Genomic DNA, 113,025 nt, shown 5'->3' with positions numbered 1-113,025 from the left:
GTTTTAGCTCACCAGTCCTATTTGACAGAGAGCCTGAAAAAAGCACTCTGAGGGTTAGTCAGAGTGCTTCATTTTTACTTTAAGCTTTATTTTAACAATGTGTGACTTATAAAGTTTCTACAACTGCTTGGCAACGTGGGCATAAGTGATCTAAGCCGTTTGCTGAACCAAGTTCAGTGCTGTAGTTCCAGCATCTTTCACATTTTTCACCGTCAGCGTGAACAACTTTGATGTCGCCGTGATAGTATTCAGTACCATCTTCAACTTTATCTTCTACTTCCACTTGAGATACGATGAATAATTGTTGTAAGTTTTCAAAATCTTTTAAGAAGCTAGTCGCATCGAAGTGTTCGTTGCTTCCGATGATCACTTTCGCTTCTAATGATTTACCGATAACTTTGTCGTTACGTGCACTTTCTAAAGCACGGTTCACATCATCACGTAATTTCATGAATGTGTTCCATTTTTCAAGTAATGCTGTGTCTGGTTCAACCACTTCAGGCATATTTGCTAAATGTACACTTTCTTCTTCTACGTGAGGGATATATGACCAAACTTCTTCAGCTGTATGCGCTAAAATTGGTGCTAATAATTTAGTCATGTCGACTAAGATTTGGTAAAGCACTGTCTGCATACTACGACGTTTTGGTGAATCTTGTTTTTCGATATATAAGATATCTTTACCGTAATCTAAGTAGAAGTTACTTAATTCAACGTTAATGAAGTTTTGAACTTCTTGATAGATGTTTAAGTAGTCGAAGTTATCGTAGTGTTTGATGATATTCGCTGTGAATTCACGTAAACGATTTAATAAATAACGATCGACTTCTAATAAGTCCGCTTCATCCAAAGCATCTGTGCTTGGATTAAAGTCATTAACGTTACCTAACATGAAACGTAATGTGTTACGGATTTTACGGTAAACATCCGCAGTTTGTTTTAAGATTTCATCAGAGATACGTACGTCAGATAAGTAGTCGACACTGCTCACCCATAGACGTGCGATATCTGCACCTTTTTGTTTTACGATTTGATCAGGAACGATAACGTTACCTAATGATTTACTCATTTTCTTACCTTCTCCGTCCATTACGAAACCATGTGAAAGTAAGAATTTATATGGTGATTGACCACGTGTCGCAACTGAAGTTGTGATAGAAGAGTTGAACCAACCACGATATTGGTCACTACCCTCTAAGTAAAGGTCAGCTGGGAATGATAATTCCGGACGTGTTTCTAATACACCACGGTGTGATGAACCTGAGTCGAACCATACGTCCATGATGTCTTCTTCTTTTGTGAATTCACCATTTGGACTGCCTGGATGTGTGAAGCCTTTAGGTAATAAGTCTTTCGCTTCACGGTCGAACCATACATTTGAACCATATTTTTCAAATAAGTTCGCTACATGATAGATGACTTCTTTATCCATGATGATGTCGCCATTTTCAGCGTAGAAGACTGGAAGTGGTACACCCCATACACGTTGACGTGAGATAACCCATTCGCCACGGTCACGGATCATGTTATAGATACGTGTTTTACCCCAGTCGACTTTGAAGTGTGTTTCTTCAATTGCGTCTAAGATATCTTGACGTACTTTACTGATTGAAGCGAACCATTGTGGTGTCGCACGGAAGATAACCGGTTTTTTCGTACGCCAGTCATGTGGGTAACTATGTGTGATGAATTGTAATTTTAATAAAGAACCATTTTCTTTAAGTAAGTCTGTGACAGCTTTATTTGCTTTGTCGTAGAACATACCTTCGAATTGGCCGCCTTCTTCAGTGAAGACCCCTTTATCATCTAATGGGCTGATAACAGGTAAACCATATTTTTGTCCGACAATATAGTCATCTTCCCCATGTCCAGGTGCTGTATGAACCGCACCAGTACCAGCGTCAGTTGTAACGTGTAAGCCGTTGATAACTAATGAAACACGATCAACAAATGGATGTTGTGTTTCAACATATTCTAATTCTTTACCTGTGAATATTTTTTCAAGTTCGATTGCGTCTTTATCCCAATCTAATGCTTCAGCAACTTCTTCTACTAAGTCAGTACCTACAACATATTTTTCACCATTCACTTTATATTGACCATATTTCAATTCTGGGTGAACTGTGATCGCAACGTTTGAAGGTAATGTCCAAGGTGTAGTTGTCCAGATAATGAATTTCGCATCTTCATCTACAACACCTTTGCCGTCTTTAACGTCAAATGCCACATAGATAGATGGTGAACGTTTATCATGATATTCGATTTCCGCTTCAGCTAATGATGATTCACTTGATGGTGACCAGTAAACTGGTTTTTTACCTTTATAGATTAAACCACGGTCAGCCATTTCACCGAATAAACGGATTTGTGCTGCTTCATATTCAGGTTTTAATGTGATGTATGGATCGTTGAAGTCACCATTCACACCTAAACGTTTGAAGTCTTTCTTTTGAATATCGATTTGTTCTAAAGCGAATTCCTTACATAATTCACGGAATTCAGATACAGGCATTTCTTTACGCTTAACACCTTTTTTCGTTAACGCTTGTTCAATTGGTAAACCATGCGTATCCCAACCAGGAACATAAGGTGAATAGTAACCTTGCATTGATTTATAACGTACGATAAAGTCTTTTAAAATTTTATTTAAGGCATGTCCCATGTGTAAGTTACCGTTCGCATACGGTGGGCCATCATGTAAAATATAAGTTTCATTTCCCTTATTTTTTTCTAAGATTTTATGGTATAAATCTTGTTCGTCCCATTGTTTTTGGATTTCTGGTTCTTTCTTTGGTAATCCCCCTCGCATTGGGAAGTCTGTTTTCGGCATCAATAGCGTTTCTTTGTAGTTCATTAATTTTCACTCCTTAAAATATAAAAAAGAACTCTAAGTTCAATTAACAGGGACGATTAACCGCGGTACCACCCTGATTAACTCAACTTAGAGTTCTCTTCATTCTCACCTATATGATTGGATAAAACAGTGATATAAGAATTAAACATATATTAGGCTCGCACCATCCCTAACTCGCTGTTATGTTGATATGTTCACTTAATTCTTACGCGTCTGTTTTACAAAATTCAATTATTATTTTTGTTCTTTATCTGTTTCGTTTTGTGCTGGTGTGCCTTCTTGAGCTTCAGCTTGTTGTGCTTGCGCTTGTTGTTTCTCTTGTTCAGTCACATCATTTTGATGTAAATGTTGGAAGTTTTCTTCTGTGACTTGTTGTGCATCTAAGTCATAGTTTAATAAGTAATCCCAATCATCATTCTTCAATAAATCTAACTGAGCTTCCACTAACATGCGGAAACGAGAACGGAAAATCTTAGATTGACGTTTCATATCTTCTGTTTGGAAAGATAAACGTCTTGCTTTTTCCACACCGTCATTCACAATACGATCTGCTTCTGCTTTTGCTTTCGCAATAATCGCTTCTGCTTCTTTTGTCGCAGCCATTTTTGTTTCTTGGCTTGCTGATTGTGCTTGAACTAAAGCGTCACTTACTGATTGTTGTACTTCTTTGTACGCTTTTAAGTTATTTTCTTTTTCTTCTACAACTGTTTCAAGTTGTTTTTTCTGTTCTTTTAAATGTTCAATTTCTTGACTGAGTTGGCTTAAATAATCAGCGACTTCAGTGGGTTCAAGGCCATTCTTAATTCTAGAAAATTCTTTGTTTTTAATTTCATTCGGTGTAAAAGACATCTTATATTGTCCTCCTTAATCATACACTATTTGAATAAAGTTTCATATACTATGCGCAGTTTGTCTTTCTTTGTTTTATGACCGATTTCAGTCACTCTCGCACGGCCATGTCCTTGTATCGACAGCAAATCTCCAGGTTCTAGTTGGAAATCTGGACGTTCAATAATTGTATGATTCACTTTGATACGTTTCTTTTCAATATATTGTTTCGCAATTGAACGTGATTTACGAATCATTTCCTTCAACACAACATCTAAGCGCATTGCGCTGACCGTTGCTTGATGGAGCGTCCAATCCTCTTTTGATTGTATCATATCTTCTAGTGGTACTTCATGCAGTTTGACCGGCACACCCTTGATTCGCTTTAATTCCAACATTATATACGATTTAATATTCTTTGTCAAAATAAACTGAATTTTATCGCCTACAATAATATCACCGAGTTGATCGCGTTCAATACTGAATGACATCAACGTTCCAAGCACATTACGATGATCAATTGACGCAAACTTTTCAGGATACTCTAAATCGAACAGCACCAGCTCAAAATCTTCTTCAGTCGGTTCAAAGTAATCTGGCGCAATCACTGCACGCTTACGTTCACTAGATGGACTGCCGCCATTAAATGAAACCTGTAAATCATCGAAGCTATTGACGATGACTTCTAAAATATATTGTGCTCTTGGATCTAGAAAGTGTGTTAACACCGGCGCATAATTGCGTTCTGCTTGTTGTACTTTATCCATCAACATTATGATGATAGGTTGTTCTTCTCTTCTAAAGTGTTGATATATATCTATGTGAATTCACCCCTGACAAAAGAAAAAGGCAGCCTGATTCCAATGAAATTCGGCATACCTTTCATGATTTATTAAACTAATTGTTGCAGAATCAGTACGAATATCGCATGTAAGCCTCTTTGGAAAAATATCAACACAAAGATAGCGGCTAAACTTGAGATATCAATCATACCGATTGGCGGGATAATTTTACGAAATGGTGCTAAAAACGGTTCGTAAATCTTACGTAGGAAACGTCCAAATGCAGAACCTTGCGCATTCGGTATCCATGACATAAAGAAGTATAAAATCATACCCCAGTAATACACTGTCAACAATATCTCTATCGCATTAAATAAGAGCGCTAAAACATTAACTAAACTCATAGCTGGTTACCTCATTCATAATCAAATTCAGACGTATCAATATCTTCTGTAATACTGCCAGCTACTTCTACGTTATCTGGTGTACATAAGAAAATATCATTACCGACACGTTGGATGTCTCCGCCGATTGCGTATACTGTTCCGCTTAAGAAATCAATAATACGTTTCGCAGAAACATTGTCAATACGTTGTAAATTGACGAGTGTCGCACGTCTATTCTTCAACTCATCCGCAATATCTTGCGTATCTGAGAAGACACGTGGCTCGAATAAACACATTTTTGAACTTTCGTGCAAGTTCCCAGCGTTCATATTGACTACATTTCTTGAAGGGTCATTGTTTGTGTGATTAGCCATTTGATACTTCCTTTCATTGGAAGACGTCTGCAATCGATTGCTTTGTGTTTGACGTTTAGGGACAGTCTTAATTGCTCGCTGTCTTTCATTATAGTAATTATTATTATTTGTTGATTGCGTTTGCTGCGCTGTTGTAGTAGCTTGTGTTTGAGGTTCTGGTTCAGCTTGTGCAGTATTTTTTGTAGGTTGCTGACGATCAGCAACTTCCTCTTCTTCTTCTATGACAAAAAAATTGTTAAATAGGTCTTTTAAAGCCAATTGGCTCACTCCTCTTTCCCTACTAGTTTAGTACCGATTCGTACGAAGGTTGCGCCTTCTTCTGCAGCAATTTCATAATCATTACTCATGCCCATAGATAATTCAGTGCATGGCGCATAATCTAATTGTTTTGCTTGAATTTCATCACGTTTATGTCTTAATGTTTCAAAAATCTGTCTAATTTCTGCTTCATCTTCTGTATAAGGTGCCATTGTCATCAGACCCACGACTTGAATGTTCTCATATTGTTCAAGTAATTCGATAAATGCATCTACTTCTTCTAAAGCAAGACCATGTTTACTTTCTTCTTCAGAAACATTCACTTGAACAAAACATTTAACGACATGTGATGCGCGTTTATTGATTTCTTTCGCTAAACTTTTACGGTCTAATGCATGTAAGTAATCAATGTCATCGATAACTTCTTTGACTTTACGTGATTGCAATGTACCGATAAAGTGCATTACCACGTCATCTGGCAATGCTTCACGCTTAGCTTGGAAACCTTCCAAACGATTTTCCCCAAAATGTCTGATGCCAGCATCATATGCTTCTTTAGCTCGCTCTATTGTAACATATTTTGTTACAGCAATCACGTTCGGTCTGGTGTCACGATGGACTTTCTCAAGACTTTTCGTAATATGTTCGTTGATTTGTTCTAGATTTTGTTTCACATTCATTCCAATTACTCCTTACTTCTTACTGTCCGATAAATGCCAACATACGGCCAGTCTTACTTTTTTCTACCCTATATGAAAAGAATAAGTCCAAATTCTCAGAAGTCGCATAATCTGTTACGTCAATATTTTCACTCGGTACACCTGCTCGGATAAGTAATTGACGATTCGCTTCTTTTAAATCGATGCCATGACGATCTTCGCCACGTGTGTCAATAAATGTTGATGCATCAACAGGTAAGGCTTCAAATTGCGCTTTAATGTCATCATTAATTTCATAACTATTTGAAGTCGCAGGACCTATCACAACTTGCAGATCTTTCAAATCAAAAATGATATGTTCTAAAATTTCTTCTGAAATACGGCCAACTGTACCTTTCCAACCTGCATGTGCTAATGCAATAAAATGATGTTTTGGACTATAGAAATAAACAGGTACACAATCGGCATAGCACATCGTTAATAATACATCTGAATCATATGAGTACATACCATCCACTCCATGCAAATCATCTGTTAATGTATCAATGTTTGTACTCGCGTCATCTGTTGTCACTTCAACGACATTTGTGCCATGTGTTTGAATCGGGAAGATCCATTGTTTTCTATCATAACCGATGGCATCAGCAATGATACGTTGATGGGCATGTACATTTTCAGCAGCATCATCGATATATAATGCCATATTAAACGCGTTTTCTGGATACGGACTCTGTCCACCTTCTCTGGTAGTGAATCCTAAAGTAATCCCTTCTGATTTCGCACCCGTATGTTCTAAATAATGTGGTTGTTTGCTAAAATTCTCTGGCATAATAATCTCTCCTATTTATAGATTGATGCCTTTTAAACTAGGTTGTCAATTTAATAGTAAAGCTAATTGCGCTTATATTCAAATATATAAAAAGTGTCATCAGATCAATCGATCTGATGACACTTTAGATTATTGTTCTCACTAGACCACTCGATGACCTGTTGCATCTAATCTTGCGTGATACTATGGTTGATTGCTCAATGCAAACTTTATAGAAAGAGATTAACGTCTAGTTCTTCTTGAACGTCTTTCTTCTCTGTTTCTGATGAAGCTTGGAATATCATCTTCTTTAGTAGTGTGTGTTCTTGATTCGCTTGATGATTCAGAACTATGAGATCTTGGCGCATGACCGATACCTTCGTCGCTTGAAGCACTTGTGCTTGTTGCGCTAGATCCGAAACCTGTATTAGATTGTTTACGTGCATGAGTTGCTGGTTTGTCTTCGAAACCAGTCGCAATTACAGTAACTACGATTTCATCTTGTAATTCAGGGTTGATAACAGTACCGAAGATCATGTTTACATCTTCATCTGCTGCATCTTGTACGATGTCAGCCGCTTCTTGCGCTTCGAATAAAGATAATGATTCTCCGCCTGTAATGTTCATTAGGACACCTTGTGCACCAACGATTGATGTTTCAAGTAATGGAGAAGAAATAGCTTTTTTAGCTGCTTCAACTGCACGGTTTTCACCAGAAGAAACACCGATACCCATTAATGCAGAACCTTGGTTAGACATGATTGTCTTAACGTCTGCAAAGTCAAGGTTTACTTCACCAGATACTGCGATTAAGTCTGAGATACCTTGTACACCTTGGCGTAATACGTTATCCGCTTCTTTGAACGCTTCCATCATAGGCGTAGATTTGTCAACGATGTCTAATAAGCGGTCGTTTGGAATTACGATTAATGTATCAACAGCTGCTTTCATTGATTCTACCCCTGCAGCAGCTTGAGTTTGGCGTTTACGTCCTTCGAAACTGAATGGGCGAGTTACAACACCAACTGTTAATGCACCCATTTCTTTCGCGATCTTAGCAACAACTGGTGCAGCACCTGTACCAGTACCGCCACCCATACCAGCAGTTACGAATACCATATCAGCGCCTTGGATAGCGTCTTCGATTTGCTCGCGAGATTCTTCTGCAGCTTTTTTACCAATTTCTGGGTTCGCGCCAGCACCTAAACCACGTGTTAATTTTTCACCGATTTGGATTCTGGACTCAGCTTTAGATAAGTTTAATGCTTGACCGTCAGTGTTGATTGAAATAAATTCAACATTGTTCATTCCGTGGTCAATCATTCGGTTAACAGCGTTGTTACCTCCGCCGCCGACACCAATGACTTTTAACGTCGCTAAATGATTAAATCCTTGTTCAAATTCTAACATTTAAATTTCCTCCTAGTTTTAATGGGCAATCAATCAAATAGAGATTTCAATAATTTTTTAAATTTACTTTCTTCTTGTTTCTCATGAGATTGGTCTGAGTTATAATCAGTTTCTTGCTTAGTATTGTGTGTTTCTGGTGTTTCAGAAACTTCGTCTGTTTCAATTGATTCACCTGAAGCAGGTGTTTCATGAGTCGGTTTAGCTTGTTTTTTCTTGAACCAGTCGAAACCGCTTGCTTTTTCAGTATGCGGCTTAGGTTCTGACTCGATTACTTCCTCTTCAAATTCTTCATTATCATGATTACTAATTGTAACATAATCTAATAATTCATCAAAAGTGATACTGCTAGAAATCGTTGAAATTGCAGATGAGAATTCAGGTTTTCTGATTCCCATTTGTGAAGGTGTATGTATTCTTACCTTCTCATTAACCATATCTTGCAATAATTCACGAACACCTAACAAGTTTGCTGAACCGCCTGTTACCACAAATCCGCCGTTGACTTTCGTCAATCCTAATTCTTGCAGTAAATCAAAGACATTAAAGAAGATTTCTTCTACACGTGCTTCGATAATATCTGCTAAATCTTTTTGCGTGAATTGTGCATCTTCATCACTATCGATTTGTTCAACAGAGAAAACATCTTGATCTGATGCTGAGTTATAGAATGCATGACCATATTGATGTTTCACTTTTTCTGCTGTCGCATAAGATGTATTAAGGCCTTGCGCAACATCATCAGTGATATCACGTCCGCCCATTTCGAATGAATCAGCGTCAACTAACTCGCCGCGTTCGAAGAATGCCACTTGCGTTAAATCTTGGCCAATGTCAATCACACATGCGCCTAACTCTTTCTCAGTCGGCGTCAAGATAGAGCCATAGTTGTATGCATCAGAATAAACATCTAATACATCCACACCGCAAGCTTCTACACATTTAATCAAGTTGACAAGAATTGATTTTTGAATCGCAATAACACCTGATTCAACTTTTAACGAATGTCTTGCAATCAATTCTTTCGGATCAGAAACTTCGTTGTCGCCATCTACGATGAAACGAATTGGGAATGTATCCACCACTTCAGTTTCTTCAACGTCGTTTTTATCTCTGATGCCTTCTAACACAGTTTCAATGTGTCTTCCGTTTATTTCAGTATCTTCATAAAATTCGATTTCATTGGTTTCATCATAAACTTCAGTAGCGACAATCGGCAATTTCAAGAATACTTCTTTAATATCAACGCCTGACGCGATTGAAGCTTTCTTAATTGTATCTTTAACAGCTTGTTTAGCTAAATCGAAATCATCGATCAAGCCATTCTTAATTCCGCTTGTATAGGTTTGTCCTGTACCTATCACATTAATTCCATTATGAAATTTTTCGCCTACTATTGTTTTTACACTAGATGAACCAATATCTACACTTACATAGTAATGTTCCTCCATAGATAGGCACCTCCTGACAATTTCTTTAAAAAATACACTATAGTTAGTTTACAATACGTTTCTATGGTTGTGAACTATAAACACATGATATTCAAGACTTTTTTAATTATTTGTACTACTTTCTTTCTGAGAATTATCTTTTGTTGTCTTATCGTCTTTCATTTGGTCATTAATTTTGTTCAAAGTATTCTGCAATTCATCTTTCGCTTTATCTTCCATTGCTGTACCTTCTTTCAATTTCACACTGCTGTCTGATGATGTTGATGAAGAAGATTTGTATGGAATAAATGAAGCACCGACATATAAATCAATATAACCTGATTTTTTCAGTTCACCAGAGTCATCACGTTCTAGTGCGCTGACCATTTCAGGATAATATTTTAATTTATCTGCAATCGTGCGTATATTGCCGATGACTTGAATGCCATCTTTCATATACAATCTGATTTTATTGCGGTTGTCTTTATCATCCGCATATTCTACTTCAGAAATCGATTGTCTGATTTCTGTCGGTATTTCCGATAAAGCTTGAATCATTTTATCGCGTCGTGATTCACTAAAACCTGATATCACTGGCGCATCATTCGGTACTTGTCCTTTATAATCTTTTAAAATATAATCATTTGAAAGCACTGGATGATATTTGCCCTTATCTTCTAACAATCCGACCAATTGATACTCAGAAACATTCACCTCTAAATTATTCGGCAATTTTCTCTTGATCTGTACGTCTTTAACGAAAGGATTTTCTTTCATTTTGTTGATGGCTTTCCCTTTGCCGAACATGTAGATTTTAGTATCTCTCTTTAAATCCAAAGCTTGTTTCGCTTCTTTATCAGAAAGATAATGATTGCCTTTAACCTCTACATGGTCAATATTACTAATTGGCGTGAACATATACAATACTATCAGAATAATTAACGCTATGAGTGTTCCAAATATTATAAGTTGAACGCGCCGCTGTTTTGCTCTGCGTTTTCGGCGTTTTTCTTTTAAGTACTCTGAATCAATTTTTCGTACTTTGTCTGCCATCCATCATCACCCTCCTACTTCGAAGGGAGATGTGAACGAAAACTGTCGATGAAAACATCTCCTCGTTCTTCAAAAGTATTGTATTGATCCCAACTTGCACATGCTGGTGATAATAAGACCACATCATTTGGTTCAATAATATCTTGAACTTTCTCCACTGCGTCTTTAACATCTGTTGCACGTACCACATACTTGCCTTGGCTTTCACCAAGCTTCGTCAACTTATCTTGTGTTTCACCAAAGGTCAACATCGCACGCACATTCTTCATGTATGGAATCAATTCATCAAATCCATTTCCGCGATCTAACCCGCCGCACAACCAAATGATCGGTTGTTCGAATGAATTCAACGCAAATTGCGTTGCTAAAGTATTCGTTGCTTTCGAGTCATTATAATATTTGTTCGTTTTGTTCGAACCAATATATTGCAGACGGTGTTTGATACCTGAGAATGTTGTTAGTGTATGAATGACCGCATCAATGGAAACACCTGCTAACACTGCTGCAAGTACAGCAGCTAAAATGTTTTCTAAGTTATGTTCACCAGGAAGCACAATATCATCTTTATGAATAATACGTAAACCATTCAAGACGATATATCCGTCTTTCATATAAATGCCGTTAACTTCTTGATTTGTAGAGAAATAATATGTTTTGGCTTTTAAGCCTTCTGTTTCAATCAAATGACGTTGACTGTAATTACAAATCAAGAAGTCATCTTCAGTTTGATTTTTATAAATACGTCGTTTCGCATCACGATAGTTTTCTAAAGTACCGTGATAATCTAAGTGCGCTGAATAGATATTCGTAATAATCGCAATATGTGGACGATACGTATCGATACCAAGCAATTGGAAAGATGACAACTCAGTAATTAAGTAATCTTCAGCTTTTGCTTCTTGTGCAACTTTAGATGCTACAAAACCGATATTACCTGAAAGCAGACCTTTTTGTCTGCTGTTGTCGAACATGTCGCCAATTAACGAAGTCGTTGTTGTTTTACCATTTGTCCCAGTTACCGCAATAATCGGTGCTTCTGAAATCAAATAACTCAATTCGACTTCCGTTAATATTTTCAAACCACGTTTTTCTGCTTCTTCAATCAATGGCACAGTATAGGGAATACCTGGATTTTTAACAATGATTGGATTGTCATCCAATAAAGATAATGGATGATGTCCCCCGATGACAGTTAAACCCATTTCTTTTAAATCTTTCGCATGCGGATCTTTGGAAAGGTCTCCGCCATCATTGACAGTAACTTCTGCACCAAGATGGTGTAGTAATTTAGCCGCTTCATATCCGCTTTTCGCTAATCCAACTACTAATACATGTTTTCCTTCTAATCCTTTATATTTAAGCATTGATTAATGCACTCCAATCCATAAACCTATCAAGCCTGTGATGAGTCCTGTAATCCAAAATACTGTCACAACTTTCCATTCATTCCAGCCGCATAATTCAAAGTGATGATGTAACGGACTCATCTTGAATATACGTTTGCCTGTCAATTTGAATGAAGCGACTTGTAAAATAACTGATAATGTTTCAGCAACAAATACAAATCCGATGAACAATAATGAAATTTCCGCGTTTAACATAATTGATACAGTTGCGATGATACCACCTAAAGCTAAGCTGCCTGTGTCTCCCATGAATACTTTTGCTGGGTTGACGTTATAGAATAAGAAACCAAGCAATGCGAAGACCATAATAATACAGAATGTACCTACTGCATGATTACCAAGCATAAAGCTCATAATCGCATACATAGAAAATGCAATGATAGATAAACCTGTCGCTAAACCATCTAAACCATCTGTTAAGTTGACCGCGTTAGAGAAGCCGACTTGCCAGAAGACAATGAAGACGACATAAACGACAGAAAGCGGAATTTGTACTGTTGTAAACGGAATGTGAATGCCTGTCGCAAAATGAATCATGTTAAATGTATCACTCAAGATAAAGAAGATAACCGCAATCGCAATTTGTGCTAAGAATTTTTGCTTACTTGTTAATCCTTGGTTATTCTTCTTCACGACAATGATGTAGTCATCGATAAAGCCGATTAAACCAAAACCGACTGTCACAAATAACAATAGAATAAACGGATTCGGATTATCTGAGAAGATAATCGCAATTATTGTTGCGACGATAATACTGATTAAGAACGTTAATCCACCCATCGTCGGTGTACCTGTTTTCTTCATGTGGCTTTTCGGGCCTTCTTCACGGATACTCTGTCCAAACTTCATCCTTTTTAATGTTGGAATCAGTATGGGTACTAATACTGCTGTAACTAAAAATGCGACAATTGCTAAAACATAAACCATATTGTTCTCCTTGTGTATCTTAATTTAATTTTATATGTAAGATGAGGGATGGATACCAAACGTATCCATCACCTCTTGATGCTAATCTGCTTGTGGTGCGGACAACTTCACTTCTACTTCTTTTTTATCTTTCAACGACGTATTCGGGCTGATAGATTGTTCAGAAACAAAGCCATTACCTTTCATTTTAACACGAATTCCTGTTAATGATTCGAAAGCTAAGACATCATCTTTACTCCAATCTTTCATATCAGGCATTGTCATGTCACCATCTGTTTTCATAAAGACTTTACTGTGCAGTAATGTCTTTTCATCAGCTTGCGGTAATTGCTGTGCAACCGTATCGCCTTCACCGATGACTACTGGTTTCAAGTCTTTGTTTTTCACAGCTTCTTCAGCTTGATCCACAGTCTCGCCTGAAACATTTGGCACTTTGCCGAATGAATCTTTAGTTGCTTTTTCATTATCTTTACCGACATTTAAATACTTCAATGTGTTTTCCATAATTGGATTAAATGCCGAGCTGACATTCATTTCATAAGCTTCCTGTTTATTTTTCTGAGCTAAGCTCATCCCAGCATAAACAATAATTTCAGGATTTTTGCTTGGCGCATGTCCGATAAAGCTTGAGAAGTATGGATAAGGACCTTTAACGTAACCGCCGTTTTCAGGGTCAGCTACTTGGGCAGTACCTGTTTTACCACCAATACGATACCCTTTGACTCTGAAGTTTTGCGCATGACTTTTCTTGCTGTTAACAACTAAGTCCAATTCTTTTTTCACTTTGTTCGCGGTATCTTCCGTAATTGGTTTGCCCGCAAATTCTTTCTCACCTTTATATAGTGTATCGTTTTTAACCGGATTGTCTATACTACTTACGAACCAAGGTTTAACCATATTCCCTTTATTAAAGAATGCAGTTTGCGCTTGCAGCATTTGGATAGGAGTGACTGTTGTAGATTGTCCGAATGCTGTTGTTTTTTGTTGTAATTCATTATCCCAGGCAATACCGCCCGCTGCTTCACCATCGAACATACCGCCTGTTGGTTTACCGAAACCGAATTTCTCATACCATGATTTCATCTTGTCAAATCCAACCATATCTTGAAGCTGCATCATCAAGGTGTTGGATGAATAAGTGAAACCAAGACTCATTGGAATTTTACCCCAACCTGTATTGTTCCAGTCAGAGATTTCAGAACCCATGATATCTCGATGACCTGATTTATATTCCTTATCTGGTTTGAACTTACCTTCTTGAATCGCTGCGGCTAAACCATACGTCTTGAAGGTAGAACCCGGTTCATACGTATTTTGATATAAGTCATTCGCCCATTTCTTACCGAAGTCTTTTCCTGTTTCAGGATTGAATGTCGGACGTTGACTGAAGGCTAAGATTTCGCCTGTATGTGCATCCATAACTACCGCAAAGGCATCTTTTGGTGCGAAACGATCATCTAATTTATTCAAGGCTTCCTCGACAAAGACTTGGATGTTTGAGTCAATCGTTAAATGCACATCATCTCCACGTTGCGGTGCTACTTCTTGTTTAGAATTTGGTGCGATATAGCCCCAAATATCATGTACATAAGATAACATCCCACGCTTACCGGATAAATAGCTGTCGAAGATTTTTTCAACACCCATGGCACCTTTTAATTCTCCATTATCTGGATTCTTTTGTGCCATTCCAATTAAGTGAGAAGCAAAGTTTCCATTAGGATAGAAACGTTCTGTTTCAGGATATAACGCAACACCAGGCAATTTCATTTTTTCGATTTTGTCTTTTTGTTGGTACGTTAAGTTGCTGCCCTTACGGCCGAACTCAACTTGGAACGCTTTTTTGTTATCTAACATTTTTTCAATTTCTTTAGGTTCCATATCGATGACAGTTGCGAGCTTCTTAGCCGTTTCTTTCTTATCAACCACATGACGTGGTTTGTCTGAACCTTCATCAGCTTTCTTACTGACAACTGCTGTCAGTTTAAAGCGTTCAACGTCTTCTGCGAGGACTTTGCCATTACGGTCATAAATCTTTCCTCGTTCTGGTTGTTGTTGTGTTTGAACTAAATATTTTTCATTGGCTTTCATCACTAAGTTTTGTCCTGAAGAATGCCCCGTCAACATGACAAAGGCATACCTTAAAACCAATAGAAAAAAGAGCAGTCCGAACAAGCTGACGAGGAGGACTGCCCCTATTTTATTTTTTTTAATTTTAATTTTTCGCTTCGGCATTATTACGCACTACCTTTACATTATCGTTCTTTAAGCTCATGCCTTGTTTTTGAGCTTTATCGTAAATGCGTTCATAAGAAGAGTTCTTTTTGATTTCTGATTTTAATGCGCTGTTCTGACTTGATTGTTGTTCGATTTTATAATCTAAATCAGCAATTTTACCCTTAGTATCATAAGCATCCATTTTTAATGAAAGTATATAAATACTGATCATTGCAATCACTGCGACTAAAGATATGTATAATACCTTCTCAAATTTAGTGAGTTGTACGACAACCTTGCGCTTAACTTTCTTAGTCGGCGATGGATTGACTTCTGGGTTTTGTCTGGCGGGTTCATATTGTTCGGTATAAGGTTCATAGATTCTTTCTACAGCCATAGCAGTTTGTCACTCTCCTATCATTTTAAAATCTCTGCTACACGCAATTTCGCACTGCGAGCGCGGTTATTTTCTGCTAAATCATCATCGGTTGCTGTAATCGGTTTGCGGTTAACACGTTTTAGTTTCGGTGTATATTCCTCTGGAATAATAGGTAAACCACGGGGAACTTCAGGGCCTTTTTCATATTCTTGGAAGATTTGTTTGCATAAACGGTCTTCCAACGAATGGAAAGTAATCACTGAAATGCGTCCGTGTACTTTGACTCTTTCAATTGCTTGCTCTAATGAGTCCTCGAAAGCTTTCAATTCATCATTTACAGCAATTCTGATAGCTTGGAAGAGACGCTTCGCAGGATGCCCGCCTTTACGTCTTGCTTTAGCAGGAATACCTTCTTTAATAACGTCAACCAGCTGTAAAGTTGTTTCAATGGGTTCATGTTCTCTTGTTTTTTCAATTCTTCTGGCAATCTGTTTAGAGAATTTCTCTTCACCATAACGATAGAAGATTCTGACTAAACTTTCATAAGGCCAGTCATTCACAACTTCATAAGCTGATAAAGGTTGTGTCTGGTCCATACGCATATCTAATCTAGCATCTTGGTGATAACTGAATCCTCGCTCCGGCACGTCTAACTGTGGGCTTGAAACGCCTAAGTCATAATAAATGCCGTCTACTTTGTCAATGTCCAAATCATTAAGGATTTGATTGATTTCTCTGAAATTACTGTGCACAAAAGTGACACGATCTAAGTGGTCCTTTAAGACCTCTTTCGCATTTTCAATTGCTGTCATATCTTGGTCTATCGCAATCAAATGTCCTTTGTCATTGAGTTGATTTAATAAATAAAGGGCATGGCCTGCTCCACCAAGTGTACAGTCTACATACACACCATCTTCTTTTATATTTAATTCGTCAATGGTTTCTTTTAACATGACACTTACGTGATGAAACACTTTCATTCCTCCATTTAAAAATCAAAGTCTATCAAATCTTCAGCGATATCTTCGAAACTGTCTTCAGATTCTTCATAGAAAGCGTTCCATGTAGATCTGTCCCAAATTTCGATGCGGCTAGAAACACCGATCACTGTACATTCTTTAGTTAAATTAGCGTACTCCCTTAAATTTTTAGGGATATTAATACGCCCTTGTTTATCAAGTTCCACTTCAACAGCACCTGAGAAGAACATACGCATAAACTTACGTGCGTCTCGTTTTGTCATCGGTAATGACTTCATTTTCTCCTCAATATTCTGCCATTCTTCCATAGTGTAACCGAACAAACATTTATCAAGGCCTCTGGTAATAATAAAACGTTCATTCAATTCGTATCTGAATTTAGATGGTACAATCATGCGTCCTTTTGCGTCTAATTGGTGTTCGTACTCACCCATGAACATTTATATCACCTCACCTTATTTATAATTTACCACAACTCACCACTATCCTCCACTATTTATGTGAACATATCGAAAAAAATTCATTTTTAGCATAAAAATAGCCCGTGCTCAAGACTGCGAGCACGGGCTAAACCCTTGATTCCCTAAGGTTTGATAATAATTTGATTTAAAGTGTAACGAAGTGGTGGATAGGTGGAGGGACTGAACACATCCATCCCAAAATCATTCATAATTTGTAGCGCATTCCAGATTCTTTCTTGAAGACCGCCCATTGGGTGGAGGGCATCGTTAATTTCTCTAAAATGTTTCATGCTGATCGCATTTTCCCTCTCGATATTATGGAAATAACGTTTTCTAAGATAATCATACTGTGTATGATGAATTTGATTATTTTTAATCACTAAATTCTTATTATCTTCATTATCTTTTACTTCAGCTAATAACTGCTTATAGACTTCTTGCTGATTCTCTTGAAGCGCGTCTAATTGTTCTAGGAAATTATCAGATGCATGCGCTCTGATAAACTTATCTTTCTCATCATCAATACCATTGGTAATCACATCTTCAGTATTAATTTCATAGCGATTCAATAGTTTTTCAACGCGTGGTGTTAAATAAGTTATTTTCATACGTGGCAAGACAATCGGCATGTCTACATCTAAGACATCAAATGCACCTTTTAATTCTGCCCAGTATTTAATTTCACTTGGACCGCCGATAAAGCTGAGCGTATTGAACAACCACTCTTCCATAATCGGTCGTGTCACCACGTTGTTTGAAAAACGTTCAGGTTCTTGTTCTAAGATTTCAAGTAATTCCGCTTCTGTATACCCAGTTTGAGACTTACTTGTATAGAACTTACCATCTTCAAAAGTCAATAATTGACGCATGTCTTCTTCATGTAAGAATAGATGCACATTCGTGTCAGTTTGAATCATCTGACTAAACCCTGCTTCTACTGTACGTGCTTGTTGTTGTCTAAAGGCATTATCTACCACTTCATGTTGTTTCAACATTTCTTTTAATATCGGTTGTTCAAGCTGACGCAATTTCGGATCTTGCGCATCAATGAATAGTACACCGTAATCTTTGAAGACTGTGTGTAATAACGCTTTGAAAATATCCGTCCACGTTTCATATTTTTGAATTAGAGACAACATTGTCTCATGCAGTACTTTCGTATGTTCTGTTTCTTGAAGCTGCCCCATAAATTGATCTAATGCTTCAATTAGTGCTTCCTTATCAGGCGTATAGCGTGAAACGTTACTTTCAGGCGGTGTCATAGTATGATACTTTACCTTCTGCAACATCGCTTTTTTTGGATTAAAGACATACGTGTGATTCACTTCATCAAAGTCGTGGTCCTCTCCGGCTATCCAAAAGACCGGCACTACTTCTTTTTGATATTCATCTTCTACTTGAAGACTTAAATTAACAATCGATAATATTTTATGAAAAGTATACAGCGGTCCCCCGAACAACCCTGCTTGTTGTCCACCGATGACTACTTTAGCTCCTCGACTTAATTTATCAATACTCTCTCTTTGTTGATCAGATAAATCTAAATCTGACATATATTCACCAATAATAGAAGCTAATGCTTTCTCCCTGCCGTTGCTTGGCTTGTTTAAAGCTTCTTTAAAGCTTTCAGGAGACATCGCATCATATTGGTAAAATGAATTAAGCACTGAATCGCTTGATTTTAACTTTGTCAGAAACTGATCATTCTCATTGATATTTGCGGTTAAACAATCCATACACTTTTCTCCTTAACTACTGTGTTTTCTCAATCATAGTATAATGTCTATTTCTATATAACACAATTTAACGGCTTATCGTATTCAATGCGTGTAAGCGCTATTTAATATATAATATACTTAAGAAAACAAAAGGGGGAGAAATAAAATGGGCAACATAAAACACTTAGATATTAACTATAAGACGGATGAATTGTTTGAGAACTTTAGAGAAACAAGTAATCCTAACCTCGCCTTTATTGATGAATTTGCGGGTGAAATGATTGACGCAAGTTCAGAATCACCATTTTACGGCATTTTTGTCGGGGAGAAAATTGCAGCGAGAATGGCGTTATATGAAAATGGCGAAGTTGAAGAACAATACTTCCCTGACTACGATCATTACTTAGTATTATGGAAACTTGAAGTATTACCTAATTATCAATCAAGAGGACTGGGCACAGAATTAGTAAACTTTGCGAAAGAAAAACACTTACCAATTAAAGCTATCGCAAGAAACCAATCTAAAGATTTCTTTATCAGACATGGTTTCAAAGATGTCGAAGCAAAGAACCCAGAAGGTTATGATGTATTGATTTGGGAACCAGGCCACTAAGATACACAAACAACCTTGGCATTTAATAAAAATCACTATTAAAACATAAAAATACGGTCTTGCATGTGGTGATGCAAGGCCGTATTTCTATTATAAAATTGATTTGATTTCATTTAAATTTTTAATTTCATAGTCTGGCTGAATCTGCGTTGTATTTTCTTTACCTCTATAGTTAAACCAGCATGTCGCAACACCTGCATTAATACCACCTTGGATATCAGATGTTAGCGAATCACCGATAATCAATGTACGTTCACGATCCGCATCTATACGGTCAAATACATAATCAAAGAATTCCGGCATCGGTTTTTGGAAACCTGTCACTTCTGAAATAAAAATATCATTAATCATCGATTCAAGCGGTGTTTGGGTCAGTCTGCGTAATTGCGTATCTTCAACACCATTCGTCACGATATAAAGCTTCGCATGATCTGCCATATATTGAATGGCATCTAAAGTATCGGGAAAATACTTTACCGGTGCTGTCGCAAGACCATCGCGGAACATCACATCCGCTTCATGTCCATTTACCTGCATCCCAAAACGATCAAAATAATTAATAAAACGCTCAGTCAGTACTTCTTCTTTTGTTAACTTATTCTCTTGAAACGCTTCCCAATGCGCTTGATTCACTTCTTTAAATAACGCTAAATTTTGATATGTTGGATCAAGTTGATATTCTTTGGCTAAATGAAAGAATGCTTGGTCTTCTGCATCATGAAAGTCCACAATCGTATCATCAAAATCTAACAGTATCGTTTCATACTTCATTGTTTCACCCCCATTATTCCTCATGGTAGTTGAATTTATAATATCTTGCAATAGCACTATACGTCTCTTACAAGATTTAAGCAATTTACCCATCTAACATTTAATTGTGAAACTATATTTTGTTAGATATACTAAAGAATATAAACAAACATCAATCACCTATTTGGGTATGGGAGGATAAAAATATGACCTTCACCGCGACTACCTTTTTAACTTTATGGCTGCTATTCACTCTTGTCTTTATTATCTTTTTATTCTTTACATTAAACGCTTTAGGTAAACAAGCTCGATACAAATTCAAATTGACTATTACATTGAGTTCTTTATTGTTAGGTCTCATTTGTTTTGTGGGTATTTTCACGGATCAATCACTCTACAAAAACATCAATACAAAGTTTTCTTTCAAAGATAAACTGTCCTTCTTAGACAAAAGAGATAAACCAAAACCTGCACCTCAACCAAAACAAGACACAAGTCAAAATCAAGATACAGAACACCACTATTCTCGTGATGAGATAAAATCTAAAGGATACGAATATGAACATGACTATTTCCCGGTCGATTTTAAACCTACAACCGCTTCAGGCAAAACGATCAAATCAAAAGCTGAAGCATTAAAAGTAGGCCAAGACATTGAGCCTGGATATTACCGTATTACTCCTACCGGCAAATCGTCGTCTGGAATTATCACAATGAAAAACCCTTTTGATAAGGAAGCAGAGAGTCAATTCCTTTCAAAAACTTCTGGCCCCTCTTCATTTACAACGTATCTTGTCAAAGGTCACACGCTCGTATTGAATGAAAAAGAAAAAGCAAATCACACTGAATATATCGTCGCACCAGAAAAACATAAGATGCGCACAAGTCTCACACCTGGTACTTACATCGTCGGTACCGATGTTAAACCTGGTAAGTATAAAATCAAATCAGATAACAGCGGGAACTTTATCGTCACAAGCAACAAAAAAGATGGTCCTAAATATAATGAAATCTTAAAAAAGAACTTCACCAAGTCTGTTTCACTCGATAAAGGAGACATTATTTATATTAAAGGACGCCCTATAGTGAAGCTCTCACCCCAATAGCTCATTTGCCTATCGTTATTAGCTGGCGTATAATTAAGTTCGCATGTATTTAAATTACCCTTAGACTATAATCAATGGATTAAGGGTAAATACATTATAAGAGATGTATTAATGTTTAAAGGGAGTTGAATTCAATGAATCCACGTTTAAAACGCGCGTATCAGTCATACATTGAGAAGTTTGGTGAACAACCACCAAAACCTTATATGAGTACTTTAAGTGAATACGAACAAGAAGAAGTCATCAACCAACGTATCAGAACAAACACAAAATTCTCTGATGATAAGTACTATAAAAAAATACCAGTGAGATAAATTCGATCTATTAAAAAGATGTACCTTAGTTGGTGCATCTTTTTTGTTATTCATCACCTTTAAACTCTTCTAACAAATTTGCCCTATCGAAAACTTCTCCATGGCAATTGTTTATAACAAAAAATCAAAATTACAATCAGTTAACTTAATTTAACTGCAATAGCCAAAAAGTTTTCTATAATTTATATTGCCTATCAATAAATCAAATCGTATAATTAAATTGTCGAATTCAACATTTCTTATAAACAAGAGAGTTTTCTATCATCATTATTAAAGACTGATTTTCTTTCAACCAATTAAATTTTATATAACGTATCTAATAACTTTATTTATTTATTAAAAACGATAAATAGAATCTCACGTTATCACTTTTCATTAAAATACATTTACTTGCAGAAGATTTTAAAGTTAAAAGAATCAACTCAATACTTCATTGACAAGATTGTTAAGACTAAATGATAAATGCTGAATATTAATAAAACAAATATGATGATTTCATTTTACCTTATCATGTATAAAGCATCCGCTAACTATAGAATTAAACAAGCTTTAACTATTATGAACAAACCCGATTTATTAACCTGACTTAAAATTGACAATTCTATGTAATGCGTCATCACGGTCTGTTTTTTTAAATATATATATAAATAGAAAAGAGGTTTATGAATGGCAAAGAAAGAAGAGATTTATTACAACGAAAAGGGTGAACGTGTTTATCCACACAAAAACAAGAAACGACCGTTTTTTTTAGGTTGTTTCGGATTAATTGTTTTACTTTTTATTATTATTGGATGTTCGGCAGCTGTAACTAGTGGAGGAGAAAGTTCAGATAACTCCTCTTCCGATTCTGAAAATTCGTATTCTGATTCGGAATCTTCAACAACTGAATATGATAATGAAACTGCATATCCAGATACTGAAGAGTCACATTCTGATACATTTGATGAAAGTTTGTCTTATGATAGTGAATCTTCTTTATCAGATTTAGATGAAGAACAATCAAAAAGCTCTACAGAAGGTGAGTCACGTGCCGCCTTAAACTCAGCTAAAACATACTCTGATATAATGCACATGTCTAAACAAGGTATTTATGACCAGCTTATATCAGAGTATGGTGAACAGTTCTCTGAAGAAGATGCACAATATGCCATTGATAATTTAAACGTCGATTATAACGAGAATGCATTAGAAACAGCTAAAGTCTATCAAGAAGAAATGGATATGTCTAAAGCAGAAATCTTTGATCAATTAACCTCTGAATATGGTGAAAAATTCACTACGGAAGAAGCGCAATATGCCGTAGATCACTTAGATTAAAGATTATTACCTTTAACATAAACAGAGGTATACCATGAAAACCCTAGCTTTATTATAGATTGAATTAATTTTAATAAATGAATCGCGTGAGAGAAAACTATTTCATTTAAAAACAAAAAGCTAAATTTGATGGTGGAATGATGCTATATAAGTTGAAATTGACGCCCTTGTAATATGGGTGAATATAATTAAAATGATAATCATGTAGATGAACACTATATTCCTTTCAGTCTTGAAATCTGAAAGAAATAACACATTCAGATATAAAAATAACATCAAGAGACATTCAGAGTGGTAACTAAAAAACAGGACAGACTATCTGCCCTGTTTTTTAATTTAAAAGAATATCTACAAACGATTTCGTTCATGACGAATAATTGAAAAACACAAACTCTCGAGACATATCACGTTAAATGAACTTAAAAAAATCGTTATCTTTATAAAGCTGAAATAAAATACTTAATTTAGTTTCTATGTAAAAAAACTCAGCTCTACATCTTTCGATGCAGAGCCTACAAACGTATAGTTTATTTCCTTATCTATAATAGTAGTGTATCTTTTAATAATTTTCAAGTATTTGCTTGAAAAAGTTATAAACTGACGCGAACCTTTCATCATATAAGTATTTATACCTTTTAGCTCGAATGAGAAAGTCGTTTAATTCCCTAATTCTGTGAATCCTCATATTTTTACTTAACACAATTTTGTCATACACATATAACATAGCCAAAATATCATGTATATTATAATTCCTAAGTCGTTTATTTAATAAGTTTTTATTCACTCCCAATCCCTTTACAAATTGAGTGATTAGAACGCTTTTATCATTCCCGCCAATTTGGTTTGTTGAAACAATGTTGTTTAAAATAGGAGTATTATGTGCCGCTTTATTTCGAATGTTTTTGACAAATCTAACAGTTTTACTTAACTCTTTATACTCTTTAAAACCATATTCATTATAAAAAAATTCAATAAACCAACATAAGTCTCCAAATTGCAAATATTCAATCAAAAACCATATGGGTGTATTTTCCTCATATTTACTATAATCTAATTTTCTATAAGAATCGTACTTTAAATGTTTTAACATTTTGGAATATGGATTACTTATATTCGAATTCTCTTTAATATAAGTAAAAAAATCACTCACTACATTATAGCCATCTTCACTGTCAACTTTTGTAATAGTTCTTAGAATATTCAACTTAATTGAGTGTTCTATATCTAAACAAAATTTTATGATAATATATCTTAATTGCATATCAAGACTTGCAAGATCAACTAAATTTTTAAAATCAACTTTCTGGTATCTTTCAATCAGTGCGTTTTGGTATCTAACTTTTTGCATAGGATAGTTATCTACAAAACTATTCAGCTTAAAATAGTAGTTTTTATATTCTAATATTTTCATTGCCTCATATTCGTCTATATAGTTAAAATTTACCCCTTTAAACTTCATATAAAAAATAAGCGACTTAAATGATAATGACATAGTAAAATCAGACCTTTTCTCATTTGTTAGATACATTATACATAAATACAGAAAAAAAGTATTCATTAAAATTGAATTCTAGATTTCGTCCTCAATATTCAAAAAATACGTCTTACCTTACTACTTAAATAATTGATTTACTTTCTATTTTTTCGCACTCTCTTTATTAGATTAGGATTACAGAGTTATTTTCAAAAAACGTTTTAAATTTACACAATGTATTCAATAAAAAAACCCATAACCACGAGGGTTACAGGCTTTAAGTGACGTCCTGGGAGGGATTCGAACCCCCGACCGATGGCTTAGAAGGCCATTGCTCTATCCAGCTGAGCTACCAGGACATAATTTTTTAACACAAGAATTATTATATCTAATTAAAGTATTTAAATCAATACCATTCATAATAATTTCTGTTATGATTTTTCACTTTAGAAGTTGTATTGCACTTATCATGACAAGTATATCACTTTTCTCAAGTAGAGAACAGTTAGGAATGCCTAAGTGTCAAGAATCTGTCAGATATACCACGGGTATGCATAGAACATTGTGAGTTAAGGAATTTAGCCCAATTAGATAAAAGATGATTGTATAGTAGAGATATCAAAGGTTGGTATTCCACTTAACCTTAAACAATACAAATATTGAGGTGACAATCATGGAAGGTTTATTCAACGCAATCCAAGCTACAATTGAAGCAGCTCAAAACGGCCAAAACTTAGAATTAGGTAAAAACATCGTAGACATCATCACAAACGGTGCTAGCATTGTAAGTAAACTCTTTGGTATCTAATATAATGCCAAACATTCACCATATTGTTTTAGTGAGAAGATCTAATAAGGTCTTCTCTTTTTTGTGTTCGAATTTATGGATTACTTTCCTCACGACCTTAATCTAAGCACCCTCCTACTATTTTATTGTAAAATAGTTATACACTTTAACTGATGGAGGTGGCAATGTGGATCAAGAAGAAGAATTGAAACGTTTAAAAACAGAAAATGAATTACTTGTCATGAAATTAAGACTTAAAGAAAAGTATATTAAAGAATTAGAAGCTGAATTAAAACAACGCAAAAGATTGCCGATTCATTATATAAAATCACAAACACTTGCGGACCACTTTGTCACACTCAAAATTGAAACAACCGGTTTAAGTTCTGATTTTCATGATGCTTTTCAAATCGCACTCGTCGAATTTAAAAATGGTCAAATGATAAACCAATATATGAAATACTTTCGACCTACACGCTTATTAACAAGAAAAGTGATACAAATGACAGGTGTTACGAATGAGTTCTTAGAAGACAAAGATTTTATTGAAAAAGAAGATATAGAAGCCATTCGTACATTTATTGGAGATAAACAAATCGTAGCGCATGCGGCAACTTTCTCTATGAAATTCCTATTACGTTATTTCGACGACTTTAATATAGATATGCCTGAATATACTGTGCTAGATACACTCCCTCTTGCAAGAAAGTTAGTGAAAGATACACCTAATCATAAATTCGACACTTTAAAGACATACTTTAAATTAGAAAACTATGAATCTGAAGATGCTTTAACCGATGCGATAGTAACAGGTCAACTTGCTTTGAAGCTAAATAAACTAAAATAATAAAGAGAGACTACATTTATGAATATCAATTTCTTACCTGCTTTGAAATTATTTGTCGCTAAAATGAACCAAGAACTGCTAGTACTCTATTTATCATCGAAGGATCAACGCACACCAATGACCGTTAAAATACTTGCAGTCTGTATCGTTGCTTATGCATTAAGTCCGATTGATTTGATTCCTGATTTCATCCCTGTTTTAGGTTATCTAGATGATATTATTATTGTGCCATTAGGTATTGCCTTGTGCTTAAAATTAATACCTGAACCTATTCTTCAAGATAATCGTCGAAAAGCATCAGAACTCAATAAAAATATCCTTTCACACAATTGGTATGCGGGTGTTTTGATTATCATCTTGTGGATAATTGTTATCAGTGTGATTGGTTATTTTATTCTCAAAAACTTTTTCTGGTAATTATCATACCTTTAACAAAAATAAGCATCCATGTCGGTTTTATTAAGACATGGATGCTTATTTCAGCTTTTATCTATTATTTTCTTTTATTGTTTTGAATGATCTTGTCCGTGCAACATCCAACGTACATTATATTTATCTGTAAATGAACCCATTTTACCGCCCCAGAATTGTTCTGCTAGTGGCATATCTACATGTACAGATTCATCATCTTTTACTTTGTCATATAAAGCTTCTATACGTTTTGCATCCGCTTCATCATTAATATCATAATCAATTAATAAAGAAATACCTTCGTTGATTTGAACATCTTTACCGAACGCATCAGATGCGTATAATGTCACACCCGCAATGGTAAATTCAGAATGCATTGTTTTATTGTCCGCTTCTTCTTCACTCACACCAAAGTTTTCAGCTTGTGATGGATCAACAGCTAAACGTTGAATATCAGTTGCGCCAAAAACCTCTTCATAATATTTTAAAGCCTCTTTAGTATTGTTAAACGCTAAATATGGATATAATTGAGTCATAATCAATCCCCTTTTTATTTAATGTACTGCATTCTAATCATACCTTTTATTTGTAGTTTCAAACAACAAATAAGCGGGGATATGATGATAAGTTAAAAAAAGAAACTCGAGGTGTTAAAATGATTCAACGTTTAGACGAAGTCATGTTATATGTGAATAATCAAGAAACAGCCAAAGCTTTTTGGACAGAAAAATTAGGTTTCACTGTTTCATCCGATACAGAACAACATGGTATGCGTACTATTGTACTGCGACCATCAAGTGACGCACAAACAGCCATTGTCCTCCACAACAAGCAAAAGATACAATCATTAGATTTAGGCATTAGTACAGAAACACCTTCTTTAATGTTTGCGACAGAAGATATTGAACAACTCTATCAAGATTATCAAGACAAAGACATCACAGTCGGTGATTTAGTCGACATGCCTCAAGGCAGAGTCTTCAACTTTGCGGATGATGAAAATAATTATTTCGCAGTCAAACAAATCTAATAAAAAAGATGCTGGAGGATGTAAATTTTCACCCTTCAGCATCATTATTTTTAGTTATTTTTCAATTTTAACCGTTTACTTTAAATTCAACTGTTTCAATAATGTCATGATTTCTATTTCTGAAATTCAATGTGACATTTTGACTATCTACTAAAAGTTCAGCATAAGTTTCTTCCATCATACTTCTTGATTGTGAAATACTGCCTGGATTAATCACATGTACCCCTTCTATTTCTTCATAACGAGCAATATGTGTATGTCCATAAAAGGCTAACTGACAATTTTCTTCTTTAGCTTTTTCAGCTAGAAGTTGACGTGTCGTATTCACTCTGTATAAATGTCCATGTGTATAGAAAGCACGTAAACCTTCATCACTGATGACATTTTCATTTGGAAACTCCGGATAGAAATCACAGTTACCTTTAACACGATGGTATAAACTTAATTCTGTATCATCATATTGGAACTCTGAATCACCTAAATGCAACGCAACATCAACTTGGTCATAGTGGTTCACCACTTCAAATAAAATACCAGACTCTGTGTGGTTGTCACTTACAATAATCCAACGTCTCAAATTTGATCACCCTTTAAATAAGCTTTTAATTTATCAATTGCTTGACGTCTATGGCTGATTTCACCTTTTTCTTGATCCGTTAATTGTGCCATTGTTTTATGCATTCTTGGTACATAGAATATCGGATCATAACCGAAACCATGTTCACCTAATTTTTCCATTGTAATTACACCGCTAACTGTGCCTTCAAATGTCACAGTTTCTTCGCCTGGTGCACTCATGCTGATGACACAAACGAATTCTGCCGTACGGTGGCGGCTGTTACCTTTTAATTTCTCTAATAACTTTTCAATATTCGCATTATCATCTTTATCTTCTCCAGCATAACGCGCTGAATAAATACCAGGTTCCCCATTTAGCGCATCCACTGTTAAGCCACTGTCGTCTGCGATGACACGTTTGCCTAACGCTTTAGCTGCTGCCTCAGATTTTAATTTTGCATTTTCTTCAAATGTTGTCCCTGTTTCTTCGACATCAAAGTCTGAAATTAATTCACTGATACCAATCACATTGTATTCAGGAAAGATGACTTTAAAGTCGTTGATTTTTCCTTTGTTGTTTGTCGCAATTACTAAATCTTCCATGTCCTTCACCTCAATATTAATCCACTTTCACATGTGTTACTTCAACATTATCTATTTTTAACCATTGTCCAATGATGTATTGGATATGTTTTGTATCCCCTGTCGCAAAGAAGCGATGTTTCGGATGTGGGGTATAATGCGCATGTTCATGACTGAACGTCAATAACGCACTGACCTCACGTGCTGTTTCTAAACCAGATGATATCACAGTTTTATTACCACCGAAATAATCATAAATCGGTTGGAAGAGTAACGGATAATGCGTACATCCTAAAATTACCGTATCAGCATCATTATTTCTATATTGTTTTAACGTCTGATGAATCACAATATTTGTTGCGACGGGATCATGATAACGCATTTGTTCCACTAAAGGTACAAAATCCGGACATGCAACTCCTGTGACTTCAACATGCGGGTTAATCGCTTGTATATGTTTTGTATAAGCTTCTGATTTAATTGTCCCTTCAGTACCCAACACCATTACTTTATTATTTTGTGTCGTCATAATCGCAGTACGTGAGCCAGGTTCAATTACACCGATTACCGGAATCGGTAATAAGGCTTTCAACGTATCTAATGCGACAGCCGTTGCGGTATTACATGCGATAACCAGCATTTTAATATCATATTCCATTAATTTATTCGCAAGCTGTACCGTGAAATCACATACTTGCTTGCCATCTCTTGGTCCATATGGACATCTGGCGCTATCACCAAGATAATAGATCGTTTCATTTGGCAGCTGACGTATTATTTCTTTGGCTACAGTGAGGCCGCCGACTCCTGAGTCAATTACTCCGATGGGTTTATTCATGTCTTTTTCATCCTCACACTAAAGCATTCTTAGACTATATTTTATCATAACCCTGAATTAGATTGCATGAATGGTTATTTGGTTTCACGAGACAAAATGTAGACAAAAACGCTTTAAAGATTAAAAGCTTCAGAATAATGTACCTCTCCACTCATATTCATTAGCACATTTTCCTTCAATTCCAAAATCATTAAATAAGGTTCCATCTCTTTCATTGGTCCAAAAATATGATAAGCCGCAGCCAGTTCAAACCCGAACTTCTGATAATAAGTTGGGTCACCTAAAACTACAACTGATTGATAACCTAGTTGTCTTGCGGTTTCTAATGCTGTTTCAACCAACTTCGTTCCTACGCCTTGTCTTTGATAATTCGGCGCTACACTTAATGGTGCAAGCGCTAATGACGGCGTTTCAAACCCAATAGTAATCTTAGACATCATAATATGACCGATAATCTCCTCTTGTTCTGATAGAGCGATCAAAGAGAGTTCAGGTACATAAGCGGTACTTTTTCTTAAACGTTGGACTAATAGATGTTCCGTCTGATCACTCATCTCAACAGTTTCAAAAGCTGCTTGAATCAATCGTTCTATAGCTTGTTCATCATTTGATTGTTCTGTTCTGATTTTCATCTTCGACTTCCTTTCTTCCACTAAAAAAGAGGCAAGGAGTCGCACTCCTGCCTCTTGATTTATTATCAAATTATTGTACTTGGTGGTCAGAACCAAAGAACGATTTGAACATGTAGAATGAAGTTTCTCTGTTCAACGCTGCGATTGAAGTTGTTAAAGGAATACCTTTAGGACAAGCATTCACACAGTTTTGTGAGTTACCGCATTCTTGAAGTCCGCCGCCGCCCATTAAAGCGTCTAAGCGTTCGTCTTTAGTCATTGAACCTGTTGGATGCAAGTTGAATAAACGTACTTGTGAAATTGCTTGTGCCCCTACGAATTCGTTTTTACTTGTTACGTTAGGACAAACTTCTAAACACACACCGCATGTCATACATTTAGATAATTCATACGCTGTTTGACGTTTTTTCTCAGGCATACGTGGTCCAGGACCTAAGTCATACGTACCGTCAATCGGTACCCATGCTTTCATACGTTTTAAGTTATCGAACATACGAGAACGATCAACTTGTAAGTCACGTACGATTGGGAATGTGCTCATTGGTTCTAAACGGATAGGTTGTTCTAATTGGTCCACAATCGCTGAACATGCTTGACGTGCATGACCATTGATAACCATTGAACAAGCACCGCATACTTCCTCTAAACAGTTCATGTCCCATGTTACCGGCGCGACTTTTTCCCCTTTTGTATTATACGGATTACGTCTGATTTCCATCAAACATGCAATCACGTTTAAATTCTCACGATAAGGAATTTCAAATTTTTCTTCATATGGCTGTGAGTCCGCAGTATCTTGTCGCTTAATGATTAAAGTTACAGTTTTAGAGCTATTTTGAGCTGGTTGTTGAACCGCTTCATCTTTAACTTCTTCTGCCATTATGATTTGCTCCCTTCTTCCTTACTTGAATCTTCTTTACTAGATTTTGATTTAGATGAGTAGTCACGTTTACGTGGTGGAATTAAGCTGATATCCACATCTTCGTATTCGAATCTTGGTGGATTATCGATACCTTCGTAAAACGCTTTTGTTGTTTTTAACCACTCTTCGTCGTTACGATCAGGGAATTCTGGTTTGTAGTGTGCACCACGTGATTCATTACGGTTATATGCACCGATTGTAATCACACGAGCAAGTACTAACATATTCCATAATTGGCGTGTGAAGAATACAGCTTGGTTACTCCAAGTTTGTGTATCTTCCATGTCAATATCTTGATAACGTCTCATCAACTCAAGAATTTTTTCATCTGTTTTTAGTAAACGTTTGTTATCACGAACAACTGTTACGTTTTTCGTCATGATTTCACCAAGTTCACGGTGAAGTTTGAAGGCATTTTCTGTCCCTCTCATGTTTAATAAATCGTCAAAACGTTTTTGTTCTTTATCGATTAAGTCTTGGTAAAGACTGTCGTCTAATTCAGTATATGAATGTTCAACAGTGTCGATATATTTTACAGCGTTCGGTCCAGCTACTGTACCGCCATAAATCGCTGATAATAATGAGTTCGCACCTAAACGGTTACCGCCGTGTTGTGAGAAGTCACATTCACCTGCTGCGAATAAACCGTCAATTGTAGTCATTTGATCATAGTCTACGTATAATCCACCCATTGAATAGTGAACTGCTGGGAAGATTTTCATTGGTACTTTACGTGGGTCATCGCCTGTGAATTTTTCATAAATTTCGATGATACCGCCTAATTTAACGTCTAATTCATGCGGATCTTTGTGTGATAAATCTAGATATACCATGTTTTCACCATTGATACCTAATTTTTGGTTCACACATACGTCGAAGATTTCACGTGTTGCGATGTCACGAGGTACTAAGTTACCGTAATCCGGATATTTCTCTTCTAAGAAATACCAAGGTTTACCGTCTTTATAAGTCCAAATACGTCCACCTTCACCACGTGCTGATTCGCTCATTAAACGTAATTTGTCGTCACCAGGAATCGCTGTTGGGTGGATTTGGATAAATTCACCGTTCGCATAAACTGCACCTTGTTGATACACGATAGATGCTGCTGAACCTGTATTGATCATTGAGTTTGTAGTTTTACCGAAGATAATACCAGGACCGCCTGTTGCCATCACTACTGCATCAGAACGGAATGCATCGATTTTCGCATCCGTTAAGTTTTGTGCGACGATACCACGCGCTGCGTTGTTTTCGTCTTTCACAACACCTAAGAATTCCCAACCTTCGTATTTTGTCACAAGACCGTCTACTTCGAACTTACGAACTTGTTCATCTAATGCATATAATAACTGTTGACCAGTTGTTGCACCGGCATATGCCGTTCTGTGATGCAACGTACCGCCGAAACGACGGAAGTCAAGTAAACCTTCAGGTGTTCTGTTGAACATTACACCCATGCGGTCTAATAAGTGGATGATTTTCGGTGCTGCATCCGCCATTGCTTTAACTGGTGGTTGGTTCGCTAAGAAGTCCCCGCCATAAACTGTATCGTCAAAGTGGATCCAAGGTGAGTCGCCTTCACCTTTTGTATTAACCGCTCCGTTAATACCCCCTTGCGCACACACAGAGTGCGAACGTTTTACGGGTACTACTGAGAATAAATCAACATGTACACCTTGTTCTGCTATTTTAATTGTTGACATCAGACCGGCAAGTCCTCCACCGACAACAATAACTTTTTTCTCTGCCATATAAATGTCACTCCCTGAAAATATAACCTTTATTTACGCTATGCTATTGCTCTTATACGAACGCTAAGATTGCACTTACACCGATGTAAGAAACAATAACGAATACTACTAATGATACCCATGTAAATACGCGTTGTGATTTAGCTGATTGTAAGGCACCCCATGTTACTAGGAATGACCATAAACCGTTCGCAAAGTGGAAAATTACTGCTACTGTTAAAACAAGGTAGAAGATTAACCAGAATGGATTGCTTAAGTAGTCTTGCATCATGTTGAATCCTAGTTCTTTATGCCCTAACCACATTTCCACTTTTGTTTGATAGAAGTGGATTGCGATAAAGATAAACGCTAAAACACCTGTGATACGTTGTAATAAGAACATCCAGTTTCTGAACCATGAATAATGGCCGACGTTCTCTTTAGCCGTGAATGCAATGTGAATACCGTATAACGCATGATAAAGAATTGGTAAGTAAATTAAGAAGATTTCAAGTGCTAACAAGAATGGTAATGATTCCATAAATCCTGCTGCTTGGTTGAAAGCTCCTGCTCCTTTAGTCGCTTGGTGGTTAACTGTCAAATGCACTAATAAGAATGCACCGATCGGAATAACCCCTAGTAACGAGTGTATGCGTCTTAAATAAAATTGATTCTTAGTATAACCCAAAAGGAAGTCCCCCCTGTGAAACAAATGATATTAATTGATTTCATTTTCAGGTTTGTTGAAATGCTCCAAATGCTCACAAAATTAAGTAAAATCAATACAAATGACTCAACCACCAACGAACAGCCCTGCTGGGAGTTGTAAAACACTGCAATCAGCACGGCAGCTCAGCGCCATTTTTCTCTATGTATGGACCCCTATCTTAGCTGTATATGCTGAACCGATGACCGCTGCAATCCCTTACAATCGAGGCAATTGTATTCAATTACACATTAAGTGAGAATTGTTTTCATTTAGAAAGCGTTTACAAACGCACCTAAAAAAATAAAATCTCGTTAACGATATTGTAACATTTTTTTACAGCCTTTTGGGCATGAGAATTATTATCAATGGATTTTTTTCAATCTTAGTTTAAATTCAGCTTCAAATAGACTTAAAATTAAGCTGAAAGCGGCACCTCCTTCAGCTTTCACTTTAGAATATACCGCTTCTAACTTTTTTGTTCTTCCTTATTTAATTCTTGTAGTAAATTCTCAGCTATCTTTTTAGGAAAACCAATTTCTTGAAGCTCCGCAACCGTGGCTGCTTTCATTTTCTTCACAGAACCAAACGTTCTTAACAACTTCGTTTTACGTTTTGGTCCGATACCATCAATATTATCCAACACAGACGTCAAACCATGTTTTTGTCTTGTTTGTCTATGGAATGTAATCGCAAAACGGTGGACTTCATCTTGAATTCGTTGCAGTAAATAGAACGCTTGACTGTTCTTCTTAAGCGGAACTACTTCTGCGTTTACACCATACAACAGTTCTGACGTTCTATGCTTATCATTTTTACGTAAGCCTGCGACAGGAATATCTAATCCCAATTCATTCTCAAGTACATCAATAGCTACAGACATCTGTCCTTTACCGCCATCGACAATAATAAGATCAGGTAACGGTAAACCATCGTTCAATACACGTGTATAACGTCTACGGATCACTTCTTGCATGGATTTATAATCATCCGGGCCATCAACCGTTTTAATTTTATATTTGCGGTATCCTTTTTTATCTGGTTTACCATCAACAAAAGTAACCATCGCAGACACTGCATCAACACCTTGAATGTTAGAGTTATCAAACGCTTCAATACGAATCGGCGTTTGAATTCCCATTTGTTCTCCAAGCTCTTCAATCGCTTTGATTGTTCTAGACTCGTCTCTCGCAATCAATTCGAATTTATTTTCTAATGAAATTTCAGCGTTATGATTCGCCATCTCAACTAAATCTTTCTTTTGGCCTCTGACTGGTTGCACAATTTTTGTATCTACAACCGATTGAATCATGTTAGCATCCAAATTTTTCGGCACATGCACTTCTTTCGGTAAAAGATGTTGATTCAATTGATAGAATTGACCGATAAACGTATAGAACTCCTCTTCTTCTGTTTGTTGAAGTGGAATCATTGTTGTATCACGTTGAATCATATTCCCGTTTCTGACAAAGAAGACTTGAACACACATCCAACCTTTCGACACACTATAACCAAATACATCACGCGCTTTATTATCTGTCGACATGATATTTTGTTTTTTCGTCAAGTTATGAATATGTTGAATCAAATCACGATACTCTTTGGCTTGTTCAAAGTCTAATTGTTCACTCGCTGCCATCATGCGATCTTCTAAGTTCTTAAGAATTGTTTTATCTTCACCATTTAAGAACTCTGTCACTTCTTGAATCATTTGCGCATATTGTTGTTCATCTACGTCATAGACACAGGGGCCTAAGCATTGACCGATGTGATAATACAAACATAATTTATCCGGCATTTTATCACATTTACGGAATGGATAAATACGGTCTAACAATTTTTTCGTTTCTACTGCTGAATATGCGTTTGGATAAGGGCCAAAGTATTTACCTGTCCCTTTTTTAACAGTTCTTGTAACCAACAAACGTGGATATTTTTCTCTCGTAATTTTAATGAAAGGATAGCTCTTATCATCTTTCAACAAGATATTGTAACGAGGTTGATATTGTTTAATTAAATTCAGCTCTAACAATAACGATTCCGTTTCACTATCTGTAACGATAAATTCAAAATTACGGATTTCTCCTACTAAACGTGTCGTCTTCGCATCGTGCGCACCTGTGAAATAAGAACGCAATCGATTACGCAGACGTTTAGCTTTCCCGACATAAATGACTTGATCATTGCGGTCTTTCATTAAATAACAGCCAGGTTCAAACGGAACCACTGATAGTTTCTGTTTAATCTTTTCTTTATAATCTTCCAACGATTAACCTCCCTTCTCCTAAAGTTTGATAGATTTACTATGAAATTCAATTTACTATTATAACAAATACCAGCTTATACGAGCGACTGGCTTGCTTAACCAACGCTTTAAATTTCCATATGAAAAAGACCAGAACACTATATTCTGGTCTCGCATTTTTGTAATGATTGATTCGATATTTAACGTGAAGTTTCAACCATAATCGCCGAAACTCGGCATTATTTTAAAATTATAGGTGTTTGTTTAATACTTCAGCTAAGTTTTCTTTAGGTTGGAAACCTACAACTTTATCAACAGGTTCTCCATCTTTGAAAACGATTAGAGTTGGGATACTCATTACTTCGAATTTAGCTGCAGTGTTAGGATTTTCGTCAACATCTAATTTTAAGATGTCAGCTTTACCGTCGAAATCTTGAGCTAATTCTTCTAATACAGGTGCGATCATTTTACAAGGTCCACACCAAGTTGCCCAGAAATCTACTAATTTAACACCATTTTGAACTTGTTCGTTAAAGTCTGAATCAGTAACTTTAATTAATGCCATAAATATCGTTCCTCCTTAGGAATTTTAATGATGAACAAAGTATATCAGATCCGATTTGTAATTGCATCGGCTTTGCTCATAACCACATTCTTTTTTATATTTCTTCATATTATTTTCATAATCGTATTATTTCAACGTCGCAACTGTTACACCGAAGCCACCTTCACTTGGTGTACCCGTGCGGTAAGAGGCAATATTTTTATGTCGTTTCAAATGTTGTTGCACTGCCTTCTGCAATGCTCCTGTTCCCTTCCCGTGAATAATATAAACATTCTCGTAGTTGCTGAGCATGGCTTGATCTAGGTACTGATCTAAAGCTGTTACCGCTTCATCATAACGATAACCTCTTAAGTCTAACTCCATTTTCACTGGAGAACGGTTCGAACGTGATACCATTTTCGTTTGTGGTTCTTGTGTCTTTTGTTTCTTCTCTAAGTCGGCAATCGGTAATTTCATTTTAATGATGCCCATTTGAACCACTGCTTCTTCATCATCCAAGATTTCAAGCACTTCACCTTTTTGACCATAGGTTAAGACTTTGACTTCATCGCCAGCTTTAATCTCATCCCATTTTTTCTTCTTCACATTTTGTTTAAGGTCAGTTGCTTCGTATTGCTCATCTAAGTGTTTACGTTTTTCAATCAACTCGTGCTCTTTCACATCAGCGTTTTTCTCATCTCTTAACTGACGTAAATCTGAAATAATTTCTTCTGCTTCTTTTGTCGCAACTTTAACACGTTGATTGGCTTTCGTTTTCGCTTCATCCATCAATTGTTTTTCGTAATTTTGATATTGATCATATTTCTGACTCAATTGACGGTGTAAATCTTGTGCTTCTCGTAATAATTGTTCTAATTCAATACGTTGATTATCTACACGTTTCGTATTCTTCTCTAGTGAAGCAATCATATTGTTGATTTCTTGCTCATCTTGCCCAATCATCGCTTTCGCATCACGAATAATTTTGCCGTTTAAACCGAGTTTACTTGAAATTTCAAAGGCATTTGAACGTCCAGGCACACCCATTAATAATTTATACGTTGGGCTGAGCGTATTCACATCGAATTCCACACTGGCGTTCATGACACCCTCTCGGTTATAACTATAGGCTTTTAATTCAGGATAGTGTGTCGTAGCCATCACTAATGCACCGCGTTTTTGTACATTATCTAAAATACTCATTGCGAGTGCTGCCCCTTCACTTGGGTCTGTACCAGCACCAAGTTCGTCAAAGAGAATCACACTGTTGTGATCTGCATGTTTTAAAATCTCTACAATATTCTTCATATGAGAAGAGAACGTTGATAATGATTGTTCAATCGATTGTTCATCACCGATATCACAATAAACATTATCAAAGACACCGAGTTTACTACCGTCTAATGTTGGAATTAATAAACCTGATTGTGCCATCACGATGATTAAACCTAACGTTTTCAATGTGACAGTTTTACCACCAGTATTCGGACCCGTAATAATCACAGTTTGAATGCCATCTACAAATTCAATAGTATTCGCAACAACCGTTTTTGGATCTAATAATGGATGGAATGCTTTTGGTAAATACACCTTACGTTCTTCTGTAAATTCAGGTTTCGTCCCTTTAATAGAACTGCCGTATCGTGCTTTCGCAGTTAAGAAGTCGATTTGTCCCATTACAGACTCTGCAATTAAACAAGCATCCGCTTCACCAGCAACTTCTAACGTCAACTCCGTCAAAATACGTTCGACTTCTGCTTTCTCATCATTACGGAGTCGGCTGATTTTGTTATTCATTTCTACCACAGCAGAAGGTTCAATATATAACGTTTGACCTGAAGATGATTGGTCATGAACGATACCATTGAAATCTTGACGATATTCCGCTTTTACTGGAATTACATGTCTATCATTTCTGACTGTAATAATCAAATCTGATAATTTCTTTTGGTTCGATTGACTTTTAACCACACGGTCTAAGTTTTGTTTAATACGTTGTGACGTACTATGAATGCGACTTCTGATACTTTGAAGTTCATAGCTTGCATCATCAAATAAATCATAAGCATCACATTTTTGTTTAATTTCTTGATACAAATCCGAAAGAATCGGCAATTGAGTCATACGCTCATCTAAAATCGGATAATTGATAGCTTCCTCTTCTTCTAAGAGTTGACTGTAGAATGTTTTATATTGATTTTGAACTTGAATTAAACGCTTAATCTGGTTCAACTCACGTACGTTCAACATACTGCCGATTTTCGCACGATGAATAAGCGGTGACACTTTAGATAAACCACTCAAACTCGGTAAACGATGCTTATTATAAATTTGAGATATTTCGTCTGTTTCATCTATTTGATGAACAACAGTTTGATAATCAGAAGCTGGTGACATTGACGCTGCTTTTTCTCGTCCTAAGTCACTGACAGCTTCTTTTTCTACAAGTGCTTTGATTTTATCGAAATCAAGCACATCTAATGTCTTCTGTCTCACTGACATCCCTCTATTTCTTTAGCTTTTTATTATTTTTTATAAATGATTTGAAATCTTCTCTGCTCATAGTGTTCAACACACGTGATTTATCAATAAAAGCTTTTTGCGCTGTCGCGATACCATATTTCATCAACTCTAAGTTATCGATATGGTGTGCATCCGTATTGATGGTTACCATAATATCTTGATGATGACGTAACGCTTCTGCACTTAAATCTAAACGTAATGGATTCGCATTGATTTCTAAAATGGTGCCTGTTTCTTTCGCTATCTCGAATAATCGATCCATATTAACTTTATAGCCGTCACGGCGACCGATAATACGTCCTGTTGGATGTGCAATATGACGCACATAAGGATTACGGCATGCTTGTTCTAAGCGATGCATAATTTGTTCTTCCGTTTGATTAAAGCTTTGATGAATCGATGCGATAACATAATCAAGCTGGGCTAATATCTCATCTGGATAATCTAATGTACCATCTGCTAAAATATCCACTTCAGTTCCAGAGTAAATATCAATTTCATCATATTCCTCATTCATCGCTTTAATTTCTTCATTTTGACGTAATAAACGCTCAATTTCTAAACCATGTGCTACACGTAAACTACGTGAATGATCTGTAATAACCATATATTCATAGCCTTTTTGAATATTAGCTTCAATCATTTCACGCAAACTAAAGGCACCGTCACTCATGGTTGTATGCATGTGCACATCGCCTTTAATATCATCTAAAGTCACAATATTAGATAAGTCTCGGTCAAATTCACTGCCGTCTACACGCATTGGCGGCGCAATCCATTCATGTCCGAAATGTTCATAGATAGCTGCTTCACTGTCTAATTGCAGCAAAGAACCATCTGGCTGTTCAATGCCATATTCACTGACTTTTTCACCGCGTGCTTTCGCAAGTTGACGAATACGGATATTATGATCTTTTGAGCCAGTAAAATGTTGCAGCGTATGATAATATGCGTTTGGTTCAACAATTCTGAAGTCGATTTCAATTGTTTCATCTTCAAATTCAACTTCTACCGATACTTTCGTTAATCCTACTGCCACATCTTTGACTTTATGCGGCACCTTTAATAAGGCTTGTTGCACAGTCTCAGGATCATTTGTACTCATTATATAGTCTAAATCTTTACTCATTTCCTTCACTCTGCGGAAACTGCCTGCGACATGATATTGTTCTAACGCATCAATCGTCTCTAAATATTCTTCAATTTCTTGATTCAATTTAATCAATAAGTTGATAGGATAACGTTCTTTACGTGCACTTAGCGCTTTGACACCCGCTAAGATATTTTCTTCAGTCTTTTTACCGAAACCACTTAACGCACTGACTTCTTTATTTTCACAAGCACGTGCAAGCTCTTCTTTATTCGTAATGCCAAGCTCTTTATAAAGTTTATGAATCTTTTTACTGCCAAGACCTGGAATCTTCAATAACGGCACTAAACCTTCAGGCACTTCTTCTTCTAATGCTTTAAGTGTTTCAGATTCACCTGCTGCTAAATATTCATTGATAACTTCGCCAACACCTTTACCGATGTTTTTAAGCTTTGTGACATCTTCAATTTCATCCATCGTACGTTCATCTGTTTCTAAACTTTGCGCTGCTTTACGATAAGCAGACACTTTGAATGTATTTTCACCTTTTAACTCCATGTAAGTGGCAATCTTCTCTAATAAACGCACAACATCTTTCTTTGTAATATGTTGACTCACTTTATTCACTCCAATTAAAAAGAGGAACTTGATGGCATTCGTATATCTGTAACAGATTGGCGAATGTGTCAGCCTCCTCTTTGTTTAGTCTTTGTATTCATTGAATTATAATGCCATCACAAATGATGACAGATATGGGGTATGAAAGAGTATCAAATTTGCGATAATCGATTGTGCAAATTGCTGCTGAATCGAAAAGCTCGGATATAAGCTGCATAAGTATAATACGAGCAAGACAATGACCACAGAGCTGATCAAGCTAAGCAGTACACCGAAACTTCGATTCAAGATAGATATGGGTTGTGTTACCATTATTTTATCAAACGCAGATAAAATAAGGTATAAAATAAACTTGCTGATTAGAAATATCATGATAAACGCGACAATATTTTCAAAGCGCAGATGAATATCATCATATTGTATAAAATAATGTGTTTGTGCTGCTTTCGTTTTAGGAAACGGAACATATAATTCTAACTGCTTCGCAATCGGTGCGTACCATAATGCCGCAAAGATAAACGCAGCGACCGTACTTATAAAATGAAGCAGACTCCACCAAAATCCTCTGCGAAACCCCATAGCGGCAATCAAAATAAAGACAAAAAAGATGAAGAAATTTAGCAGCATAGGCAGACCCTACTGTTCGTCATGCTTCAAACGATTCAACTCTTGTGTCAAACGACGATTTTCTTCTTCTAATAACACCTTTTCATGCATAATGTTAACCGCAGTTAATACTGCTTTACGTGTGGTATCTAATCCTGCACTCTTACGACCTAATTCTTGAATTTTTTCATCTACTAGATGCGCAACATAACGTATATGCTCAGGATTATCTTCGCCGACTATTGTATAATTTTTGTTATTAATCGTAACATTGATTCTATTTTTAAATTCGCCCAATTTGATAACTCCAATCTTGCTTATTTTCACTCATTCACCACGACAACTGATGAGTGTATCTCTTATATTAATCGTAACTGATTTTCACACTGATTTGTTGAAAACCACTCTATTTATTCATCACGAACCATTATACACGAGTGCCATTTATTATGTAAGTAGTGTACGCTTTTTGCCAATGTTATGTAAACAGACTGTAATATATAACCTTTTATTGCGACAGGCACCTATAGTAAAATAAGAATACTACTACAAGTAAGGAGCATCCCTATGGCGAACGTCGTATTAAAATTAACAGAAGAACAAATTCAACAATTACTTAGCAAAATCAACGCAGACACAACGAATCTTCCCAAAGGCTCACGCGCACGCGCAAAATATCAAGGTACAACAATTCATATTTATAATTCCGACAAAGTCATGTTTCAAGGCACTCAAGCAGAAGCAGTTTCACAACAATTACTAGGTAATGCTGCCTCAACGTCTAAAGCACCCTCAAAGAAGAAGAAAACAACAATCATCAATTCCAGTGATTATCCATTTAATACATCCAACTGTATCGGCAGTGATGAAGCAGGCAGCGGCGACTATTTCGGTCCGCTTACTGTTTGTGCGGCTTATGTGTCAAAAGAACATGTTGAAGTATTAAAAACATTAGGTGTCGATGATTCTAAAAAATTATCAGATGATAAAATTGTTAAATTAGCTGAGCAATTAGTGACATTCCTTCCCTACTCACTACAAATATTAGATAACAAAAGATATAATGAACAAAAACAACTCGGCTGGTCACAAGTTAAAATGAAAGCGGTCTTGCATAATCATGCCATTGAAAACGTGGTAGACCGTATCGAAGCACAAAACTTCCCTTTAGACTATATTGTAATTGACCAATTTGCGGTACGCGGTGTTTATCAAAATTACGCACTGACAGCTATGCCTTATCCAGACAAAACTTGTTTCGAAACAAAAGGTGAATCCAAATCTTTAGCCATCGCAGCCGCAAGTATCCTTTCCCGATATGCTTTCGTGAAACATATGGAACATATGGGCAAAAAAATAAACCAAACGATTCCAAAAGGGGCAAGTCAAACAGTAGATTTATTTGCGGCTCGTTTAATTGATCAATACGGTACAGAGACATTAGACTCTATATCAAAAGCTGACTTTAAAAATAGAGACAAAGCCTTAGACCTTTATCGTAAAAAACAATTAAACAACTAATCACCTTAACAGATTGCTTACACTTTATATATAAATAAAATGAAACAAGCTCCTTCCACACATGATTTGTGTAGAAAGAGCTTGTTTTTTAATATTTTATTTTCTTTAATTGAACCGAATTAACGAATCACTGCACCTTCTGCAGTTAACGCATTCACGATTTCATCATGAACCGCTGTCACTTGTTCGTCTGTTAACGTATTTTCTGTATCTAAATAAGAGATACGGATCGCAACTGATTTCTTACCAGCTTCCATATGTTCGCCTTCATAGACATCAAAAACTTGCGCATCTTGTAAGATTTTACCGCCATGTGCTTTGATTGTGCTAATAAGTTCAGCAGCTGACACTGTTGTATCTACTTCTAATGCGATATCTCTCGTTACACCAGGATATTTAGGGATTTGTTCATAATTGATGTAACCCACAGAAACATTCATCAATTTATCGTAGTTTAATTCAAAGACATACGTACGTTGTTTTAAATCATTTTCTTCAGCTAATTGCGGGTGTAATTCACCGATAAAGCCGATGACTTCGCCATTTAATAAAACATTTGCCGTACGTCCTGGATGTAAACCATCCATTTGCGTTGCCTCGTAATCAAATGTAACATCTAATTTTTCCGCAACTGCATCTAAGACACCTTTCGCAAGATAGAAATCTGTTAATTCTTTTTTACCTTGCCATTGGTTGCTGCTATATTCACCAGTTAAAATACCACTTAAGTATTCAACCTCATCTGGTAATTCACCTTTGCCATTCGCAAAAAAGGCGCGACCGATTTCATATAAGAATACATTTGTGTTTTTACGTGCCACGTTATAAGCCACCGCATCAATTAAATGTGGTAATAAACTTTGACGTAATACTGCGTGTGCTTCACTCATCGGCATTAACAATTCAATGTTTGGTTTGTCACTCACTGAGAATGCTTTACCACGTGCACGGTCTACTAATGAATACGTAATTGCTTCACTTAAACCTGCACCTTCTAATGTACGTTTTAAAATACGTGTTTTTGATTGACGGTCTGTCAATTGACCGCTTGTAACTTGTTCGAAGACTGGTAATGTTGATGGAATTTCATCATAACCATAAATACGTGCCACCTCTTCGATTAAGTCTTCTTTGATTTTGACATCTCTACGACGTGAAGGAACATAGACTGTTAAGTTCCCTTCATTATTTTCAGTTTTGAAACCAAGTTGACTTAATGATTTCACAATCGCTTCAACTGTCATTTCTGAACCGATTGTATTATTAATTTTATCAACTGTAATTTCAATCGGTGTAATAAATTCGCCTAAGTCACCTGATGCGACGCGATCTGATAATACTTCACCTTGTGCGTAATGTTCTAATAAGTAACATGCACGGTCTACAGCTTGGTCTACAAATTCAGTCGCAATTCCTTTTTCGAATCGGCTTGAAGATTCACTACGTAAGTTAAGACGACGTGATGTATGACGAATGCTGACAGGATCGAAAATTGCACCTTCAACCACGACATTTTGTGTTTGTTCAGTAACTTCAGAGAAGTCTCCACCCATCACACCACCAAGCGCAATCGGTTCTTTGCCGTTTGTGATAACGATATCTGACGCTAATAATTCACGTTCTGTATCATCTAACGTTGTCATTTTTTCGCCTTCTTGCGCTTGGCGCACGACAATTTTGTCAGACCCGATATGATCTTGGTCAAACATATGAAGTGGTTGGCCGTATTCTAATAACACATAGTTTGAAATATCTACAACATTATTAATCGGACGAATACCAGCTTTCATTAATCGTGCTTGCATCCACATTGGAGATGGGCCGATTTTAACGTTTTTAACAACACGTGCACTGTAATAAGGTGTTTTATCTGGATTTTCAACTGTTACTGAAATTTCTTCAGATGCTGAAGTTTCAGTCGTGTCAGGTTGTGTTTCTGGTAATGTTAACGGTGCACCATAAAGTGCTGATGTTTCATAGGCAGCACCTACCATACTTAATGCATCCGCACGGTTCGGTGTTAAGTCGAATTCCATTACTTGATCATTTAAGTATAATGCTTCTAATGCATCAGTACCTGGTTTGACTTCATTCGGGAAGTTATAAATTCCTTCTTCAAATGCTTTAGGTATCACGTTGCTTTGAACGCCGATTTCTTGAAGTGAACAAATCATACCTTCAGAAACTTCACCACGTAATTTCGCACGTTTAATTTTAACGCCGCCTGGTAAACGACCGCCAACAGTTGCGACAATCACATATTGTCCAGCATCAACGTTAGGTGCACCACAAACGATTTGTACGGGTTCTTCTTCACCGATATCCACTTTACAAATATTCAATTTATCTGCGTTCGGATGTTGTGTTTTACTTTCCACATAACCTACGACTAATTTTTTAATTTCAGCTGTGTAATCAATGATGTCATCGACTTCAATCCCTGTACGTGTGATACGTTCAGCTAATGATTGAATCGGTACATTAACCGCAACTAAAGATTCTAACCATTCTTTTGATACAAACATTATGCTTCACCTCTATCTTCAACAGCTTTGAATTGATCTAAGAAACGGACATCATTTGTATAGAAGTAACGAATATCTTCAATACCGTATTTCAACATTGCGATACGGTCAGGACCCATACCGAATGCGAATCCAGTGTATTTAGAAGAATCGAAACCAGCCATTTCTAAAACATTCGGATGCACCATACCGGCACCTAAGATTTCAATCCAGCCTGAACCTTTACATACGTTACAGCCTTTACCGCCACATTTAAAACAAGACACATCGACTTCTACTGAAGGTTCAGTGAATGGGAAGTAACTTGGACGCAAACGGATTTCACGTTCTTCACCGAATAATTTTTTCGCCACAAGTTCAAGCGTACCTTTCAAGTCACTCATTTTAATATTTTCTGCCACAACTAAGCCTTCAATTTGTGTGAATTGGTGACTGTGTGTCGCATCATCTGAGTCACGACGATATACTTTACCAGGACAAATAATTTTAACTGGTCCTTGACCATTACGTTTCTCAAGTGTACGTGCTTGTACAGGTGAGGTATGTGTACGCATTAACGTTTCTTCTGTGATATAGAATGTATCTTGCATATCACGTGCTGGGTGTGATTTCGGTAAGTTTAATGCTTCGAAGTTATAGTAATCTTGTTCTACTTCATAACCATTCACAATTTCATAACCTAAACCTAAGAATAAATCTTCAATTTCTTGAATCGTACGTGTTAATGGGTGTGCTGCGCCTTGTTTGATTTGGCGACTTGGTAAAGTCACATCAATTGTTTCTTCTTCTAATTGTTTATTTAAACGTTCTTGTTCAAGCACTTTTTTACGTTCAGCAATTGCTTGTTCAATCGCTTGGCGTACTTCATTGACTGCTTGTCCGAATTTTGGTTTTTCTTCATTTGATAAATCTTTCATTTGTTTCATTAAACCTGAAACAGAACCTTTTTTACCTAAGTATTTAACTTTAACATCTTGTAACGCTTTCTCATCTGACGCTTGTGACACATCGGCCAAAGCTTCTGATTTCAGCTGATTCATTTCTTCAGTTTGAATCATATCTGCCCCTCCTAAATAATATTGCCAATAAAAAAAGACTTCTATCCCTGAGATATGGGACGAAGTCTTCCGTGGTACCACCCAAATTTATGCATACGCATACACTTGATTTATCATAGATAACGGTGATGAACCGACTTAAATTTCTTTAAGTTGCCAAAAAGGTGAAAAAAATTATCGCATTCTGGAATAACTTTCAGTCACGGTTATTCTCCCTAAACAGTCTGCTTCTGATAATTTACGTCTTTTTATAGGCAAAGTATTAATTTATCTGTTTGAGTCATCTGCTCAAACTCTGAATCACATTTAATTATAAGTAATCCCTTCCGACCGGTCAACCTTTTAATTTATAGATTAAGATACTGCCTGCAATCGCTACATTCAGACTTTCAGCAGCCCCGTACATCGGAATTGTTAAACGTTTCGTCGTATGACTTAATAATGCTGGATCGACACCTTGACCTTCGTTACCAAGCAATAACGCGAAAGATGATTGTGCATCCTCTTCATTAAAATTCACCGCATCTTCTAATGCAGTGCCGTATACCGGCCCATCAAATTGATTAATAAATTCCTCAATCGGCTGAGTGACAATCGGTAAATGGAAGACACTGCCTTGGCTTGAGCGTAATACTTTATCTTGATACGCGTCGGCTGTTCCTGGTGCCAAGACAATCAAATCCAACGCAGCTGCATCAGCTGTACGAATCAACGTACCAAGATTACCTGGATCTTGAATGCGATCAAGCAGTAATACTTGTTTAGCCTCTGCGATACGTGAAGCAACCTCTGGTTTTTCAATGACCGCAAAGATACCTTGAGGTGTCACAGTTCCTGACAAACTTTCTGCTACTTTGAAGTTTATATGGAACGCTTCTTCAGCAGCTTCAATTAATTGTGCATCAAAGCGTTCAGGTTCAACGACAAAAAGTTGTTTTACTGATAATTGGCTTTGAACCGCTTCTTCAATCAAATGTGTCCCTTCTACCAACAACAGTCCTGTTTTATCTCGTTCTTTTTTCTTCTTTAATTTATTCGCTTGTTTCACCTTCGTATTTTGCGGTGACGTAATTTGTTCCATAGTCGGTTACCTCATTTACGATTTTTCCTTATTTTATCATGTTGCTTCTCATAAACAAAAATGAGACCTACCGTTATATACGATGGGTCTCATTATTCATCAATTATTTTGAAACGACTTCTTCACCGTTGTAAGAACCACAGTTTTTACAAACGCGGTGAGATAATTTGTATTCACCACAGTTAGGGCATTCAGTCATACCTGGTACTGATAATTTAAAGTGAGTACGACGTTTATTTTTTCTAGTTTTAGATGTTCTTCTTTTTGGTACTGCCATGATTTAATCCTCCTTAAATTTCAAACACAAAAATCTTTGTTACTGTGCGATTAAGATGTTAATAACAATACTATCTATTGTACATCAACTTCTATTGCTTTTCATCATAAAATTGTTGCAATTTTTGAAGCCTTGGATCGACTTTCTTAGAAGAGATTTCTTCTGCTTGTTCACTTTCTTCTAATTCGTCTTCGTCAATAACTTCCCAACCTTGACCGCTCTGCAGCATGTCTTCTAAACTGCTGTCTTCAGCCACTGCTCGGATAGGCTTTTCTATGATGACAAGCTCTTCTGCGATATCACGTAAATCAATCATTCCGTTTGTAGCAAGATGATAATGTTCATCATCTTCTTCGCTATCACTAAACTCATGACCTTCTAAATCAAATATCTCTGTTGTTTCCACATCAATCGGCACTTCAACCGGTTTTAATGTACGCGCATCTTCCATCGTGTACGCACCAGTTAAGTGGATATCAGCGACAACTTCATTTGATTTGACATCAAGTTTGCCCTTCACTCGGATATCAGATAAATCTATAAGTCCTAATTTATCAATTAAATGATTATAATTTACTGTTTGATCAAATTCAAAAGGCTGACCTTGATATTTTCTTAATTGCGTTATTGACCATTTCATATGGCTTCACCTCTAACAAGCACAAAATTTATTTTAACTTTCTAGCGTTAAGTTGTCAAGATTTTTTCTTAACATCTTGACTTTTTGATACAATAATCATAATGAATTCTGAAAGGACGGATTGCAAATGAAATGCGCTGCACTGATTACAGAGTATAACCCCTTCCATAACGGGCATGTCTACCATGCAGAACAAGCACGTCAAATCGCTGATGCAGATATCACTGTAGCTATTATGAGCGGTCAATTTGTGATGCGCGGAGAACCCGCAATCTACAACAAATTTTTACGCACACAATTGGCACTCTCTGCTTGCGACCTTGTCGTTGAGCTTCCTGCTTATGCAGCGTTATCTGCTGGAGAATACTTCGCAGAAATGGGTGTCAAAGTTGCTGACTATCTTAATTGTGATGCACTCGTGTTCGGAAGTGAATCCGGCAGCATCAAAGATTTCGAACATGTTGCCATGCAACTCAACCATTTCGAAGAACATCCAGAATTTCAAACAAAGCTGCACGAAGGGAAAAGTTACCCTAGAATCATCCATGAATTATTAGATGAACCTGCTTTACTGCAGACACCTAATAATATCTTAGGTCTCTCTTATGTACAAGCTATTCAACACTATGCAGCACACATCACACCTTTGACATTACAACGACATCAAACGAACCATCATAACCAAACCATAGACAACCAAACTTTTGCAAGCGGCAGCGCAATCAGAAAGGCGCTCAAAAACAATGATGCAAGCTTTGAAACAGTAGTTCCATCATCAGTTAAACACTTGTATACATCACCGCAATTAACGTTAGATGAAGTGTTCCCTTATCTGAAATTTACATTATTACGCGCCTCTCTTGAAGAACTACGTGAGATGCATACGGTTAGTGAAGGGTTTGAGTATCGTTTAAAAGAAAAAATCCAATCTGCACACAACTTCAATCAATTGATGCAGCTGCTTAAAACTAAGCGCTATACGTATACCCGTATTCAGCGTATGTTAATGAACTGCTTGTTAAACTTTAAACAAGCAAATAAACAAAATGAAATTGACGCTGTACGCATCTTAGGTATGAATGAAAAAGGACAAGCGTACTTAAAACAATTGAAGAAAGATTTTCCAGATCGACACTTTATTACGAACGTTAATAAAGCGACCGCAAGTTATTTTGAACCAGAAATCAAAGCAACTGAAATTTATAATGCACTGTCTGGTCAAACCGCTGATGATTTCAATACACCTGTAATTAGGGTACAGTCACAATAAGGGGGTAAATCAACATGCAAGTTTATTCAGAATTGGAAGTAAAAGAACGTTATCATATGAAAGATGCGATTACAGCGATTGAAGAAAGTTTCAATAAGTTGAACCAAATCAAAACTGCACCACGCACGGTGATTCCTACAGGTGATGGTGCAAAATCTATGTTATACATGCCTTGTGTTGACTTAGCCAAACAACTCGGCACAATCAAAATTACATCTATCACACCAGAGAATCCAAAACAGCAACTACCTACTACACAAGCACAAATCGTGATTACTAATCTTAAAAATGGTGAAACGAAGGCGATGTTAGATGGCAGTTACCTGACTAGATTGAGAACTGGTGCACTGAGCGGTATTGCGACTAAATATATGAGCCGTGAAGATGCGACAACTTTAGGTATGATTGGTACAGGTGGTATGGCTTACGAACAATTCTTAGGTAATATCGAGGTCCGCCCTATTGATACAGTCTTGCTTTACAACCGTACAACAGAAAAAGCACAAGACTTTAAAACACGTATTTTAAAAGATTACCCAGATTTAAATGTTCAAGTATTAGAAGATGTATCAAAACTGGTCAAACAAGCAGATATTATCAACTGCCAAACACCTTCCACGCAGCCTGTCTTTAACGCTGAAGATGTACAACCAGGCACACATATCAACGGTATTGGCTCTTACCAACCGGATATGAAAGAACTAGATGCAAATATTTTCACGCAAGCAGAAAGTGTCGTTGTAGATGATCTTGAAGGGGCTAAAGAAGAGTCAGGAGAATTGATTGAAGCGAATGAAAATAAAACATTCACTTTCGAAGAAATCAATGATGAACTCAAAACACTTTCACAACAAGGGACTCTATATCGTAAAAATAATGACGCCATCACTGTCTTTAAATGTGTTGGTGCAGCTTACTTTGATTTAGCTGTTGCCATCGGTGCTTATGAAAAGTTAAATCAATAACTACAAAACAAAACATTTAATATCAAATAAAAAACACGTTTCAACACCTTTTGTATGATACAAATAGACGTTGAAACGTGTTTTATTAGTTTCCGAATTTTTCTTTTAATGCTTTTTCTACAGGAGGCGGTACAAACTCAGAAATATCCGCTTTGTATTGCGCTACTTCTTTAACTACACTAGAACTGATGAATGAATAGTTCGTGCTTGTCATCATATATAATGTTTCGACATCACTATTCAACTTCTTGTTCATAGATGTTAAACGCAATTCGTATTCAAAGTCGCTGACTGCACGTAATCCTCGAATGATTGTTTTTGCGCCGATTTTATCACAAAAATCTACAAGTAAACCATTGAATTGGTGTACTTGTACGTTCGGGATATTTGCGACAGATTCTTCAATTAAAGCGATGCGTTCTTCCACAGTAAAAGTCCCTGACTTATTACGGTTTTTCAATACACAAATGTGGATTTCATCAAAACGGTGTGCCACACGTTCAATAATATCCAAATGACCATATGTAATTGGATCGAAACTACCTGGTATTACTGCTTTTGTTTCAGCCATCATGTTCTCCTTTTTCTAATAACATAGTATCCGTTAAGCCATAATGATAACGTTTAATCACTTCAAAAGAGTGCGTATCAATGTTTTCTTTATGGTTAAACTCACAAACGATGATACCACTTTTCTTCAATAAATTAAACTCTTCGATTTGTGCTAATGCTTTATCAATTAATCCTTTATCATAAGGCGGGTCTAAGAAGATTAAATCAAATTGAATGTCTCGTTTAGCTAACGCTTTCAAGGCACGGTCAGCATTATTTTTATAGACTTCTGCTTGTTTCATCAAATCTAAGCTGTTTAAGTTTGCTTTGATTACTTTGACTGCTTTAAAATTTTGATCTACAAAAATCATTTCGTCCATACCACGAGACAATGCTTCTATACCTAAAGCACCGCTTCCCGCAAACAAATCCAAACCGATACCTGATACATCATGCAAGGTATTAAAGATACTTTCTTTTACTTTATCTGTTGTCGGACGTGTATTACGCCCTTGCAGACTTTCTAGAGGTTTACTTTTATGTTGGCCTGATATCACTCTCATCTAATACTTCACTTCCCCTCTTGTTCTATAATATAATTTGGGTAATAAGGAGGCTATTCCCAAAATGAAACAATCTTTTATTGTACTCGGTGAAGGACTCACCGATTTATTTGAGTTCAAAACACTTATTCAATATAATCATGAACGCATTAATCGCATTGTGTTCTTTAACAGTCCAAGTTCAGACAAAGGTTTAAGTTCTGCAGCGATTATCATGAATCCGACTGAAGGCAATTACTTCCAAGCCATGTATATCATGTTGAATGCTTTTCCTTACCCTCATCCAGAGGATAATAAAAAGTCAGCAATGATTCGCGGCTTCGCTGAAGATTATCAATTACCGTTAAACGAATTAGATGTTAAATCTTCAGACGAGTTTCATGATTTAGAACTCTATTTCAACTATTTAGTCGGTGTCTTACGCTTATATCATTGGATACCGCCATTACAATAACGTTTAATGTCATAACATAAGGGTTATATTGGTTGATACAGTAGTGTAACTATTAATTGATTTCGTATTTTTCTTTTTCATACGTTTTCTTTAAATATTTATAAGGAGAACCTTCAATGTGACGCACATACTTTAATTTCATGAGTCGGTTGACAATATGATCGGCATCATTTTCATTGATATACATGATGACATATTTGCGATTACGATTACTATTGACAATATGACCGTATTTTCTAATATGACGTTCATGCTTCATATGTTTAAGGTATATAATTAAACTGGTTCTTGGTATGATTTCTGTCATTTTGATCACTCCATTACTTTAATCTATAGTATCACGACTGAACTAAATTTGAAATAACCAAACCCCTGTATCACTAAGCATTCACGCTTCTTAGATATCACTTTTGGTTAGCTTCATAAACTACGAGGAGGAAATTTCATGGTAAAAATAAGTAGACTTATCAGAAACAGTGTAGCAGGTGCTGCCGGTATATTCAGCGGACTTATCTTTTTGTCAAAATTAAAAGGACAACCAGAACCTCAACCTATCCCAGCATTCTTTACACGTAAGCCCCATTATATCTTCGCCCATCGCGGCGGCATGGCTTTACGTCCAGAACAAACAAAACTCGCATTTGATACAGCGGCATCTTACGAAGTGGATGGTTTCGAAACAGATGTACGTGTCACAAGTGATGAACAATTGATTGTCTTTCATGATGCCACAGTCGACCGTACTACCAACGGTTCAGGCAAAGTACGTGAACATCGCTTAGATGAACTGCAAAAGCTGGATGCAGGTTATCATTTTAAAGACATCAATAAAGAGACGCCTTATCGTGACCACCCAGATGCGAAAATCCTGACATTTGATCAATTGTTAGAATTATATCCTGATATGCTCATTAATGTGGATTTAAAAGATAGTCCAGACTCTTATGAAGGTACGATTGCACCAGAACTATTATACAAATCTATCGTACGTCATAACGCACAAGATCGCGTATTAGTGACGAGTTTCTATCAGGAACAAATTGCTAGATTTTCTGAATTAGCCTTAGGAACAGTTGCGGTAGGTGCAAGCCAAGAAGAAGTCACTGTAGGTATCGTTAAATTCTTCAGCGGCTTAGGCAATATGTTTGAAGCGCAAGCCAACACTTTCCAAATGCCGACAAGTTATCATGGTGTGCCACTTACTTCAAAACGATTAATCAATTGGTTGAATTCTCGTAATATCGTTCCAGGTTATTACGGTGTCAACAGTATTGATTTAATGAGCGACCTATTTAACAACGGCACACATACTATTGTCACTGACAGACCTGACCTTGCATTCCAATATCGTCAAAACCAAGCTCAACATTAATATGACTGATCACTCAAATTATAATAATTAATAAACAAAGCAACACCCGCTACCATCGGCTTTATAGCTTATGTAGCGGGTGTTGCTTTGTGTTTTATATTAAGCGTGGATTTGGCATTGGCATGTTCCGCCTGTACTGCATCCATGCATATCTGTTCTAAAGAATGGATTCCCTACTTCAATTTTCACATTATCTGAAATAGAAGTTGCGATAATTGTGATGACTTCATCCACTAAATTTTGAAGTTCAGTTTCTTTTTGTTTATACGCCATCACAGATGGTACCATGTCATATGCTCGTTTACTTTTACGCGTTGCACGTGTCACTGATTGATAATCTGGATGATATTTACCAAAACGCATCACTTCATCATAACGTTCTTTATATTTCATAAACGTTTGATAATGCGTTTGCGCTGCTTCATCTTCGTTCATTGCTTGACGTGCTGCTATATATTCTTGGTAAATCTCTGAGTTTAAAATCATTTCACTGACTTCATCTACACCATCTAAAACCTCAATGATTTCAGAATTAATCATATTGTCACCTTCCATCAGTCTCCAATAAATATTAATGTATAGTAGCCATCCATAACATCTCCGCCCATTTCAGTATATTGTGTATTCAATAAACGAGAACGGTGAATGTCTGAATTCAACCAGCTATGCAAGAGTGTCGGTACGTCATTAAAGTCATAACCAACGTTTTGTCCTACGGCTTCAAATTTTATATTACGATCATCTAGTTGTTGTTTCAAAGCACCTTCAGTAAATTCAACATTTTTGTTGTTTGTACTTTCGTATAAGTTTACTGAAGCGATGTGACTCAAATCATTATTTACTTTGAACGGTTTAAGCCCCTTCAAGCTTCTGATTTGATTGGTAACTTCATAAAGCGTCATTAACTGGTTGACGTTTTGTTCGTATGGGACATCTTTATGTTGATTTTTAACAGTTTTTTCATTTGATGTTTGTGTCATTTGATATGGATTAAACATGACAAGTGCATTAGCATCAAGGAATCTTACACCAACCACTTTATTGGTTTGTTGGTCGATATACACTTGCGCATACACATCACCATATTTTATCAGCATTTGTGTTTTCATATCTTCATCAGAAAGTTCTATATCATAAGACTTACCGTTAGCTTTAATACGGGGTTCTGGGTTAATACTCGTGTTTTCAAAAATACTCGAAGCATCTTCAGAGATATTGATAGGTTCAATATCCGCCTTCGTTCCTGTCGCATAGACTGATTTAATGATATTATTCTTAGCCGTCACAATATAATATTGATTCTGTGCTCTGAAGACATAGTTTTTATAGTCATTTGCGTATGCATAGACACGATCAGCTTGACCGAATTTCTTCGTCAAACCGCTGATGTCATTGTTGACCCATGTTCCAATTCCTGACTTAGGTTTTGGATTTTCAGTCTCCGGCCCTTTTTTCTGTGTTTGTTCAATTTTTGTCGACGATTTCTTGTTTGGATTTTCCAACACATCAAATTTCAGCCGTGGCGAATAAAATAAATAGATAAGAAAAGTTATGAGAAGCAAGACGCCTATAACTTTAATAATTAAATTCCTCATTCTCCGCCCACCTCAATGTTAAGTAATTATCATTGTACACGTTTCACACGCACACTCGCAAGGATAGTCTTTATGTAAAAACATCGACTGACAACAGATAACGTCATCAGTCGATGTTTTACATTTTAAAAGCCGAAAGTTGCTTTAAATAATGAAGTTGTTTCTCCACCTGGGTACATAACATATAACAAGATGTACACGATAATACCTGTGAACGCTGTAAAAATCCAAATAATCGCTGCCCAAGGTCCAACCTTGCGGTGAAGATTAAATTTGTCTTTAAACGCTGTGATGATTTGGAATAATCCCATTAATCCACCCACCGTTGATAACGCGATGTGGAAAATCAAGAAGAAATGGTAATATCCTTTTAACCATGCAGGTCCACCGAAAGCAGTGTTCCCGATAAAGAATGTTCTACTTGCATAAATGATAAAGAATGTTAATGCGAAGAATGCTGCAGTCAACATTACTTTCTTATGCGCTTCAATTTTACGTTTTTTAATCAAGTACCATCCAACAATAACTAACGCCGCACAAATTTGAATACAGCTTGTACTTATCGTCGGCAATATAGGTAGACTCATAAATCTCATCCTATCTTCAATTTATTTAAATCATATTGATTAAAGAAATTACGACTGCTAATGCAAAGAATAGCACTAAATAGTTTAGTGAGTAAACAAACATTAACGTAGCCCATTTCTTTTGATTGAAGTTCTTCTTGAAGCTTGTTAAGCCAAGATACATCCAACCTAAGTTCAGAAGTGTTGCCAATACAACGAATACCGTACCTAAATTTGTAAATAATAATGGTAAAGGTAATAATGCGACTAACCATAAAAGCATACCTACACGTGTACGGTTAAAACCTCTAACAGATGGTAACATAGGAACTTTAGCTAAAGCATATTCGTCTTGACGTTTAATAGCTAAGGCATAGAAATGAATCGGTTGCCAACAAAATACCACTAAGAATAACGCAATTGCTGTTAAGCTTAGTTGGCCTTCAATTGCTGTCCAGCCGATTAAAGGCGGTACTGCACCTGGGAAGCTCCCGATAACAGTATTCCAAGTTGTGTGGCGTTTAGACCAAATTGAATAAAATGATACGTAGCCGATAATGCCCATTAAACCAATGACACCTGATGGTATATTTAGGATAAATAATAAGATTTCTCCTAGAACCATCATTCCGAAACTTAAAATCAATAAATTTTTATTTGAAATTCTGTTATTGACTGTCGGTCTTGACTGTTTGCTTGGCATAATGCTGTCAATATCTTGGTCATAATAGTTATTGAGTGCACATGCGCCCCCCATGATGAGCGTTGAACCGATCATCATCAACAGAATTTGCGGTATAGATGATAGGAAGGAGTGATTCGTTAATACAATCGCTAGCCATGCTCCTGTGAAGGCAGGAATTAAGTTCCCTTGAACGAGCCCCATTTTAATAATTGCTTTCAGTTCTTTAAGGGTTACACGACCAGAAGCTTGCGACAAAGTATGTCCTTTATCCATAATGCCCCTCCTTAAAATATTCATATAATACAATGATATAGCAAAAAGTAATAGTTGACTAGGCTAAATAAGACAAATTTGTGACACTTTAGCGACAACACTAATTTTCAAAAAATCGTCATTTTTGTGACACATTTTCAATCCACATGCTATTAAAATTTATAGCCATTATTGATATAATGTTTATAAATATTTACAATTTATCAAATGACAAATAGGCTTGAGGCATGGAATTCGGATTCGTCTTACATACTTGTTCGTACAAATCCCTCCTTTCCTCTGCCTTTATCTATGTCAATTAATCAGTGGGGTGTTTTAAATTGTTTAAAAAACGTAACCTTAGATGGTTAGCTGTTCTCGCAACAGTTATTATGGCATGGGTTCAATTAGGTGGCGCACTTGTAACAAAAACAGGTTCAGCCGATGGTTGCGGATCATCATGGCCGTTATGTCATGGTGCTTTATTACCGCAAAACTTACCTATTAGTACAATTATCGAGCTCAGTCACAGAGCAACATCTGCTTTATCATTAATCGTTGTATTATGGTTGGTCATTACAGCTTGGAAGAATATCGGGTATATCAAAGAAGTTAAACCACTGGCAATTATCAGTGTCGGTTTCTTGCTTATCCAAGCATTAGTCGGAGCTGCAGCAGTGCTTTGGCAACAAAATGATTACGTGCTTGCATTGCACTTTGGTATCTCATTAATCAGCTTCTCATCTGTTTTCGTATTGACATTAATCATCTTCGATGTAGATAAAAAATACGAAGCGAACAAAGTACACATAGATTCTAAACTTAGAATCTATACTTGGACAATGGCGATTTGTTTATATGTCGGCATTTACACAGGTGCTTTAGTACGTCATACAGATTCATCATTATCTTATGGTTCATGGCCATTACCATTCGCAGACTTGATTCCACATACAGAACAAGACTGGGTACAATTCATGCATAGATTATTAGCACTTATCGCTACAATCAGTGTGTTTCTTGCATTTAACTATGCAATCAAACACTATCACGAAAACCGTACCATCCGATACGGTTACACAGCAGCATTACTTTTAATCGTACTGCAAATTATCACAGGTGCTTTATCAATCTTCACAAGCGTGAATTTATTCATCGCTTTACTACACGCATTAATTATCACATTTGAATTCGGTTTAATCGCCTACTTCATCTTATTGATGCTGCGTACAAAACGTGTTGAAAAAGTTAAAAATAACGCTTATTAATACAAATAACCGTTGAACAGACATCACTGTTCAGCGGTTATTTTTTGTTGCTTTATCCAAACTTCTTAATCACTTTTACTATAAATAGGCTTCTCAAGAATAGAAATACCGGAAACTGAAGAGAGTATCAGCTTCCGGCATATTTTAACGATTATTCATCTTTTTCTAATTCTACTAATAAGTCGCCTGTTTGAATACCTTCACCATTTGTGACAGTAACTTGTTTTACTGTACCGTTGAATGGTGCTTGTACTGTTGTTTCCATTTTCATTGCTTCAGTAATCAAAAGTGCTTGTCCGCTTTCTACGTGATCACCCACTGCAACTTTAACTTCTGACACTGTACCAGGCATTTGTGCACCGATATGGTTAGGGTTAGCTTTGTCTGCTTTTGGTTTTACTGTCGCATTCGTTTTCACATTTTCATCTTGAATTTTAATTTGACGTGTTTGACCGTTCATGATGAAGAAGATTGTTCTGACACCTTTATCATCTGGTTCAGTAATTGCTTCTAATGTGATAATCAACGTTTTACCTTTATCGATTTCCACTTCAACTGTTTCACCCGTACGCATACCGAAGAAGAATGTCGGCGTATCTAATAATGACACATTACCGAATTGTTCTTTCGTAGCGATGTATTGTTCATAAACTTTAGGATAAATCGCATAACTGATTAAATCTTGTTCAGTGACAGGTTTTTCTTGTTTTGCTTGAAGTTCTTCACGTAACGCTTCAAAGTCGATATCTTCAAGGTATTCACCTGGACGTTCTGTTAATGGTTTTTGACCTTTCAACACAACTTTTTGAAGTTCTTTATTAAAGCCGTCTGTTGGTTGACCGATTTCACCTTTGAAGAATGAGACCACTGATTCAGGGAAGTCGAGTTTGTAACCGTCTTTTAAGACATCTTCTTCTGTTAAATCATTTTGTACCATGTATAACGCCATATCGCCGACTACTTTTGAAGATGGTGTTACTTTAACAATGTCTCCAAATAAGAAGTTTACGCGACGATACATATCTTTAACTTCATGGAATCTATTGCCTAAGCCTAAACTTTTCGCTTGTTGGTTTAAGTTTGAGTATTGGCCGCCAGGCATTTCATATTGGTAAATTTCTGTGTTCGGTGATTTGAAATCACTTTCGAAGTCACTATAGTAATGACGTACTGTATCCCAATATTGACCTAAACGTTCAAGACCATTGATATCTGTACGTGCATCACGACCAAAGCCATTTAAAGCATAGTACAATGAGTTCGCACTTGGTTGACTTGTTAAACCACTCATAGATGATACTGCTGTATCAATGACGTCTACACCTGCATCTGCAGCTTGTTTATACGTTAAAATACCGTTACCGCTTGTATCATGTGTATGCAAGTGGATTGGTAAATCAACTGCAGCTTTTAATTCTCCGATTAATTCAAAAGCAGCTTTAGGTTTTAATAAACCAGCCATGTCTTTAATCGCAAGAATATGGAATCCTTCTTTTTCCAATTCCTTCGCAAGGTTCACATAGTAATCTAATGTGTAAATATTAGAGCGTTGCGGATCTAAAATATCCCCTGTATAACAAATTGTACCTTCAGAGATTTTACCCGCTTCTTGAACCGCTTCATTCGCTACTTTCATTTGGTCTAACCAGTTCAACGAGTCGAAAATACGGAAGACATCTACGCCAGCTTCAGCACTTTCTTTTACGAATTTCTTAATCACATTATCAGGATAGTTTTTATAACCTACTGCGTTTGATGCACGTAATAACATTTGGAATAAAATGTTAGGAATGGCTTTACGCATTTGTTCTAGACGTTCCCATGGATTTTCTTTCAAGAAGTTATAAGCAACGTCAAATGTCGCACCGCCCCACATTTCAAGTGAGAATGCATCTTGTAAGATTTCCGCTGTTTGTGATGCGATAGCTAACATATCTTTCGTACGCACACGTGTCGCAAGTAAGGATTGATGCGCATCACGGAATGTTGTATCTGTAATCAACACATCTTCTTGTTTTAATAACCAGTCCGCAACAGCTTTAGGACCTTGTTCATCTAAGAGTTGTTTTGTACCTCTTAATTGTTTGATTTCTGATCTTGGTACACGGTCTACATGTGGACGTTCAAAATCAGGTTTTTGACGTTTTTCAACACTTGGGAAGCCGTTGATTGTCACATTACCAATGTATTCTAATGTTTTAGTACCACGGTCTTGTGTTGGATTAATTTCAAACAACTCAGGTGTTTCTTCGATGAATTTAGTTGTATAGTCGCCTTCTTGGAATTGTTTATTGCGAATCACGTTAATTAAGAATGGAATATTCGTTTTCACACCACGAATACGCATCTCACGTAAAGATCGATCCATTTTTTCAATCGTTTGTTTAAACGTTAACGCATGTGTAGACAATTTCACTAATAATGAGTCATAATATGGTGAAATTTCAGCACCTTGGAATCCATCACCAGCATCTAAACGTACACCGAAACCACCACTAGAACGATAAGCGATAATGTGGCCAGTATCCGGCATAAAGTCATTTGTCGGATCTTCAGTTGTGATACGACATTGAATCGCATACCCTAATGTATGAATATCATCTTGATGCGGAATACCGATTTCATCGTCAAATAATGATTCGCCATCTGCTACAAGAATTTGTGTTTTCACAATATCGATACCTGTAATCATTTCAGTGATTGTATGTTCTACTTGTACACGTGGGTTAACTTCAATAAAGAAGAACTCATCGCCAGATACTAAGAACTCAACTGTACCTGCGTTGACATAGCCCACATTGTTCATTAATTGTAATGCTGCGTCACAAATACGTTGACGTAAACCTTCATCCATACCTACTGATGGCGCAACTTCAACAACTTTTTGGTGACGACGTTGTACAGAACAATCTCTTTCATAAAGGTGAACAATATTACCGTGTTCATCACCCATGATTTGAACTTCTATATGTTTTGGTTCATTAATGTATTTTTCAATATAAACTTCACTGTTACCAAAAGATTTTTGCGCTTCAGATTTCGCACGTGTAAAGGCTTCTTCAAGTTCAGACTCCTCATTCACAATACGCATACCTTTACCGCCGCCACCGCTAGTGGCTTTAATCATCAATGGGTAACCTGCTTCTTTCGCAAAATCTGCAGCTTTATGATAATCCTCAATCGGACCATCTGTACCCGGAATAACTGGTAAACCAGCTTCAATTGCTGTGGCACGGGCTTTCACTTTATCACCGAACATATCTAAATGTTTAAGTTTAGGGCCGATAAAGATAATACCTTCTTCTTCACAGCGTTTTGCGAAGGTTTCATTTTCACTTAAGAATCCGTAACCTGGATGAATCGCATCAACATTCGCATTCTTCGCAACTTCAATAATACGTTCAATATTTAAATAACTGTCAGCAGGACCTAAATCCTCTCCGACTAAATAAGATTCATCAGCTTTGTTTCTATGTAACGAACCTTTGTCTTCATTTGAATAAATTGCGACTGTTGTAATGTCTAATTCAGTGGCTGCACGGAAAATACGAATTGCGATTTCACCGCGGTTTGCTACCATTAACTTATTAATCTTCTTCAAGTGATCAACCCCCAAAAATCAATTATTAGAATTTTCTAAACCTTTGTTGTAGATAATAGTATACCAAAACACGAACATTAATGTTAGTAGATGTATCTGTTCTGATATGTAAACTTCAAGCCAAACTATACTGTTTCAGCAACTTATAAACACGCCACCAAAGCATGTTAGACAGTGCTAGTATAGATAAGACATATAGAAGCATATCCGTATTATATCATATTTTCTTATAACACATCATAAACTTTATTTATACTTATTTCTGAAAGCAATCATTTTAGCTTAACCATTATTCTTAACATTTCTTACTCGTCAATAAAAAACGTTTGTCTTTTTAAAAATCTTTCAATCGACATAAAAAAAGACTGAACGTGCTTACGCTCAGTCTTGCCATTTAATATCTTCTTGGAATATCAATATGTTTTTGTTTTGCTTTTTGTTTATCCATCTTGATTTGTTTCGCAGTAATTAATAATAAGCCTAAGGCGATACTTAAACTAATCATAGAGGAACCACCAAAACTAATAAATGGTAACGGTACCCCTGTCAACGGAATTAACGCTGAAATACCACCTAAGTTAACGAATGTTTGACTGCCGATATAACTTGCGATACCAACACAAACGAGTTTATAGAAATAAGAACTTGTTTCAGAAGCTAACTGGAAAGCTCTATAGACAATAAAGAACAATAATCCAATCACAAATAGGCCTCCGATTAAACCTAGTTCTTCACATATGACCGCAAAAATAAAGTCTGTATGCGGTTCTGGCAGATAGCCAAGTTTTAACACACTGTTGCCGATACCTTTACCGAATAATCCCCCATTCCCAATCGCCATTAAGGAGTTTGAAATATGGTAACCTGTACCAGATTCAAAATGGAATGGATCTGTCATAATTCTAAAACGGGCAACTAAGTATGCAGGTAACCAACCTGCAATGGCGAATAGTACTAATGCAATACTGCCACCTACCAATATGATACCGCCCCATTTTAATAGCGGTTTAATCCAAATACCTGCATAAAGCATAATGGACATAAAAATAATGATAATCAGCATCGTTTGCCCAACATCACGTTGGAATAGCACCATGATAATACATACAATTATAAATAATAACGGATTCAGTATTAATTTCGGATTCGCAAGTACGCGCTCACGCTTTTTATTAATCATGAATGGCAGATAAAGTATAATGGCGATTTTCAACAACTCTGAAGCTTGTAAGTTCATAAACCCTAAGTTAATCCAACTTTTAGAACCATTGATATTTTTACCGATTAATAACGTAAAGAATAGCAAAAGGAAAATACCTGCCATCATAATTTGTTGCACACGTGTTTGCTGTAAAAATTTAACGTTCATGAAGAACGCCATAAAAAATACAATAATAAAACTCATCACAACGTACATTAACTGTCTTGTATAAAAATACGTACCAGACACAGGTGTACCCCCTGTTAACGTCCCTTTAGTAGCAGGAACCATACTGGCACTGTAAACCATAATCAACCCAATCAAACACAGCATTATATATGTAATCACTAACGGATAATCGATATATTTTGCATACTTTCCGACATACCGAAAGAAAGATTTTATGTTATTCATTTAAAAATCATCCAATTCTCATATTTGAAGTGTTTTCAAATATATTTAGAGTTTGTATAAGACTTTAATGTCTTAATTCTGTTTTCACTTTGACGATATCTTTATAAAACCACATTTTTAAGTCGTGTTGCAAGCATTTCTGTATGTTGAAAAGAAATAAAAAAAGTGACTGTACATTCTATCAACTTCTGACAGAACTGCAGCCACTTTGTGCGGTTTAATCTGATGCTGTGAAATTAAACGTTTGTGAATGCTTCATGAAGTTTAGACAATTCTTTTTCAAGACGCAACATGATTTCTTTACCTTGTTCGATATCGATCAAGCCTAAGTTTGCTGCAAAGTCTACTTCTTTTTGTAAGCCAAACATTTGTGTATCTAAAACTTCTTCATACAAAGGACATTGCGGCAATGTTAAATTGTCCATTTGTACTTTAATTAATTGCAGAATGCGATCTGCATCTTTATTTAATTGGTCATATGCCGCGTTATTGATTGTGTTCGATTTCGTCATGACATACTCCCCCTATCATTTGTTTGTCATATTAAAAATTTTAGCCTACTCAAAACTAAATTGCAAGTAAATTTCGAATCAGTAACTCTATTCTATGTTATCATAGACTCAGATATTATAAAGGGGAGCGCATAACATGATACAAATTAAGGGTAAAGTTAAATTTCCAATTACTTTAGACAGTACAACTTGGATTTTTGACGATCGTAAAGTAAAAATCGAAGATTTAGAAGCAGGCGTCTTTGAAGGAACAAAACCTGTCGAATTCCAAAATAACCGTGAATGGAATCGCGCAATTTTGGAAGGACAAACGAATCCTCCAACCCTGAATTCTGAAATCAAGTATAAAAAGCGTGCCATGATTGAGGACACATTTGTGATTAACATGACACCTTTCTTCAAGAATGCTGAACCAAATGACGATGCCACAGCAATTCGTCTATCTAACGATGAAGATTCAATCGAAGTACCGTTAAGCTTATTACCTTACCTGTTCTTTAAATTCGCAGATAAAGGGAAACGTTTATATGATGACAACGGTGTAGACAGCTTCGTGTACATACCTGAAGAAGGGTATTCACATGAATTCAAACATGTGACGTATATCGAGGTGGTATAATTTGATAAAAGTACAGTGTATCATCTGTGATACAGAAGTACTCATGGATGAAAATACATTGGAAGCCAAACAGCTGCGCAATCATCCTATGCGCACATTTATGTGTGAAGATTGCAGAAGTCGTTTAGATGTTCCTAAACAACGTAATAACTTTTATAAAGCACAAGAAAAATTCAATATATTTACAGAAGACCATGACGATTGATTCATGGTCTTTTTTTCTTCCTAAATACAAAAAAGAAGCCCGAATCTTTATGATTCAGACTTCTTCATTATCTTAAAGCTGTAACGATTACTCGTCTTCAGCCATTAATTGTTTAATACGTTTTGCTTCTTTTTCACGTTGAGATTTATTTAAAATTTTCTTTCTCATACGGATACTTTCAGGTGTTACCTCTAACAATTCATCGTCATCGATAAATTCTAACGCTTCTTCAAGTGTTAAGATACGTGGACGTTTCATTGTTTCAGTTTGGTCTTTCGTAGCTGAACGTACGTTGGTTTGGTTTTTAGTTTTAGTGATATTTACTGTTAAGTCATTATCACGGTTATTTTCACCAACAATCATACCTTCGTATACTTCAGTACCTGGTTCCATGAAGTTAGTACCACGGTCTTCTAAACCAATAATTGCATATTGGCTTGCTTTACCTTGGTCCATAGAAACTAATACACCATTACGACGTCCGCCGATACGACCTTTAATACGTGGACGGAATTCTTCGAATGTGTGGTTGATGATACCATAACCACTTGTCATTGACATGAACTCAGTTGTGTAACCGATCATACCACGTGCAGGCACCATGAATACTAAACGTGTTAAACCATTATCTGTAGTCACCATGTCTAACATTTCACCTTTACGTTGTCCAAGTGACTCGATAACTGAACCTGCATTTTCTTGAGGTACTTCACATTGTACGCGTTCAAATGGTTCACATAAAACGCCATCGATTTCTTTAAGGATTACTTGTGGTTTAGATACTTGTAATTCAAAACCTTCACGACGCATATTTTCAATTAAGATAGATAAGTGTAATTCACCACGACCTGCAATAACCCAAGCATCTGGTTGGTCAGTTGGTGTTACTTTTAATGATACGTCTGTTTCAAGTTGTTGATCTAAACGGTCTTGAATTTGACGTGCAGTCACATACGTACCTTCACGACCAGCAAATGGTGAGTTATTTACACGGAAAGTCATTTCAAGTGTTGGTTCATCAATACGTAAAACAGGTAATGCTTCTTGATGGTCATGTGGTGTTACTGTTTCACCTACGTTGATATCTTCCATACCTGAAACCGCAATTAAATCCCCAGCATGTGCTTCTTCAATTTCTTCACGTTTTAAACCGAAGAAACCGAATAATTTGCTGACACGGAAGTTTTTAACACTGCCGTCTAATTTTAATAATGAAACTTGATCTCCGACTTTGATTGTACCGCGGAATACACGACCAATACCGATACGACCTACATAGTCGTTGTAATCAAGTAACGCGATTTGGAATTGTAAAGGTTCATCGCGGTTATCTACTGGTGCTGATACATAGTCTAAGATTGTTTCATACAATGACTGCATGTTTTCATCTTGTTTATCTGGTTCTAAGCTTGCTGTACCGTTTACAGCTGATGCATATACAACTGGGAATTCTAATTGGTCATCATTTGCATCTAATTCGATAAATAAGTCTAAGACTTCATCTACAACCGCTTCTGGGCGTGCTGCAGGTTTATCGATTTTATTTACAACCACTACAGGTTTTAAATTTTGTTCTAACGCTTTTTTCAACACGAAACGTGTTTGAGGCATTGTACCTTCGTAGGCATCAACAACTAATACAACACCGTCTACCATTTTCATGATACGTTCCACTTCACCGCCGAAGTCAGCGTGACCTGGTGTGTCTAAAATATTAATTCTAGTGCCTTTATAATTAACTGCAGTATTTTTCGCTAAGATTGTAATACCACGTTCTCTTTCAATATCATTAGAATCCATTGCACGTTCATCAACATGCTCATTCTCACGGAAAATACCAGATTGTTTTAATAATTCGTCAACTAATGTTGTTTTACCATGGTCAACGTGAGCAATAATAGCAATGTTACGTACGTCTTCTCTTAAATTTGTCATACTAAATTTCCTTTCTTGAGTAAATTCCCACTTCAATTTGCAACTTTTTTATTATATCATATTATTGAGCAAAGAATAATAAGGTGGGGTTTGAATGCAGAAAAAAAAATCAAAAGCTATATTTTGGCTTTATTCTGTTCTTGCAGTCATTTTCTTAGTACTGTTCAGTTTTAGCTTAGGTGCTCAAAATTATTGGTTTATGGCGATTACAGCCATTATCCTAATTGCGATTTTCGGTGCCGGCTTTACAACTAAGAAAAAATATCGCGAAAACGATTGGTTCTGACCAATCATTACATGAATTTTTAACATAAAGGGTTCCACTCCTTGCAGTACCCTGCAGGAGAAAGAATACACATATATTTCAGTCAAAAGAAAAAAGGTTGGGTACCTAGATGCTTTTTGAACAATTGCTTGTTTAAACAGCTTCGATGGTCCCGACCTTTTATTTTTTATCGATATCTTTTGTGTAATGTCTCAAAAGTTTCTTTTTCCGGCAACATGTGTTTCGTTAAAATTTCCTCATGTATGGATTGATTGCCGACCAATACAGAGTGCGGCTGATTTAGTGAAAGTGGATTACCTAATAAATCCGTACCTTTACCGCCTACTTCATTTAAAATAATTAAAGCACCGGCATAATCCCAAGGTTGTAATCTCGGTGTTAAATATGCACCTAATTTTCCTTGCGCAACATGAATCATTTCTAAGGCTGCAGAACCATAAGCGCGACAACTTCTCGCTTCATCTACTACCTTTCTGAATATAACACCAATCACCGGCTTTGTTAACCAATTTGGATTAATTCCAATCAAACTTTTATTTAAATCCGAATTCTCAAGCGGCTTCATTGGATGTTCGTTTACAAACGCACCCTCTCCTGCTTTTGCATGATAGAGCAAATCATTCATGACATCATAAACAAATCCTGCATAAGGCTCTCCATCATTATAAATACCGATAGAAATCGCAAAATTTTCTTTTTGATGCACAAAGTTCAATGTGCCGTCAATCGGATCTATAACCCAGACAATACCTTTTTGTTCAACTTCAGACATCGGTCTGCCATGTCCTTCTTCACCAATAAATTGATGGTCTGGATAATTCTCCATAATGTTATTGTAAATAAAATCTTCCGTTGCTTTATCAACATTTGTCACCAAATCATTTGGATTGGATTTTGTTTCAATATTGATATCTTGCTGCATCATTTTACGGATATTATTACCCGCTTCAATTACAAGTCCTTTTGCAAAATCATATACTGCCATTTACGAACACCCCTTCTATCATATTATAACTAAATCATTTCAGAATTTCATTTACTCTAAATCAAGCCAAAATTATGCTACAATGTTTTCAATCATAACAACAGGAGGCTTTGTCATGTCTAACTATACTTTTTCTTCTAAAGACTTTAAAGTCTTTGAAGTGCCTGGATTAGAAGCACGAATGGCTGAAATCGAACAACACATCAGACCAAAACTACATCAGTTGGGTGAACACTTCGCTGACTTCTTATCTACCCATACAGCAGATGAATTCTTTATGCATATCGCAAAACATGCACGTCGTACAGTAAATCCGCCGAAAGATACTTGGGTCGCTTTCTCTACGAATAAACGTGGTTATAAAATGCTGCCGCATTTCCAAATCGGTTTATACGAATCACAAGTCTTTGTCATGTTCGGCGTTATGCATGAAGCTAAAAATAAAACGCATTACATTGAGGTCTTTGAAAATCACTTCAAAGATATTGAAAACTTGCCTGCAGACTACCGTATTTGTGTAGATCATGTCAAAATGGATAAACCATTGATCCAAGACCTATCGACTGAAGACTTAGAACAAGCATTGTCACGTGCAAAACAGCTTAAAAAAGGCGAATTCTTTGTTGCACGTACACTCTCACCTGATGCACCTGAGTTAAAGTCAGATCAAGCATTCCTCGATTATTTAGAAGATACGTTTGAGCAACTGTTAAAGTTTTATCCATAATAGCATAATACCGAGCATTTAACTATTCATTCAAAATTATCGTGCTGATTTAGACAAAGTTTGCCTTATACTACTTTGTTTAAATCAGCTTTTCTTTTTCACCTACATCTCGTTGCTTACAATTTTAAACGTAAAAAACAGTTTTATTAGGTTGACCTAATTTTATTTTTACTTTATTATTAAACCATTGTTAGAACATAGAGAAGTGGGGGTGACCTTCTTGACTAAAAGACAGGTCAATTATAATAACGACAGCTTAGACGAAATCAACAATACTGTCAGTTTCAATTCAAACAGCAGTATCAAGCAGAAATTCCTTTCATTCTTAGGACCGGGCTTACTGGTTGCAGTAGGTTATATGGATCCTGGTAACTGGATTACCTCCATGCAAGGCGGAGCCAAATACGGTTATATTCTGCTTTTTGTAATATTAATTTCAAGTTTGTCTGCCATGTTGCTTCAAAGTATGACAGTCAGACTCGGTATCGCATCAGGCCATGACTTAGCACAAGTCACAAAACGTTTTTTAAATAAACCTTTAGCATTTATATTCTGGATCATAGCTGAACTCGCAATTATTGCGACAGATATCGCAGAAGTTATCGGCAGTGCCATTGCGCTTGATCTATTATTCGGAATTCCATTGCTTGTCGGTGCGATCATCACAGTACTTGATGTCTTTATCTTATTATTTATTATGAAATTCGGTTTCAGAAAAATTGAAGCCATCGTCGGTACGTTAATCTTTACTGTACTCGCAATCTTCATCTTTGAAGTTTATATTGCTTCACCTGACGTTGTCAGTGTATTAAATGGTTTTATACCTAGCAGTCATATCGTTACACAACAAGGTGCCTTATATATTGCCTTAGGTATTGTTGGTGCAACGATTATGCCGCATAATCTTTATTTACACTCATCTATCGTTCAATCAAGAACATATAATCGTAAAGATGAAGCTTCTAAAGCACAAGCCATTAAATATGCGACAATTGATTCAAACATTCAATTGACTATTGCATTTGTGATTAACTGTTTATTACTTGTTTTAGGTGCTGGTTTATTCTTCGGTACAGGCAATGCAGATAATCTTGGCGGTTTCTATGACTTATATCAAGCCTTAGAACAACAACCGTTGCTTGGCGCATCTCTTGGCGGCTTAATGAGTACTTTATTCGCAGTCGCTTTACTTGCGTCAGGTCAAAACTCAACGATTACAGGTACCCTAGCCGGTCAAATCGTTATGGAAGGTTTCATCAACTTAAAATTACCAAACTGGGTAACACGATTAATCACACGTTCTATCGCAATTATTCCAGTTATCATTTGTTTAATTATCTTCCATGGTAATGAAAGTATGATGGAACAACTCTTAGTCTTTTCACAAGTATTCTTAAGTATTGCGTTGCCATTTACTTTAATTCCGCTTCAACTTGCGACAAACAACAAAGACTTGATGGGAAGATTTAAAAACAAATTATGGATTAACATAATTTCATGGTCATTAATTGTTATCTTAAGCGGATTAAACATCCATTTAATCATCCAAACATTCCAAGAACTGTAAACAAAAGCTATACAATAAAAATAAAGCAGCTGCAATCCAGTAAGTTTCCCCTTTACGGATTGCAGCTGCTTTTTAATTTTATTATTTGAAATCGTCTAAATCATGTCTGCGTGGACGTTCATGATCGTCTCTTCTACGTTGTTTAGCCAATTCACTTTCATTCGCATTTTCTTCATAATGTGCTTCGTGATTAGCTTCTGAATCAAATTTGTCATGCTCTGCTTTGTCTCTTACCTGTTTGCCTTCAGGTTTGATTTTTTCATGATTGTTTGTGTTTTCATTATCACGTGTAATGTCTTCGAAATAGCCATGATTTCTGTCGTACTCTTTGTTGGCTTCACGTTTAGCTTGGCTTCTTCTAACAAATAACATAATCGCTACAATAAAGAATAAAATAGATGCGATAAAGTTTGAGAAGTATAAACCAACTAGTGCCGCGACAATTAAGATAATACCTGCAGCAATGCGGTTTTTCTTACTTAATACAAGACCCACTGCTGCGATAATTGCGACAACAATCAAACCAATCGTTGTGAAGACCATTGTTTGATGCAAGAATTCAGGTGACATACTGGAATCCCCTTGTTTTAACAGAATGTCAGCCAACATGCCATCCTTCATGAATGTACCGATTAAGAACAGCAACATGTAGAGTACTGTCAGACCTACACCGATCCATCCAATGATTCTTTCTACTTTTCTATTCATTGTAATACCCTCCTGATTAAGCGAAATTGAAGCGTCGCATTATATTCTTCGCTGACTTCATCCGCTTTTTTAAGGCCGCTTAACGGGTCTTATAAACGTAACTACCCTTAAAGCACTCAATTTATGCATAAATCAATTTAAATTTCATTTATTTCAACTATGCAATAGAAAATTTTTTGGTTTTTTTACCAAGATAAAAACCGAAAGCAACGATAATCATTGCTTTCGGTTTATCAAAATTATGATTTTTTATCTGAATCTTGCGCTTGTGTATCTTCAGTTGACTGTACGTCATCTTCTTTTGTTTCTTGCGTTGTCGGTGATTTACCTTGGTTGAATGAACGACGTTCTTCAAAGTTCATGCGTCGTTGATTCACAGCACTCGGACGATTTTTACGTGCTTCTTTCGCACGACGTTTTCTTTCTTTTTTCTCACGTTTACGTGCTGCTTTCTCTTCAGCCGTTTCACCTTTACGTGGTTCAACATCACGATATTTTACTTCTTCAGGCTCATTAGAAGGTTCTTGCATACGCGCTTGTTCACGCTCATATGCATCTTGTTCTTGTTGTTCTCTGACTTCTTCTTCTGATTTTTGTTTATATTTCGCCTGACGTGATAAGAATTCAGGTTCACTTTCATCTTCACGTCTTGTGATTGGTTCTTCAGACTGTACAGGTTCTTCTGTATCTTCTGTTTGATGTGTCTCTTGTACTCTGTCTTTTTTCGGTACATATGGTTTCACATCGTCTTCTGGATAGCCATGTGGACGTCTTACAGGTTCACGGTCATATCTATCATAATCATCATAACCGCCCTCATATGGTACATAACCACCGCCATAACATGGTACAGTTTCTATTCTATCTTTACGCGCAAACATCATAATTGCGACAATGAAGAATAGTACTGGTATGACGATTGTTGCGAGTAGTAACACTAAAGGCAATGTAATGATAGATGCAACTAAGAAGAGAATTCCAGATAACACTCGGATATTCATAGAAATGAGTGCTAAGAATGAAATTAATAAACAGACAATTAAATAAACAATGACAGCCCAAATACCGTTTTGAAGCCAAATCACAAATTGTGTTGTATTTAAACTGTTATTTGCGAGCACTTGTTGTGCTAAATCATTATTGTTGATTGACTGTTCAAGATTTTGAATTGATGTATTGTTGCTGAATGACACAAGCGCAATAAACATAGTAATTACTGTTAATAACAATAATCCAATCCAGTTCAGCCAACCTAAGACTTTTTCTGCCACTCTGCTGACTGGACGTTTTATTTGTGTATATTGTGGTTCTTCAGACATCATTAACACTCCCTACTCTACTTACTAATCAAAATATTATTGTAATGACATTTTGAAATTCAAAAAATGCTCATTATAATCATTTAAAATATCTTTACCCAAATCTTTATAGACTTCAAGCCTACTTTGTGTTTCTTTTGAAGGATAAAACCTTTGATCATTTTTAATTTCTTTCGGTAAACGCTTTTTAGCCGCTTCATTCGGCGTCGCATAACCGACCCATTCAGTATTTTGCTTACTGTTTTTTGGGTCTAACAAGAAATTAATAAACTGATACGCACCTGCTTGGTTTTGTGCAGTTTTTGGGATTACCATCGTATCGAACCACAAGTTAGAGCCTTCTTTTGGGACGACATAGTCAAATTCAGGATTCTCTTGTACAATCGGTGCTGCAGTACCACTCCATACGACTGCGATATTCGCTTCGTGTTGTTCTAACATCATCGTTACTTCATCACCGACAATCCCTTTGACTTGAGGGGCTAAATGCGCTAAATCCGTTTCCGCTTCATCTAAACGTTTCGGATTCGTTTCATTTAAGCTGTAGCCGAGTTTATTCAAACTTAAGCCCATCACTTCCCTCGCACCATCCACTAATATGATATCATTTTTAAACTTCGGATTATATAAACTTCTCCAACTTGAAAAATCATCATGTGGATAGGCGTCTTTATTATAAAGTATACCCACTGTACCGAAGAAGTAAGGTATAGAATAACGATTATGTTTATCATAATCCATATTCATGTAATTTTTATCTAAATATTTCATGTTTGGCAGCTTGCTATGATCTAGAGGAACTAATAAATCATCCTTTTTCATCTTTTGAACCGTATATTCACTTGGAAATGCGACATCATAATGCGTACCGCCATTACGAATTTTTGCTTCCATCGCTTCGTTTGAATCAAACGTTTCATAAATCACTTGAATGCCAGTTTCTTTCTCAAACTTATCGATTAACTCTGGGTCGATATATTCTCCCCAGTTATACACATAAAGTTTCTTGCCTGATGCTTGATGTGCTTCACTGCCATACCATTTACTGATCCCTAAACAAATGACTCCTATCACCAGTGCACCGATAATCAATTGTAAAAATCGCTTCATCGCAGTACACCTCGTTTCAAGGACAAGCGGCGTTTTGTATAACGCTGAATCATATAGTATCCGATAATACCAATGATGATAACGCCAAAGATTAACGTTGAAATCGCATTGATTTCCATACTAATACCTTTACGTGCCATCGCATAAATTTCTACTGATAACACACTAAAACCATTACCTGTCACAAAGAAGCTGACAGTAAAGTCGTCTAATGAGTATGTCAATGCCATAAAGAAACCAGCCATAATCGCAGGCATCAAATTCGGAATCATGACACGATTTAAAATCTGCCATTCTGTTGCGCCTAAATCTCTCGCAGCCACAAACATATTTTGATTCATATCATAAAGTTGCGGCAACACAATAATGACTACAATCGGAATACAAAACGCAATATGCGAAATTAAGACCGTCCAAAAGCCCAGCCCCATTCCTGTAAAATGACCGATAGCAGTAAACATAATTAAGAATGACGCTCCGATTACTACATCAGAAGAGACCAATAACACATTATTTAACGTCATAAATGTCAATTTCAAACGTTTCTGACGTAAATGATACAGCGCAATAGCACCAAACGTACCAATTACAGTAGACACGGCTGCAGCTAATAATGCCACCGCAATCGTATTGAATAAGATAGCCATTAAACGATCATCTTGAAATAAACTTTGATAATGTTCTAACGTGAAGCCTTCAAAATGAATCATATTGCCGCCTGAATTAAAGGAATATACCATTAAGAAGATAATCGGTACATATAAGCCGATGACTAATAACCAAAGATAGACTTTGCCATACCATGTCATGATCTGCGTCCTCCTTCGTTGCCTGATTTCGTGATGACTAACACGAACGCCATAAATAAGATTAAAACAATCGCAATGGTTGAACCCATGCCGTAGTTTTGAATCACTAAGAATTGTTCTTCAATAGATGTCCCGATATTAATCACTTTGTTACCCGCAATTAAACGCGTAATCATGAACAGTGACAAAGCTGGAATAAACGTGACTTGAATTCCAGAGAGTACGCCTTCTTTCGTCAAAGGTAAAATGACTTTTAAAAACGTCGTCCAACGATTGGCACCGAGGTCTGTAGACGCTTGAATTAAATTCTCAGGAATCGTCTTCATGCTATTGAAAATCGGTAAAATCATAAATGGGATATAAATATAACTCGCAACGATAATAAACGCAGACGCAGTAAATAATAGTTCCATATGAGGAAGATGCATCACATTTAATATTTGATTGATAATACCATCATGACTCAAAATCCCGATAAATGCATACGTCTTGAGAAGTAAATTAATCCACGTCGGAATAATTAATATTAAAATCCACATGTTTTGATGTACAGATTGACGAATAAAATAGGCTGCTGGATAACTGATAATCAATGTGACGAGCGTAATGATGGCCGCATATAGAATAGAAATCCCCATCATTTTGACATAACGCATACTTAAAATCTGTTGATAGTTCGTCAAACTGAAATGGCCTTGGTTATCTAAAAATGAGAAATATACTAATAAAATTACTGGAATGATAATAAAACCTACCATCCAAATCATATAAGGAACCATTAAGTATTTATTTAATTTTGTCATCGTTTAGTCCTCATAACTTTCAATACGTTTATCAAATTCCGCTTCTGTTTCACCTGGCACCATGATATGAATCGCATCTGGTTCAAAATACAAACCGACTGTATCTCCGACCTTCGCTTTCTTTGTCGTTTGAATCATCCATTCATAACCTTCTTGGTCCTGACATGTGACTTCATAATGCACACCTCTAAACAAGGTAGACTTCACAACTGCTTTAAATAAACCTTGAGTTTGATTTGTAATTAAAATATCTTCAGGACGAATGACTACTTCGATTTTAGTCCCTTCAGGAATTCCCATATCCACACATTCAATTTCTTTATCATAAATATTTACTAAACGATCTCGCACCATCGTACCTTCGATAATATTAGATTCACCGATAAAGTCAGCCACAAAGCGATTGACCGGTTCGTCATAAATATTAATCGGTGTATCAAATTGTTGGATTTTACCTGCTTTGATAACCGCAATATAATCACTTAAGGCTAGTGCTTCTTCTTGATCATGTGTGACAAAGATAAATGTGATGCCTAAACGTTTTTGAAGTGCACGTAATTCATACTGCATTTCTGTACGCAACTTTAAATCTAAGGCAGATAGAGATTCATCTAACAATAAGATCTTAGGTTCATTCACAATGGCACGCGCAATCGCCACACGTTGTTTTTGTCCACCACTCATTTCATCAATCGTACGTTGCTCATAACCTTCTAATTTTACGAGCTTCAAAGCTTCAGCCACTTTCACTTTAATCGCTTTGTTTGATAGTTTCTTCAATTTCAAACCAAAAGCAATGTTTTCATACACATTTAAATGTGGAAATAACGCATAATCTTGAAAGACTGTGTTTACTTGACGTTTATTAGCTGGAATCCCATTGATATTACGGTTTCCGTATAATACGTCTCCTGAATCTGCTTGTTCAAAACCTGCAATAATTTTTAAAATGGTTGTTTTACCACATCCCGAAGGACCTAGTAAGGTATAAAATTTTCCTTCTTCGAAATCAATAGAGATATCGTCTAAGATGGTTTTGCCATCGTATTGTTTACTCACTCCTAATAACGTTAATAGCGACATATGTTCTTTCCTCCTATAAGTACGATGCAGTAACCACCATCATGGCTTTCGTTTCTGTATCAGTTTGATTAGACAACTGATGTTTATCATGTGCTTTAAAATAAAGCGCATCTCCTGCTTTGGCATGATAGACATGTTCTCCAAGTGTTAAAGTCAGCTCTCCTTCTAAACAATATATGAATGTATCTGAATCAGAAGGTTTAAAATTTTTATATGCAGTATGCGGATGTAATTGAATAAATAACGGTTCCATCTCAAATTCATTCGAACGGGCAATCGGCCACGTTAAAATATAACCTTCATCATATTCGTCATAGACCGTTTGTTCATCCTTTGGATACAACACCTTCTCTGCTTCTTTTTCTTTAAAAAAAGTCTCTGGTGATGTTCCGAGCACTTCTAATAATTGTAGAAAGGTTTCCATACTTGGTGAGGATTGTCCGCTTTCTATTTGTGAAATATAGCCTTTAGATAAATCTGTCCGCTCTGCTAATTCTTCTTGTGTCAGCTGTTTGATTTTACGTAAATTACGTAATTTCAATCCAATATTCATGAATGACCTCACTCTCTTGCTTAAAAAATGACATAAAAAAAGCACAGTTCTGTTTAGTATTAGTAAACTTTAAGTTTAACGCTTACTAAAAATAACAGAACTGCACCTGATTTACAATATAATTTTAATCATTTGCACTAAATTTTTTAGTTTCAGTTTCGTTTTTGATACGTTTGATCGCACGATAGCTATTATAGCCGCTGCCTTTTTCAAAATCATCTAAGATATTCTTCTCATCTGCTTTACCTGGAACGACCTTTTTAAAGTTGCGATAAGCATTCATAAAGTCATCTCTGTCGACTTGACGTTCATAATAATCTTCAACACGATTAAAGAAATGAATCACATCTATCATTTCTTCTTGAGACCAATCGACATCAATAGGATATTGATATTCCATATATATATTCCTCCTATCTATTTGATTTCAGCCATATTATAACATGTATGATAAAAAAACCGCCGAGCTTAAAAGCCCGACGGTTTCAGTTTATATGCTTATTCTAATGTTGGGTGTTATTACATAGTGTGGATTGGTAATCCAAGTGCTTTTTCAGCTGCTTCCATGCTCATTTCACCTAATGTTGGGTGAGCATGTACTGTTAATGCGATATCTTCAGCATTCATACCAGCTTCAATTGCTAGACCTAATTCAGAGATGATGTCAGAAGCACCTGCACCAACAATTTGTGCACCTACTAATGTGTCATCTTCTTTAAGTGTGATCAATTTAACGAAACCAGTAGTATCGTTTAATGATAACGCACGGCCGTTTGCTGCGTAAGGGAATTTAGAAGCTTTATATTCTAAACCTTCTTCTTTCGCTTGCGCTTCAGAAAGACCTACTGTTGCGATTTCTGGTTCAGTGAAGCATACTGCAGGCATACCGATGTAATCTACTGCTGATTTTTCACCAGAAATTGCTTCAGCTGCTACTTTACCTTCATAGCTTGCTTTATGAGCAAGTGGTAAACCAGGAACGATATCACCGATAGCATAGATGTTATCAAGTGAAGTACGGCTTTGTTCGTCAACTTCTAATAAACCGCGGTCTGCGAATTTAAGACCTAATTCTTCAAGACCCATTTCATCAGTGTTTGGACGACGACCTACTGTAACTAATACGTAATCAGCGTCGATTGTTTTTTCTTCGCCTTTAGCTTCGTAAGTTACTTTAACGCCGTTTTCTGTTTCTTCAGCAGATTTAGCCATTGCTTCAGTAACAATTTCCATACCTTTTTCTTTCATTTTTTTCTTAACAGGTTGTGTTAATTGTTTTTCGAAACCGCCTAAGATATCTTTAGCGCCTTCTAAGATAGTAACTTCTGTACCGAAGTTCGCAAATGCTGTACCTAATTCAGAACCGATGTAACCGCCACCTACAACAACTAATTTCTTAGGTGCTTCTTGTAAGTTTAACGCACCAGTTGAATCGATTACGCGTTCGCCGAATTTGAAATTAGGAATTTCAATCGGTCTAGAACCTGTTGCGATAATCGCATGTTTGAAGTTGTAAGTTTGAGCGCTTTTTTCGTCCATTACACGTAAGCTGTTTTTGTCGTGGAAGTAAGCTTCACCTTTGACAATTTCAATTTTGTTTCCTTTTAATAGACCTTCAACGCCGCCTGTTAATTTGTTAACTACAGACTTTTTGAACTCTTGAACTTTTTCGAATTTAAGTTCAACGTCTTTAGCGATGATACCTAGATCTTCAGAGTTTTTAGACTCTTGGAATACGTGTGATACGTGTAATAACGCTTTAGATGGGATACATCCTACGTTAAGACATACACCGCCTAATTCGCCTTTCTCAACGATTGTCACTTTTTGACCTAATTGTGCTGCGCGGATTGCGGCAACATAACCGCCAGGACCTGCTCCGATTACAATAGTATCTGTTTCAATTGGAAAATCACCAACTACCATGTTTTACCCCTCCATTAATAATAATTCTGGATTATTTAATAAACGTTTGATGTGGTTCATTGCGTTTTGACCAGTAGCTCCGTCAATTTGTCTGTGGTCAAAGCTTAATGATAATGCTAATACAGGTGCTGCAACAATTTCCCCATCCTTAACAATAGGTTTTTGTGCAATACGACCAATACCCAAGATAGCAACTTCTGGGTGATTGATTACTGGTGTGAACCATTGGCCGCCTGCTGAACCGATGTTACTGATTGTGCATGATGCACCTTTCATTTCGTCAGAAGTCAATTTACCGTCACGTGCTTTAACAGCAAGTTCGTTAATTTCATCTGAGATTTCGAACATTGATTTACGATCAGCGTGTTTAACAACCGGTACTAATAAACCGCGGTCTGTATCTGCAGCGATACCGATGTTCCAGTAGTGTTTGTGTATTACTTCACCGTTTGCATCATCAAATTCAGTATTTAATGCTGGGTATTTCTTAAGTGCTGATACTAATGCTTTAACAACATATGGTAAGAATGTTAATTTAGTACCTTGTTCCGCAGCAATTTCTTTGAATTTCTTACGGTGATCCCATAATGCTTGAACTTCCACTTCGTCCATTAATGTTACGTGAGGCGCAGTGTGTTTAGAGTTAACCATTGCTTTCGCAATCGCTTTACGCATTGCAGGGATTTTTTCACGAGTTTCTGGGTATTCGCCTTCAGCTGATACTGGTGCTGCAGCTGTTTCTTGTGATGCTGCTGCTTCAGTTGCTGGAGCTTCGCTAGTTTCTGCACTTGGTGCATCTCCGCTTAAGTAAGCTTCAACGTCAGCTTTAGTGATACGGCCGTTTTTACCAGAACCTTGAACTGCTTTGATATTTACATTGTTTTCACGTGCAAATTTACGTACAGAAGGCATTGCTTTAACTCTTCTGTTTTCATCTACTTCTTCGTCAGCAGCTGGTGCTACGTTTGAAGTATCTTGTTCTGAAACTGATTGTGCTTGATCTTTAGTTTCTTCTTGGCCTGCATCTTCTTCTTGAGCAGAATCGTTACTGTGTCCGCCTTTGAATGACATTTCTTCAGCGTCTGGAGAATCAATTTTGATAATTGTGTCGCCAACGACTGCTACAGTTCCTTCTTCTACAACAACTTCTTCGATTGTACCGTTAACTGGAGAAGGGATTTCTACAACAGATTTGTCGTTTTGTACTTCACATAGAATATCGTCTTCTTGGATTTCGTCTCCAGCTTTTACAAACCACTTAACAATTTCACCTTCGTGGATACCTTCACCAATATCGGGTAATTTAAATTCAAATGCCACGTTCTTGTCCTCCTAAAAGTCAATTTAAGTCACATAAACCAGCACAAAACAATTGATTAAAACAAAAGTGTCTTCAAGTCTGTACATAAGCCTTGATTAAACTACTGATAATATAATCAATTTGATGTTCTAGTTTATAGTTTGACATAAAACTTGATTTCGTTTCAATGAAATCTATCTTCAATTTATTTTTACTACTTCATAACAAACCATTTGCCCTTGCAAAGTACATGAGATCGCAAGAGCAAATTTGGTTGTCTGACTTATGGAAAGCTGAAGTGTTGCTTCAACTATACCCATAAGTTCATTTAAATATGCCGACTCACGCTCTATTAAACAATTAGAAGTTTAAAGTAGCTTTTGCAGATTCGACGATATCGTTTTTGTTTGGTAACCAAACATTTTCCGCTTCAGTAAACGGATAAACAGTATCTGCTGCTGCAACACGTGCAATCGGAGCTTCTAATGAAAGGATTGTGCGCTCAGATAGTTCAGCTGCTACTTGTGCACCTACGCCAGCTTGACGTTGTGCTTCTTGAACTACTACTGCACGGCCAGTTTTTTCAACTGAAGCTACTAATGTATCGAAATCGATTGGTTGTACTGTACGTAAGTCGATAACTTCCGCTGATACACCATCTTTTTCAAGTTCTTCCGCTGCTTTTAATGATTCTTGAACCATTGCACCGTAAGCGATAATTGTGATGTCATCGCCTTCTTTTTTAACGTTCGCTTTACCAAGTTCAATTGTGTATTCCTCTTCAGGAACTTCTTCACGGAATGAACGGTATAATTTCATGTGTTCTAAATATACAACTGGGTCATTGCTTCTGATTGCAGAAATCAATAAACCTTTTGCATCATATGGGTTAGATGGGATAACTACTGTTAATCCTGGTGATTGTGCCAAGATACCTTCTAAGTTATCTGCGTGTAATTCTGGTGTGTGTACACCACCACCGAATGGCGCACGGATTGTAACAGGTGCAGTTTTTGTGTTACCTGAACGGAATCTTGTACGTGCAATTTGACCTGCAACAGAGTCAAATACTTCGAATACGAAACCTAAGAATTGGATTTCCATTACTGGACGGTAACCTTCTACCGTTAATCCAAGTGCTAAACCGCCGATACCTGATTCAGCAAGCGGAGTATCGAATACACGATCTTCACCGAATTCTTTTTGCAGACCTTCCGTTACACGGAATACGCCACCGTTAACACCAACGTCTTCACCAAAAAGCAAAACATTTTCATCGTTTTGAAGTTCAGTTTTAAGTGCGTTGTTAATCGCTTGTACCATTGTCATTTGTGCCATGGCTTACTTCGACTCCTTCTCTTTGTAAATTTCATACTGTTCTTTTAAGTTTTGAGGCATATCTTCGTACATGATTTCCATCAAGTCAGTAACAGTTTGTTTTTCAACTTTATCAGCTGCTTTAATTGCAGTTTTGATTTCGTCTTTTGCACGTTCGATTACTTCGTTTTCTTTTTCTTCATTCCATAAGCCTTTAGCTTCTAAGAATGCTCTGAAACGAACTAATGGGTCTTTTTTCTCCCAATCAGAATCTTCATCTGAAGTTCTGTAACGTGTTGGGTCATCCCCAGCCATTGTATGTGGACCATAACGGTAAGTCATAGTTTCAATTAATGTTGGGCCTTCACCGTTAACTGCACGATCACGTGCTTCTTTAGTTGCTTGATATACAGCTAATGGGTCCATACCGTCAACTTGAATACCAGGGATACCTACTGCGATTGCTTTTTGCGCTAATGTGATTGCAGCTGTTTGCTTGCTTCTTGGTGTCGAAATCGCGTAGTTGTTGTTTTGAATTACAAAGATTGCCGGCACTTTATAAGCCGAAGCAAAGTTGATACCTTCGTAGAAGTCACCTTGTGATGAACCGCCGTCACCTGTATAAGTGATAGCTACTGCTTTTTTACCGCGTTTTTTAAGACCTAATGCAACACCGGCAGTTTGAATATATTGTGCACCGATGATGATTTGAGGACTGAATGCGTTTACACCTTCAGGGAATTGGTTTCCTTTAAAGTGTCCTCTTGAGAATAAGAATGCTTCTGTAAGTGGTAAACCGTGCCAAATGATTTGTGGAACATCACGGTAACCTGGAAGAATCCAGTCTTCTTTCTCTAATGCATATTGTGAAGCTAGTTGTGAAGCTTCTTGACCAGCTGTTGGTGCGTAGAAGCCTAAACGTCCTTGTCTGTTTAAAGAAACAGAACGTTGGTCTAGGACACGAGTCCATACCATTCTTTCCATTAATTCAACTAATTGCTCATCAGTTAAATCAGGTACTAAGTCTTCATTCACTACTTTACCATTTTCGTCCAATACTTGGACCATCTTAAATTGTGCTTCAGTATCTTTCAATACTTGCTCAGCGTCGAATTGGGCTTGTAACTTCGGAGCCATTCAATTCACCATACCTTTCCCGTATAATAGAAAATTCATTTCATCCATAAATTAGTATAGCATAGTTTTGTATAACTGTTAAATGAATTGTAAAACTTCTGTATCACTTGTGTTAAGTACAGTTATAAGACCTGTACCAGTCATTATACTAAAACTGTATCAGTGTTGTTTATTTGATTTGTTGAGCCGCTTCCATTTGTTTTCCGCGCTCGTCACGAGTTTTGCTATATTTTTTAATTTTGTCATTTACCTCTTTATAAGAGTCGTCAATTGCTTTTGTTTTTTCATCAATCTGTGATTGTTCTGCTTGACCGTTAGTTTTTACAATGTATTCAAATAAATCTTTTTCTTTGTCTAAACTATTGTTGTAAGCTTTCGCATATTCATCATGCGCTTTATAGTTTTTCTCAAATGCTTTGTTTGTTTTTTCTATGCCGGATCTTCTTTTATCGTTTCTAATATCCTTTGTCCGCTTTTTAGCCTCTTCAAACTTTTTCTCAGATGCATCAAAAGCTTTTTCTTCTTTTTTAAATTCATCTTTACGTTCATTTACATTACTTACAATATCTTTAGAAGTTTTTACAACCTTCTGTGTATCTTTACCGTTGATTTTCTTAGCTAAATCATTTTTCTCGTTTGTAAGTTTATTTAGTTTTTCACCGACTTTTACGGCTTCGTCTTCTTTTTGTACGGCTTCTTTCAGTGTCTTGTTGTACTCTTTAATCTGATGGCTGTCTGTTGAACAAGCACCTAATAATAGAGAGGATGCAATCACTAAACCAAATGTGCTTTTAATTTTCATGCTTCAAATTACCTCCTTGGGGATTTCAATAATGATGTTAATTAATTTTAAGCGATTTCGCAAATACTTTTCTGTTCTATCCGGAAGTTTTTTGTTATATTTTATAATAAGGACGGTGTATGACATGATTACTATGAAAGATATAATCAGAGACGGACATCCGACACTTCGTGAAAAAGCTGAAGAAGTTAAATTTCCTTTATCAGATGAAGATCGTAATAAAATCAAAGAAATGCATGAATTCTTAGTCAATAGTCAAGATGATGAAATTGCACGTAAATACAATTTACGTTCAGGTGTAGGTATTGCTGCACCACAACTTAACATTTCAAAGCGTATGCTTGCTGTGCACTTACCAGATGATGGTAACGGCAAATCATACGAGTTAATGTTAATCAATCCGAAGATTGTCAGCTACAGTGTACAAGAAGCATACTTGCCTACAGGTGAAGGCTGCTTAAGTGTAGATGAAGATATTCCAGGACTTGTGCATCGCCATCATCGTATTACAGTTAAAGCAAAAGACATTGATGGCAATGATATCAACTTACGACTTAAAGGCTATATTGCTATTGTTGTACAACATGAAATCGATCATTTAGACGGTATTATGTTCTATGACCACATTGATAAAGAAAATCCACTTCAACCTCACGAAGATGCTATCCGTCTGTTTGATGAATAAACATAAATTGAGAGGTCGCATAAAGCGGCCTCTTTTTTATATACACTGCTATTTCCTTATTATATGAAGATATCTTTACGACAATGATACGTAACATTTAAACGTTCTAAACCTTCTTTAAGTTCAGGCAACATACTTTTATCCACCCACTCTGGATCATGGTTATGTCGTATAAAATGATGATTATCTGAGACATTATCTACAACTTCTTCGTATTCAAAGAACATCACAATTTCTTTCCCACGTTTTTCAAACAAAATACCTTGAAACAATTTATCTCGTCTTTCCTTTTCTCTTTTTACATCTTCAATAATTCTTTTAGCCTTACTCATTTTCCTCACCTGCTTTTAGTCTCTAAATCATTGGACCCGCTTCGTTTTCTCTTTTATATATTTTACCACACTTATTTTGACTTTCTCTTTTGGATAAACATTCCCCTAGCTTTCCTTGTCGCTAAGTAAAACCGCTTTATTTATTGAATTACATCATGTAAAATAAATAATAACTGTATATGTATGGAGAAATCTTCATGCATGACTAACTAGAACGTCATTTATAACAAACCTAGCAAACATACTGGGCAGTTAAGCTGGTATGTTGTATTTATTTTAAGAAAGAACACAATGATGAAACAAACCACAAAGAATAAACTAGGCTTGTATGAACAATAAATTAAAACAACTGAACATATTTTTAGGAGGAAACAATATATTATGGCAATTTACAAAGTATTTTATCAAGACGACAGAGCAGAAGTAATCGTGCGTGAGAACACACAAACGATTTACGTAGAAGGAAATTCAGAAGAAGAAGTAAGAAAATATCTGAAAGACCGTAATTACAATATCGAGTTCATTACTAAATTAGAGGGCGCACATTTAGAATATGAACAAAAATCTCCAGACTATCAAGTGGAGCATATCCAATAATGAAACAACTCAAAAATAATGAGGTCGGTGTATACGCAATCGGCGGTCTCGGCGAGATCGGTAAGAATACGTATGCAGTGGAGTATAAGGATGAAATCGTCCTAATCGATGCGGGTATCAAATTCCCAGACGACAATCTATTAGGTATCGATTATGTCATCCCGGATTACTCATATCTTGTTCAAAACAAAGATAAAATTATCGGCCTATTTATTACCCACGGACACGAAGACCATATCGGCGGTGTGCCCTTCTTATTAAAAGAACTTAACGTACCGATTTATGGCGGTCCTTTAGCACTTGGGTTAATCAGAAACAAATTAGAAGAACATCATTTATTAAGAACAGCTGAATTGAATGAAATTACAGAAGACAGCGTCATCAAGTCAAAACACTTCAATGTTTCATTCTATTTAACAACACACAGTATTCCAGAAGCATATGGTGTTATCGTTGGAACACCTGAAGGTAATATTGTACACACGGGTGACTTCAAATTTGATTTCACACCTGTCGGTACACCAGCTAATATTGCGAAAATGGCGAAACTCGGTGAAGAAGGCGTTTTAGCCCTTTTATCTGATTCAACGAACTCACTCGTTCCAAACTTTACTTTAAGTGAACGTGAAGTCGGCCAAAACGTCGATAAAATTTTCCGTAAATGTACAGGAAGAATTATCTTTGCGACATTCGCATCTAATATTTACCGTGTTCAACAAGCTGTAGAAGCTGCGATTAAATATAACCGTAAAATTTTAGTATTCGGCCGTTCAATGGAAAACAACATTAAAATCGGTATGGAGCTCGGTTATATCAAAGCGCCACCTGAAACATTTATCGAACCAAGCAAAATCAACTCTGTTCCTAAACACGAACTCTTGATTTTATGTACAGGTTCTCAAGGTGAACCGATGGCTGCGTTATCACGTATCGCAAACGGTACACACAAACAAATTAAAATTATTCCTGAAGATACAGTTGTCTTCAGTTCATCACCTATTCCAGGTAATACGAAAAGTATCAACCGCACAATTAATGCTTTATATCGTGCAGGCGCTGATGTTATTCACAGCAAGATTTCAAACATCCATACTTCAGGTCACGGTTCTCAAGGCGATCAACAATTAATGTTACGCTTAATCCGTCCGAAGTATTTCATGCCGATTCATGGTGAATACCGTATGTTGAAAGCACATGCGCAAACTGGCGTTGAGTGCGGTGTAAATGAAGACAACATCTTTATTTTCGATAATGGTGATGTCTTAGCCCTAACAAGAGATTCAGCACGTAAAGCTGGACGTATTCCTTCTGGCGATGTATTGGTAGATGGAAGCGGTATCGGTGATATCGGTAATGTAGTCATCCGTGACCGTAAATTACTATCTGAAGAAGGTTTAGTAATTGTCGTTGTAAGTATCGACTTCAACACAAACACATTACTTTCAGGTCCAGATATCATCTCACGTGGTTTCGTTTATATGCGCGAATCTGGTCACTTGATTTACGATGCACAACGTAAGATCAAAACTGAAGTCATTTCTAAGTTGAACCAAAACAAAGACATTCAGTGGCATCAAATCAAATCATCAATCATTGAGACATTACAACCTTACCTGTTTGAAAAAACAGCACGTAAACCAATGATTTTACCAGTGATTATGAAGGTCAATGAGAACGGTGAACAAATCACACCGACGAAAAAACCTAAATCATCTAGACCTAAACGTACAAATAAAAAACAAAACCCAAAACAAAATCAAGAACCAAAACAACACAATAGTAAAGAAAATCATAAGCATGCGACAAACAAACGTCCTTCAAATAATGGTCAGAAAAACCGTAAACCAAGAAATCATAAACCACACCATAAAAAAGAAGGCAACGCTAAACCAAAACAACAGGAAGAAAAGTCTAAACAAGACTAAGCTCCTATAAATTAAAGATAAATATAGGAAAAGCACATTCCACGCGGAATGTGCTTTTTGTTTGTATAAGGTTGTGTTAGTGGACAAGTTTTTTCTCGAAGCGATTTAAGTCGTTGTCGTGTCCAATCATAATTAAGATATCGCCAAGTTCAATATTCATATTCGGATCTGGAGAAATAATAACATCTTTATCACGTTTAATCGCGATAATATTGATACCGAAGTTTGCACGGATATCTAAATCTACAATCGTTTGACCCGCAATACGTTCATTCGCTTTGGCTTCAACAATTGAATATTCATCCGCAAGTTCCAAATAATCCAAGACACTGGCACTCGCAATATTATGCGCAATTCGACGTCCCATATCTCGTTCAGGATGGACAACTAAGTCAGCACCGATTTTATTTAAAATCTTCGCATGGTAATCATTTTGGGCTTTCGCAATAACCTTCTTAACGCCTAATTCCTTAAGAATCAGAGTTGTCAAAGTACTCGTTTGAATATTTTCACCAATCGCCACAATGACTTGATCAAAGTTACGAATCCCTAAACTTTTCATTACCGCTTCATCTGTTGTATCTGCGACTACCGCATGTGTCGCGATCTCACTATATTCATTTACGCGGGCTTCGCTTAAGTCGATAGCCATCACGTCCATGCCTAACGCATTTAATTCTCGGACTATACTGCCGCCGAAACGACCTAACCCTATCACAACGAATTCTTTTTCCATTTCTCTTACAACCTCCGCAAAAATAAAGATGAGACAAGGCTCTGTTCAATCATAGACAACCTATGATTGTGCCTCGCCTCACCTTAGACTTAATATTAATAATAACCTTCATCATTCTTACCTTCAACATAATCTTTATTGAAGATGAATAATCTCATTAAGAAAATCAGTGATGGAACAAGCATCAATAATCCAACGACTGCCGCAATGGTTAAGGCCCATGCCATCGGGTCATCTGTTTTGTGAATGTCTCCATTGATATATGGATACAAGATGTATGGCCATTTACTTAAACCATAACCTGTCACGGCTGTAGCCATTTGAATCACAACTAACATAAATGCTGTTCCAGGTGATTTTTTCATTATAGATAAAATCCAAGCTGCTAACAAGCATAATATACTGATTAAGAATAACCACCAGTATTGATTAACCGCAACATCAAAGTGTTGCTTGTTTTGACTGCGTAATGTGATGAAAGTAAATAATGATACTAAAGCCATCGGAGGACCCCAGAAAACAAACCACATACGAATAATATTATAGGCTTTCATGTTTTCTGCTTTACGTGCATAATACGCAAGGAATCCTGATGAAATATACATTACTGAAACTAAAGCTAAGAATACAACTGCCCACGCAAATGGACTAAAGAATAAATCTAACCAATTTAAATCGACACCTGTACCTGAGCTTGTTTTATGAATATAGCCGCCTTCTGAGATAACAAGTCCCATACTTAATGCAGCCGGGATGAATAATCCAGATACACTATGCAAGACGAGCCAAGAGAATTTCGAATCTGGTCCATAGTTTTGGAATGCATAGAAACTACCGCGAATCGTAAGTAAGATTAAAGCGATAGATCCTGGCACTAACAGAACCGAACCATAATAGTACGCGAAATCTGGGAAGAAACCGACAATTCCTACGGTAAAGAATACTAAGAATACGTTTGTGACTTCCCAAATCGGGTTCAGATAACGACCGATAATCGGTACTAATGTGCTTTCAGTACCTCTTAATTTCGATTGTAAAATGAAGATACCTGCACCAAAGTCAATTGAAGCAATAACGATATACAAGAATAAGAACAGATACAAAACGATCATTCCAAATGCTGTAATACTCATGATGCTTCACCTCGGCTCTCTTCTAATTTTTCCACATCTTTATATGGCGGGTTATTCTTGAACATACGGATTAATACATATGCTGCAGTGAATAAGATGATAAAGTATACGACACCAAATGCGATGGTAACACCTGGTAAACCGCCTGCATGTGTAGCTGCTTCAGACACTCTCATGTAACCTCTTAAAATCCAAGGTTGACGGCCCATTTCTGTTAAGAACCAGCCGAACTCAATCGCAAGCATAGCTGCAGGACCTGTTAATAATATGCCATACAGCAATATTTTGTGTGTTGAGAACTTACGCCATTTCTTAACTAGTCGTGTTAAGACGTAAATACCTGAAACAACGAAACAGAAGATACCGCTTGTCACCATTAAGTCAAAGAAGTAATGGACAATTAACGGCGGCTGTTCATTTTTAGGGAATTCATTTAATCCTTCAACTTCTGTATTGATATTGTTGTCAGATAAGAAGCTGAGTAATGCTGGGATTTTAATTGCACCATGCACTTCTTGATTTTTCTCATCTAGTACACCAAACAGAACTAAGTCTGCACGTTTTTCAGTATCATAATGCCATTCATATGCTGCTAATTTTTCAGGTTGTTCATTGTGTAAGAACTTCGCTGATAAGTCTCCAGCAAGCATAGAACCTAGTGTAAAGACTAAACCGACAATCATAGTCAGTTTCAATGCTTTCTTATGATATTCTCTGTCTTTTTCAAATTTATTTTTCAATAATTTAAATGCTGCAATCGCCGCTAAAATAAAGGCCATTGTCATAATTGCTGTAGTAATTACGTGGAAGGCTCTGACACCAAATGATGAGTTGAACATTGCTGCTACTGGATCAACATGAATCATTTTGCCATTTTTCAATTGGAAACCTTCAGGCGTATTCATAAATGAGTTCACTGATGTGATGAAGAAGGCAGATAATGTACCGCCTAATACCACTGGAATACTCATAATCAAATGTGTCCATTTGTTTTTGAATCGTTCCCAAGTGTAGAAATAAATACTAAGGAAAATTGCTTCAAAGAAGAATGCGAAGACTTCCATGAATAATGGCAAGGCAATCACGTGTCCTGCAATCTTCATAAATTGTGGCCAAAGCAATGACAGCTGCAACTCGATAATCGTACCTGTTACAACCCCTACCGCAACAGTTACCGCATAACCTTTGGCCCATCTCTTAGCTAATGTAATATATTTTGCGTCATTTCTTTTAACACCAAGAAATTCAGCAATTGCGAACATAAGCGGCATCCCCACACCGATAGTCGCGAAGATAATATGCACAGCTAAGGTCATGGCAGTTAAAAATCTGCTCAGTTCTACTGCTTCCATAATATCACCCTGTTTTTCTCTATATTTTTGTTACTGTCTAATGCCCGCAACGTCTCAGATGAAATGTGGAGGAAATTGTTTACACAAAATCCAAAAAAACTTGGAACATTCAAATATAGGCGATTGGCTTGATTTTTAATCGTTCCTTTAATACAGTAAACACATCAATAAAATGTAAAGGAAGATAAAACATGCCGAATGTAGTCATTTATACACAAAACGACTGTCCACCTTGTCAGTTTGTGAAAAATTATCTCGATCATCATCACATTGCATACACTGAGAAAAATATTTCAAACTCACAATACCGCAATGAAATGATAGATTTCGATGCATTTTCAACGCCATTTATCTTAATCGGTGACACACCTATGTATCAAGTGGACATAGATAAAATCAACACATTACTCGATATCGATAAAGACTGACTTAAAAATGAATGCACTCTATTTTAAATTACCTTTAAGGTAAATGATTCAAACAATTATGCTGTAATCTGCGTTCATAGACACAGTACCTTATATGTTACGCTCTCATATGCTAGTTTACAATTATTCTAATCAAGATTTTCATTATATTTATACAGAATTTAAATCTTTGTCACAAATTTGTAAAACACACAGTATATACCTCGCAATTAAATACTTTGTAAGTTGATTACATTACTCAAATAATAAGTAAATGTTTGTACACTAATAAAACCGCGATGAAAATGAATTGGACATTCATTTCATCACGGTTTTTATTAATATTTTATCAATGATTATGCATGTTTCGTATAGTCTTCTACTAAAGCAACAACTTCTTCTGATGTTGCACAGTTCACTGCTTTCGCTGCTAAGTCTTTCATTTGCGCTTCGCTTAAGTTTCTGATTAAACGACGTGCTTTAAGGATTGAAGTTGCACTCATAGAGAACTCATCTAATCCAAGACCTAACAATAATGGAATTGCAGTTTGGTCTCCGGCCATTTCGCCGCACATACCTGTCCATTTACCTTCAGCATGAGACGCTGCGATAACACGTTGTACCAAGCGTAAAATAGCTGGGTTATATGGTTGGTATAAATAAGACACACGTTCTGACATACGGTCAGCTGCCATTGTATATTGGATTAAGTCATTTGTTCCGATACTGAAGAAGTCTACTTCTTTCGCAAAGACATCAGCAAGTGCTGCTGTCGATGGAATTTCAACCATGATACCAACTTCGATATCATCTGAAACTTCAACACCTTCATTTTTAAGGTTTTGACGTTCTTCTTCTAATAATGCTTTCGCATCACGGAATTCTTGAATTGTCGCAACCATTGGGAACATAATGTTTAATTTTCCGTATACTGAAGCACGTAATAACGCGCGTAATTGCGGACGGAAAATTTCTGGTTGTGCTAAGCACAAGCGGATTGCACGATAACCTAAGAATGGGTTCATTTCTTCAGGTAAGTCTAAATAAGGTAATTCTTTGTCTCCACCGATATCTAATGTACGAACAACCACACGTTTGCCTTTCATTGCTTCAAGAACTGCTTTGTATGCCTCAAATTGTTCGTCTTCAGTCGGCATTTGATCTCTACCCATATATAGGAACTCAGTACGATATAATCCGATACCTTCTGCACCATTTTCAACTACACCAGGTAAATCGTTTGGTGTACCGATGTTTGCAGCTAATTCTACATGATGACCATCTTCTGTTACAGATTCAGCATCACGTAATTTTTGTAATTCTTGTTTATCTTTGAAGAAGTTATCACGTTTTTCTTGATATTGTGCTACAACTTCGTCACTTGGGTTAACAATAACATCACCTGTCATACCATCAACAATAATGATGTCGCCCGCTTCAACTTCCTCAGTAATCGTTTTAGTACCAACGACTGCTGGGATTTCTAAAGAACGGCTCATAATTGCAGAGTGAGATGTTCTGCCTCCAATGTTTGTCACAAATCCTTGCACATATTGTTTGTTCAACTGTGCAGTATCTGAAGGTGTCAAGTCATTCCCGATAATAACGACACTTTCATCAATGATACTTGGGTTTGGTAAATCCACACCTAAGATGTGTGCTAATACACGTTTAGAAACGTCGCGAATATCCGCTGCACGTTCTGCCATGTATTCGTTGTCCATTGATTCAAATATTGTGATAAATTGATTTGAAACATCTGTTAACGCTTGAGCAGCATTAACGTTTTCATTTTTAATTTTTTCTTCAATAGGTTGGATAAGTTCTGGATCTTCAAGCACTAATAAATGTGCATCGAAGATAGCCGCTTTATCTGCGCCTAATTGTTGTTCGGCATTGTTTCTGATTTTAGTCAATTCAACTTTTGATGTGTTAAGTGCGCCGTTAAATTTAGCAACTTCAGCCTCTGTATCAGTCACTGTTCCGTTATCAAACGATAGGTCAGGTTCTACTAATAGATAGGCTTTTGCGATTGCGACACCATCAGATGCCGCAATCCCTCTAATATTTTTAGTCATATTAGTTAGTTAAACCTTCTTTAGATAAAACGTCAGTGATAGCTTGAATTGCATCAGCTTCGTCGCTTCCGTCAGCATAGATAGTAATGTCAGCATCTTTACCTACGCCTAAGCTCATAACACCCATAATTGATTTTAAGTTGACTTTTTTACCGTTATATTCAAGTTGAATATCTGAATCAAATTTTGAAGCTGTTTGTACAAGCATTGTAGCTGGACGAGCATGAATACCTGTTTCGTCGATGATAGTGTATGATTGTTGTTCCATAATAATCTTTCTCCTTCGCATCCATTAATTGGTGAGTGACTCACCTGAACATTATTACACCTTAACATTACCAAAATATGACGCTAAATTCAATTTGTTTAATCCATACAGGGCAATGAATTTAGCGTTTTTGTGAAAATATGCACAATTTAATTGACAACTCGGTTTTAAATTAATTTTTTGGCAACGTTTTCACATTTATCGATGTGCTCGTCACCTAATTTTTTCATGAAATAATAACTGATTGATGCTGCGATTGCTTGACCGACAACCGGGAACCATCTTGTTTGTTTCGCAGCTGTACGTTTAGCAACATCTTTAACGACCATTTTCAAGATACCTTTTGAAACCGTACGTCCGATGAATTGACTGCCTTGGATTGATGCTGCGACTAATACACGTTCTTTTAAATCATCACTCATACGGTTCACTTCTTTATGATCTAAACCGTAAATTTTATTAATATCTTCTATAATATCTTTCATCAGCTTTAAATCGACCCCAAAATCTAATCCTGGAATCGGAATGACACTTGCTGAAGATGACAATAATGCTTTCTTTCTTACTAATTCTTCAGCGCGTTCACGTCTTTTTGCTAAATCCTTTTTATTCTTCGGTAAACGCCCTTTACCTACGACCGGATCAATTTTCAACATTTTATTTCCAATTTTGTCTGTAGATTTTTTAATGAATTTATCTTTAATCCCCATAATAGTCCTCCTCGATTATTACTTCTTCCACTTTTTCTGATACCCGAACAAAGACTACTTTTAAATATTTTGATGGTTTATAGTGCGGATGTGTTTTAAAATCTTTCGGAAGTCCCATTGCTTCTAAAATTTCAAAATCTACATCTTGTGCATCAAGCGTTCTCTTAATCATGTTTTTAAACGCTTTTGAAGTTAACGCACTTGAGTTTGTACTTAAAATTAAAGTACCTCCATCATTTAAAACAGGTAAAGCTTCTTCAATCAACTTATGATAGTCTTTTTGAACCGTAAAGACTTTCTTTTTATTACGCGCAAAACTTGGCGGATCAATAACAATCGTGTCATAAGCCTTATTGTGTCTTGCCGCATAATGATAGAAGTCAAAAGTATCCATGACATAAATATATTGTGTTTTCGGGTCAATACCATTTACCCCAAAATTCTCCTCTGTCAAACCTCTAGAACGATTTGCAAGGTCGACACTAGTTGTTTCTGCTGCTGTTTGTGCTGCAATGACAGAGAATGCCCCTGTATAACTAAATAAATTCAAAACACTGCGGTCAGGTGCATAAACATCACGTAATTTTTTACGCACTTCTTTTTGGTCTAAGAAAATTCCTGTCATCGGTCCATCATCTAAATCAACATTATAGAACGTAAAGTTTTCTTCAATAACAATTGGGAATTCCAGTGCTTCCCCTGTTACGAAACCACTAGATACTTCACTGTCTTTAAAACGTGTCTTCTCAAAAATTGAAGTATAAGGAAAAACAGCTTGAACAGCTTCTAAAATATCAGTTCTGAACGTATAAATCCCTTTTGAATACCATTGGATTAATAAATGACGATCGTAGTAATCAATTGTTAAACCGCCGACACCGTCTCCTTCTGCATTAAACAATCTGAATGCATTTGTACCATCGATATCAAAGTAGTATTGACGATAATCTAAAGCTTCTTCAAATAGTGCTTCAAAAAATTCTTGATTAATTTCTTCTTCAGCATCATAGCTTAAGACCCAACCTAATCCTTTATGTTGACGCCCAACGTATGCTGTCGCAATGTATCGGCCATCATCAGTCACAATATGAAAAATATCACCATCTTCTAAATGACTATGTTCATAAATATCTTCTTCATCCACTAATGGATACTGATTTAAATACTTTTGTTCTTTACCTTTATTTAATACTGCTGTCTTCATATTATTATTCCGCCTTCTATGTGTAGTTACTTTTATCTTAACGTATCAGACGCTTCCTTTCTAAAAAGAACGTCTCAAATCCATTAAAAAAGCCGAGGAAACTTAAGTCCCTCAGCTTTTGTGTGTTTCTTCTTTAGCTGGCGTACGTAATTGAATAATAAACGCAATCGTAATCGCCACAAGCATAATAAATAAAATCGGTGTAATAAAAATGGATAATAATAATCCATGAATCATAATATTGACAAATTCTGTCAACAATTTAAAGAATAAAATACTCACCATAAACAACTGCGCATAATACAATTTACCGCGTAAGAAATGCGTCAATGTTGTAATGATATAAGCGATAATCACAAGCAACAATAAGAAGAGTGTGATCCACTCGATTACATATGATGTTTGTGATAATTCCCAATCACCTGACATAAACAAGCCATTACGGTTGTTTAATTCTAGTAAGGTAAATAGGAATAAAATCGCACCGCAAATCAATTCAACGATACCCGGTTTAATCCATTTTGGACGACGCATCCAAGTTGGGAAATCGTCTTCTTGCAGATTGACTTTATCTTTAACTGCTTTTTTGAAACTATCTCGTTTTCTTCTGATTTTCTCTAAATCAATACTTCTGCGTGTTCTGTATGTCAATTCTTGTGTACGTTCTTGAATTTCACGCAGCTGTTCTTTCGTTTGGCTGATTGTGCCGTTCTTATCTGTACGTGAATACAACATTTCTTCGCCTAATTCTGCTTTAGTTAGCGGCAATGATCTTCTAAGGAATAAGAAATTCCAAATAGACATTTGACCTAAACACCACATGACAACGAAGAATGCGTTGACACTTAAAATATCAATTAACGCAATTTCATGACTTTCGATTCTGCCATATAACGAAATTTGAGAAATTAAATAACTGATTCCGTACGTACAGATAATCCATAGATAGTGCTCTTTTTGGTGCGCACTGTTCAACTCATCCTTGTACACAATGTATCCGATATGCACAATAAACGGAACCACGAATACAATCGCAAAGAAGCCGTAAACTTGTGTCATAAAGACGATTGTGATGAGGAAGAAAAAGATTCCTATTATAAGGAAGAAAATTGAGATATCATAATCATATTTTGTAGTCATAAATAATAAATAGCCAATCCATAGCAATGCAACACCGAACAAGATAATCAAGATGGCGCTGACCACTGGGAAATGACCAATAAATTGACTCATAATCCGTATTATTTCAACAAAGAAAGCATTGATGAAATCCCACACATTATTAATATGTATGTCAACCTTGCTCCCCTTCGCAAGTTTATGGATAAATGATAGATTGAGTAATACAATGATTCCAATGAAAAGTGAAACAATGCCAATAATCAAACTATAAATGATTTCAGCGTGCTTCTTTATATACGACATGTTTTTCACCTCATAGTTATTATATATGAACAATTCCATTGTGTCTTTAAAAATTAAAGTAAATCATTCTATGGTAGTATATTAGACTCAGACGCTATGCTCAATCCTAAATACACAATTTAACGTAATCTTAATGTGAACTTGCCTTTTTCATACCCGTTCTCTCTGGCTTAAATCTAAAATCACCTTGACAGAACCTATTAAAAAGCATACATTTAGTATAAATCTAATAAAGAAATACACTAGGGGTGTTTCGAACTGAGATGAAGCACAAAGCTTCAAACCCTTCGAACCTGATCTAGCTGAGACTAGCGTAGGAAAGTGTAAAGAATGAACTGGTTTAGGATTTCAGGGTAGAACCAGGGTATTCTTATGCTTATTTTCACGCTGCTTGCTAGACAAGTTTGCGTGTTTTTTTGTTTATATAGGAGGAATTGACATTATGTCTAAAGGACTTAAGCTTTCAGATATCTTAGTTACTGTGTTAATCGCAGTTATCTTTGCTATCATTTACAACATTTGGAACTTAGTGTATAAAGCCATGCAAGTGACTGGCTTACACTTAGAAGAATTATCTTACGGTATGTGGTTTGCAGCTGCTGTTGTTGCTTACTTAATCATTCCGAAAGCCGGTATTGCACTGTTAGCTGAATTCGCTGCTGGTGCTGGGGAAACAATTGTTATGGGACGCTTTGATATTGCGACAATTGTTTACGGCTTACTACAAGGTTTAGCGTGTGAAATTATTTTTGCGATTTTCCGTTATAAATCACGCAAATTAATGGTAGCAGTGCTCGCTGGTTTAGCAGCCGCATTAGTTACTTTCCCTATCGACTTCTACTATGGTTATTTAGGTGAAGTTGCTGGATGGAACTTATTCTTATATGTATTCTTCCGTTGTATCAGCGGGATTGTACTTGCTGGGATTTTCCCATATTATCTTGTCAAAGCTCTGGATCAGACTGGGGTTACAAAATTATTCCGCCCTGCTTCCAAAAAGGATTATGACAATTTGTAAGGATACATAAACGTGTTACTTGCTCAAAATTTACGACTTAAATATCCAAATGCACCAGATAAAATATTTGATGGTTTAGATATAGAAATACCTGATAAACAAAAGGTCTTATTACTCGGTCCTTCAGGCTGCGGTAAAAGTACCTTACTCAATGTATTAAGCGGCATTGTGCCGAACCTAATCGAGCTTCCAATGAAATATGACGCATTGGAAGTCGATTTAAATAGCGGCGTCATCTTCCAAGACCCAGACACACAATTTTGTATGCCGAAGGTTTATGAAGAACTCGCATTTGTGTTAGAAAATAAACAAGTGCCGAGAAAAGAGATGGACGCTTTAATTCAACAAGCATTAGCATCGGTCGACTTAGACGTTGGTCCTAAACAAACGGTTCAACAATTAAGCGGCGGTATGAAACAAAAATTAGCAATTGCTGAAACGGTGCTTCAAGAAGCAGATACATTATTCTTGGATGAACCGACTGCCATGTTAGATGTGGATGCGACAGAAGATTTATGGAATCAAATTAAAGACATGTGGCAAGAACAAACTGTCTTGATTGTAGAACATAAAGTGGAACACATTTGGGAACATGTGGATCGTGTTATTTTAATGAATCATCATGGGGAAATCATCGCAGATAATACGCCTCAAGTGATTTTACATCAACACGAAGATTTGCTGACTGAATATGGAGTATGGCATCCAAAGGCTTGGGACCATGCACCTAAAGCTGAATTATTACCGAATAAAGACATAACATCACGCTTCAAATATGAAAATGGCGAAGTCATACGTGGTAAGAAAACACTCATTCAAGTACCTGAACTCACAATCGGCGATGGTGAGTGGATTACCATCACAGGTAAAAATGGTGCAGGTAAAACCACTTTACTTGAGTCTATGATGCAATTGATTAAATATCGCGGAGAGATGTCTTATGATGGGCAACCGCTTCATAAAATTAAAGAAGCAGCCCAACATATGTATCTGGTTTATCAAAACCCAGAACTGCAGTTCATTACGAATTCTGTTTATGAAGAAATCTTTATCAACTTCAGCGGCGAAAGCGCAAAAGCTGAAACTGAAAAACTGATTGAATTATTGAATTTAGAAGCAGTTCGTGATCAACATCCCTTCGAATTATCAATGGGTCAAAAACGACGTTTAAGTGTTGCGACTGCTTTAAGTTCACGTGCTGATATTATTTTACTTGATGAACCAACATTTGGTTTAGACAGTCACAACACGTTTAATTTATTAAATCTTTTCCAACAACGTGTTGCACAAGGTCAAACGATTATTATGGTTACGCATGACCCACATATCATTGAACGTTATCCGACAAGACGTATCGAATTACGTGACCACATGTTATGTGAAGATGTTCTATTTGAAATGGAAGGTGAAACAAATGTATGAAGCATGGAAAAAGTATTTCACCTTCGTAGATGAAGTTAATATTATCACCAAGCTTGGTTTAGGTATTTTCTTATTCTTCTTTGTGATTTTCATTCACAACTTTGATGTGATGATTTACCTAACCGCTTTGATGTTTTTATTCTTACTGATTTTCGGCGGTATGAAATTGAAGGTCACTGCCCTATTCGTACTTTACACTGTGATATTCAGTATCATCTCAGCACTCTTTATGATTTTCTACGGAGATGGTACACATACCCTATTTAAATTAGGCTTTATTCATATCACAACTGAAAGTTTAGTGAGAGGACTGCATTTATCTATGCGTACGGATACCGTCACATTCTTCGGTATTGTGATGGCCTTTACGTCTCAAATTGTGATGATCTTCTACAGCCTGATGCAGCACTTGCGTGTAAAACCAAAAGTAGCCTATGCGTTTATGGCTGCCATCCGCATGGTACCGTTGATTATCAGTTCATTCATTCAACTACGTAAATCATTGAAGATGCGTTATCGTATGGTAGATAAATCAAATTATCGCGGTTTCAAGCGTGTGAAACATTTAATTATTCCGTTGTTAAGTCAAAACATACGAAAAGCACATCAACTTTCGGTTGCTATGGAGAAAAAAGGATTTAAAGATGGTAAAAGAACGTATTATTACTACGCACCATTTAGTTATCGCGACATCTTATTTATCTTATTATTCGCGGCGATATTAATTATTTCTGTAATGTTAGCTCATTATTTACCAATTACAGGAATTACTGACGTACGTGGTTGACACAACCATTTATAGTTCTTAAAATTTTTATCGGGCTGTGGTTGTCGAGCTGCAGCCCAACCAATATTTACATTTTCATTCATCCATATTTTTCCCAGCAGTGAACGGTCACCGATTCAACCGTTTACTGCTTATTTTTTATTTAACAAATATTATCGTTTAATTAAGTCAAAAGTCATATACATGTTATAATTGAAATAATCAGATTCACACAGAAAGATCGGGGGGCAAAATTTCATGAAAAAACGTAATGATGCATACGAAAAAGGCTATCAACAAGCCGTCAAAGAAATTGAAACCATGTCAAAACTAAAAAACAAAAAGCGCCGTTTAAAACGTTACATTAAGAGCCGTAAACGTTCTTGGCGTTTCCATCAATTATTCAAGAGACGCAGCTCTCGCTACGTTTCTGGATATAAACAAGCTTATATTGATATGGCGAAATCATTGCCTGAAGAGTAAGGAAGTTCTGCTTCCTTGCTTTTTTATTTTGTCCCTACAATTTCATAATTAGAAGATACACGACTTAACAATAATTTATTCAAGTATTTTTCTGCATACCAAAAAACAGCCGATACACAATGTACGGCTGTTTTTAGTATAAATCTATTCTTTTAAATTATGCTTCGTGTTTAATTGCTTTATCACTGATGTCACGACGATAGAATAAACCTTCACTGTCAATGGCATCTGCTTTTTTATAAGCATTCGCTTTGGCTTCTTTAACTGTTTTGCCTTCACCGATCACTAAGATAACACGGCCGCCAGAAGTAACGTAATCGTCTCCTTCTTTTTTCAAACCGCTAACAAATGTTTGACCATCTAATTCAAAGCCGCTGACTTTCACACCTTTTTCATATGAGCCAGGATAGCCTTTAGACGCTAACATCACGCCTACAACAGCTTCGTCTTTCCATTTGTATTCAATCGGTTTACGTGCTTCTAGGTCTAAAATGTGCTGCATTAAGTCGCTTTCCATACGTGTTAAAAGCACTTGTGCTTCAGGATCTCCGAAACGTGCATTAAACTCGATAACTTTCGGACCTTCATCAGTTAAAATTGCGCCAATATAAAGCACGCCAAAGAATGGATAGCCTTCTTCTTGCATTGCTTTCGCAATCGGTTGCGCAATTTCATCATTTGTACGTTTTAGTACATCTTCTGAAATATGAGGCACTGGGCAATACGCACCCATACCGCCTGTATTTGGTCCTTTATCGCCATCATATGCACGTTTATGGTCTTGTGCAATCGTATCAAAAGGTACAGCATAATCGCCATTCACAAAGGTCATGACAGAGTATTCTTCGCCTTTTAAGAATTCTTCGAATACAATTTTGCCTTGTTCTTCAGGATACAGTGTTTCGACTGCTTCTTTCGCTTCATCACGTGTCATCGCGATTATAACACCTTTACCTGCGGCAAGACCGTCTTTTTTCAAGACAACAGGAATCTTGCAATCTTCTACATATTTTAATGCATCAGATTTAGAATCCACTTCTACATATTCTGCAGTTGGGATGTCATATTTTTCCATAATACGTTTCGCAAATGATTTTGAACCTTCAATTTGTGCTGCTTTCGCACCAGGACCGAAGACTTTCACACCCGCGTCACGTAATTTATCGCCTAACCCTTCAGTTAAAGGTTGTTCTGGACCGATGACTGCCCATTCAACTTCATGATCTACCGCAAATTTTACAATGTCATCATGTGCAGTTTCAGCAATTTCACCGTGCACTTCAGCGACAGTTTCCATTGCTGCATTTCCAGGAATTGCATATACTTGGTCAACAAGTTCAGATTGATTTAATTTGTGCGCAAGGACATGTTCACGTCCTCCGCCTCCGATTACTAATACTTTCATCTTTAGCATTTTCCTCCTGAATGATTAATGTTTGAAGTGACGTACGCCAGTCATTACCATCGCAATGCCGTGTTTGTCTGCCATATCAATAGAATCTTGGTCTTTAATAGAACCACCTGGTTGGATGATCGCTTTGATACCTGCTTTTGCAGCTAATTCTACTGTGTCATCCATTGGGAAGAAACCATCTGAAACTAATGCTACATTGTCATTAATTTCAATTGCACGTTCAATCGCAATTTCAGCAGAACCGACACGGTTCATTTGACCTGCACCGATACCTACAGTTTGATGGTCATTACTTAAGATGACAGCGTTACTTTTAACAGCTGCTACAACTTTCCAACCTAATTCCATTGCTTGCCATTGTTCTTCTGTCGGTTCAACTTTAGTCACAACTTTCATGTCATCACGTGAAATTGTTTTTGTATCTTTATCTTGAACTAAATAGCCACCTGATACAGATACAAATTCTTGCTCATCGTGATCCACTGCCATATCTACTTCTAATAAGCGAATGTTTTTCTTTTGAGTTAAGACTTCAAGCGCTTCATCTGTAAATGAAGGCGCAATGACAACTTCTAAGAAGATTGAATGTAATTTTTCAGCAAGTTCTTTTGAAACTGGACGGTTAACCGCAACAATACCGCCGAAGATAGATTGGCTATCTGCTTCATACGCATTTTGATATGCTTCTTCAATTGATTCGCCAACACCAACACCACATGGGTTCATATGTTTAACCGCTACTGCAGCTGGTTCTTCGAATTTTTTAACTAATGCTAATGTCGCATCAGCATCTTTAATGTTGTTAAAGCTTAATTGTTTCCCGTGTAATTGTTTAGCGCCTGCAATCGTATTGTTCGCATCTGATGTACGTACAAAGTAAGCAGTTTGTTGAGGGTTTTCACCATAACGTAATTGTTCTTTATTTTCTTTGAAGAAATTCACAATCGCATTATCGTAATCATTTGTATGTTCAAATACTTTAATCATTAATGATTTACGGAATGCTTCGTCTAATGTGTTATTTTTAAGGTGTTCAATGACTGCGTCATAGTCAGCAGGATCTACCACAGTTGTCACATGCTTGAAGTTTTTCGCAGCTGCACGTAACATTGTCGGACCACCGATATCAATGTTTTCAATCGCATCCATTTCAGTTACGTCAGGGTTTGCGACAGTTTCTTTAAAGGGATAAAGGTTCACGACAACCATGTCGATAAGATCGATGCCTTTTTCTTTTAATTGTTGTAAATGTTCAGGTTTATCGCGATCAGCTAAAATACCGCCATGTACTGCTGGGTGTAATGTTTTTACACGGCCATCCATGATTTCATCAAATTTCGTTAAATCAGAAACTGATTTTACAGGAACACCCGCTTCATCTAATGCACGCTTTGTGCCGCCTGTAGAATACAACTCATAGTCTAATTCAACTAATGACTTCGCGAAGTCTACAATGCCAGTTTTGTCTGATACACTTAAAATTACTTTTTTCATGTTAGAAATTGCCCCTCTTATCGAATAATTTTTGCGATGACTCTAGGATAAAGTTCATATTCTAAATTTTTAATACGTTCTTCTAGTTGTGCTTTTGTATCATCTGGATAGATGTCGCATTGACTTTGTTCAATGATTTCACCTGTATCCATGCCACTATCTACATAATGAACAGTAGAACCTGTCACTTTATCTCCACTTTCAAAGGCTTGACCAATTGCGTCAATGCCTTTGTATTTCGGTAATAAAGCCGGATGAATGTTTAAAATACGGCCTTCATACGCATTCAATAAATCTGGACCGATTAAACGCATATAGCCTGCAAGTATAATCCATTCCACTTCTTTTTCTTTTAACAATTCTAATAAACGTTGTTCATAATCGCTTTTAGAATCAAAAGTTTTAGGAAGTGTCACATGGACAGGAATGTTTAATTTCTCTGCACGTTCAATCGCGAATGCATCGTCGTGATCAACATAAAGCGCTGTGATTTCAATATTATCTAATCTGCCGTCTTGAACTCGTTGTGCAATATTTTCAAAGTTGCTGCCAGAACCTGACGCAAAGATGGCTACTTTAGTCACGCTTTAACCCCCGTTAACTCGATAGGTTCTTCTTTACCTTCAACGATTTTACCGATTTTGAACGCTTCAACATTTTGATCTTTTAAGATATCTAATGTTTTATCTGCGTCCTCTTCATCTACAACTAATGTGAAACCAATACCCATGTTGAAGATATTGTACATTTCTTCAGTTGCGATTTTGCCTGCTTCTTGTAACCAATCGAATACTTTAGGTGTATTGAATGATTGAACGTCAATTTCAGCAGTGACACCTTCAGGTAAAGCACGTGGAATATTCTCATAGAAACCGCCGCCTGTGATATGTGTCATCGCATGCAATTTCACTTGTTCTTTCACAGCTAATACAGGTTTAACATATAAACGAGTCGGTTCTAAGAAAGTGTCTAAATACGTACGACCATTATCGAATTCAGCATTTAAATCAACGCCTGATTCTTTAATTAAATGACGTACTAAGCTATAACCGTTAGAGTGGATACCGCTTGAAGCTAAACCGATAATTACTTGTCCTGGTTTAACTGTTGAACCATCGATGTATTCATCTTTTTCAACTGCACCCACTGCGAAACCAGCTAAATCGTATTCACCTTCGTGGTACATTTCGCCCATTTCAGCAGTTTCACCGCCGATTAAAGCTGTATTTGTTTCTTCACAACCATCGCTGACACCTTTAACAATTTGTCCGATGACTTCAGGTACAACTTTGTTTGTTGCGATATAGTCAAGGAAATAAAGCGGCTCTGCACCTGTTGTTAAAATATCGTTGACACACATAGCCACTGCATCGATACCGATTGTGTCATGTTTGTTGTGATCAATCGCAAGTTTCAACTTAGTACCTACACCGTCTGTACCAGAAACTAAGACAGGTTTTTGCATGTTTAATTGTGATAAATCAAACGCTGCACCGAATCCTCCTAGTCCACCTAGTACTTCTTTACGCATTGTACGTTGCACATGGCTCTTCATTCGCTCAACTGCTTCATATCCAGCATGAATATCCACACCGGCATTTTTATAAGAATCTGCTGCCACAGCTTTACACTCCTCTTCTTTTCAGTTCTTTAACTTCTGGTAATTGATGATCTACAATTTCAATTGGATAATTGCCTGTAAAGCAAGCGTCACACTCGCCTTTTGAGTCAAATTCTTTAAACACTTCATGCATGCCTTCTACAGATAAATACGTAAGTGAGTCTGCACCAATCATGTCTTTGATTTCATCGACACTATGTTGTGCTGCCATTAATTCTGCATGTGTAGACACATCGATACCGTAATAACATGGATCGACTAATGGTGGTGATGAAATACCCATATGCACTTCTTTCGCACCAGCAGATTTTAATGCTTTCACAATGTATTTACTTGTCGTACCACGCACAATAGAGTCATCAATGACAACGACACGTTTGCCTTCAATGACGTCTCTGATCGGCGCATGTTTCATACGTACTTGTTTTTCACGAACGCTTTGGTCTGGTGTGATAAATGTACGGCCGATATAACGGTTTTTCAATAAACCTTGTTCGTTTGGAATACCTGAGTATTCAGAGAAGCCTTTTGCTGCTTGTAAAGACGAGTCTGGTACACCGATAACAATATCAGCGTCAATACCCATCTCACTTGCTAACTTCTTACCTAAAGCTTTACGCACATTATAGATAGAGTGTTTATGGAACTCTGAATCTGGACGTGCAAAGTATACATATTCCATTGAACACATATTATGGTGAATTTGGTTCGTGTACGTATCATAATCTATGTCATGGTCACCGCTGAATGTAATTAATTCACCCGGTTCGATGTCACGAATATATGTTGCACCGATTGCTTGGAACGCACATGTTTCACTTGCGACACAATACGCACCATCTACTTCACCTAACATGAGTGGACGTACACCATTGTTATCTCTAACCGCAGCAAGTTGATTAGTATTCAGCATGACACAGCTGAATGCACCTTTAACTTGATTCAATGCTGCTTTTTGGTTTGATTTAATGCTTGGAGATTTGCCTCTGATTAATAAATGCGCTAATACTTCTGAATCACTTGTTGTTTGGAAGACGCTGCCTTCAGATTCTAAAGCCTTACGAATTTGAACAGCATTCGTTAAGTTACCATTATGCGCAAGTCCTAAATCACCTTTTGAATGCTTGAACAAGAAAGGTTGAACATTGGCGATTTCACTGGCACCTGTTGTCGCATAGCGTACATGTCCAATCGCATGTTGGAATCCTTGTAAAGATTCTAATTGCGCGTCTGAAATAGCTTCAGTTAATAAACCCATGCCGCGTGCCCCAAACAGCGATTCGCCGTTTGAGCACACGATCCCAGCACCTTCTTGACCACGGTGTTGCAGACTATGCAACGCCATGTAAGTTAAAGTTGCTGCATGGGGGTGATTCCAAATTCCAAAGACTCCACATTCTTCGTTTAATCCGCGGATGTCATACATTGAGGAATTGCTCCTTCCCAAATTTCGTTTAACGTCGACACGTTTTCTTCTACAGTTGTTTGACCGTTTGTAACTTTGAACTTGTCATCCTCAGTGATAGTTCCGATTTCTTGTGCATTAGGAATATCTAATGATTGTCCTGCTTTAACTGCAACAATGTAACGACCTTGTGATTCACTGAATAATTGTGCATCAGTCACGTCTAATGTTGCATCTACACCTAAACCGTAGTGTGCACTGATTCGTGCTAACGAAATCAATAAGCCGCCTTTACCGACAGTTTGTACATGAGACGCTTTGCCGCTTCTGATTGCTTCTTTGATTTGTTCGCCTTTTTCAACTTCATTTGATAAGTCAAGTGCTTCTGATTCATGGTTGACTTTACCGTATAATAATTTTTCGATTTGGCTGCCGCCGAAGTCATCGCGTGTTTCACCAACAACATACAATTTATCGCCTGCATGTGGGTGGAAATCATTTAAGTAATCGATGTCTTCAATTAAGCCGACCATACCTACTACAGGTGTTGGGAAGATAGAAGTACCTTTTGTTTCGTTATAAAGTGAAACGTTACCTGAAACAACTGGTGTTTTCAGAACTTCACATGCTTCTGCCATACCTTTTGTAGAATCAGTTAATTGTTGATAGATTTCTTTTTTCTCTGGTGAACCGTAGTTTAAGCAGTCTGTCATTGCTAATGGTGTTGCACCTACAGCAATTAAGTTACGGTATGCTTCAGCAACGACCATTTTACCGCCTTCGTATGGTTGGTTGAATACATAACGTGCTTCGCCATCGATTGTAGAAGCGATTGCTTTGTTTGTACCTTCAACACGTACTACAGATGCTTGTAAACCAGATTTAACAACTGTGTTTGCACCAACTTGTTGGTCATATTGTTCGTATAAATAACGTTTTGACGCAATTGTCGGATGTGCTAATAATTTATGGAATACATCTTTAACATCTACATTGCTGTAGTCGTTTTTAGATGTGTTATATTCTTTTGCTTCACCTTCTAAAATATATACAGGTGATTCATCTGCTAATGGTTGTACTGGGATGTCTGCATAAACTTCATCATCATAAGTTAATACGAAACGATCTGTATCCGTAACTTCACCGATAACAGCACTATCTAATTCACGTCTGTCAAATAAGTCTAAGAATTTTTGTTCCGTACCTTTTTCAACAACAAGCAACATACGTTCTTGTGTTTCAGAAAGCATCATTTCGTATGGAGAGATTCCTTCTTCACGTACAGGTACTTTTTCTAATTGCATGTGTAAACCACTGCCGCCTTTAGCTGCCATTTCTGAAGAAGATGATGTTAAACCAGCTGCACCCATATCTTGGATACCGACTAATTCTGGGTAAGTGATTGCTTCAAGTGTTGCTTCCATCAATTTTTTACCTACAAATGGGTCACCGATTTGTACTGATGGACGTTTGCTTTCACTTTCTTCACTTAATTCTTCAGATGCGAAAGTTGCACCATGGATACCGTCACGGCCTGTTTTTAAACCAACGTAGATAACTGAGTTGCCGACACCTTTAGCTGTACCTTTTTGGATTTTATCGTGATCAATGATACCTACGCACATTGCGTTAACTAATGGGTTACCATCATAGCGTTCATCGAATTCGATTTCACCTGCTGTAGTTGGGATACCGATACAGTTACCGTATCCGCCGATACCTGCTACAACACCACGTAATAATGTACGGTTTTGGATTTCATCTAATTCACCGAAACGTAAGCTGTTTAATAAGTTGATTGGACGTGCACCGATTGATACGATGTCACGAATAATACCGCCGACACCTGTTGCTGCACCTTGGTAAGGTTCAATCGCAGATGGGTGGTTATGTGATTCAACTTTGAATACAACCGCTTGGTTATCACCGATATCTACGACACCAGCACCTTCACCAGGTCCCATTAAGACATGTTCGCCTGTTGTAGGGAATTGTTTCAAGAATGGTTTTGAGTGTTTGTATGAGCAGTGTTCACTCCACATTACAGAGAAAATACCAATTTCAGTAAAGTTTGGTTGACGACCTAAAATTTCGACAACTTTATCATATTCAGCGTCTGTTAATCCCATATCACGGTATAAATGTTCTGATTTAATTTCTTCGATACTTGGTTCAATAAACTTAGGCATTTTGTTCCCTCCAACTATTTACCATTGACTCAAATAATTTCACGCCATCGTCTGTTCCTAAAATTGATTCTAATGCACGTTCTGGGTGAGGCATCATGCCGCACACATTACCTTTTTCGTTAACAATACCAGCAATATCGTGGTAAGAACCATTTGGATTATCTTTATATTTCAAGATAATTTGATTATTATCTTCTAATTCTTTGTACATCTCTTTTGTGCAGTAGTAGCTGCCTTCACCATGTGCAACTGGGTATACTACTGTTTCACCTTCAGCATATGCTTTTGTGAATGGTGTGTTGTTATTTACAACTTCTAATGATTCGTTACGGCTCACAAATAAATGTGAACTGTTGTGTAATAACGCACCTGGTAATAAACCGATTTCTGTTAAAATTTGGAATCCATTACATACACCTAATACTGGTTTGCCTTCATCTGCAAAACGTTTCACTTCTTTGATAACTGGTGCAACACTCGCCATCGCACCTGAACGTAAGTAGTCACCAAATGAGAAACCGCCAGGGATTAACACCCCATCAAATCCTTCTAATGATGTCTCACGATAATCAACATACTCTGCGTCTACGCCTGTTTTCAAAGCTGCGTTCAACATATCTCTGTCACAGTTTGATCCAGGGAATACAAGTACTGCGAATTTCATTATGCATTCTCCTTTTCGTCAACTACTTTATAGCTGTACTCTTCAATGACTGTGTTCGCAAATAATTTTTCACTTAAAGTTGTAACGATATTATGAACCGCTTCATCTGTTGCTTCGTCCACTGTCATGTAAAGTAATTTACCTACACGGATATCATTCACTTGGTTATAGCCTAAGTCATGTACGGCACGGTTAAGTGCTTGTCCTTGTGTATCTAATACCTGTGGTTGTAATGTGATGTGCAATTCGATAGTTTTCATTATTTAAGATCCTCCAGTTTATTTAAGAAAGTTTGATAAGTCTCGATAATTGAACCGCGGTCTTCACGGTATACGTCTTTGTCAAAATTAGTGTCACTGTCTTTTTCCCAAATACGACAAGTATCTGGTGAAATTTCATCTGCTAAAAGAATTTGACCATCTTTTGTACGGCCGAATTCTACTTTAAAGTCAATCAAACGTAAGTTGATACTATCAAGCAATTCAACTAACGCTTTATTAACGCCTAATACCATTTCTTTCAATTGTGCAATTTCTTCAGTTGTTGCGATATTTAATAATCTGACATGGTCATCTGTCACTAAAGGGTCATTTAAAGCATCATTTTTATAGAAGAATTCTACAAGTGGTGTTTCAAATTTTTGTCCTTTTTCAAAACCTAAGCGTCTTGTGATAGAACCTGCCGCAATATTACGTACGACCACTTCTAACGGAATGATTTCTACAGATTGAACAAGTTGTTCAGTCTCAGACGTTTGTTTGATAAAGTGGCTTTTGATGCCTTTTTCTTTAAGGTGTTCAAACAAGATTGAAGTGATTTTATTATTTAAGCGGCCTTTACCGTCAATATGGTCTTTTTTCGCACCATTGCCGGCAGTCACTTCATCTTTGTATTCCACGCGTAATACGCCGTCTTCATCTGTTGAGAAAATTCGTTTTGCTTTACCTTCGTATAATAATGACATTATTTTGCTCCTCCTCTAAAGGTTGCCAACATGTCTTGTTCAGTTTTATCAATGTCATCAGTTAAAACTGTCATGTGACCCATTTTTCGTGCTGGTTTTCTAGATGCTTTGCCATAAATATGAACATGCCATTCAGGATGATCGCCGAATTCATCTTCAAGTAAATCTAAATCCTTACCAAGCAAATTCATCATGACAGCTGGTTTTAAAATTTCAATGCGTTCTGGTAATTTTTGACCCGTAACCGCTAAGATGTGTGTATCAAATTGTGAGAAGTCACAAGCTTCAATAGAATAATGACCAGAATTGTGAGGTCTTGGTGCAATTTCGTTTACATATAAGTTGTTATCTTTATCAATAAAGAACTCTACTGTAAATGTACCCACAAAATGCACTTTTTCTTTAATTTTATCTACTTCTGCACGTGCTTCTGCTTCTTTATCAGAACGTGCGGGTACGATTGTTTTAAATAAAATTTGGTGACGATGTTCGTTTTCTTGTAATGGGAAATAAACGATTTGACCGCCATTTCCAATTGTCACAGTTAATGACACTTCTTTATAAAGGTCTAAGAATTTTTCTGCTACACATTCTTGTACTTTGATTAATGATTCGGCCTCTGCTAAATCTTCTTCTGAACGTACTAGCACTTGACCTTTACCGTCATAACCGCCGAAACGTGTTTTCACCATAAATGGATAACCTAATTTTTCAACAGCATGCTCTAAATCTTCAGCATTTGTGATTTGTGCATACGGAACGATTTTCGTACCTGCTGATTCTAATGTTTGTTTTTCAGTTAAACGGTCTTGTAATAAATGGATGGCTTGATAGCCTTGAGGAACATTAAATTCTTTTGTGAGTGTTTCTAATTGATCTGCAGCAATGTTTTCAAATTCATATGTTACAACATCAGAAGCTTCACCAAGTTGTCTTAATGCATCTAGGTCATCATAAGCTGCATTAATAAATTCATGTGCTACATATTGACACGGTGCTTCTTTGTCTGGATCTAAGACGATGACTCTAAAGCCCATTTTTTGAGCAGATTGTGCCATCATTTTGCCAAGTTGTCCGCCGCCAATAATACCGACAGTTGATCCAAACTTTAATTTACTGAAGTTCACTTTGCATCTCTCCTACTTTATCTACTAGTGATTGCTGATAAGCTTCTAATTTCTCTTTCACTTCATCGCTTTGAATACTTAAGATTCTCGCTGCAAGGATTCCAGCATTTTTCGCACCTGCTTTACCAATTGCAGTAGTTGCAACTGGAATTCCGCCAGGCATTTGGACGATTGAAAGTAATGAATCTAAACCTTTCAAACTCTTAGATTCAATCGGAACGCCGATAACTGGTAATGTCGTCATTGAAGCAACCATACCAGGCAAGTGTGCTGCACCGCCTGCGCCTGCAATAATAACGTCATAACCGTTCAATCTTGCTTCTGTCGCAAAATCAAACATCAGTTTTGGTGTACGATGTGCTGAAACGACTTTCTTATCGTACGGGATTCCAAATTGATCTAACATCTGACAACTTTCTGACATCATATCCCAGTCAGATGAGCTGCCCATAATAACTGCCACTTTCAAATTGAACACCCTTTCAATTATTTGAAATTTTAATCTAGTAAGTTGTATATTACAGATATAGCATAACAAATCAAGTCATGCTTTTTCAATCAAAAATCGAACTTTCTCATGAAAATTCAATTAAAATTCCGGATTTTCATGTAAAATAGTTGTATTACACTTCAAAACACTAATGAAAGTTCGAAAAATTATTAGGAGGAATTTACACATGGTTGCAAAAATTTTAGATGGCAAACAAATTGCTAAAGATTATCGTCAAGGATTGCAAGATCAAGTTGAAGCGTTGAAAAAAGAGGGCTATACGCCGAAACTATCAGTTATTCTTGTAGGTAACGATGGCGCAAGCATGAGCTATGTAAGATCAAAAAAGAAAGCTGCTGAAAAAATCGGCATGATTTCTGAAATTGTTCATTTAGAAGAAACAGCTTCAGAAGAAGAAGTATTAAATGAATTAGAACGTTTAAACAACGATGACTCTGTCAGCGGTATCTTGGTTCAAGTACCTCTTCCAAAACAAGTCAGCGAACAAAAAGTTCTAGAAACTATCAACCCAGCAAAAGACGTTGACGGTTTCAACCCAGCAAACATCGGTAAATTGTATATTGATGAACAAACATTCGTACCTTGTACACCACTAGGTATTATGGAATTATTGAAAAATGCGGATATTGATTTAGAAGGTAAAGAAGCAGTTGTTATTGGACGTTCTCATATCGTTGGACAACCTGTTTCAAAACTATTATTACAACAAAATGCGACAGTGACTATCTTACACTCTCGTTCAAAAGACATGAGCAAACATCTTAAAAATGCAGACGTTATTGTCAGCGCTGTAGGTCGTCCAGGTTTAGTCACAAAAGACGACGTTAAAGAAGGCGCAGTTGTCATTGATGTGGGTAACACACCAGATGAAAACGGCAAACTAAAAGGTGACGTTGAATATGATGAAGTAAAAGAAATTGCTGGCGCAATCACACCAGTTCCAGGTGGCGTTGGCCCAATGACAATTACAATGGTGTTAAACAATACGTTATTAGCTGAAAAAATGCGTAGAGGTTTAGATAAATAAAATCTTAACTTTTCAGTAAAGGTACATTGAGGGGTACCTAAAGAAAAGAGCGGTCGGCTTGCTTTCATGTTGAAGCAAGTACCGACCGCTCTTTTTTATTTATAATCATTTGCGCGAAATAGACGATTGAAAAATGGTTTACCAAATAATTTGTTCGATTGTTTCGTCGTCTAGTGATTTAGCGATTTCTGTCACTAATTGTACAGCGTTCAAGTAGTCTTGTTTATGCATAACAGAAACATTTGAATGCATGTAACGAAGCGGAACACCCACAACGATTGAAGGAATACCTTCATGTGCTAAATGGATACTGCCTGCATCTGTGCCGCCGCCTGGCGTTGTATCCCATTGGATTTCAATACCTTTGTCTTGTGCTACTTTTTTCACGTGCTTTCTAAATCCAGAATGACCGATTGCTGTCGCGTCCATAAGTACGACTAATGGTCCTTTGCCAAGTTCAGCTTCATGATCACCGCCGCCCATTCCTGGTGTATCATAAGCAATGCCGACATCCACCGCAATAGCTAAATCTGGTTTGATTTTATTCGCCGCAACTTTCGCACCACGTAAACCAACTTCTTCTTGAACAGTTGCACCTGATACTAAGTTAACATTGATTGCGTCGTCTTTTAGATTGTTTAAAGTATCTACAGCAAGTGCACAGCCGAAGCGATTATCAAATGCTTTTGCTGTTAAGTAGTTCTCATCACCTAATACTTCGAACTCAGAGTATGGTGTTACCATGTCACCGATATCAATACCAAGTTTTTCAGCTTCTTCTTTTGAAGCTACACCTACATCAATAAACATATCCTTGATATCAATTGGTGTTTTACGTTGTTCAGGTGTTAAGACATGCGGAGGTTTAGAACCGATGATCCCTCTGATCTCTTTGTCATCATCTGTTGTTACAGTTACTTTTTGAGATAACATTACTTGGTTCCACCAACCACCGACAGGTGTGAATTTCAAATAACCTTTGTCGTCGATTTTAGTCACCATAAATCCAACTTCATCTAAATGACCGGCAAGCATTAAAGTTTTTGAACCTTCCTCTGCTTTTTTCTTTCCGAAGATGCCACCTAAATTATCTTCAACCAGTTCATCTGAAACAGGTTTCAAATAATCTTTCATCAGTTGTTTTACTTTGTATTCGTGACCGGCAATTCCGTTCACGTCTGTTAAGTCCTTTAATAATTTAACTGTTTTATCCATGAATATGTCCCCCTTCTTTTCTTATCATCATATCAATACTAAATGCGTGTGAACACTTTTTATGCTCGATTCATGAACCAAACAAAAAGGGCTCTATACTATTTAGGACTGGTGATA

112 protein-coding genes, 1 tRNA gene and 1 riboswitch are annotated in these 113,025 nt (G+C 36.7%); of the genes, 28 read left to right on the top strand and 85 right to left on the bottom strand.

The genetic code is table 11. The features are described from left to right. Positions 1 to 106: 106 nt before the first annotated feature. From ileS to bshC, 17 genes are all read right to left on the bottom strand, one after another. The gene (gene ileS / locus HMPREF3031_RS00625) at positions 107 to 2,854 is read right to left on the bottom strand and encodes an isoleucine--tRNA ligase (protein WP_002480603.1); all 2,748 of its coding nucleotides are present in this window, start codon (positions 2,852 to 2,854) and stop codon (positions 107 to 109) included. A gap of 234 nt (positions 2,855 to 3,088) precedes the next feature. Continuing rightward, complete coding sequence (locus tag HMPREF3031_RS00620) at positions 3,089 to 3,703, bottom strand: DivIVA domain-containing protein (protein WP_002480602.1); 615 nt, start codon at positions 3,701 to 3,703, stop codon at positions 3,089 to 3,091. A 26-nt stretch (positions 3,704 to 3,729) separates the two neighbouring features. After that, positions 3,730 to 4,503 (bottom strand): YlmH family RNA-binding protein, encoded by a 774-nt coding sequence (locus HMPREF3031_RS00615; protein ID WP_037556338.1) that lies wholly within the window; start codon positions 4,501 to 4,503, stop codon positions 3,730 to 3,732. A gap of 71 nt (positions 4,504 to 4,574) precedes the next feature. Further along, a complete protein-coding gene (locus HMPREF3031_RS00610; RefSeq protein WP_002480600.1) occupies positions 4,575 to 4,868 on the bottom strand; it encodes a YggT family protein in 294 nt (97 codons plus the stop codon). An 11-nt stretch (positions 4,869 to 4,879) separates the two neighbouring features. Next, positions 4,880 to 5,482, bottom strand: a complete 603-nt coding sequence (locus tag HMPREF3031_RS00605; RefSeq protein ID WP_002480599.1) for a cell division protein SepF — start codon at positions 5,480 to 5,482, stop codon at positions 4,880 to 4,882. A 5-nt stretch (positions 5,483 to 5,487) separates the two neighbouring features. Then, complete coding sequence (locus HMPREF3031_RS00600) at positions 5,488 to 6,162, bottom strand: YggS family pyridoxal phosphate-dependent enzyme (RefSeq protein WP_002480598.1); 675 nt, start codon at positions 6,160 to 6,162, stop codon at positions 5,488 to 5,490. Between the two features lie 19 nt (positions 6,163 to 6,181). Next, complete coding sequence (gene pgeF, locus HMPREF3031_RS00595) at positions 6,182 to 6,970, bottom strand: peptidoglycan editing factor PgeF (RefSeq protein ID WP_002480597.1); 789 nt, start codon at positions 6,968 to 6,970, stop codon at positions 6,182 to 6,184. A gap of 222 nt (positions 6,971 to 7,192) precedes the next feature. After that, a complete protein-coding gene (gene ftsZ, locus HMPREF3031_RS00590; protein WP_002480596.1) occupies positions 7,193 to 8,359 on the bottom strand; it encodes a cell division protein FtsZ in 1,167 nt (388 codons plus the stop codon). 29 nt (positions 8,360 to 8,388) lie between these two features. Beyond that, entirely contained in the window at positions 8,389 to 9,807 is a 1,419-nt protein-coding gene (ftsA, locus tag HMPREF3031_RS00585) for a cell division protein FtsA (protein WP_002480595.1), read from the bottom strand. 102 nt (positions 9,808 to 9,909) lie between these two features. After that, the gene (locus HMPREF3031_RS00580) at positions 9,910 to 10,839 is read right to left on the bottom strand and encodes a cell division protein FtsQ/DivIB (protein WP_002480594.1); all 930 of its coding nucleotides are present in this window, start codon (positions 10,837 to 10,839) and stop codon (positions 9,910 to 9,912) included. A gap of 14 nt (positions 10,840 to 10,853) precedes the next feature. Then, the gene (gene murD, locus HMPREF3031_RS00575) at positions 10,854 to 12,203 is read right to left on the bottom strand and encodes a UDP-N-acetylmuramoyl-L-alanine--D-glutamate ligase (RefSeq protein ID WP_002480593.1); all 1,350 of its coding nucleotides are present in this window, start codon (positions 12,201 to 12,203) and stop codon (positions 10,854 to 10,856) included. Between the two features lie 3 nt (positions 12,204 to 12,206). After that, positions 12,207 to 13,172 carry a phospho-N-acetylmuramoyl-pentapeptide-transferase gene (gene mraY, locus HMPREF3031_RS00570; RefSeq protein ID WP_002480592.1) on the bottom strand — a complete coding sequence of 322 codons (966 nt, stop codon included), beginning with the start codon at positions 13,170 to 13,172 and terminating at the stop codon, positions 12,207 to 12,209. A gap of 81 nt (positions 13,173 to 13,253) precedes the next feature. After that, positions 13,254 to 15,407, bottom strand: a complete 2,154-nt coding sequence (locus tag HMPREF3031_RS00565; RefSeq protein WP_002480591.1) for a penicillin-binding protein — start codon at positions 15,405 to 15,407, stop codon at positions 13,254 to 13,256. Beyond that, entirely contained in the window at positions 15,388 to 15,786 is a 399-nt protein-coding gene (gene ftsL / locus HMPREF3031_RS00560) for a cell division protein FtsL (protein ID WP_002480590.1), read from the bottom strand. The genes HMPREF3031_RS00565 and ftsL overlap by 20 nt, the downstream gene beginning before the upstream one ends. Positions 15,787 to 15,806: 20 nt before the next feature. Beyond that, complete coding sequence (gene rsmH, locus HMPREF3031_RS00555) at positions 15,807 to 16,742, bottom strand: 16S rRNA (cytosine(1402)-N(4))-methyltransferase RsmH (protein WP_002480589.1); 936 nt, start codon at positions 16,740 to 16,742, stop codon at positions 15,807 to 15,809. 14 nt (positions 16,743 to 16,756) lie between these two features. Continuing rightward, the gene (gene mraZ, locus HMPREF3031_RS00550; protein WP_002480588.1) at positions 16,757 to 17,188 is read right to left on the bottom strand and encodes a division/cell wall cluster transcriptional repressor MraZ; all 432 of its coding nucleotides are present in this window, start codon (positions 17,186 to 17,188) and stop codon (positions 16,757 to 16,759) included. Positions 17,189 to 17,331: 143 nt separating this feature from the next. Continuing rightward, the gene (gene bshC, locus HMPREF3031_RS00545; RefSeq protein WP_002480587.1) at positions 17,332 to 18,945 is read right to left on the bottom strand and encodes a bacillithiol biosynthesis cysteine-adding enzyme BshC; all 1,614 of its coding nucleotides are present in this window, start codon (positions 18,943 to 18,945) and stop codon (positions 17,332 to 17,334) included. A 148-nt stretch (positions 18,946 to 19,093) separates the two neighbouring features. Here bshC and HMPREF3031_RS00540 point away from each other — a divergent pair, with 148 nt between their 5' ends. Next, positions 19,094 to 19,540: an N-acetyltransferase gene (locus HMPREF3031_RS00540; RefSeq protein ID WP_002480586.1), complete on the top strand. Its 447-nt coding sequence runs from the start codon at positions 19,094 to 19,096 to the stop codon at positions 19,538 to 19,540. A gap of 90 nt (positions 19,541 to 19,630) precedes the next feature. Here HMPREF3031_RS00540 and HMPREF3031_RS00535 read toward each other — a convergent pair whose 3' ends face one another. Further along, entirely contained in the window at positions 19,631 to 20,311 is a 681-nt protein-coding gene (locus HMPREF3031_RS00535; protein WP_002480585.1) for a YjjG family noncanonical pyrimidine nucleotidase, read from the bottom strand. A 185-nt stretch (positions 20,312 to 20,496) separates the two neighbouring features. On the opposite strand from HMPREF3031_RS00535, the gene HMPREF3031_RS00530 reads away from it, so the two are divergent. The 3 genes from HMPREF3031_RS00530 (at position 20,497) to HMPREF3031_RS00520 (ending at position 23,027) form a co-directional block, all read left to right on the top strand. Next, complete coding sequence (locus HMPREF3031_RS00530) at positions 20,497 to 21,396, top strand: hypothetical protein (protein ID WP_002480584.1); 900 nt, start codon at positions 20,497 to 20,499, stop codon at positions 21,394 to 21,396. Positions 21,397 to 21,530: 134 nt separating this feature from the next. After that, a complete protein-coding gene (locus tag HMPREF3031_RS00525) occupies positions 21,531 to 21,710 on the top strand; it encodes a hypothetical protein (protein ID WP_002480583.1) in 180 nt (59 codons plus the stop codon). 666 nt (positions 21,711 to 22,376) lie between these two features. Beyond that, positions 22,377 to 23,027: an Ltp family lipoprotein gene (locus tag HMPREF3031_RS00520; protein ID WP_002480582.1), complete on the top strand. Its 651-nt coding sequence runs from the start codon at positions 22,377 to 22,379 to the stop codon at positions 23,025 to 23,027. A 559-nt stretch (positions 23,028 to 23,586) separates the two neighbouring features. Here the strand turns inward: HMPREF3031_RS00520 and HMPREF3031_RS00515 are convergent. Continuing rightward, the gene (locus tag HMPREF3031_RS00515; protein WP_172954247.1) at positions 23,587 to 24,438 is read right to left on the bottom strand and encodes an Abi family protein; all 852 of its coding nucleotides are present in this window, start codon (positions 24,436 to 24,438) and stop codon (positions 23,587 to 23,589) included. A gap of 348 nt (positions 24,439 to 24,786) precedes the next feature. After that, a tRNA-Arg gene (locus HMPREF3031_RS00510) sits at positions 24,787 to 24,860 on the bottom strand. Between the two features lie 314 nt (positions 24,861 to 25,174). Between HMPREF3031_RS00510 and HMPREF3031_RS00505 the strand changes: the two genes are divergently transcribed. The 3 genes from HMPREF3031_RS00505 (at position 25,175) to HMPREF3031_RS00495 (ending at position 26,552) form a co-directional block, all read left to right on the top strand. Continuing rightward, positions 25,175 to 25,309 (top strand): beta-class phenol-soluble modulin, encoded by a 135-nt coding sequence (locus HMPREF3031_RS00505; protein WP_002480580.1) that lies wholly within the window; start codon positions 25,175 to 25,177, stop codon positions 25,307 to 25,309. Positions 25,310 to 25,475: 166 nt separating this feature from the next. Beyond that, complete coding sequence (locus HMPREF3031_RS00500) at positions 25,476 to 26,135, top strand: 3'-5' exonuclease (RefSeq protein WP_002480579.1); 660 nt, start codon at positions 25,476 to 25,478, stop codon at positions 26,133 to 26,135. Between the two features lie 18 nt (positions 26,136 to 26,153). Continuing rightward, positions 26,154 to 26,552, top strand: a complete 399-nt coding sequence (locus HMPREF3031_RS00495) for a YkvA family protein (RefSeq protein WP_002480578.1) — start codon at positions 26,154 to 26,156, stop codon at positions 26,550 to 26,552. An 86-nt stretch (positions 26,553 to 26,638) separates the two neighbouring features. Here HMPREF3031_RS00495 and HMPREF3031_RS00490 read toward each other — a convergent pair whose 3' ends face one another. Further along, positions 26,639 to 27,082: a VOC family protein gene (locus HMPREF3031_RS00490; protein ID WP_002480577.1), complete on the bottom strand. Its 444-nt coding sequence runs from the start codon at positions 27,080 to 27,082 to the stop codon at positions 26,639 to 26,641. 119 nt (positions 27,083 to 27,201) lie between these two features. Here HMPREF3031_RS00490 and HMPREF3031_RS00485 point away from each other — a divergent pair, with 119 nt between their 5' ends. Then, the gene (locus tag HMPREF3031_RS00485; protein WP_002480576.1) at positions 27,202 to 27,576 is read left to right on the top strand and encodes a VOC family protein; all 375 of its coding nucleotides are present in this window, start codon (positions 27,202 to 27,204) and stop codon (positions 27,574 to 27,576) included. 67 nt (positions 27,577 to 27,643) lie between these two features. On the opposite strand, the gene HMPREF3031_RS00480 is transcribed toward HMPREF3031_RS00485, so the two are convergent. The 13 genes from HMPREF3031_RS00480 to zapA all read right to left on the bottom strand — a co-directional run bounded on the left by HMPREF3031_RS00480 (position 27,644) and on the right by zapA (position 41,470). Beyond that, complete coding sequence (locus HMPREF3031_RS00480) at positions 27,644 to 28,153, bottom strand: YfcE family phosphodiesterase (RefSeq protein WP_002480575.1); 510 nt, start codon at positions 28,151 to 28,153, stop codon at positions 27,644 to 27,646. After that, positions 28,150 to 28,737 (bottom strand): XTP/dITP diphosphatase, encoded by a 588-nt coding sequence (locus HMPREF3031_RS00475; protein ID WP_002480574.1) that lies wholly within the window; start codon positions 28,735 to 28,737, stop codon positions 28,150 to 28,152. The genes HMPREF3031_RS00480 and HMPREF3031_RS00475 overlap by 4 nt, the downstream gene beginning before the upstream one ends. Positions 28,738 to 28,753: 16 nt before the next feature. Continuing rightward, positions 28,754 to 29,554 (bottom strand): glutamate racemase, encoded by an 801-nt coding sequence (gene racE, locus HMPREF3031_RS00470; protein WP_002480573.1) that lies wholly within the window; start codon positions 29,552 to 29,554, stop codon positions 28,754 to 28,756. A 113-nt stretch (positions 29,555 to 29,667) separates the two neighbouring features. Further along, complete coding sequence (locus HMPREF3031_RS00465; protein ID WP_002480572.1) at positions 29,668 to 30,186, bottom strand: GNAT family N-acetyltransferase; 519 nt, start codon at positions 30,184 to 30,186, stop codon at positions 29,668 to 29,670. Between the two features lie 70 nt (positions 30,187 to 30,256). After that, a complete protein-coding gene (gene sdhB, locus HMPREF3031_RS00460; RefSeq protein WP_002480571.1) occupies positions 30,257 to 31,066 on the bottom strand; it encodes a succinate dehydrogenase iron-sulfur subunit in 810 nt (269 codons plus the stop codon). After that, complete coding sequence (gene sdhA / locus HMPREF3031_RS00455; protein ID WP_002480570.1) at positions 31,066 to 32,862, bottom strand: succinate dehydrogenase flavoprotein subunit; 1,797 nt, start codon at positions 32,860 to 32,862, stop codon at positions 31,066 to 31,068. Before sdhA ends, sdhB begins: the two co-directional genes overlap by 1 nt. A 52-nt stretch (positions 32,863 to 32,914) precedes the next feature. Further along, positions 32,915 to 33,529 (bottom strand): succinate dehydrogenase cytochrome b558 subunit, encoded by a 615-nt coding sequence (locus tag HMPREF3031_RS00450; RefSeq protein WP_002480569.1) that lies wholly within the window; start codon positions 33,527 to 33,529, stop codon positions 32,915 to 32,917. 487 nt (positions 33,530 to 34,016) lie between these two features. Continuing rightward, positions 34,017 to 35,813 carry an excinuclease ABC subunit UvrC gene (gene uvrC, locus HMPREF3031_RS00445; protein ID WP_002480568.1) on the bottom strand — a complete coding sequence of 599 codons (1,797 nt, stop codon included), beginning with the start codon at positions 35,811 to 35,813 and terminating at the stop codon, positions 34,017 to 34,019. Between the two features lie 229 nt (positions 35,814 to 36,042). Continuing rightward, entirely contained in the window at positions 36,043 to 36,357 is a 315-nt protein-coding gene (gene trxA, locus HMPREF3031_RS00440; RefSeq protein ID WP_002480567.1) for a thioredoxin, read from the bottom strand. Between the two features lie 126 nt (positions 36,358 to 36,483). Beyond that, a complete protein-coding gene (locus HMPREF3031_RS00435) occupies positions 36,484 to 38,832 on the bottom strand; it encodes an endonuclease MutS2 (RefSeq protein ID WP_002480566.1) in 2,349 nt (782 codons plus the stop codon). A gap of 10 nt (positions 38,833 to 38,842) precedes the next feature. Next, positions 38,843 to 40,555, bottom strand: a complete 1,713-nt coding sequence (polX, locus tag HMPREF3031_RS00430; RefSeq protein ID WP_037556449.1) for a DNA polymerase/3'-5' exonuclease PolX — start codon at positions 40,553 to 40,555, stop codon at positions 38,843 to 38,845. A 117-nt stretch (positions 40,556 to 40,672) separates the two neighbouring features. Continuing rightward, on the bottom strand, positions 40,673 to 41,194 hold the full coding sequence (locus HMPREF3031_RS00425) for a CvpA family protein (protein WP_002480564.1): 522 nt from the start codon (positions 41,192 to 41,194) through the stop codon (positions 40,673 to 40,675). Positions 41,195 to 41,203: 9 nt separating this feature from the next. Beyond that, positions 41,204 to 41,470: a cell division protein ZapA gene (zapA, locus tag HMPREF3031_RS00420; protein WP_002480563.1), complete on the bottom strand. Its 267-nt coding sequence runs from the start codon at positions 41,468 to 41,470 to the stop codon at positions 41,204 to 41,206. Between the two features lie 270 nt (positions 41,471 to 41,740). On the opposite strand from zapA, the gene rnhC reads away from it, so the two are divergent. Further along, on the top strand, positions 41,741 to 42,694 hold the full coding sequence (gene rnhC, locus HMPREF3031_RS00415; protein ID WP_002480562.1) for a ribonuclease HIII: 954 nt from the start codon (positions 41,741 to 41,743) through the stop codon (positions 42,692 to 42,694). Positions 42,695 to 42,813: 119 nt separating this feature from the next. Here the strand turns inward: rnhC and pheT are convergent, their stop codons facing one another. The 5 genes from pheT to HMPREF3031_RS00390 all read right to left on the bottom strand — a co-directional run bounded on the left by pheT (position 42,814) and on the right by HMPREF3031_RS00390 (position 48,275). Continuing rightward, positions 42,814 to 45,219, bottom strand: coding sequence for a phenylalanine--tRNA ligase subunit beta (pheT, locus tag HMPREF3031_RS00410; protein WP_061054787.1), 2,406 nt, complete (start codon positions 45,217 to 45,219; stop codon positions 42,814 to 42,816). Continuing rightward, positions 45,219 to 46,277: a phenylalanine--tRNA ligase subunit alpha gene (gene pheS / locus HMPREF3031_RS00405; protein WP_002480560.1), complete on the bottom strand. Its 1,059-nt coding sequence runs from the start codon at positions 46,275 to 46,277 to the stop codon at positions 45,219 to 45,221. The genes pheT and pheS overlap by 1 nt, the downstream gene beginning before the upstream one ends. 334 nt (positions 46,278 to 46,611) lie before the next feature. Next, entirely contained in the window at positions 46,612 to 47,358 is a 747-nt protein-coding gene (locus HMPREF3031_RS00400; RefSeq protein WP_002480559.1) for a TrmH family RNA methyltransferase, read from the bottom strand. A 103-nt stretch (positions 47,359 to 47,461) separates the two neighbouring features. Then, positions 47,462 to 47,635, bottom strand: coding sequence for a 50S ribosomal protein L32 (gene rpmF, locus HMPREF3031_RS00395; protein ID WP_002480558.1), 174 nt, complete (start codon positions 47,633 to 47,635; stop codon positions 47,462 to 47,464). 91 nt (positions 47,636 to 47,726) lie between these two features. Then, positions 47,727 to 48,275: a YceD family protein gene (locus HMPREF3031_RS00390; RefSeq protein WP_002480557.1), complete on the bottom strand. Its 549-nt coding sequence runs from the start codon at positions 48,273 to 48,275 to the stop codon at positions 47,727 to 47,729. Between the two features lie 127 nt (positions 48,276 to 48,402). Here HMPREF3031_RS00390 and HMPREF3031_RS00385 point away from each other — a divergent pair, with 127 nt between their 5' ends. Further along, a complete protein-coding gene (locus HMPREF3031_RS00385) occupies positions 48,403 to 49,545 on the top strand; it encodes a nucleotidyltransferase (protein WP_002480556.1) in 1,143 nt (380 codons plus the stop codon). Between the two features lie 14 nt (positions 49,546 to 49,559). Continuing rightward, a complete protein-coding gene (locus HMPREF3031_RS00380) occupies positions 49,560 to 50,510 on the top strand; it encodes an ornithine cyclodeaminase family protein (RefSeq protein ID WP_002480555.1) in 951 nt (316 codons plus the stop codon). 85 nt (positions 50,511 to 50,595) lie between these two features. Here the strand turns inward: HMPREF3031_RS00380 and coaD are convergent, their stop codons facing one another. Both coaD and rsmD read right to left on the bottom strand, forming a co-directional pair. Next, positions 50,596 to 51,081 (bottom strand): pantetheine-phosphate adenylyltransferase, encoded by a 486-nt coding sequence (gene coaD, locus HMPREF3031_RS00375; RefSeq protein WP_002480554.1) that lies wholly within the window; start codon positions 51,079 to 51,081, stop codon positions 50,596 to 50,598. Beyond that, positions 51,074 to 51,625, bottom strand: coding sequence for a 16S rRNA (guanine(966)-N(2))-methyltransferase RsmD (rsmD, locus tag HMPREF3031_RS00370; protein WP_002480553.1), 552 nt, complete (start codon positions 51,623 to 51,625; stop codon positions 51,074 to 51,076). The genes coaD and rsmD overlap by 8 nt, the downstream gene beginning before the upstream one ends. A gap of 64 nt (positions 51,626 to 51,689) precedes the next feature. On the opposite strand from rsmD, the gene HMPREF3031_RS00365 reads away from it, so the two are divergent. Then, the gene (locus tag HMPREF3031_RS00365; protein ID WP_002480552.1) at positions 51,690 to 52,079 is read left to right on the top strand and encodes a DUF7147 family protein; all 390 of its coding nucleotides are present in this window, start codon (positions 51,690 to 51,692) and stop codon (positions 52,077 to 52,079) included. 52 nt (positions 52,080 to 52,131) lie between these two features. Here HMPREF3031_RS00365 and HMPREF3031_RS00360 read toward each other — a convergent pair whose 3' ends face one another. Beyond that, positions 52,132 to 52,386, bottom strand: a complete 255-nt coding sequence (locus HMPREF3031_RS00360; RefSeq protein ID WP_002480551.1) for a DUF2129 domain-containing protein — start codon at positions 52,384 to 52,386, stop codon at positions 52,132 to 52,134. A 138-nt stretch (positions 52,387 to 52,524) separates the two neighbouring features. On the opposite strand from HMPREF3031_RS00360, the gene HMPREF3031_RS00355 reads away from it, so the two are divergent. Continuing rightward, a complete protein-coding gene (locus HMPREF3031_RS00355; RefSeq protein ID WP_002480550.1) occupies positions 52,525 to 53,451 on the top strand; it encodes a glycerophosphodiester phosphodiesterase family protein in 927 nt (308 codons plus the stop codon). A 99-nt stretch (positions 53,452 to 53,550) separates the two neighbouring features. Here the strand turns inward: HMPREF3031_RS00355 and HMPREF3031_RS00350 are convergent, their stop codons facing one another. The 4 genes from HMPREF3031_RS00350 to cyoE form a co-directional block, all read right to left on the bottom strand. Beyond that, positions 53,551 to 53,991 carry a YlbF/YmcA family competence regulator gene (locus HMPREF3031_RS00350; RefSeq protein WP_031262763.1) on the bottom strand — a complete coding sequence of 147 codons (441 nt, stop codon included), beginning with the start codon at positions 53,989 to 53,991 and terminating at the stop codon, positions 53,551 to 53,553. A gap of 14 nt (positions 53,992 to 54,005) precedes the next feature. Further along, the gene (locus tag HMPREF3031_RS00345) at positions 54,006 to 55,046 is read right to left on the bottom strand and encodes a CAP domain-containing protein (RefSeq protein ID WP_002480548.1); all 1,041 of its coding nucleotides are present in this window, start codon (positions 55,044 to 55,046) and stop codon (positions 54,006 to 54,008) included. A gap of 125 nt (positions 55,047 to 55,171) precedes the next feature. Continuing rightward, on the bottom strand, positions 55,172 to 55,633 hold the full coding sequence (locus HMPREF3031_RS00340) for a DUF420 domain-containing protein (RefSeq protein ID WP_002480547.1): 462 nt from the start codon (positions 55,631 to 55,633) through the stop codon (positions 55,172 to 55,174). 25 nt (positions 55,634 to 55,658) lie between these two features. Continuing rightward, positions 55,659 to 56,570, bottom strand: a complete 912-nt coding sequence (cyoE, locus tag HMPREF3031_RS00335; RefSeq protein ID WP_002480546.1) for a heme o synthase — start codon at positions 56,568 to 56,570, stop codon at positions 55,659 to 55,661. Between the two features lie 320 nt (positions 56,571 to 56,890). Between cyoE and HMPREF3031_RS00330 the strand changes: the two genes are divergently transcribed. Beyond that, on the top strand, positions 56,891 to 57,817 hold the full coding sequence (locus HMPREF3031_RS00330) for a COX15/CtaA family protein (RefSeq protein WP_037556329.1): 927 nt from the start codon (positions 56,891 to 56,893) through the stop codon (positions 57,815 to 57,817). 151 nt (positions 57,818 to 57,968) lie between these two features. Here the strand turns inward: HMPREF3031_RS00330 and HMPREF3031_RS00325 are convergent, their stop codons facing one another. The 3 genes from HMPREF3031_RS00325 to HMPREF3031_RS00315 all read right to left on the bottom strand — a co-directional run bounded on the left by HMPREF3031_RS00325 (position 57,969) and on the right by HMPREF3031_RS00315 (position 63,545). Next, positions 57,969 to 61,418, bottom strand: a complete 3,450-nt coding sequence (locus HMPREF3031_RS00325) for a pyruvate carboxylase (protein WP_002480544.1) — start codon at positions 61,416 to 61,418, stop codon at positions 57,969 to 57,971. 394 nt (positions 61,419 to 61,812) lie between these two features. Next, complete coding sequence (gene ftsW, locus HMPREF3031_RS00320) at positions 61,813 to 63,033, bottom strand: cell division peptidoglycan polymerase FtsW (RefSeq protein ID WP_002480543.1); 1,221 nt, start codon at positions 63,031 to 63,033, stop codon at positions 61,813 to 61,815. 236 nt (positions 63,034 to 63,269) lie between these two features. Further along, on the bottom strand, positions 63,270 to 63,545 hold the full coding sequence (locus HMPREF3031_RS00315; protein ID WP_002480542.1) for an Fpa/YlaN family protein: 276 nt from the start codon (positions 63,543 to 63,545) through the stop codon (positions 63,270 to 63,272). Between the two features lie 136 nt (positions 63,546 to 63,681). On the opposite strand from HMPREF3031_RS00315, the gene HMPREF3031_RS00310 reads away from it, so the two are divergent. Beyond that, positions 63,682 to 64,164, top strand: a complete 483-nt coding sequence (locus HMPREF3031_RS00310) for a hypothetical protein (RefSeq protein WP_002480541.1) — start codon at positions 63,682 to 63,684, stop codon at positions 64,162 to 64,164. A 1-nt stretch (position 64,165) separates the two neighbouring features. Continuing rightward, positions 64,166 to 64,369 (top strand): DUF2197 domain-containing protein, encoded by a 204-nt coding sequence (locus HMPREF3031_RS00305; RefSeq protein WP_002480540.1) that lies wholly within the window; start codon positions 64,166 to 64,168, stop codon positions 64,367 to 64,369. 87 nt (positions 64,370 to 64,456) lie between these two features. On the opposite strand, the gene typA is transcribed toward HMPREF3031_RS00305, so the two are convergent. Further along, on the bottom strand, positions 64,457 to 66,304 hold the full coding sequence (gene typA, locus HMPREF3031_RS00300; RefSeq protein WP_002480539.1) for a translational GTPase TypA: 1,848 nt from the start codon (positions 66,302 to 66,304) through the stop codon (positions 64,457 to 64,459). 94 nt (positions 66,305 to 66,398) lie between these two features. On the opposite strand from typA, the gene HMPREF3031_RS00295 reads away from it, so the two are divergent. After that, positions 66,399 to 66,590 (top strand): DUF5325 family protein, encoded by a 192-nt coding sequence (locus tag HMPREF3031_RS00295; protein ID WP_002480538.1) that lies wholly within the window; start codon positions 66,399 to 66,401, stop codon positions 66,588 to 66,590. Positions 66,591 to 66,756: 166 nt separating this feature from the next. On the opposite strand, the gene HMPREF3031_RS00290 is transcribed toward HMPREF3031_RS00295, so the two are convergent. Further along, complete coding sequence (locus HMPREF3031_RS00290; RefSeq protein WP_002480537.1) at positions 66,757 to 67,575, bottom strand: inositol monophosphatase family protein; 819 nt, start codon at positions 67,573 to 67,575, stop codon at positions 66,757 to 66,759. A 115-nt stretch (positions 67,576 to 67,690) separates the two neighbouring features. Between HMPREF3031_RS00290 and HMPREF3031_RS00285 the strand changes: the two genes are divergently transcribed. Next, positions 67,691 to 68,302, top strand: a complete 612-nt coding sequence (locus HMPREF3031_RS00285) for a YktB family protein (RefSeq protein WP_002480536.1) — start codon at positions 67,691 to 67,693, stop codon at positions 68,300 to 68,302. Between the two features lie 220 nt (positions 68,303 to 68,522). Beyond that, positions 68,523 to 69,869 carry an Nramp family divalent metal transporter gene (locus HMPREF3031_RS00280; RefSeq protein ID WP_002480535.1) on the top strand — a complete coding sequence of 449 codons (1,347 nt, stop codon included), beginning with the start codon at positions 68,523 to 68,525 and terminating at the stop codon, positions 69,867 to 69,869. Between the two features lie 81 nt (positions 69,870 to 69,950). Here HMPREF3031_RS00280 and HMPREF3031_RS00275 read toward each other — a convergent pair whose 3' ends face one another. From HMPREF3031_RS00275 to HMPREF3031_RS00215, 13 genes are all read right to left on the bottom strand, one after another. Further along, positions 69,951 to 70,577 carry a DUF4064 domain-containing protein gene (locus HMPREF3031_RS00275; protein WP_061054790.1) on the bottom strand — a complete coding sequence of 209 codons (627 nt, stop codon included), beginning with the start codon at positions 70,575 to 70,577 and terminating at the stop codon, positions 69,951 to 69,953. Positions 70,578 to 70,816: 239 nt separating this feature from the next. Beyond that, positions 70,817 to 71,896: a lipoteichoic acid stability factor AuxB gene (gene auxB, locus HMPREF3031_RS00270; RefSeq protein ID WP_070724547.1), complete on the bottom strand. Its 1,080-nt coding sequence runs from the start codon at positions 71,894 to 71,896 to the stop codon at positions 70,817 to 70,819. 36 nt (positions 71,897 to 71,932) lie between these two features. After that, on the bottom strand, positions 71,933 to 73,006 hold the full coding sequence (locus HMPREF3031_RS00265) for an ABC transporter substrate-binding protein (RefSeq protein ID WP_002480532.1): 1,074 nt from the start codon (positions 73,004 to 73,006) through the stop codon (positions 71,933 to 71,935). Then, on the bottom strand, positions 73,003 to 73,815 hold the full coding sequence (locus tag HMPREF3031_RS00260; protein WP_002480531.1) for an ABC transporter permease: 813 nt from the start codon (positions 73,813 to 73,815) through the stop codon (positions 73,003 to 73,005). Before HMPREF3031_RS00260 ends, HMPREF3031_RS00265 begins: the two co-directional genes overlap by 4 nt. Further along, positions 73,812 to 74,618 carry an ABC transporter permease gene (locus HMPREF3031_RS00255; protein WP_002480530.1) on the bottom strand — a complete coding sequence of 269 codons (807 nt, stop codon included), beginning with the start codon at positions 74,616 to 74,618 and terminating at the stop codon, positions 73,812 to 73,814. The genes HMPREF3031_RS00260 and HMPREF3031_RS00255 overlap by 4 nt, the downstream gene beginning before the upstream one ends. A gap of 3 nt (positions 74,619 to 74,621) precedes the next feature. Further along, a complete protein-coding gene (locus HMPREF3031_RS00250) occupies positions 74,622 to 75,701 on the bottom strand; it encodes an ABC transporter ATP-binding protein (RefSeq protein WP_002480529.1) in 1,080 nt (359 codons plus the stop codon). A gap of 13 nt (positions 75,702 to 75,714) precedes the next feature. Next, positions 75,715 to 76,254: a helix-turn-helix domain-containing protein gene (locus tag HMPREF3031_RS00245; protein WP_002480528.1), complete on the bottom strand. Its 540-nt coding sequence runs from the start codon at positions 76,252 to 76,254 to the stop codon at positions 75,715 to 75,717. Positions 76,255 to 76,378: 124 nt separating this feature from the next. Next, the gene (locus tag HMPREF3031_RS00240; RefSeq protein ID WP_002480527.1) at positions 76,379 to 76,654 is read right to left on the bottom strand and encodes a UPF0223 family protein; all 276 of its coding nucleotides are present in this window, start codon (positions 76,652 to 76,654) and stop codon (positions 76,379 to 76,381) included. Positions 76,655 to 76,773: 119 nt separating this feature from the next. Beyond that, a complete protein-coding gene (lpdA, locus tag HMPREF3031_RS00235; protein WP_002480526.1) occupies positions 76,774 to 78,180 on the bottom strand; it encodes a dihydrolipoyl dehydrogenase in 1,407 nt (468 codons plus the stop codon). A 3-nt stretch (positions 78,181 to 78,183) separates the two neighbouring features. Continuing rightward, a complete protein-coding gene (locus tag HMPREF3031_RS00230) occupies positions 78,184 to 79,500 on the bottom strand; it encodes a dihydrolipoamide acetyltransferase family protein (protein ID WP_070724545.1) in 1,317 nt (438 codons plus the stop codon). Positions 79,501 to 79,840: 340 nt separating this feature from the next. Then, a complete protein-coding gene (locus HMPREF3031_RS00225) occupies positions 79,841 to 80,818 on the bottom strand; it encodes an alpha-ketoacid dehydrogenase subunit beta (protein ID WP_002480524.1) in 978 nt (325 codons plus the stop codon). A gap of 3 nt (positions 80,819 to 80,821) precedes the next feature. Continuing rightward, entirely contained in the window at positions 80,822 to 81,934 is a 1,113-nt protein-coding gene (pdhA, locus tag HMPREF3031_RS00220) for a pyruvate dehydrogenase (acetyl-transferring) E1 component subunit alpha (protein ID WP_002480523.1), read from the bottom strand. A 169-nt stretch (positions 81,935 to 82,103) separates the two neighbouring features. Next, positions 82,104 to 82,736 carry a YkyA family protein gene (locus HMPREF3031_RS00215; protein WP_002480522.1) on the bottom strand — a complete coding sequence of 211 codons (633 nt, stop codon included), beginning with the start codon at positions 82,734 to 82,736 and terminating at the stop codon, positions 82,104 to 82,106. 124 nt (positions 82,737 to 82,860) lie between these two features. Here HMPREF3031_RS00215 and def point away from each other — a divergent pair, with 124 nt between their 5' ends. Next, positions 82,861 to 83,421: a peptide deformylase gene (def, locus tag HMPREF3031_RS00210; RefSeq protein ID WP_002480521.1), complete on the top strand. Its 561-nt coding sequence runs from the start codon at positions 82,861 to 82,863 to the stop codon at positions 83,419 to 83,421. 59 nt (positions 83,422 to 83,480) lie between these two features. On the opposite strand, the gene HMPREF3031_RS00205 is transcribed toward def, so the two are convergent. Next, positions 83,481 to 83,753: a hypothetical protein gene (locus HMPREF3031_RS00205; RefSeq protein ID WP_002480520.1), complete on the bottom strand. Its 273-nt coding sequence runs from the start codon at positions 83,751 to 83,753 to the stop codon at positions 83,481 to 83,483. A gap of 381 nt (positions 83,754 to 84,134) precedes the next feature. Here HMPREF3031_RS00205 and HMPREF3031_RS00200 point away from each other — a divergent pair, with 381 nt between their 5' ends. Beyond that, the gene (locus tag HMPREF3031_RS00200) at positions 84,135 to 84,350 is read left to right on the top strand and encodes a DNA-dependent RNA polymerase subunit epsilon (protein WP_002480519.1); all 216 of its coding nucleotides are present in this window, start codon (positions 84,135 to 84,137) and stop codon (positions 84,348 to 84,350) included. Continuing rightward, positions 84,350 to 86,275: a ribonuclease J1 gene (rnjA, locus tag HMPREF3031_RS00195; protein ID WP_002480518.1), complete on the top strand. Its 1,926-nt coding sequence runs from the start codon at positions 84,350 to 84,352 to the stop codon at positions 86,273 to 86,275. Before HMPREF3031_RS00200 ends, rnjA begins: the two co-directional genes overlap by 1 nt. A gap of 76 nt (positions 86,276 to 86,351) precedes the next feature. Here the strand turns inward: rnjA and HMPREF3031_RS00190 are convergent, their stop codons facing one another. The 3 genes from HMPREF3031_RS00190 to HMPREF3031_RS00180 all read right to left on the bottom strand — a co-directional run bounded on the left by HMPREF3031_RS00190 (position 86,352) and on the right by HMPREF3031_RS00180 (position 89,496). Next, positions 86,352 to 87,011 carry a potassium channel family protein gene (locus tag HMPREF3031_RS00190; RefSeq protein WP_002480517.1) on the bottom strand — a complete coding sequence of 220 codons (660 nt, stop codon included), beginning with the start codon at positions 87,009 to 87,011 and terminating at the stop codon, positions 86,352 to 86,354. 95 nt (positions 87,012 to 87,106) lie between these two features. Then, positions 87,107 to 88,144, bottom strand: a complete 1,038-nt coding sequence (locus HMPREF3031_RS00185) for a cytochrome d ubiquinol oxidase subunit II (RefSeq protein WP_002480516.1) — start codon at positions 88,142 to 88,144, stop codon at positions 87,107 to 87,109. After that, positions 88,141 to 89,496, bottom strand: a complete 1,356-nt coding sequence (locus HMPREF3031_RS00180; RefSeq protein WP_002480515.1) for a cytochrome ubiquinol oxidase subunit I — start codon at positions 89,494 to 89,496, stop codon at positions 88,141 to 88,143. The genes HMPREF3031_RS00185 and HMPREF3031_RS00180 overlap by 4 nt, the downstream gene beginning before the upstream one ends. A gap of 191 nt (positions 89,497 to 89,687) precedes the next feature. Here HMPREF3031_RS00180 and HMPREF3031_RS00175 point away from each other — a divergent pair, with 191 nt between their 5' ends. Continuing rightward, positions 89,688 to 89,924: a glutaredoxin family protein gene (locus tag HMPREF3031_RS00175; protein ID WP_002480514.1), complete on the top strand. Its 237-nt coding sequence runs from the start codon at positions 89,688 to 89,690 to the stop codon at positions 89,922 to 89,924. Positions 89,925 to 90,259: 335 nt separating this feature from the next. Here the strand turns inward: HMPREF3031_RS00175 and ptsP are convergent, their stop codons facing one another. The 5 genes from ptsP to auxA all read right to left on the bottom strand — a co-directional run bounded on the left by ptsP (position 90,260) and on the right by auxA (position 95,588). Beyond that, on the bottom strand, positions 90,260 to 91,981 hold the full coding sequence (gene ptsP, locus HMPREF3031_RS00170) for a phosphoenolpyruvate--protein phosphotransferase (protein ID WP_002480513.1): 1,722 nt from the start codon (positions 91,979 to 91,981) through the stop codon (positions 90,260 to 90,262). 1 nt (position 91,982) lies between these two features. After that, positions 91,983 to 92,249 (bottom strand): phosphocarrier protein HPr, encoded by a 267-nt coding sequence (locus tag HMPREF3031_RS00165; RefSeq protein WP_002480512.1) that lies wholly within the window; start codon positions 92,247 to 92,249, stop codon positions 91,983 to 91,985. Positions 92,250 to 92,416: 167 nt separating this feature from the next. Continuing rightward, positions 92,417 to 92,959, bottom strand: a complete 543-nt coding sequence (locus tag HMPREF3031_RS00160; protein ID WP_002480511.1) for a hypothetical protein — start codon at positions 92,957 to 92,959, stop codon at positions 92,417 to 92,419. Next, positions 92,949 to 94,163, bottom strand: a complete 1,215-nt coding sequence (locus HMPREF3031_RS00155) for a class I SAM-dependent rRNA methyltransferase (protein WP_002480510.1) — start codon at positions 94,161 to 94,163, stop codon at positions 92,949 to 92,951. Before HMPREF3031_RS00155 ends, HMPREF3031_RS00160 begins: the two co-directional genes overlap by 11 nt. A gap of 111 nt (positions 94,164 to 94,274) precedes the next feature. Then, positions 94,275 to 95,588, bottom strand: coding sequence for a lipoteichoic acid stability factor AuxA (gene auxA / locus HMPREF3031_RS00150; RefSeq protein ID WP_002480509.1), 1,314 nt, complete (start codon positions 95,586 to 95,588; stop codon positions 94,275 to 94,277). Positions 95,589 to 95,822: 234 nt separating this feature from the next. Next, a riboswitch (TPP riboswitch) is annotated at positions 95,823 to 95,925 on the top strand. A 105-nt stretch (positions 95,926 to 96,030) separates the two neighbouring features. On the opposite strand from auxA, the gene HMPREF3031_RS00145 reads away from it, so the two are divergent. The 4 genes from HMPREF3031_RS00145 to HMPREF3031_RS00130 all read left to right on the top strand — a co-directional run bounded on the left by HMPREF3031_RS00145 (position 96,031) and on the right by HMPREF3031_RS00130 (position 99,277). Beyond that, positions 96,031 to 96,606: an ECF transporter S component gene (locus HMPREF3031_RS00145; protein ID WP_002480508.1), complete on the top strand. Its 576-nt coding sequence runs from the start codon at positions 96,031 to 96,033 to the stop codon at positions 96,604 to 96,606. 12 nt (positions 96,607 to 96,618) lie between these two features. Next, entirely contained in the window at positions 96,619 to 98,028 is a 1,410-nt protein-coding gene (locus tag HMPREF3031_RS00140) for an ABC transporter ATP-binding protein (RefSeq protein ID WP_002480507.1), read from the top strand. Then, positions 98,021 to 98,815 carry an energy-coupling factor transporter transmembrane component T family protein gene (locus tag HMPREF3031_RS00135; protein WP_002480506.1) on the top strand — a complete coding sequence of 265 codons (795 nt, stop codon included), beginning with the start codon at positions 98,021 to 98,023 and terminating at the stop codon, positions 98,813 to 98,815. Before HMPREF3031_RS00140 ends, HMPREF3031_RS00135 begins: the two co-directional genes overlap by 8 nt. A 237-nt stretch (positions 98,816 to 99,052) precedes the next feature. Further along, positions 99,053 to 99,277, top strand: coding sequence for a hypothetical protein (locus HMPREF3031_RS00130; protein WP_002480505.1), 225 nt, complete (start codon positions 99,053 to 99,055; stop codon positions 99,275 to 99,277). A 157-nt stretch (positions 99,278 to 99,434) separates the two neighbouring features. Here HMPREF3031_RS00130 and purD read toward each other — a convergent pair whose 3' ends face one another. The 11 genes from purD to purE are packed head-to-tail and all read right to left on the bottom strand — an operon-like array spanning position 99,435 to position 110,624. Continuing rightward, the gene (gene purD, locus HMPREF3031_RS00125) at positions 99,435 to 100,682 is read right to left on the bottom strand and encodes a phosphoribosylamine--glycine ligase (RefSeq protein WP_002480504.1); all 1,248 of its coding nucleotides are present in this window, start codon (positions 100,680 to 100,682) and stop codon (positions 99,435 to 99,437) included. Between the two features lie 24 nt (positions 100,683 to 100,706). Further along, positions 100,707 to 102,185, bottom strand: a complete 1,479-nt coding sequence (gene purH / locus HMPREF3031_RS00120) for a bifunctional phosphoribosylaminoimidazolecarboxamide formyltransferase/IMP cyclohydrolase (RefSeq protein ID WP_002480503.1) — start codon at positions 102,183 to 102,185, stop codon at positions 100,707 to 100,709. Positions 102,186 to 102,202: 17 nt separating this feature from the next. Then, positions 102,203 to 102,769, bottom strand: a complete 567-nt coding sequence (purN, locus tag HMPREF3031_RS00115) for a phosphoribosylglycinamide formyltransferase (protein ID WP_002480502.1) — start codon at positions 102,767 to 102,769, stop codon at positions 102,203 to 102,205. Then, a complete protein-coding gene (gene purM, locus HMPREF3031_RS00110; protein WP_070724543.1) occupies positions 102,766 to 103,806 on the bottom strand; it encodes a phosphoribosylformylglycinamidine cyclo-ligase in 1,041 nt (346 codons plus the stop codon). Before purM ends, purN begins: the two co-directional genes overlap by 4 nt. 4 nt (positions 103,807 to 103,810) lie before the next feature. Continuing rightward, positions 103,811 to 105,232, bottom strand: coding sequence for an amidophosphoribosyltransferase (purF, locus tag HMPREF3031_RS00105; protein WP_002480500.1), 1,422 nt, complete (start codon positions 105,230 to 105,232; stop codon positions 103,811 to 103,813). After that, the gene (gene purL, locus HMPREF3031_RS00100; RefSeq protein ID WP_002480499.1) at positions 105,211 to 107,400 is read right to left on the bottom strand and encodes a phosphoribosylformylglycinamidine synthase subunit PurL; all 2,190 of its coding nucleotides are present in this window, start codon (positions 107,398 to 107,400) and stop codon (positions 105,211 to 105,213) included. Before purL ends, purF begins: the two co-directional genes overlap by 22 nt. Continuing rightward, a complete protein-coding gene (gene purQ, locus HMPREF3031_RS00095; protein WP_002480498.1) occupies positions 107,393 to 108,064 on the bottom strand; it encodes a phosphoribosylformylglycinamidine synthase subunit PurQ in 672 nt (223 codons plus the stop codon). The genes purL and purQ overlap by 8 nt, the downstream gene beginning before the upstream one ends. Next, on the bottom strand, positions 108,064 to 108,324 hold the full coding sequence (gene purS, locus HMPREF3031_RS00090; RefSeq protein ID WP_002480497.1) for a phosphoribosylformylglycinamidine synthase subunit PurS: 261 nt from the start codon (positions 108,322 to 108,324) through the stop codon (positions 108,064 to 108,066). The genes purQ and purS overlap by 1 nt, the downstream gene beginning before the upstream one ends. Then, complete coding sequence (gene purC, locus HMPREF3031_RS00085) at positions 108,324 to 109,028, bottom strand: phosphoribosylaminoimidazolesuccinocarboxamide synthase (protein ID WP_002480496.1); 705 nt, start codon at positions 109,026 to 109,028, stop codon at positions 108,324 to 108,326. Before purC ends, purS begins: the two co-directional genes overlap by 1 nt. Beyond that, the gene (gene purK / locus HMPREF3031_RS00080; RefSeq protein WP_002480495.1) at positions 109,028 to 110,155 is read right to left on the bottom strand and encodes a 5-(carboxyamino)imidazole ribonucleotide synthase; all 1,128 of its coding nucleotides are present in this window, start codon (positions 110,153 to 110,155) and stop codon (positions 109,028 to 109,030) included. Before purK ends, purC begins: the two co-directional genes overlap by 1 nt. Next, positions 110,142 to 110,624, bottom strand: a complete 483-nt coding sequence (purE, locus tag HMPREF3031_RS00075; RefSeq protein WP_002480494.1) for a 5-(carboxyamino)imidazole ribonucleotide mutase — start codon at positions 110,622 to 110,624, stop codon at positions 110,142 to 110,144. The genes purK and purE overlap by 14 nt, the downstream gene beginning before the upstream one ends. Before the next feature lie 208 nt (positions 110,625 to 110,832). Between purE and folD the strand changes: the two genes are divergently transcribed. After that, the gene (gene folD, locus HMPREF3031_RS00070) at positions 110,833 to 111,693 is read left to right on the top strand and encodes a bifunctional methylenetetrahydrofolate dehydrogenase/methenyltetrahydrofolate cyclohydrolase FolD (RefSeq protein ID WP_002480493.1); all 861 of its coding nucleotides are present in this window, start codon (positions 110,833 to 110,835) and stop codon (positions 111,691 to 111,693) included. A gap of 138 nt (positions 111,694 to 111,831) precedes the next feature. Here folD and HMPREF3031_RS00065 read toward each other — a convergent pair whose 3' ends face one another. Next, entirely contained in the window at positions 111,832 to 112,908 is a 1,077-nt protein-coding gene (locus HMPREF3031_RS00065) for a M42 family metallopeptidase (RefSeq protein ID WP_002480492.1), read from the bottom strand. Between the last annotated feature and the right edge of the window lie 117 nt (positions 112,909 to 113,025).

Source organism: Staphylococcus sp. HMSC072B07, assembly GCF_001815505.1.
In the GTDB taxonomy this organism is placed as follows: domain Bacteria; phylum Bacillota; class Bacilli; order Staphylococcales; family Staphylococcaceae; genus Staphylococcus; species Staphylococcus simulans.
This window is presented reverse-complemented; position numbering and strand designations above follow the sequence as displayed.

Excerpts from the sequence above, each read along its gene's own strand:
- ptsP (WP_002480513.1), bottom strand. The coding sequence starts at position 91,981 with ATGACTAAAAATATTAGAGGGATTGCGGCATCTGATGGTGTCGCAATC.
- HMPREF3031_RS00380 (WP_002480555.1), top strand. The coding sequence starts at position 49,560 with ATGCAAGTTTATTCAGAATTGGAAGTAAAAGAACGTTATCATATGAAA.
- purH (WP_002480503.1), bottom strand. The coding sequence starts at position 102,185 with ATGAAAAAAGTAATTTTAAGTGTATCAGACAAAACTGGCATTGTAGAC.
- HMPREF3031_RS00350 (WP_031262763.1), bottom strand. The coding sequence starts at position 53,991 with ATGATTAATTCTGAAATCATTGAGGTTTTAGATGGTGTAGATGAAGTC.
- HMPREF3031_RS00260 (WP_002480531.1), bottom strand. The coding sequence starts at position 73,815 with ATGACATGGTATGGCAAAGTCTATCTTTGGTTATTAGTCATCGGCTTA.
- HMPREF3031_RS00385 (WP_002480556.1), top strand. The coding sequence starts at position 48,403 with ATGAAATGCGCTGCACTGATTACAGAGTATAACCCCTTCCATAACGGG.
- sdhB (WP_002480571.1), bottom strand. The coding sequence starts at position 31,066 with ATGGCAGAAGAAGTTAAAGATGAAGCGGTTCAACAACCAGCTCAAAAT.
- HMPREF3031_RS00250 (WP_002480529.1), bottom strand. The coding sequence starts at position 75,701 with ATGTCGCTATTAACGTTATTAGGAGTGAGTAAACAATACGATGGCAAA.
- bshC (WP_002480587.1), bottom strand. The coding sequence starts at position 18,945 with ATGGATTGTTTAACCGCAAATATCAATGAGAATGATCAGTTTCTGACA.
- HMPREF3031_RS00265 (WP_002480532.1), bottom strand. The coding sequence starts at position 73,006 with ATGAAGCGATTTTTACAATTGATTATCGGTGCACTGGTGATAGGAGTC.
- HMPREF3031_RS00400 (WP_002480559.1), bottom strand. The coding sequence starts at position 47,358 with ATGGAACAAATTACGTCACCGCAAAATACGAAGGTGAAACAAGCGAAT.
- HMPREF3031_RS00285 (WP_002480536.1), top strand. The coding sequence starts at position 67,691 with ATGTCTAACTATACTTTTTCTTCTAAAGACTTTAAAGTCTTTGAAGTG.
- pgeF (WP_002480597.1), bottom strand. The coding sequence starts at position 6,970 with ATGCCAGAGAATTTTAGCAAACAACCACATTATTTAGAACATACGGGT.
- HMPREF3031_RS00360 (WP_002480551.1), bottom strand. The coding sequence starts at position 52,386 with ATGACAGAAATCATACCAAGAACCAGTTTAATTATATACCTTAAACAT.
- rpmF (WP_002480558.1), bottom strand. The coding sequence starts at position 47,635 with ATGGCAGTACCAAAAAGAAGAACATCTAAAACTAGAAAAAATAAACGT.
- HMPREF3031_RS00130 (WP_002480505.1), top strand. The coding sequence starts at position 99,053 with ATGAAAAAACGTAATGATGCATACGAAAAAGGCTATCAACAAGCCGTC.
- mraZ (WP_002480588.1), bottom strand. The coding sequence starts at position 17,188 with ATGTTCATGGGTGAGTACGAACACCAATTAGACGCAAAAGGACGCATG.
- HMPREF3031_RS00315 (WP_002480542.1), bottom strand. The coding sequence starts at position 63,545 with ATGACGAAATCGAACACAATCAATAACGCGGCATATGACCAATTAAAT.
- pheT (WP_061054787.1), bottom strand. The coding sequence starts at position 45,219 with ATGTTTGTATCAAAAGAATGGTTAGAATCTTTAGTTGCGGTTAATGTA.
- HMPREF3031_RS00155 (WP_002480510.1), bottom strand. The coding sequence starts at position 94,163 with ATGAAGACAGCAGTATTAAATAAAGGTAAAGAACAAAAGTATTTAAAT.
- HMPREF3031_RS00355 (WP_002480550.1), top strand. The coding sequence starts at position 52,525 with ATGGTAAAAATAAGTAGACTTATCAGAAACAGTGTAGCAGGTGCTGCC.
- rnjA (WP_002480518.1), top strand. The coding sequence starts at position 84,350 with ATGAAACAACTCAAAAATAATGAGGTCGGTGTATACGCAATCGGCGGT.
- HMPREF3031_RS00620 (WP_002480602.1), bottom strand. The coding sequence starts at position 3,703 with ATGTCTTTTACACCGAATGAAATTAAAAACAAAGAATTTTCTAGAATT.
- HMPREF3031_RS00345 (WP_002480548.1), bottom strand. The coding sequence starts at position 55,046 with ATGAGGAATTTAATTATTAAAGTTATAGGCGTCTTGCTTCTCATAACT.
- HMPREF3031_RS00225 (WP_002480524.1), bottom strand. The coding sequence starts at position 80,818 with ATGGCACAAATGACAATGGTACAAGCGATTAACAACGCACTTAAAACT.
- rsmD (WP_002480553.1), bottom strand. The coding sequence starts at position 51,625 with ATGAGAGTGATATCAGGCCAACATAAAAGTAAACCTCTAGAAAGTCTG.
- purL (WP_002480499.1), bottom strand. The coding sequence starts at position 107,400 with ATGCCTAAGTTTATTGAACCAAGTATCGAAGAAATTAAATCAGAACAT.
- ftsA (WP_002480595.1), bottom strand. The coding sequence starts at position 9,807 with ATGGAGGAACATTACTATGTAAGTGTAGATATTGGTTCATCTAGTGTA.
- HMPREF3031_RS00185 (WP_002480516.1), bottom strand. The coding sequence starts at position 88,144 with ATGAGTATTACAGCATTTGGAATGATCGTTTTGTATCTGTTCTTATTC.
- HMPREF3031_RS00310 (WP_002480541.1), top strand. The coding sequence starts at position 63,682 with ATGATACAAATTAAGGGTAAAGTTAAATTTCCAATTACTTTAGACAGT.
- HMPREF3031_RS00465 (WP_002480572.1), bottom strand. The coding sequence starts at position 30,186 with ATGAAAATCAGAACAGAACAATCAAATGATGAACAAGCTATAGAACGA.
- HMPREF3031_RS00240 (WP_002480527.1), bottom strand. The coding sequence starts at position 76,654 with ATGGAATATCAATATCCTATTGATGTCGATTGGTCTCAAGAAGAAATG.
- rnhC (WP_002480562.1), top strand. The coding sequence starts at position 41,741 with ATGGCGAACGTCGTATTAAAATTAACAGAAGAACAAATTCAACAATTA.
- HMPREF3031_RS00540 (WP_002480586.1), top strand. The coding sequence starts at position 19,094 with ATGGGCAACATAAAACACTTAGATATTAACTATAAGACGGATGAATTG.
- HMPREF3031_RS00065 (WP_002480492.1), bottom strand. The coding sequence starts at position 112,908 with ATGGATAAAACAGTTAAATTATTAAAGGACTTAACAGACGTGAACGGA.
- HMPREF3031_RS00495 (WP_002480578.1), top strand. The coding sequence starts at position 26,154 with ATGAATATCAATTTCTTACCTGCTTTGAAATTATTTGTCGCTAAAATG.
- racE (WP_002480573.1), bottom strand. The coding sequence starts at position 29,554 with ATGAATAAACCCATCGGAGTAATTGACTCAGGAGTCGGCGGCCTCACT.
- pdhA (WP_002480523.1), bottom strand. The coding sequence starts at position 81,934 with ATGGCTCCGAAGTTACAAGCCCAATTCGACGCTGAGCAAGTATTGAAA.
- HMPREF3031_RS00485 (WP_002480576.1), top strand. The coding sequence starts at position 27,202 with ATGATTCAACGTTTAGACGAAGTCATGTTATATGTGAATAATCAAGAA.
- HMPREF3031_RS00525 (WP_002480583.1), top strand. The coding sequence starts at position 21,531 with ATGAATCCACGTTTAAAACGCGCGTATCAGTCATACATTGAGAAGTTT.
- HMPREF3031_RS00565 (WP_002480591.1), bottom strand. The coding sequence starts at position 15,407 with ATGCCGAAGCGAAAAATTAAAATTAAAAAAAATAAAATAGGGGCAGTC.
- mraY (WP_002480592.1), bottom strand. The coding sequence starts at position 13,172 with ATGGTTTATGTTTTAGCAATTGTCGCATTTTTAGTTACAGCAGTATTA.
- cyoE (WP_002480546.1), bottom strand. The coding sequence starts at position 56,570 with ATGGATAAAGGACATACTTTGTCGCAAGCTTCTGGTCGTGTAACCCTT.
- def (WP_002480521.1), top strand. The coding sequence starts at position 82,861 with ATGATTACTATGAAAGATATAATCAGAGACGGACATCCGACACTTCGT.
- HMPREF3031_RS00290 (WP_002480537.1), bottom strand. The coding sequence starts at position 67,575 with ATGGCAGTATATGATTTTGCAAAAGGACTTGTAATTGAAGCGGGTAAT.
- HMPREF3031_RS00200 (WP_002480519.1), top strand. The coding sequence starts at position 84,135 with ATGGCAATTTACAAAGTATTTTATCAAGACGACAGAGCAGAAGTAATC.
- HMPREF3031_RS00145 (WP_002480508.1), top strand. The coding sequence starts at position 96,031 with ATGTCTAAAGGACTTAAGCTTTCAGATATCTTAGTTACTGTGTTAATC.
- murD (WP_002480593.1), bottom strand. The coding sequence starts at position 12,203 with ATGCTTAAATATAAAGGATTAGAAGGAAAACATGTATTAGTAGTTGGA.
- HMPREF3031_RS00520 (WP_002480582.1), top strand. The coding sequence starts at position 22,377 with ATGGCAAAGAAAGAAGAGATTTATTACAACGAAAAGGGTGAACGTGTT.
- HMPREF3031_RS00165 (WP_002480512.1), bottom strand. The coding sequence starts at position 92,249 with ATGGAACAACAATCATACACTATCATCGACGAAACAGGTATTCATGCT.
- HMPREF3031_RS00275 (WP_061054790.1), bottom strand. The coding sequence starts at position 70,577 with ATGAATAGAAAAGTAGAAAGAATCATTGGATGGATCGGTGTAGGTCTG.
- purD (WP_002480504.1), bottom strand. The coding sequence starts at position 100,682 with ATGAAAGTATTAGTAATCGGAGGCGGAGGACGTGAACATGTCCTTGCG.
- HMPREF3031_RS00535 (WP_002480585.1), bottom strand. The coding sequence starts at position 20,311 with ATGAAGTATGAAACGATACTGTTAGATTTTGATGATACGATTGTGGAC.
- HMPREF3031_RS00135 (WP_002480506.1), top strand. The coding sequence starts at position 98,021 with ATGTATGAAGCATGGAAAAAGTATTTCACCTTCGTAGATGAAGTTAAT.
- purF (WP_002480500.1), bottom strand. The coding sequence starts at position 105,232 with ATGTATGACATCCGCGGATTAAACGAAGAATGTGGAGTCTTTGGAATT.
- HMPREF3031_RS00580 (WP_002480594.1), bottom strand. The coding sequence starts at position 10,839 with ATGGCAGACAAAGTACGAAAAATTGATTCAGAGTACTTAAAAGAAAAA.
- HMPREF3031_RS00530 (WP_002480584.1), top strand. The coding sequence starts at position 20,497 with ATGACCTTCACCGCGACTACCTTTTTAACTTTATGGCTGCTATTCACT.
- HMPREF3031_RS00505 (WP_002480580.1), top strand. The coding sequence starts at position 25,175 with ATGGAAGGTTTATTCAACGCAATCCAAGCTACAATTGAAGCAGCTCAA.
- HMPREF3031_RS00295 (WP_002480538.1), top strand. The coding sequence starts at position 66,399 with ATGCAGAAAAAAAAATCAAAAGCTATATTTTGGCTTTATTCTGTTCTT.
- HMPREF3031_RS00215 (WP_002480522.1), bottom strand. The coding sequence starts at position 82,736 with ATGAAAATTAAAAGCACATTTGGTTTAGTGATTGCATCCTCTCTATTA.
- purQ (WP_002480498.1), bottom strand. The coding sequence starts at position 108,064 with ATGAAATTCGCAGTACTTGTATTCCCTGGATCAAACTGTGACAGAGAT.
- HMPREF3031_RS00340 (WP_002480547.1), bottom strand. The coding sequence starts at position 55,633 with ATGAGTCTACCTATATTGCCGACGATAAGTACAAGCTGTATTCAAATT.
- HMPREF3031_RS00160 (WP_002480511.1), bottom strand. The coding sequence starts at position 92,959 with ATGGGGATTAAAGATAAATTCATTAAAAAATCTACAGACAAAATTGGA.
- folD (WP_002480493.1), top strand. The coding sequence starts at position 110,833 with ATGGTTGCAAAAATTTTAGATGGCAAACAAATTGCTAAAGATTATCGT.
- HMPREF3031_RS00490 (WP_002480577.1), bottom strand. The coding sequence starts at position 27,082 with ATGACTCAATTATATCCATATTTAGCGTTTAACAATACTAAAGAGGCT.
- typA (WP_002480539.1), bottom strand. The coding sequence starts at position 66,304 with ATGACAAATTTAAGAGAAGACGTACGTAACATTGCTATTATTGCTCAC.
- HMPREF3031_RS00175 (WP_002480514.1), top strand. The coding sequence starts at position 89,688 with ATGCCGAATGTAGTCATTTATACACAAAACGACTGTCCACCTTGTCAG.
- HMPREF3031_RS00245 (WP_002480528.1), bottom strand. The coding sequence starts at position 76,254 with ATGAATATTGGATTGAAATTACGTAATTTACGTAAAATCAAACAGCTG.
- HMPREF3031_RS00180 (WP_002480515.1), bottom strand. The coding sequence starts at position 89,496 with ATGGAAGCAGTAGAACTGAGCAGATTTTTAACTGCCATGACCTTAGCT.
- auxB (WP_070724547.1), bottom strand. The coding sequence starts at position 71,896 with ATGTCTGAAGAACCACAATATACACAAATAAAACGTCCAGTCAGCAGA.
- HMPREF3031_RS00390 (WP_002480557.1), bottom strand. The coding sequence starts at position 48,275 with ATGAAATGGTCAATAACGCAATTAAGAAAATATCAAGGTCAGCCTTTT.
- ftsL (WP_002480590.1), bottom strand. The coding sequence starts at position 15,786 with ATGGCTGTAGAAAGAATCTATGAACCTTATACCGAACAATATGAACCC.
- HMPREF3031_RS00610 (WP_002480600.1), bottom strand. The coding sequence starts at position 4,868 with ATGAGTTTAGTTAATGTTTTAGCGCTCTTATTTAATGCGATAGAGATA.
- lpdA (WP_002480526.1), bottom strand. The coding sequence starts at position 78,180 with ATGGTAGTTGGTGATTTTCCAATTGAAACAGATACTATTGTAATCGGA.
- sdhA (WP_002480570.1), bottom strand. The coding sequence starts at position 32,862 with ATGGCAGAGAAAAAAGTTATTGTTGTCGGTGGAGGACTTGCCGGTCTG.
- auxA (WP_002480509.1), bottom strand. The coding sequence starts at position 95,588 with ATGTCGTATATAAAGAAGCACGCTGAAATCATTTATAGTTTGATTATT.
- HMPREF3031_RS00255 (WP_002480530.1), bottom strand. The coding sequence starts at position 74,618 with ATGACAAAATTAAATAAATACTTAATGGTTCCTTATATGATTTGGATG.
- HMPREF3031_RS00205 (WP_002480520.1), bottom strand. The coding sequence starts at position 83,753 with ATGAGTAAGGCTAAAAGAATTATTGAAGATGTAAAAAGAGAAAAGGAA.
- HMPREF3031_RS00475 (WP_002480574.1), bottom strand. The coding sequence starts at position 28,737 with ATGGAAGATTTAGTAATTGCGACAAACAACAAAGGAAAAATCAACGAC.
- HMPREF3031_RS00190 (WP_002480517.1), bottom strand. The coding sequence starts at position 87,011 with ATGGAAAAAGAATTCGTTGTGATAGGGTTAGGTCGTTTCGGCGGCAGT.
- HMPREF3031_RS00425 (WP_002480564.1), bottom strand. The coding sequence starts at position 41,194 with ATGCTGCTAAATTTCTTCATCTTTTTTGTCTTTATTTTGATTGCCGCT.
- coaD (WP_002480554.1), bottom strand. The coding sequence starts at position 51,081 with ATGGCTGAAACAAAAGCAGTAATACCAGGTAGTTTCGATCCAATTACA.
- purS (WP_002480497.1), bottom strand. The coding sequence starts at position 108,324 with ATGAAAACTATCGAATTGCACATCACATTACAACCACAGGTATTAGAT.
- HMPREF3031_RS00365 (WP_002480552.1), top strand. The coding sequence starts at position 51,690 with ATGAAACAATCTTTTATTGTACTCGGTGAAGGACTCACCGATTTATTT.
- ftsW (WP_002480543.1), bottom strand. The coding sequence starts at position 63,033 with ATGAATAACATAAAATCTTTCTTTCGGTATGTCGGAAAGTATGCAAAA.
- pheS (WP_002480560.1), bottom strand. The coding sequence starts at position 46,277 with ATGATTCAAACTGAAGAAATGAATCAGCTGAAATCAGAAGCTTTGGCC.
- HMPREF3031_RS00600 (WP_002480598.1), bottom strand. The coding sequence starts at position 6,162 with ATGAATGTGAAACAAAATCTAGAACAAATCAACGAACATATTACGAAA.
- trxA (WP_002480567.1), bottom strand. The coding sequence starts at position 36,357 with ATGGCATTAATTAAAGTTACTGATTCAGACTTTAACGAACAAGTTCAA.
- ileS (WP_002480603.1), bottom strand. The coding sequence starts at position 2,854 with ATGAACTACAAAGAAACGCTATTGATGCCGAAAACAGACTTCCCAATG.
- HMPREF3031_RS00515 (WP_172954247.1), bottom strand. The coding sequence starts at position 24,438 with ATGAAAATATTAGAATATAAAAACTACTATTTTAAGCTGAATAGTTTT.
- ftsZ (WP_002480596.1), bottom strand. The coding sequence starts at position 8,359 with ATGTTAGAATTTGAACAAGGATTTAATCATTTAGCGACGTTAAAAGTC.
- purC (WP_002480496.1), bottom strand. The coding sequence starts at position 109,028 with ATGTCATTATTATACGAAGGTAAAGCAAAACGAATTTTCTCAACAGAT.